Source organism: Mogibacterium sp. CM50, assembly GCF_000293155.1.
Classification (GTDB): domain Bacteria; phylum Bacillota; class Clostridia; order Peptostreptococcales; family Anaerovoracaceae; genus Mogibacterium; species Mogibacterium timidum.
On sequence record NZ_ALNL01000012.1, the window covers coordinates 1 to 115,343 of the forward strand.

Genomic DNA, 115,343 nt, shown 5'->3' on the forward strand with positions numbered 1-115,343 from the left:
CGATCCTCTTACGATCGGTGTGTCATCTCCGGGGAACTCATACTCGTCAAGAAGCTCTCTTACCTCCATCTCTACGAGATCCAGCAGCTCCTCGTCATCTACCATATCGCACTTGTTCAGGAATACGATGATGTATGGTACGCCTACCTGTCTCGACAGAAGGATGTGCTCTCTTGTCTGAGGCATCGGTCCATCTGTTGCCGCCACTACCAGGATAGCTCCGTCCATCTGTGCTGCTCCTGTGATCATGTTCTTAACGTAGTCGGCGTGTCCCGGGCAGTCTACGTGTGCGTAGTGTCTGTTTGGTGTCTCATACTCTACGTGTGCAGATGAAATCGTGATTCCTCTTGCCTTCTCCTCCGGCGCCTTATCGATCTGGTCGAATGCTACGTCTGCTCCGAGTCCATATCTTGCGTGAAGAGTCTTTGTGATTGCCGCTGTCAGAGTTGTCTTGCCGTGGTCAACGTGGCCGATTGTACCAATGTTGATATGCGGCTTGGTTCTCTCATACTTCTGCTTTGCCATGATAGCCTCCTTAGAATGTGTTTACTTTAAAAATTGTTGGAGCTGTTGAGCAGACTCGAACTGCCGAACCTCTTCCTTACCAAGGAAGTGCTCTACCACCTGAGCTACAACAGCACGTATACATGAATAGTACACGAAATAGCGCAGCCTGTCAATATTTCGAGACCTCTGTCACCTTTATCGTTCGAGTATCGTTTGAGGCTTATGTCGTCTTTATCGCTTTCATAAATCGCAGTGCTCCGAGCACTCGCGAAGAGTCGGAACGCACGCAAAATAAGGCACGGGGATTCAGCGGGATGGTCGTGCGATTTTTACAATAGAAAACTGCCACGATACGGTGGCAGTTTGAGCTTGTTTGAGCTTATAAGTAAGAACCGAAATAACTATTTCGCCGGTGTTGTGTATGGGTCAACCCCCTTGCAGATGCGGATTCTGTCAACTGCTGCAGCCTTGATCTCGCCGAAATTCTGTAGCTGCTCCTCGCCTCTGAGCACTCTGAGCGCACCTCCTGCAAGAGCTTCCATCTCGAACTCGCCCGGCATCATCTCAATCGGCGCAATCCAGCTTACCATCTCATCAATCCTGCCTGTGAGGAACTTGGAGTAAGCAACTCCGCCTGTGAGGATGATTCTATCAACCTTGCCGGATACCGGAGCTGCGAGCTTAGCTATATCCTTAGCTATGCCGTAAGCCATCCCTTCGTATACCGCCTTGGCATACTCGTTACCCGCGTCGATCATATTCTCGACCTCGATAGCATCTGTAGTACCGAGGTGTGCCTTGAGTCCGCCTGCGCCGTGGAACTTCTTCATTACAGTCTTGGCATCCTCATCTGTTGTAAAGCAGTAGTTAACAAGATCCTTGCAGCTAACTCCGCCGCCGCGCTCAGGCGAGAAGTTGCCCTCGTCGTCGTTAACGCAATCGATGTTAACACCGTTGTGGTACAGTCTAATTGAGCTTCCGCCACCCATGTGAGCGACAATGAATGTGCACTCGTCAAAAGGCTTTTTGAGCACCTCGTTAGCGCACTTGATAGCCATTGCTCTAGTGTTCAGAGTATGTCCAACCGTATATCTGGGAATCTCCGGAACGCCGGAAACTCTGGCGATTGGCTGCATCTCGTCTGTTCCGATTGCGTCGTAGATGCAAGCGGGGATTCCGAACTCCTGCTTGAGATTGAATGCGATCATGCTACCTAGCAGGGATGCGTGCTTAGCTGTGTCATCCGGTCTAGTCAGATAGTCGATCATCTCCTGATCGATACCGATAGCTCCGTGCGGGCACGCGATGATATTGCCGCCTCTTGAGCATACTGCAGTCAGCGTGTTAACCCCGATGCCGTTGTTCTCGAGAGTGTTTCTAACCTTCTCATTGCGAAAATCGAACTGATCGAGGATATCGTCAAATTGAGCCATCTCCTCCTGAGTGTGCCTGATTGTCTCTTTGAAAACTTCCTGCGTATCGTCATAGACGGCAATCTTGCTTGATGTCGACCCTAGATTAAGTACAAGAATTCTCTCTTTACTCATGTATCCATCTCCCTTTCAAAATCATAATAAATACATTACCTGATGTTACGTCATGTAGTATATCACATTCGCATACCTTAATGTCAGTAACGATTGCGCTATGCAATTGGTAAAGACTCATATATTATAGCAAGCTGCGTCTTATTTAGAGCAGCATATCACCAATCGGTCAGCCTGCTATGTTTCGCCGTCATACTACTCTGCTCTTCACATCAAGATTACCGATTTCAAGGTGGACGGATGTGATTATTTCTCGTCGCAGCACAGCTCTACTCTTCACATCTGAAATAAGAAACTGCCGACTCGAACATACCGAGCTCGAACTCGCCGGGTACGTTCTTGTACAGGCCCTTCCCTATTCTCTCGGAGTGTCCCATCTTGCCGAGAATCCTGCCATCCGGAGAAAGGATTCCTTCGATAGCCATGGTCGAACCGTTAGGATTGAACCGGATATCCATAGTTGGATTTCCTTCAAAATCCACGTACTGTGTCAGTATCTGCCCATTCTCGAGCATGGTGTCTATGTCGTTATCGTTAGCTATGAACCTGCCCTCCCCGTGTGAGATAGGAACAGTCAGAACCTGCCCGACGCTTGCCCTTCTGAGCCAAGGAGATTTGGTCGAGCACACCTTAGTTCTAACGAGCTTGGACTGGTGTCTGCCGATATTGTTGAATGTCAGCGTTGGACTGTCTGACTGCTGCACTCCGATCTCTCCATATGGGAGCAGCCCCAGCTTGATCAATGCCTGGAACCCGTTGCAGATGCCGGCAACTAGACCGTCTCTCTCGTCGAGAAGCTTCATCAGTTCCTCGGAAATCTCCTCGTTGCGAAGGAACGAAGTGATAAATTTGCCGGAGCCGTCCGGCTCATCTGCACCCGAGAATCCGCCCGGCAGGAATAGCACCTGTGACTCGGAGAGCGATTTCGCGAAGTCCTTAACCGACTTCTTGAGGTGCTCACTTGTGAGATTGTTTACTACAAAAGTCTCTGCTTCTCCGCCGGCCTTCTCGACTGCTCCGGCTGTATCATATTCGCAGTTGGTACCCGGGAATACAGGGATGAGGAATTTAGGCTTAGCAACAGCATTGCGTGGTGCCGCATCGCTTCTGGTCCTGTATATCATGTCCGGAATGCTGACCTTCGGTGTCTCGATGTTACAGCTGTATACAGGTTCAAGCTTGCCCTCGTACAGATCGCACAGCGAGACAAGCCTTACGCGCCCCTTCTTGCTGCCGATTGATTCGCGAGCAACAGTCTTACCCAGCAGCTTCATGTCAGCCGTAAGCTCGATGTTTTGACCTGTCTCGATAATGAAGCTGCCGTAAGCATAACCGAACATCTCTCGCATCGAGATGTCCGCGTCAAACTCAAAACCGATATTATTGCCCATAGCCATCTTGAATACTGCCTCTGCAGGCCCGCCAAATCCGGGCGTATAGCATGCCGCAACCAGTCCGTTGTCTACGAGCTTCCTGACCATATTGAAGTTTCTGATGAGCGACTCTGCAGTTGGCAGCCCGTCCTCACCAAGCTCCGGTCTCAGCCATACGACCTCATGTCCTCGCCTCTTGAACTCCGGAGACACCACCTTGTCCAGCTCATCTGTGGTCACGGCAAATGAAATCAGCGTTGGCGGCACGTGGATATCCTCGAAGGTTCCGCTCATGGAATCCTTGCCTCCGATAGCTCCGATGCCCAGCTCCATCTGAGCTCTAAACGCCCCCAGGACTGCGCCGAAAGCCTTGCCCCATGCTTTGTCATTGTCTCCGAGCTTCTCGAAGTATTCCTGCAAGCTGAGATAGATGTGATCATAGCTTGCACCCGTCGCAATCAGCTTGGCCACGCTTTCAACAATTGCCAAATATGCGCCGTGATAAGGGCTTTGCTCTAAGATGTATGGGTTAAAGCCGTATGCCATCATGGACACAGTGCTGCACTCACCCTCAAGCATCGGAATCTTGTGCACCATCGCCTGAATAGGGGTTCTCTGGTTGATCCCACCGAAAGGCATCAGGACTGTGTTGGCTCCGATTGTAGAGTCAAACCTCTCGGACAGGCCTCTTTTAGAGCACACATTGAGGTCGGAGACGAGATCCTTCATGCCCTTCTCAAAGTCCCTCGGAATCTCCTTATCGTATCTGCGAGCACCCTCGATAACAGCGTCAGCCTCCTTCTCGGCGCCGTTAGTATCGAGGAACTCACGAGAAATATTCACAAGCTGTTGGCCTCTGAACGACATCGTGAGGTATGCCTCCTCAGTCACCCTTGCAACCTCTGTCGCCTCGAGGTTCTCACTCTCTGCCAGCTGTTTGAACTTCTCAGCATCCTCAGCAGCAACGACTACAGCCATTCTCTCCTGCGACTCGCTGATAGCGAGCTCCGTGCCGTCCAGCCCATCGTACTTCTTAGGAATGTTGTCAAGATTTACATCCAGTCCGTCTGCCAATTCTCCGACAGCGACGGATACACCGCCTGCGCCGAAGTCATTGCAGCGCTTTACGAGGGTAGTCGCTTCCGGATTTCTGAACAGTCTCTGAATCTTTCGCTCCTCGGGAGCGTTGCCCTTCTGCACCTCGGCTCCGCACGTCTCCAGCGACTCCAAGCTGTGCGATTTGGACGAGCCGGTCGCTCCGCCGATTCCGTCTCTGCCGGTTCTGCCGCCTAGCAGAATAACCACATCGCCGGCAGCCGGTCTCTCGCGTCTGATGTTAGAAGCCGGAGCAGCGGCAACAACTGCACCTACCTCCATTCTTTTAGCCACATATCCCTCGTGGTACACTTCGTCCACGAGACCGGTCGTAAGTCCGATCTGGTTGCCGTATGAGCTATATCCGTTGGCAGCAGTAGTTGTAATCTTCTTTTGCGAGAGCTTGCCCTCTCTGGTCTCCGACACAGGGGTGAGCGGATTGCCTGAACCTGTCACGCGCATAGCAGCGTATACATAGCCTCTGCCCGAAAGCGGATCGCGGATAGCTCCGCCGATGCAGGTTGCGGCTCCTCCAAAAGGCTCGATCTCAGTCGGATGATTATGTGTCTCATTCTTGAACAGCAGCACCCAATCCTGATCCTCACCGTCAATATTCGCCTTAAAATCAACTGTGCATGCGTTAATCTCTTCCGACTCCACGACATCCACCAGCTTGCCGTTCTCCTTGAGTGCCTTGACCGCGATGGTTGCAACATTCATAAGGCTGATTGGCTTGTGCACGCCCAGCTGCTTGCGCAGCTCCTGATACTCACTGAAGGTCTTGTTGATAGTCTCATCCTTAAATACAACGCCTCTGATAGTCGTGTTGAAGGTCGTGTGACGGCAGTGGTCTGACCAATACGTATCTATAACCTTGATTTCTGCCACGCTTGGATCTCTGTCCAGTCCCTTGAAGTACTCGCGACACATCTTGAGGTCCTCGATATCCATAGCGAGCGAATTTGCCACTAGATATGTCTCGAGGTCTGCGTCTGTGAAATTGATGAAGTTCTTGACTGTAGCCACCGGCGCCGGATCCGGATATTTGGATCGGAGTGTTGCCGGCACGCCAAGCGCAGCCTCTCTCGACTCAACCGGGTTAATCAGATACTCCTTGATCTTCTCGAGCTCATCGTTAGACAGCTCGCCCTCGAGGATGTAGATGACAGCAGACTTTACAGTCGGTGTCTCGTCGGGTGCTATGAACTGCAAGCACTCCTCAGCTGAGCTTGCCCTCTGGTCGAACTGTCCGGGCAGATACTCAACTGCGATTACCTGCTGCTTACGGAAATCCATATCTGTACAGCTGGTGTCCGTAGGCGGCTCCGAGAAAATCGTCTCCCCAGCCTCGAGGAATGCTTCGTCTGATAGATCCTCGATCAGGTACCTGTTGATTACTCTAATGTCAGTCAGATTCACAATCTGCAGGCTCTCCTTAAACTCCTTGATGAGCTCCTTCGCCCTGTTCGCGAATTCCGGCTTCTTCTCTACGTATAAAGCTTTGACCATGCCATTACTCCTCGTATAATATGTTTTACCGACACATCTTCTTATGAAATGTGTCATACAATAACTTGTTCAACCTTGGATGTCCTGATGGTAAAATGTCTTTAGCGGGCATCTTACAAAAGGTATGTCTATTACTGTCTAACGATTGTCTGAAATATCTGAAATATACGATTGCTGCGCTGATTACCGCCACGCCGCGGGGACCGGGAACGCTCAGGCCACTGCGGGCGATGTGGCGATATGCAGTCTGCTGAATTTATGATTTCACTTAAGTGCCTCGAGAGCTTTGGTTCCGATATCCTTCCTGAAATACATGTTATCGAAGTGAACTTCCTCGAGCTTTGCATATGCCTTATCTATGGCCTCTCCCAGAGTTTCCGCAGTCTCGACCACACCGAGGACTCTGCCGCCGCTGGTCACCTGCTTGCCGTCTACGAGCTTACTGCCTGCGATGTAGATGTGCTCGCGCTCATCCGGAAGAGTGATTTCAAACCCTTTTTCATAAGCAACCGGATATCCGTCGGACGCTGCCACAACGCAGCAAGCTGCTTCATCTCTGAATGTGAAATCGACATCTGCGAGCGTTCCGTCTGTAGTCGCTCTCATTATCTCCAGCAGATCACCGTCCAACAGAGGCAGCACTACCTGAGTTTCCGGATCGCCGAATCTGCTGTTATACTCAATTACCTTAGGCCCATCCTCGGTAATCATCAGGCCGAAATACAGGCAGCCCTTGAACACTCTGCCTTCCTCAGCCATAGCTTTGATCGTAGGCAGGAATATCTTGGTCATACACTCCTCGGCAATCTCCGGTGTGTAATACGGATTAGGTGCTACAGTGCCCATTCCCCCGGTATTGAGCCCCTTGTCACCATCCTGTGCACGCTTGTGATCCATGGATGAAACCATCGGCCTTACTACCTTGCCGTCTGTGAACGATAGGACACTTACCTCAGGTCCATCCAGGAATTCCTCGATAACGACCGTGTCGCCGCTGGCACCGAATTTTTTATCTTCCATGATTGTGCGAAGTCCGACTCTAGCCTCATCACGAGTTTCGGCGATTATCACGCCCTTGCCGAGTGCCAGCCCATCCGCTTTGATAACAGTCGGGATCGGGCAAGTCTCAATGTATTTCAGAGCTGCATCCATATCGTCGAAAATCTCATACGATGCAGTCGGAATTCCATATTTCTTCATGAGCCGTTTGGAAAAAGCCTTGCTCCCCTCTATGATAGCCGCCGCCTTGTCAGGCCCAAAGCAAGGTATGCCCTTCTCATCGAGCATGTCAACCAGACCGAGCACCAGCGGATCGTCGGGAGCAACCACGACATAGTTGATTTTTTTCTCAACCGCAAAGTCAACAATAGCGTCAAGCTCCTTTGCTCCGATGGCTATACACTCCGCATCCTCCGCGATTCCGCCGTTACCCGGCAGCGCGTAGATATGCGATACCCCCTTGCTGTGCTTGAGAGCCTTGATAATAGCGTGCTCTCTGCCTCCTCCGCCAATTACTGCAATATCCATTATCCTCTCCTTGCAACTATCTCTGCCGCAACCTTCTCGACTGCCGCCGGCAGTAGCTTCCATTCAGCATCCTCCATGACCCTGCGCTGCAGAATTTCCGGAGTGTCGCCTTCTTGGACCTCAACCGCGCGCTGAGCGATTATCTTGCCGCCATCCGTAATCTCGTTTACAAAATGAACTGTCGCCCCGGTGACCTTTACGCCATAATCGAGTGCCGCTTCGTGCACGTGCAGCCCGTAAAATCCTTCTCCGCAGAACGAAGGGATGAGTGATGGATGCACATTGATGATTCTATCAGGGTATCTGCTGACAAAATCCTCGCTAAGTATACGCAGGAAGCCCGCGAGTACGATGATATCTATCTCGTTCTCTTCGAGCAGTGATATCAGCTTCTGTTCGAAATTGTCCTTCTCGATATATATATGCTTAATTCCTGCTCTCTCCGCCCTGGCCAGTCCGCCGGCGCTCCCGCACGACGACACTACCAGCGCGAGCTCAGCATGTGGCAGCTCGCCGGCCTGTGACCTGTCTATGATAGCCTGCAGGTTGGTGCCACCGCCCGATATTAGAACTGCAACTTTTGCGCACTTGCTCATTCTCTCGTCTCCGTCTGTGTAAATTGTTAAATCTAATATTTCTATCCAGGTATTTGCTAATATGCTTTTATGCGGTTAGAAGTCTTTACATCCCCTATATGGCCATATCGAGCGCATTAGCATTAAGCGTCGCTTAATCTTCGATTCCGTCGATGATCTCGCGCGATAACTCCGTCTACTTCGTTATCGGTGCCGGACTAACCTTCGATTCCGTCGATGATCACGCCTTCGTCGCCCTTAACAATCTCCCCGATGACATAAGCCTTATCTCCGGCACCACGTATGATCTCGAGAGCCCTCTCGCTGTCCTCGCGAGACACAACTACCGTCATGCCGATGCCCATGTTGTAGGTGTTGAACATGTCACGCTCCGGGATGCTGCCTGTCTCAGCCAGAACCTTGAAGATCTCCGGTGTCTCCAGCTTGCTCTTATCTATCCTGGCCGTCATTCCCTTCGGAAGCGCTCTGGGGATATTCTCGTAGAAGCCGCCGCCGGTGATGTGCATTACAGCATGCGGTACCATCTCCTTGAACAGCTCTGTCATAGACCTTACATAAATCCTGGTAGGCTCCAGCAGCGCTTCACCGAGAGATCTGCCGCCCAGATCACCCCTCTTCACGGAGAGATCGATGTTCTCGACGTCGAAAACCTTCCTGACGAGCGAATATCCATTTGAATGAATGCCCGACGATGCAATTCCGATGACAACATCGCCCTCACCCACCTTCTCGATGTCGATAACCTTACTTTTATCCACGATTCCTACTGCAAATCCGGCCAGGTCGTACTCATCCTCCGGATAGAAGCCCGGCATCTCCGCAGTCTCGCCGCCAATCAGACAACACTTTGATTGAACGCAGCCGTCCGCAACACCCTTAACTATGGATGCGATTTTCTCCGGCACGTTTTTGCCGCAAGCAATGTAGTCCAGGAAGAACAGCGGCTTTGCACCGACGCAGATGATGTCGTTGACACACATCGCCACGCAGTCGATACCTACAGTGTCATGCTTATCCTGCAGGAATGCAAGCTTGAGCTTGGTTCCCACTCCGTCAGTTCCGCTGACTAGAATAGGTTCGGACATGCCTGTCAGATCAGGCTGCAGCAACCCGCCAAATCCTCCAACCGGTGCTGTATTACCGAACTTCATGGTCTTGCCCACGTGCTCCTTCATCAGCTCAACAGCTCTATATCCGCTAGTGATATCTACTCCCGCTTCCTTGTAGCTCTCGCTCCGGCTCTTCATCTCAGTTCTCCTCTTTCTTCCTATCGCTTAGCTTAATCTCGAACTTAAACTTTCCTGTGACAGCTCTCCCTGCCGGGTACTCACCCCCAAAGCAAGCGCTGCAATACCCCTTGCCCGGCTCGCTGCCAATCATCTCGTGCAATCTGTCCATCTTGAGGAATCCAATCGAGTCGCATCCGATGAGCGTGCAAATCTCATTCTCGGTGTGATTAGCTGCTATGAGCTGTGACTTATCCGACACGTCGGTTCCGTAGTAGCATTCGTCAACAAACGGTGGAGCTGTAAGCATCAGATGAACCTCCTTGGCTCCTGCATTTCTGAGTTTCTCGACTATGTTTCTCGAAGTCGTACCTCTTACGATAGAATCGTCAATCATGACAACTCTCTTCCCCAGGACAGATTCCTCTATGACGTTAAGCTTGATATTTACAAGCTTCTCGCGCTGCGCCTGTCCAGGTGCAATAAACGTACGACCGATGTACTTGTTCTTGACAAAGCCCATGCCGTAAGGGATACCCGCCTGCTTCGAATATCCAACTGCGGCGTCGAGACCCGAATCAGGAACTCCTATCACAATGTCGGCCTCTACCGGGTAGTCGATTGCGAGCGCACGGCCGGCCTCAACTCTAGCGCGATGAACGCTGATCCCGTCAATCTTGGAGTCCGGTCTCGCGAAGTAGATGTACTCGAATATGCAGATTGACTTTGGCTTTTGGTTGCAGTGCTCCTTGATGCTGCGGATACCGTCATGATTAAAAATCACAATCTCCCCCGGCTCGATATCTCTTACGAACTTCGCTCCCACAGCATCCAGCGCACATGACTCTGAAGCGATTACATATCTGCCGTCCTCTGTCAGCCCATAGCAGAGAGGTCTGAAGCCTCTGTCGTCGCGAACTGCGATGAGCTTGTTGGGCGACATAACGCAAAGGGAATATGCTCCCTTAAGCTTATTCATAGCTGCATTAATCGCCTCCTCTACGCTGTTTGAACGCAGTCTCTCCTTGGTGATGAGATAAGCGATTACCTCCGTGTCGCTCGTGGTCTGAAAGATAGAGCCCTTGAGTTCCAGCTCCTGTCTCAGCTCTGCGGAATTTACTATGTTGCCGTTATGTGCGACGGCCATGCTTCCCTTGATGTGATTGACAACGATTGGCTGAGCATTTGCACGCTCATTCTTGCCTGTAGTTCCGTAGCGCACATGACCGATAGCCATGCCGCCCTGCCCGAGAGCCTCAAGCTCACGAGTGCTGAACACGTCATTGACTAAACCGAGATCCTTGTGGCTCGAAAACACACCATCATCATTGACCACTATTCCGCAGCTCTCCTGTCCGCGGTGCTGCAGTGAATATAGGCCGTAGTACACTGTCCTGCCTATCTCATATGCCTCCCTGGGAGAGAAAACACCTACAACTCCGCATTCTTCTCTTAACTCACTCATACTGTTCCTAACCTTAATATCCATCTGTACAGTATCTGCTGATTAGAATAACTACATACTTAATTGAACTTAGCGCTTACTGCTGCATCCTTCTCGATTACGTCATTGCGAGCCTTGTTTCTCTCTTCCCAAAGACTTGCCCTCAGTTTCTCATCTGAAACCGCCAGGATCTCGGCGGCAAAGATCGCCGCATTCCTGGCGCCGTCAATTGCAATCGACGCAACCGGTATTCCCGGCGGCATTTGAACCGTGGACAGGAGCGCATCCATGCCGTCCAGTGAGGATGCCTTGATCGGGATCCCCACTACCGGCAGAACTGTGTTCGCTGCGAGCACTCCACCGAGATGTGCCGCCTTACCTGCAGCCGAAATGATAACGCCAAAGCCATTTCTTTCTGCAGCCTTTGCAAATCCAATAGCTTCATCCGGTGTTCTATGTGCCGAGTACACGTGAACCTCAGTTGGAATCTCATATTTCTTCAGCTCTTCAATGCATTTTTCAACGATTGGCAGATCGCTGTCGCTACCCATTATTACTGCAACTTTCTTCATAATTATCTATCGGCCTCCGTCCTTAAACACTGTACAAATACACGCGCATCAACACGTAATTGTTGTCAAAAGCTTGTAATTTAAATTTATCATATGAGCTGCTATTGTCAACAAAAAGGGTTATCAAAACCCGTATTTTAATGCGGCATTTATATAAATTTGTGCGGATTTCGGAGATTTTTCCGAAGTATACTTTGACCTGATCTTATACGTGTTCGGTTTTTATGCACTTTTAAGTATTTCCATTATGATCAACTTTTCCCTCGTTTGTGTACATGCTACATACGTTTTTATATCGGCCCCACTTGGTGAGTATCTCGCCGCTCTGATGCAACTGTAATAGGCTGACTCAACAATCACTTGTTGTGTCAGCCTATTCATATCCGATATTTTTGCTGCGATATTGCAGCCGCCGCTATTACATCCTGCCATCGGTAAGCAAACGGCTATGAACAACGCGAAAATGCGTTCATCATGTAATACCTCTGTTATCACTGACCGACTCTGGGGACGAGCACTCTTGCCTTGAACAGATCCCCGTCAATTCCCAGTCTGATATCTCCATTCATCATATGCATGAGATCGCGTGCAATGGCGAGACCAAGCCCGCTGCCCTCAGTGTTTCGGGATTTATCTCCGCGCTTGAATCTCTCCATCAGTTCGTCCGGATCGATATCCAGCGCATCCTTTGATACATTGCTGATCTCCAGAGCCGCGAATTTGCCCATCTCGCGCACCTTGACATAAGCTCTGGTGCCGGGGAGGCTGTATTTGCTGACGTTTGTCAACAGGTTCTCGATTACGCGCCACAGCATCTTACCGTCGGCGTTGACAAATACGTGCTCCTGATTATTTTCAAAATGCACCTCGATATTGCTCGACACGAGCAGGTCGCTGAGCTCACCGATAGCCTGCTGTGCAACTCCGTTGAGATCGATTACTTCTATGTTGATAGGCATCGCTCCGCTGGAAGCCTTGGTGGCTTCAAAGAGGTCTCCGCTGAGTTTCTGCAGTCTCTTGGTCTTCTGTTCGATAATCTCAAGATATGACATAGCATCAGGGCTGTCGAGTCCCTGCAGCTTGAGCAGGTCGATGTAGGTCACCATAGAGGTGAGCGGAGTCTTGAGGTCATGCGACACGTTGGATATGAGTTCGTTGCGGAGACGCTGGCTGCGAAGCTCATTTTCAAGAGCGATTTCCTCGGCCTTAGCTATATCGTTGATGTCTCCGGCTAGCCTCTCAAACTCTCCCTTATGTCTGACCACCACCTTCTGATTGAAATCACCGTCCTTGATAGCGCGTATCCCGCTGCGCACCATGGCATAGTCATTGTAACACCTCGGAACATAGACTATAGCAATCAACAGAGCGATTATTGCCCACCAGTGCCATATGAGCGTAGGCAGAAGCAGCAATGCAAATCCCAGATAGAGCTTCTTGATGGTTACGTCCTTAGATATAATTGCGTTGTGAATTGAGATGAGAATCTTGCCAACAATTGAACGCTCGAATAAATCGTTGTTTTTAATATTCTTAACAAGCGACTGAAGCAGTATAATCGCGCAGAATATGAACAACGTCATGGCAGCTATGGTTGCAAAGCCCTCCACCCACTCGGGTTTGAACTCGTAGCCTCTGCCCATTACCTCAAAGGTCTTGTCTCTGAATTCCTGAGTTACTACTTGTCCTTTGGCGATAGTCTTAAGTATCCGCTCCAGTGTTGCACCCGAGGACAGATATCTGAAATACATGTTCTCCGCCATGATGATTCCGACACCTAGCGCAAATATCGCCAGCAGTCGAAGCTCGGGAAATACACGATCGAGGAGGTTAAGCTTGACCTTGCCCTTCTCAGTGTATTTGCCGGAAAAATACACCACAAATACGAGCCCCGCCAGTGCCAGCGCAACAAACACGAGCAGCAATATAAAATTCGTCGTGAGGATGCTGACTATCCTCTTCTTATCGACGAGTCCGTTGAAGTCGTCGCTCGTATATGCCTCATATACGAGGATTCGATTTGCAGCCATGATGAGCAGCACGGTGCTGACCGTAGCTAATACCACGGCAACTTTTGACTTAAGTCCGCGGAACTCATCCGTCACGACCTGTTGCTTCATTAGTTATCTCCTTCAAGCTTATATCCGGTACCCCAGACAACCTTGATGTATCTGGGATCCTTGGGATTGATTTCTATCTTCTCTCTTATATGCCTTATATGTACGGCCACAGTATTTTCCGGATTATACGCCGGTTCATCCCACACAGCTTCGTAAATTTGTCCCATCGAAAACACTCTGTTTGGATTTTCCGCAAAAAGCTTCAGTATTCCAAATTCTGTAGCTGTAAGCATAACATCTCTCCCGTCAACTGTTACCTTCTTGCTGTTGTCATCAATTACAAGTCCTCCCACTCTGTAAATACCCTCTTCTGAAGGTTCCGCAGCACTTCCGAACTGAGTGTATCTGCGGAGCTGTGACTTGACACGCGCGATGAGTTCCATGGGATTGAACGGCTTTGTCACATAATCATCTGCTCCGATATTCAGCCCGATAATCTTATCGTAGTCTTCAGACTTGGCAGACAGCATGATAATCGGAATATCCTTCTCATTTCTAATCATCTGTGTAGCCTGTATCCCGTCGAGCTTAGGCATCATCACATCCATGATGGCGAGCTTCACATCCTCACTGCGAACAATGCTAAGAGCCTCAAACCCGTCATATGCCTTGATTACCTCAAAGCCTTCATTATTCAAATATATCTCTATCGCTCTTGCAATCTCTTTATCGTCATCGCAAACCAGAATTTTCACTGCAACTCCTCCTTAATATAGTGTCCTTACGAATAGAAGTATATATCATTTAACAAAAGAAATTCGATGATATTTATTATAATTTCTTTAACGAGTAAATACTTTCTCCTTCATTTGATGTTCATATTACCGTAGACCATCACATATGAAAGAACTGTCATCATAAAAAACAAAAAGTTTTGCCAAAAAATCGAGTTTGATTATCATCTTAACGCTCCTTCATATCACCTTATGATTTTTTGGTGTTCACCTTTATCGTGATTTTTCTGCACGTCTTCCCGGCAGTGGGGAGAGAAACGAAGCGACGCTCAAAACGGGTAGGAAAGCGCTCGCCGCGGCGCCCATGATGAAACTCAATATTCCGAATAAAGCAACTTTTGCTTTTCTGCTATTCATGCTATACTGCCTATGAATTTTTTCTGAATTCCCGCACTTTATCTGACAGTTCCTGCAGCTCATTCTTGTCAAGCTCAGTCAGATGTTCCAGCTTGTCCAGAAATTCCGTTGCGGTTATTTTTTCCCTGCGGGTGATGACTTCCAAATAGTGGCTGACGATGACTCCGGAGAGAATGGCAATCCAAATGATTTCATACAAGGTCATGTAGACGGTCAGCAGCCTACTCAACGCGGTGCTTACCGTGATATCGCCAAAACCGATGGTCGTGCATGATACGAAGGTGTACCACATGGCCTGACCATATGTGCATATTCCCGGTTCGCGGATCATGATGATCAGCGAGACGATAAAAAAGCTGACGAAAAAGCCGAAGGTTATCTTCTCGGCACGACATCTTTTAACGATAGACCAGAATAGTCTGAATTTCTTCATTCTCTATCCTCCCTGAAATCAAAAATAATTTACTGCAATTATATCAGATTTTCGCGGAAGCGCTCTGCAATAATACTGCTGAAAAGAATGTAATCGGTGCTTTATACTAAGCTGTAGAACTCACTTCAGAAACTGTGAAGAATTAAAAACGGAAATGGAAAAATTTATTAAATACTGCAATGAGCATATGATAAAAGAAGGGTCGGAATGAATGAGTCCGCCCCGAGACAGACTCCATCTTCCGGCCGCATAAAAAACGAGACGACCGGCGTCGCCTCGTAAAAAAATTCCGGAATGGCAGGCTCTCATGCACCACCGCCATTTGCATACATATTGTCGCAGTATTCCGATTCTCCTGCGATTCTCCGCCTACTTGTAATCCTCGTTGTCGCTCTTCTTGCTGGCGATGTTGAGCCCAATCCACAGAGCAAGGGCAACTAAGGTGAATACAATAAGGGCGCGGAAGTTTGAATCATACTTGCCGCCTGCTGCCTCGAGCAGCTTGGCTGAAATTATCGGTCCGATAATAGCCGCCGGAATCAGCGAGAAGTTGGCAATACTGAAGTTAGTGGCAAAATACTTCGCTCCAAAGGCCTTATTGACGTACGCTGATGTGATCGTTGGAGTTCCTCCGTACGACAATCCTACGAAGATAAGTCCGATCACAACAAGGATGAGCGAGTGGCTCACTCCCCCTGCAATGAGCAAGGCACCTGCGATAATCATGAAGATGTTGTTTACAATAGATGAAGTCTTACGTCCAAACCTATCAAAGTTGTTGCCTGCAACAATTCTGCCTGCTCCGTTAAATAGCGAAACGATCATACCGAGAACTGCCGAACCGCCGTAAGCAACTGAGATATTCGCAGCACTGTTGATTACCATAAGGCCGGCCGAGTTGAGGGCGATAGCCCAGAGGAAAAAGATCCAAAATCTCGAAGTCTTCATCATTTCCGCCGAGGTATAGTGATGTGTGTTGTCATCAGCTGCGGCAGTCTTGCTCGCACCTGCTGTCGGTGCTTCCGGAGCCTTGATGATAATCGCAGCTACGAGCAGCACAACGAAGATTGCGATTGCGAGCAGCTTAAATGTAGAGAATATACCAATGCCGGCGATGAACTTGGTTACAACGCTTCCGAGAGCCAGCCCGCCCAGGCCGAAGCCCATAAGCATGATTCCTGAGGCGAGACCGACCTTATCCGGGAACCACTTGGTGATAGTAGTGATTACAGCATTATACCCTATACCTACGCCGCCTCCGCCAAATATACCGTAGAATATGTAGAGCTTCATAAGGCTGCCGGATGCATCTGCCGGGTTAAGAGTAGATACCATGAAGAAGCCTACAAGCAACAGCACTGCTGCGATGAGTATTCTCACCTTAACTCCAAACTTCTTGCCAAGCTGTCCGCCGATGAGTCCGCCCAAGCAAAACATAATCATCGAGATTGTGAAGGTCATAGACATCTGCGCAACTGTCCATGTCTTGAACACCTCGCTGAAAGGTGCTCTGAATAGCGACCATGCGTAAATCAGACCGAGGAATAGCGTCGAAATAGTAGCCACCCCGAGATACAACCATCTTTTGTTGTTCATTTCTTAAACCACCTGTCCTTACCTAGTAACGCCGTCATTCCACCGTCGCGACGCATAAAATCATGATAATACTCCAATTCGAGCACTAATGCACTAAATGATAACACTTTTTGAGTCTATTTTCTAGCAGCATTTCTCATATTCAGCATATAACTACAGCACTATATCTCCAGCGCTGCCCTGATATGCCTGTATGCGAAGTCCACTGTACTGCCGACTTCTTCGTAGGCAAACGCTTCAAGAGTGGTAATTGTGCACCCCTCATCAGCAAGCGTCTGCATAGCCGCCTCCATGGGCTCCTTCTGTTTAGACGCACAGCAATCCTTGATTACCTGTACATCGTACCCCTTGGCCATAAGACTCTTGGCAGTCTGCATTATGCTTATGTGCGCTTCCAGTCCGGCCAGCACAATCCTGTTGCCCTTGTGCGATTGAAGCAGAGCCTCCAGGTCAGGCGAAGTCGTGCAATCGAAGTCAACCTTATCTATCTTCTCATAGCTACGCAGCTCGTTTTTGAGTTCTCCTGCAACCGGCTCCGAATCGTATCCGTACTGCTCAGTTAACAGCGTTGGCAGTTCAAGTATATTCAAGCATCTTGCCAGCTTCAGCACATTGTTCATGAACCTCTCACTTTTCCTCATCTCCGGAATCATGTGTTTTTGCACATCCATGATTATACACAAGGTTCTGTCGGAGCTGAGTCCGCGGAGCTTGGCCAGCATACCGCTGTCTACGCGGTTCACTCTGTATGGCGTAACTGTTGCGTAGCCATCCGCAAGAGCGTAGAGATCTGTATAAGCAGGTGCAGCACTTCCGTCTGTGACGTCGGCCCTGTACCTATATTCACCGTTAATGTGCGAGGGATCTACTGCATTCGATGAAAGCTCAATGACACCTGCATTAGTCGCCGGAGAATTGCTGCCATTAGCTTCGTTCATGCCGTCCGTTTCATGAACGGCCTTCACAAAGGTGTTATCGAATCCGATTCCACCTGCCTCAGTGTACCTTGTCCCCTTAATCTGCCACTTGGGCAGGTCAGGCGAGTTCACGTTGAGGATTATTCCTTGAGGTAGCTGCTTGGCTACCTCAAGCAGCTCCGGCAGCATCTCGCAGATGTATTCAAAATGTGTCGCGCTGTGACTGGTCACCGATAGTGCAAGTGCTTTATATCCATTCAAAGCACCCTCGTTGGCAATTGCAAAGGTACCCGAATAATTGATATCTGTGCCTGCATTCCCACCGTGATTGATGCCGCCGATTACATAATCCGGCTCAATTCCTTCAGCTCTCAGCATATCTATACCGAATTTTGCACAGTCCGCAGGCGTACCTGTGAGAGCAATCGCCCTTTCAGCTCCCTCCAGCTCAATCTCGCGCGCAGTCACTAGACCGCTCAGAGTTATAGCCTGCCCGTGTCCACTGCACTGCGAAGCAGGCGCTACAACATACACCTCCGCCATGTGAGACAGAAAGCGTACCAGCGTACGAAGTCCAAACGATTCTATTCCGTCGTCGTTGCCAACTAATATTCTATTCATTGAGATACCTCATTCCCTTCTTTATATTTCCTACATACATCTTGATAAGCAGCCTCAGCAGCGGTTCCGAAACCCTATAGAAATAGAAATACAGAACCTGCTCCTCCTCCGTGCAGAGATCCGAAACGGGATTCATCATGAGTCCCACGTTTTTTGCCAGCTGACAGAGCTGCTCCGCCGGCACAGGAAGCATAATCCTAAGCATGACCGCCAGTCCCGACTTGGAATCTATGGCTTCAATCAAACCATCGCCATATTCCTTGAACATCTCCATCGTGGTATGGAGCTTCTCGGCGTTACGCTTCCTGCATTTCTTGATGTGCCTGTGATAGTACCCATCCTCCATGTAGAGAGCAAGGCAGATCTGCTCCGCCTTGGAACATGTCTGTGCGTAACGACTCTTGATTCTGTTAAACACCTCCACAAGCTCATGCGGCAGCACCATATAGCTAATCTTGATTGATGCAAAAAGCGTTGATGAGAAGGAGCCGAGGTACACGACTCTTCCCGACCTGTCGAGGCCCTGCAAAGCCGGAATAGGCTTACCGAAATATCTGAGCTCGCTGTCGTAGTCATCCTCCAATATATAGCTGTCGTTGTCCTCCGCCCATTTTATCAGCTCATATCTCCTGCCTATCGGCATTACTGCACCTGACGGGAACTGATTTGAAGGATTGACGTACACGAGACTTCTCATATTGACGGGCAAACGCTCAATCGTGATGCCGTTCTCACGAACGGGAATATTGGAAAGGCTTACCCCTTCATCCTTAAATATCTCGCGAACCGGTCCATATCCCGGAAATTCCATCGCTGCGTTGCTGATGCCGAGATCTCTCAGTATTCGAATGAGATGCGTGGCAAGCTGCTGCGAGCCGGCGCCTATCACTACCTGCTCCGGCGAGCATTTTACACCGCGGCCTGCGTAAAGGTATTTGGCAATCTCATAGCGGAGAGCCGCTTCTCCCTGTACGTCCGCTTCAGTCTGCAGCGCATACGCATACTCGTTAAACACCTTGCTCATGCACTTCTTCCACTTGGAGAACTCAAAGCTCTCCTCATCATATATGAGCGATCTCTCCTTGGCAGTCTTGCTGCTCTCCGGCGGCAGCAGTTCATCCAACGTGAGCTCATCCCCGGCCTCGCCGGCGCCTACGGCACCCGAAATGTCGTCGCTCACATAGTAGCCTGACTTGGGGCGACTCTCAATGTAGCCCTCGACCAACAGCTGGTTATATGCGGTCTCAACCGTTGTCACGCTGATATCGTTGGCCTTTGCAAGACCGCGTAGCGAGGGCAGCTTCATGCCGGCCTCAAACTCCCCGGAAAGAATTCTCGCCTTAATCTGATCAAAAATCTGTATATATAGATTTTGGCTATTATTATCTTCAAAATCGAAAATAATGCTTCTCATCGTGCAATTTCCCCTATCTGTATTCTAAAAATTTACAGTAATTGTACATTTTCATGGCTGCAATATATTGCTATTATAATACTCGCCAGTTTGCTACACAATGATTAAATTTAAATCACATCGGATTATGGAGGCAGAAATGATAGACAGCAAAACGGAATCCGGCAGGGTTAACAAGCTTGATAGATCCAGCAAGACCATGCTTTTAGTCACTACAGCGATGATGACAGCAATGGTCATGATTGCTACCACTTTTTTTAAACTTCCCAACGCCATGGGTTACATCCACCTAGGTGACGGGTTCGTGTTACTTTCAGCCATCGTGCTGCCCAGAAAGTGCGCCTGCTTCGCCGGAGGTGTTGGCGCAGCGCTTGCTGACATTTATGGCGGGTACGCTGTCTGGGCCCCTTGGACGCTTGTCATCAAGGCTATAATGGTTATAATCGTACAGATCGCATTTGGATATGCGATGAATAAGATGCTGCAAGGCAGGCGCTTAGCCGGAATTGCAGGGTTGCCGCTTGTCGAGCTCTTCGCCTACGCGATTTCAGTCGTTTGGACCGTTACCGGCTACTATATAGCGCAAGGCGTAATTTACGGTAACTGGGTAGCTCCAATTGCCGACATGCCGGGCAATGTTCTACAAGCGGTGGTCGGAGCAGTCATAGCAATTGCCGTATCAACCGCGCTAAGCCGGACATCCTGGGGCAAGCATTTTTTCTACAGGCGATCTATGCAGTAGGTGCAAGCTCCAAGCTATTAATACAAGCTCGGGATTATTGATGCAGACTCAAAATTATTAACATTAACGCAAAATGAGATTGTTGACGCAGGATCGCAGCTAAAAAAATCGATTGGCGACATATGCAGAATGCGTATTTCGGCATCATACAGTTCTCTGTATTTTCAGATCCTGTGTCTATATGCCCGTGCCTGCTCTACGCTTACACTAAGCTATAGGTTGCAAATATCAGATAAATAGCCTGCGTCAGATTGCACACATCAGAAAATATAAGGAAGATTTCAATGGACTACAAGAGAATACTTTCAATTCAGGATATATCGTGCGTCGGACAGTGCTCGCTCACTGTAGCGCTGCCGATCCTGTCGGCCTGCGGTCATGAGACCGCAATCCTGCCGGCAGCCGTGCTATCCAATCACACCGGAGGATTCAAAGGGTTCACGTGCCACGACCTTACGAGCGACATTCCGGGAATTCTCGAACAGTGGGAGATCGAAGGGATTGCATTTGACGGAGCCTACACGGGATATCTGGGCAGCAGCGAGCAGATTGCCTATGTAAAGGATATATTTGACAGGCTCGTATCACCGGACGGATTGCGCGTTGTCGATCCGGCTATGGCCGACTCAGGGACTCTGTATCCCGCCTTCGACATGGACTTTGTAGAAGTCATGAAGTCTCTCGTCGCAGCAGCTGATATTGCGCTGCCTAATATAACGGAAGCTTCGTTGCTCACCGGCATCGAATACAGAGAACATTACGACAGGTCTTATGCAAATGCGCTTATCGACGGCATCCACGCGCTCGGCACAGGGACGGTAATCATGACAGGTGTCAGCTACGATGACACAACTACCGGCATCCTAGTCTCCGACGAAAAAGGATGTCAATATATAATGCATGAAAAGCTGCCGGTTTCTTGCCACGGCACCGGCGATGTGTTCGCATCCGCTTTTGTAGGCGCATATCTGGCGGGAAAGGGCAAGTCCGAGGCCGCAAAAATCGCCGGAGAATACGTACTCAGCTGCATCAGGAACACAATTGATGACCAGGAACACTGGTACGGTGTCAAGTTCGAGCCAATGCTCGGCGAACTCATTACGGCTATCCGCAGATAGATATATATGATAATATGACAGAGACAACAACTATGAAGGAGTCTCTAAATGAACGACAAGATAGCGGGTAAGTTCCGCGGCACCGGAATCAAGGCCGGACTTATGTACGGTATGGCCGAGTTCTACGGCGGAGGCGCTTTTGTTATTATCAACACCTTTTTTCTGGTGTTCCTGACAAAAGCTCTGGGAATCCCGGCTGCACTGGCCGGCGCTATTCCGATGGTCGGCAAGGTATGGGATGCAGTTACCGACCCGGTGATGGGCAACATTACAGACCGGACGGTGTCGCGTTTCGGGGCAAAGCGCCTCTATGTATTGGTAGGCGGTGTCGTTTCGGCTATTTCGTTTGTGATGCTGTGGACAACCATCCCTTCCGGGAACACAACCATGCTGTTCATCTATTACATAGTGATGTACTGCTTGTTTTCCACAGGCTTCACGATTATCATGGTACCTTACAACGGGTTGCTGCCTGATATGATCGACAGCTATACTGTCCGAGCAAAATTCTCCAGCATAAGGATGATCTGGTCGACAATCGGCGCTATCGCTGCCGGCATGATTCCAACTCTGCTTATCAAGGACACACTGAATACCGGCATGTACCTCAAGGTCGCTATCCTGTTTGGATTTATGTTCGGATTTTCGGCGATTGTGACATTTGCGGGCACGTGGGAAAAGCTCAAGAATCCGGTTCGCACAAGGCTTGCGGATAGCTTCTCCGAGGCTGCTTCGGTCTTCAAGAGCCGCTCATTTAGAATATTTATCGGAATATACCTGTCGGGACAGTGTGCGATGGACTTCGTGTCCGGTATGGCTATTTATTATGTGGATGAAGTGCTCAACGGCTATGGCAGCGGATATCTGATCATGCTCATGGGCGTGCTGATGGTATCACAGCTGCTCGGAATGTTAGTGTTCACGCCTATAATGACCAGGACATCCAAGCGCACCACCATCCTAATCGGTGCACCCATCAGAATTGTTTCAACACTGGGATTACTCGCCTTCTCTTACGAGGGCGCGCCTATCATCCCTATTCTGGCGCTCGCCGCAGGCATCGGTATTGGCAACGCGGCAACGCTCACGAGCATCTTCGCTATCCTCGCTGATATGGCGGATGTCGATGAGCTCATCACCTCGGCCAGCCGCCCGGGCATAGTGTCAGGCATGGCGACATTCGCAAGGAAGATTTCCGCAGGACTTTCGGTCTGGATTATCGGTATACTGCTGTCTCTGGTCGGTTATGACGCTAAGCTCGCGCAGAGCGGCATCAGACAGGCACTATTCACGCAGCGGGGAATTGCGATGATTTTCATAATTATTCCGGTCGTACTCGTAGCATTTCTGCTACTATTTGGTTACATCTTCCCTATCACAAACAAAGAATTCACTGTAGTCAAGCAGGACATCGCCAGAAGGCGCGGTGAGGATGACAGCGTGGCAACAGATGAGGAGAAGCGCATACTCGAGAGGGCTACGGGCTTTGCATACGAGGATTTGTGGAAGAAATCCAACGAACACAGGATTCATAATCATAAATAAACGCGTTTAAGAGAGCGCAAATTCAAGGCAGCTTGAATTTGTGCCTTTGCTGTATATGTTGTGTAATATATCACATGGAGGATATCATGAATAAATTAGCTGAAGCATTAAATATCTCGGACAAAACACGTCCGCAGGTATGGGCCCACCGCGGCGCAAGCGGTTACTGCCCCGAGAACACGCTGCCTGCATTCCTGAAGGCGCACGAGCTCGGTGCTGACGGCATAGAGCTTGATGTGCAGATGAGCAGCGACGGCGAGCTCGTAGTCTGCCATGATGAAAAGGTGGATAGGACATCGAGCGGCAGCGGCTGGATCAAGGACATGACGCTTGCAGAGCTCAGGTCTCTGGATTTCTCCGGCGGCCGTGCGGAATTCGCCGGAGTCACTATTCCTACTATGCGTGAAGTATTTGAACTGATTGCCACTACCGATATGATTATCAATGTTGAGCTCAAGACAGGCATCATTTTCTACCCGGACATGGCTGAAAAGCTGTTGCAGCTCGCCGCGGAATGTGGTTGTGAAGACCGGGTTCTGTACTCTTCGTTCAACCATTATACAATCACTCACATGCGCGAGCTGAATCCGGATGCCAAGCTCGGTTTCCTGTATGCGGACGGCACGATAGGCATGCCCGACTATGCTGTGAGATATGGAGTGCAAGCATTACATCCTGCACTCTACAACATTCAGTTTCCCGGCTTCATAGAGGAGTGCAAGCGCAAGGGTCTTGCGGTCAACGTCTGGACCGTTAATGAGGAGGAACACATGAAGCTGGCCGTTAGCGCCGGCGTCGACGCTATAATAACCAATTATCCGGATAAGGCACTGGCAGTAATTGAGAAGCAATATGAGCATTAAAAAGAAAAATAAAGATATGCATAATTCCCCACTCATACTGAAGCCGGACTCAATGAAGCAATTTGATTTCCCTCCCGGAGTCAGGATGCTGGGCGAAGACGACTATGCGGATCACATGGCAGGTGCCAACAAGGAGTGGCGTGACAAATACGTACAATCGGGAGATTTTGCTGCTGCAGACGGATTGAAGCTCCGGTATTATCACGCAGTTCGGCCATCAGGGGAGCACCCGAAGGGATGTGTCGTAATTCTGCATGGCTACTGCGGATTCTGGGGCAAATTCCACGAGATGTCGGAATACTATTGGCAGGGCGGATACGAGGTATTCTTCCTCGAGCAGCGAGGGCATGGATATTCCGGAAGAGAGATTGATGTGGTGGACATGGTTCATGTACGCGATTTTGCCGACTATGTCAGCGACCTGCTTATATTCATGGATGAGATAGTTAACCCTGTCACAGCTGATCTGAAGCACATTATGTACGCTCATTCTATGGGCGGAGCTGTCGGCGCGCTCTTTCTGGAGCAGCATCCGGGATATTTTGATGCAGCTGTGCTCAGCACCCCGATGTTTGCAATTGACACAGGCACTACACCCAAGCTGCTGCTCTATCTGCTGAGAGCCAAGAGCAGGCTGCTTCACCAAGTCGAAGAGCCATTCCCCGGCGGCAAGCCCTGGACCGGCAGGAACGTATTCAATACAAGCAGCACCATGTCGCAAGCCCGCTACCTCTACATATTCAATCAGCGATTGGCGGACACCCACTATCAGACGAATCGTCTTTCGAACGGATGGGGTGCTGCGAGCCTCCGAGCTATGTCACAGCTGCATAGGCAGGCGAGCAATATCAACATACCAATCCTGATGTTCAATGCCGGCAATGACTCATTACTATCACCTGCGGGCCATTACAGCTTTGCGAAGAAGGTCTCACACATTGAGTTCTATATCTACGAGGATTCGAAGCACGAGATATTTAATGCTGCCGACAATATCAGGTGTGACTACTATTCCAGAATATTCAAATTTATTGATGATAATGGGAAAGTGCACACTGAAGGCTGCTCAAATCAGTAATTTTAATTCCCGAGGGATATCGACAGAGTCCGTAGAAATCCAGCTATTCCGATTTTTCATTTATGGCGACATATCGTCTAATCTATACGACCACAAAATAGCCGCAAAAACACCGATCGCAATAAAAGCTCTGCCTGCAGTCTATTTTGCTGCATTAACTGCACCTGCCTTAAGTTTAATAATTTTAATTCGCCACGTCCGAAAGTAAATTCCGGACACACATTAATGTTAGCACAGATTAACTTGAGGATATATCGATTCAATATTTTTATTCCAAACAGCATCGTGTTTCCTTGACCTCAAGCTCACGCAACTCCTTGAAATTTTGGGCCAGCATAAATATTACAATTATCGAAAGAAACACATCTATTGCAAGAGAACCTACATAGATTGACTGTATACCGAAAATCCTCGGCAGTATAATCATAAGGGGAATATATAAAAACAACTGCCGGCCGAGTCCTATAAGCGTTGCCGGCTTTCCTTTTTTGATGGAAGGCCAAAATGTCATAGCTGTCATCGTAACTGAAAGCAGAGGTGCTATGGTCATAAATACTCTGAAGCAGAATATATATTCTGCACCGAAACTTACCTGCGGCAACATGCTTCCCAGTACAAGCGAAGGGCTTATCATTGACAGAATCCAGAACGGCAGCATAACAATCAGCGCCACAAAAGAGAATATTTTAAATGAGCTTATACTTCTTTCATATTGTTTAGCTCCGTAATTAATTCCGGCTACAGGCTGTAAAGCTCTCATAAGTCCGTAAATAGGTGTGAGTGAAAAGTTGAATATCCTGAATACCGCTCCATAAAAAGTTATGTCCAGTTCGGTTCCGAAGGCTTTCAATGCCCTGAGAATTATTATGCCCTGTATGATCCCCATCACACTCATTATTAATGACGGCATACCCAAAGAAATGATTTCTTTTATCACATCCCTATCCGTATTTATCGTAAATACATTGGCATTGAAGCTTACCTTTCCGCTTTTGCAATATATTACGAACAGCAGAGCATAGACAAACATACCTATGTTGGTTCCCCACGCCGCTCCTGCAACCCCCAGCTTAAGAATAGCCATAAGTACGTAGTTTGAGATAATATTGACTATAAGACCTATACCCATCATAATTGCCGCGGTCTTCATCTTGCCTTCGGCTCTTACTATCATATTGTAGGCAAGCCCTATAATCCAGAATACACTACCTATCAGGGTTACTCTATAGTAACTTACCGCATAAGATAAAACCTCCCCCTCTGCTCCAAGTGCCCGAAGCATGGGATTCATGAATATAAAACCGAACAGTATCATGACAACTGTCGCCACAATAGAAATTAAATTGGCATTTCCAAGAAGCTTGCCCTGCATCTCCTTGTCATCGTTCCCCAATAAAATACTCAGATATGAGCCTGCGCCCACCCCCACCAACGAGCCCAATCCAAGACTCAACTGGGTAAGCGGATACACTATGGACAAACCTGCAAATGCTGTCTCATTCACCAGTCTGCCTACAAATATCCCGTCAAAAATTACATTTAAGCCGTATAAAATCATCGCAATAATAGCCGGCAGAGAAAGCCTGCAACAAACTTTCCACAAATTATCGTTCAATATCAATTCTTTTTCTTTGTTCATGGTTTTAAGCCTCAATATACTTTCTTAATTTATTTTGCACCAAAAACTTATATTTCAGTCTGTTGTGCAATAATTAAATCCTTCTAACATTTTAAATATGCTTTGAACATAATCGTAAGCATCTCTCTAAGCTTTTCCTTATCTATATCAAACAGATACATTCCCACATAAAGAGAATTCATCAAAAAAACAAATTCCCGATTATTTATCGTAATATATTCGTCCAAGCCCTCCGCCTTGCAGAATTCAAGAAAATCTTCAATTCCCTTATCGTATAGCTTTGCAAATAATTTTTTAAAATTCTCGTTGTTCTGCATTTCTATAAGAAATACGGTATACAGTTTCTTGTACGGATTGACATCGAGAATTTTATCCAGCAAACTGTCAATAAGCTTTTCGCTGCGGTTTTTTCGACTTTCCCTCATATATTTCACTACAATATTTTTTCTGTATTCATTTCCGTCATCTAAAAGCTCCAAGAAGATCTCTTCTTTGCCTGAAAAATGATGATACATCCCTCCCTTAGATATTCCGACAGCCTGTATGATTTCATCCATTGTAGTATTTGCATAACCGTTTGTTATAAAAAGCTCCAATGCTATGTCTTTAATCTGCCTCCTCCTTTGTTCTCTGCTTAACCTTTTATTTCCCATCAGCTCCTCCTTGCTTACCGACGACATCGTCGGTAAGCAAATAATACCACCCGTTGCTTTTTCTGTCAAGCATTTGCAGTATTAGCGATAAAAGAATTTAAAAAATCAAACCGCCTGGAAAGTTTGCGGTATTAACGATAAAAGAAAAACAGCAAACCTTATTGATCTGCCGTTTCGTATTTCTAAAAGATTTTGTTTACTGACGGTATTTTTAAGCTTAGCATCCGCTTGCGGAAGTCGGGACGTGGACAAATAGGCATAAAATTAATACTGCACATTAAAGAAAGATCATAAGAGAATCCTGATAGCACATAGCGTACTGTGTCTCAGTGCGGGGGCTTTAAAAATTGCCCTTCCTTTATGTCTCAAAACATGTTAATATACTGACATAATGTATAAATAATAATACAAATCTATATTCATCTAATTAAGTAGCTTAAAAAACAATCTTAGAGAAAGGACATTTCACATGAAGAATCTGACAAGATACGTGTTAAGTATCACATTGAGTGCAATTCTGGTCTTATCTGCAATACCGTCGGCAGCAGTAGTACATGCTGATGATAATCAGGCATTACCCGGAGCCGGAAAACACGCTGTGAGCAAAACACCTGAAGGATGGTACGACTTAAGAGAAGTACTTGCAGTGCTTTTAAGCGGTTCCTTCGATAGTGAAGAGAAAGCTAAGGAGGAGTATGAGAAACTCACCAGACTGGATGGGGATATTCTGCTCGGCACAGATACGCAGCATAAAGAAATCAAGGCTGTAAACATCAATGATACTATGAATTTCACAGGAACCCTAAGGGTCGATGTCATTAAAAAGGCGGTAGGGATGATAACTCCGGGCGTTGGTGCCTTTGCAAAACTCGATGGAGTGAGCAGTCAGTTCGTGGCAGAATTTGTTATTCCGGATGGAATGATTTATAGCAAAAAACTTACCAAGGCTAATGTGAAATTAAAAAATGCAAAAGACATATTTGAAGTAACAGATGTAAAGGTGGATGGTCAGAAGGTTACAGTAACTATGGACTTTGTTGATCCGGCACTTAAAAAAGCGCATAAAGAAAATAAGCCGTATATTGCCAGGGATCTAAACAATGCGCTAAACAAGGTTGGAAGCCATCTGGAGGTTACCATTCCGGGGGTTAAGTTTGACAAAACAAAGGTGAAGGCCGGAGATGTTCTGACTGTTAAAGGAGCACTGTCCGGGAATTATAAGATGGGAAAACTTGTTACTGCTCATTATGACCCTAGAATGAAAACATTACGAGATGAATATTTAAAGACTCCGTCAAAGGTCGAGAAGTTTAAAAACATTATGCCTGCTGAATACCAAGATTACCAAACTCAAGTAACAAAACTTGGTCAAGCCGTAGAAGATATTCAAAAACTTGCAGATGAAGTAAAGGCATTAAGGGATGAATTTAATAAGTTTGTTGCTGATAACAAAGCGGTAATTGACCGATACCTCAATAACGATCCTTATGATAAAACTCTCTACGAAAATTATTCTGACGACAAGAATTTTGAATTTCCTACAGGTGAACCCTTTAAGATGATGACAGAGAGGCTCTATAATAGGACTTATCAGCATGACGGGCATTCTGACATAGATTACGGCAACAAAGCAGCAAACAGACCTGCAAAGGCGTATTCTCTGTATGGTGAGATTAATTTATTAAGAAATAATATCGCTAAAGTTCCAAAATTATATAATCATTGGAGCAGAAATATAAGCGATGAACAAAAGGCTAAAGATAAACCCGTAATAGACAAACTCGAAGAGATGTTAGAGAAATCATCTACATTCGGAGACAATGAAAAGGGAAGATTACATGAACTTGCATCGCGAGAATTCGAAGCACGCGACGCTATAGTCGATATGTACATTGACAGTTTTGCATTGCAAGAGCTTCTGACAAATCCTCAATATGGCGGGATAAGATATGATAATGTCGGTGCTTCAGAATATTCTAAAATGTTTATAGGCTGGGATGCTGTTCAATCGGAAGCCGGAAGAGATTCCGTTCTTGAAAATGATGCGAATGCAGATAAAAGAGCTATACAGCTTACAGTAAAGGTAACCGAGGATAAAACAAAAGCTCCGGGCAAAGTTACAAAAAAGAAATCTCCGGTAACAGGCGATGGAACAAATATAACCCTATACACATTAGGTATATTGATTGCATTAGGAAGCATAGTCGTTTTAACGGTCATCAGGAAAAGAAAAGTAAGATAGAAATAATGATAGAGCTGTGCGTTAGACTCACACAATCTCGTTGAGTCCGACGCGCAGCTCGTTTTTTCGGTCCGCGTGTGAATCTTTTTCTGTAAATTATCCTTCTGCGGTAGATAGTGAATGCATCCCTCCATTTGTAAGGAATACGCCTTTAGGACAATATAGGTAAATTTGCTTAGACATATCAAGAGAAGCCGGCTCACATGGCTTCTCTTGCTGCTTAATAAGTTAAATTGCTTCAGTCACTCTCCGGTATGGTCTTAAACCCTATTCTACGGATTGGAGTTGCTGCTCAATGGCCGGATCTCGCTACTGTTCGATCTTCCATTTCTTGGCCAGCTTGTCATAAGTACCGTTCTCCTTGACGTGCTTGAGCCCGGTGTTAATCTTCTTGAGAAGCTCCTTGTTGCCCTTCTTGACTGCAATGCCGTTATCTGTGATGCTGTCCGGCTTGATGTCTCCAACCATCTTGAACTTGTCACCCTGACTTGCAGAGATATCCACTGCTACCGGCTTATCTACCAATACTGCGTCTACATCGCCGTTCTCGAGCTGCTGCAGAGCTGTTGTGTTCTGGTTGAGGACGGATACGCTTGACACCTTGCCCTCGTCCTTGAGCTTGTTAGCGATGTCCGCCTGCAGAGTACCTGTTTGAGCTGCAACCTTGAGGCCGCTGCCACTAGTAAAGCTGTCCCAACCGGTAATCTTGGTGCTATTCTTCTTGACTAGCAGCACGACTCCTGTCTTGTAATAGGAATCGGAAAAGTCTACCTGTTTGGCACGCTCCGGTGTGATGTTCATACCGGCGATTACGATGTCAGCGCTATCTGACTTGAGCGCCGGGATGAGCGCGTCAAAATCAAATGAAGCGAACTCAACCTCGAAGCCCTGATCCTTGGCAATAGCCTTCATCAGATCCATATCAAAGCCTATGATATCGCCATCCTCGTTTGTTGTATCAAAAGGCGGATAAGTAGGCTCTGTCCCGACCTTGTATGTCTTACCCTTGCTGCCTGAGCAAGCTGCAAGTGCGCCTGCCATGATAAGGCACATCATAAGTGCCATGATTTTCCCAATTGTCTTTTTCATTTCTGTGTCCTTTCCCTAAAATAATGTTAATCATGATTTGACTGTTTGATTGACTATGTGGTTACACACCGTTATGCCGTTTGCATAATTTATAGTTGATATGTATAAATATACTCGTACAGGTTCAAGCTGTCAAGAGGTATTTGAATTTTATTTCATTATCTTGAAATTTTATGCAGAAGAAGGCGTGCAATATACGGTCTCTGGTATTTATCTGCTGTCTGTTTTTATCCGCTTGTTGTTATAAAGCAGACATGTCTTGGCCAGAAATTTCCCGAAGGGCATAGATTAGCTTATTCTCTTCAATGCAAAGAAGAGCCTGTCAATAAAAGAAAGGCTTGTCCTGTTTACGGTCAAGGCTTATACGTTTTGCCTTAACTAGAAAATCCCCATATTCTTGAACAGAAACAGCCACCCGAATATCGTCAGTATTGAAAACCCGGTTGTAAATATAACCGCATTGCCTGCCAGATCTCCGTCGCTGCCCATGGACTTTGCCATCGTAAACGAAGACACTGCGCATGGTGCAGACATCATGACGATCAGCGATACGAATTCCACGCCGCGGAAACCGAACAGCACAGCCAACGAGAGGCCTATCGCGGGCTGTATAAGCAGCTTTGTAATTGTTACAATGCTGAGATTACGCCTGTCGGTATTGATACTCTTGATGTTGAAGGACGCACCGAGCATAATCATAGCCATCGGAGTGGTGCATTCGGACATGGTATAGATTACGTTATCTACGGATTTTGGAACCCTGATGTCAAGTACAATTGCGACAGCTGCCGCCAGAGCACCGAGGATAATCGGGTTCATGATAATCTTGCTGAACATTTTGGAGATGTCGGCATGCCCGCCGCGATAGTACTCAAGGATGATAACCGCTATTATATTGTAAATAGGTACAATGACAGCCACGAGGACGGCTGTCGTCGAGACGTTGCCTCGACCGCAAATATTCAAAGCAATCGGCAGTCCCATCAGCACAAAGTTGCTGCGGTACATTGCCTGAATCATGGCGCCGCGGGTCTCCGGACGTTTCTCTATCCTGTGCACGATCGGTACGCTCGCTGCGATGAAGGCAAACAGGAATACTATGGCAAATATTGTGAGTCCGGGATTGAAAGCCGTGCTCGGCTTTGCCCCATAAAGGTTCTCGAACATCATCGGCGGAAATAGCACAATAAAGACGAGGTGATTGAATCTGCTCACCTCGTCGTCATTTATCAGTCCTGCTCGCTTGACGAGCATCCCGATCAGTAGATAAATCATCAGCGGAATAACCGCATTTATACAAATCCAGAAATTCTGTACCATTATAACCTCGACATGACTTCATTTGCGTACTCGCGGCAAGTTGCGCCGCCTGCCAGTCCGGTCATGCGTGCGCCGAGCTTCTCATCGGCTGCTGCCAGCGCTGTCTCAAGCTTGCCTGACTCCGCTGCGTATCCGACGTGGGACAGCATCATAGACGCGGCCTTGAGCAGACTCGCCGGATTGGCGTACTCGCCCAGCCCTTCTTCAATCATGCGCGGTGCACTGCCATGAATAGCTTCAAATATAGCGTAGTTCCTGCCGATATTTGCGCTGCCTGCCGTGCCGACACCGCCTTGGATCTGAGCTGCTTCGTCAGTTATTATATCACCATACAGGTTAGGAAGCACGAAAACCTCAAAATCGCTTCTGATGTCCTCGTTGACCAGGTTGGCAGCCATAATGTCGATGAACCATGAGTCTGTCTCGATTTCCGGATAATCCTCGGCAACTTCGCGGCAGATGTTGAGGAAGTTGCCGTCAGTCTTTTTCATGATATTGGCTTTGGTAATAATCGATACACGCTTCTTACCGTTAGCTCTAGCATACTCGTAGGCCGCACGAGCTATTCGCCTCGTCCCTTCGTCCGTCGTAACCTTGAAATCCACCGCGAACTCGCCTCTGATATACGCACCTCTGCTGCCGAGGGCATACTCACCCTCGGTATTCTCGCGGAAGAAGGTCCAATCTATACCCTCTTCAGGAATCACCACCGGTCTGACGTTGGCGAACAGATCGAAGGCCTTGCGCAGATAGACGTTGGCGCTTTCGATATTTGCTGCATTCATGGCTGCGTTAGGTGTCGTCGTCGGCCCTTTGAGGAGGACGTCGCACTCCTGCATCGCTGCCATGATGTTGTCCGGGACTGTCTTGCCTGCGGCCAGTCTGTTCTCCAGAGTGAATCCGCCGATCGGACGCAGCGCGACTTCGCCGCCGGCAAGTCTGTCCCGGAGCAATGTGTTAAGCACTGCTTCGACTTCTCGCATGATGATCGGTCCGATTCCGTCACCACCTGCGGTGCCGATTATTATCTGCTTTGCCTTATAATTACCGGAGAATTCCGTGCTCATCGGCTCCGCAGCTCTCTCGCTTCTCATGCGCTCATTTCTGGCAACCTGCTCGCGCAGCATCGACTCGAAATTCTGAACTGCCGCTGCGATGTCGTGCTCAATTTCAGTGCTGTATGTGCTCTTACTCATTTCAATCTCCAATCCTAGTTACCGAGTGCTGTGTAATCCAGCAATCCGCCGGCCAGCAGAACAGCCTTCTGCCTCTCAGCTAAATCCATGCGCAGCGGAATCTCCTTGTCTCCGGCATGCAACACGATTCTATCATCTGCAAGAGCAGCTCTGACATTATCCAGTCTGAGTTCATCGCCCTGCTCTATCCTGTCATAATCCTCGGGCTTCTCAAATATCAGCGGCAAGATGCCTGCGTTTACCAGATTTGCCGCGTGGATTCTGGCAAAGCTCTTGGCTATTACTGCCTTTATTCCGAGATACAGCGGCGCTAGCGCTGCGTGCTCCCTTGACGAGCCCTGACCGTAATTGGATCCTCCTACAATGAAGCCCTTGCCGGCTGCCTTTGCTCTGGATGCGAAGGTCTCATCCACTACGTTGAAGCAGAACTCCGAGATCTTAGGCACGTTGGATCTGTATGGCAGCACCTTGGCTCCTGCCGGCATGATGTGATCTGTGGTGATGTTATCACCTACCTTGAGGATGACCGCGGCCTCGATCCGGTCATCCAGCGGGCCGGTCTCCGGGAACGGCTTGATGTTAGGGCCGCGGAGCACCTCTGCCGTCTCGGCCTCACAGGTCGGCAGCGGTGCGATGATTCCGTCATCGTTGATGCGGAATCTGTCCGGCTGCTGCGGCCGCTCGATCGGCGGCATGGTTGTCGGATCGGTGATGGTACCTGTAAGCGCAGACGCTGCAGCTGTCTCAGGACTCACCAGGTATACCTGACCGTCCTTAGTTCCTGAACGTCCGAGGAAATTGCGGTTGAATGTACGAAGACTTACTCCCCCGGAATTTGGAGCAAACCCCATACCGATACAAGGTCCGCAAGCGCACTCTAGGATTCTGGCGCCGGCATCTATCATGGCGGTGAGAGCTCCACTCTCTGCCATCATCGAGAACACCTGCCTCGACCCCGGGGAGATGCCCAGGCTGACTCCGTCTGCAATCTTGTGACCTTTCAGCACAGATGCCGCCTTAGTCATGTCGGCAAACGAGGAGTTGGTGCAGGAGCCGATTGCAACCTGATCAACCTTGATACCGGTCAGCTCGCGAACCGGCTTGACGTTGTCAGGGCTGTGAGGACATGCTGCCATAGGCTCCAGCTCGCTGAGATTGATAGTATAGCGTTCGGCATATTCAGCGTCTGAATCGCCGGTCAGAGGAGACCAGTCAGCCTCCCTGCCCTGAGCCGCCATGAACTGCCTGGTCACCTCATCCGACGGAAAAATCGAGGTAGTAGCGCCCAGCTCAGCGCCCATATTGGTGATAGTAGCCCTCTCAGGTACGCTGAGCGTCGCTACACCCTCGCCGCCGTATTCTACAATCGCACCGACTCCGCCTTTGACAGATAGCATCCGCAGAACCTCCAAAATAATATCCTTGGCGCTGACATTAGGGCGGAGCTGTCCGATTAGCTCCACAAAGGTCATCCTTGGCATAGGTATATGGTAAGCTCCGCCCGCCATGGCAACGGCCACATCCATACCGCCGGCGCCCATCGCCAGCATGCCGAGTCCGCCGCCGGTCGGCGTATGCGAGTCCGAACCAATCAGAGTCTTGCCCGGAATTCCAAATCTCTCATAATGAACCTGGTGGCAGATGCCGTTGCCGGGCCTGGAAAAATAGATACCGTGCTTGGCAGCAACACTCTGAATATATCTGTGGTCATCTGCATTCTCAAACCCGGACTGCAGAGTGTTGTGATCGATGTACGCGACGGAACGCTCAGTCTTGACCTGTGGAATCCCCATCGCCTCAAACTCCAGATACGCCATAGTTCCCGTCGCATCCTGAGTCAGAGTCTGGTCTATCCTGAGCCCAATCTCCTCTCCCGTCTTCATCTCGCCGCTCACCAGATGAGCCCTAATGATTTTCTCTGCTATTGTATAACCCATTTTAACGTTACTCCCCTTCAGTCCTCTATATATTCTATGCTTGATATTCAACGTACCCTTGTGCATCTCATTGCCGGACACAAGCTGTCATACGCTCGCCATCACCAGTTCTTGCCGTCAGTCTCGCCGCTTACGTATTCATTAACCAGGTGGTCGATCTCATCAGCTCCGATTACCGATACTCTGCCATTGTTGTACTGGTCATCAATCCATCTCTTGATGTAGCTTACAACCTCGCTATGCTTATCAACCCTGCGATCACCCTCGAGGTGATACTTCTCATTCAGCCATACCGCAACGCCTGCAGCGCCGCTGTTCTGGTTAATCGAAACCAGCGGCGGTCTGTTGAGGAACTTCTTGGTATCAAATATATTGTATATCTCTTCATTCTTGAGCAAACCGTCTGCGTGAATTCCCGCCTTGGTGACATTGAAATTCTTGCCGACGAACGGAGTTTGCTCAGGAATCTTATATCCGATTATATTCTCGTAGTATTCCGCCAGCTCGGTGATTACCGTCGTATCCATGCCGTCAAGCGTGCCGCGCAGCTGCGCGTATTCGAAGACCATCGCCTCCAGCGGAACATTCCCGGTTCTTTCCCCTATGCCAAAAAGCGTAGTATTTACCGCAGATGCCCCGTACAGCCACGCGGTAGCGGCATTTGTAACCGCTTTGTAGAAATCATTGTGACCGTGCCACTCTATCATCTCACTGGGAACACCGGCATAGTGCTGCAACCCGTAAATGATGCCCGGAACCGAGCGAGGCATAGCGACGCCGCCGTAAGGAATCCCATAACCGAGGGTGTCGCATGCGCGAATCCTAACCGACATGTTTGCCTGCTCCGCGAGCTCCTGTATAGCCTTGACAAATGGAACTACAAATCCGTAGAAATCTGCCCTCGTTATATCCTCGAGATGACAGCGCGGCATAACACCTGCCTCAAACGCATCCGAAATCACCGACAGATAGTGCTCCATCGCCTGTCTCCTGTTCATGCCCAGCTTGGTGAAGATGTGGTAGTCCGAGCAGCTGACCAAAATGCCGGTCTCCTTGACACCGATATCGTGAACCAGCTTGAAGTCCTCCTTCTTGGCCCTTATCCACGTTGTTATCTCCGGAAAATCCAGACCCAGCTCTCTGCACTTCTCGATTGCCCGTCTATCCCTCTCGCTATAGACGAAGAACTCCGTCTGACGAATCTTGCCGTTTGGTCCGGACAGCCTTGACAGCATCCTGTAGATGTCCACTATCTGATCTACTGTGTATGGTTCGCGCGACTGCTGACCATCGCGAAATGTCGTGTCTGTAATCCATATCTCCTTAGGCATGCCCAATGGATTTCTTCTAAAGTTGAAGGATACCTTTGGAATCTCCGTATACTCGAAGAATTCACGCATCAAGTTAGGCTCTTCAACATCCTGCAGCCGGTAGTTATATGGATCCTGTTCCAGCAGATTTGATTGCTTGTTGATCTTGATGTCATTCATTTATTTCACGCATAATCCGATTATCATAGATGATATTGGATGTTTCCTCTCTCCCGGTATTGCCGGGGTAATTAAAATCTAATATACAATTTGTTTATGCACTGTAGACTTGTTTCTACGTAAAATCGGAGTCTCTTGATCTTATCTCTTTATCTCCGGTCAAACTATCCGTCATATATAGCCCTGCGTTAATCTGCGTTAAATTGTATACATGTATATTAATATGCAATATTTATTATGTCAAGTGACCGTCGTCACCACGGCCAAACCAGCTCATAAAAAATCCCCTCGCCGACAGCCCGGCGAGGGGTTCGCATATTACCTATCCAGTATCTCTCTGAGCCGCTTCACCTTATCTCTGCTGATTGGCAGAATGGTTTCGGGATAGCCCTCCATCTTGAGACAGTAATTATTCTTACCCCACGGAAACACTTCGCTGACCTTGACCGGATTAACCATATAACTCTTGTGTATTCGAAACAGGTCCGGCAGCCTGCGCTCCATAATTCCAATTGAATCCGGATCAAAGTATTTATTTCCGGTCATATACACGTTGCAGCCTCGTTCGTAGGTTTCAATATACACAATTTTATCCATGTCCACATATATTGTCCTGTCCCTGCCGTGGATCGGCAGCCTGCGTATCGACTGCTCTTCTTCAGCCCCTGCCTTCGCAAGCCCTTCTGCTATCTGCGCGGGCTCGCCCTCATTGCGCTGAGCTGATTGCTCTCGCACCTTAGCCACAATTCGTTCGATGCGTTCCGGCTCAAATGGCTTCATTATGTAGTCGTCAACCTCCAGCTGAAAGGCCTCCACCGCATAATCGGAATACGCCGTGACGAAACATATCATCATATCAGGCTGCAGCCTTTGAAAGGTCGGCACAAGCGCTGTGCTCTTCACATCTCCGAGGTTAATATCCAAAAACAGCAGGTCTATGTCGGTATCAGTCAGCAGCCGAACCGCCGCAACTCCCGAATCAGCATATACAATATGCGCCTCAGGCAGGATATTCTCAAGCTCATAGCGGAGGCCTTCTCTAGCCGGGCGTTCGTCATCTACAATCGCAATGCTAATCACACTATCTGTCTCCCTGTTCATCTTGTCGCTCCCCATAGAAATCAATCTCAATCACCGTACCGTCGCCATCACTCGTAATCTGCAGGCCACCCTCATTGCCATAGATGGCTTTGAGCCTGCGATTTACGTTAGTAAGCCCGATATGATCGTCTATATCGTTATCGGCTGCGATATCCGCCAGTACCGCCTCGGGAATTCCCGGCCCCCTATCGCGAATCCTGACGCTTACACCGCCTTCAAGACGGCTGACCCTCACTGTTACATGCCTATACCCGTCTGCTGATATTCCGTACCTGACAGCATTCTCGATTATTGGCTGCAGTATCAATATCGGCACCGGTATATCAGATTCTGTATCCTCGTAAAATCTGATATCCAGCTTCTCCTCAAAACGCGCTTCCTCAATCCTGAGATAGTCCTTCACATGCTGAATTTCATCAGCCAACGGCGTCATGAAATTGCGCTGCTTCAGGCTATACCTGAAATACGAAGCCAGTACGCGCAGCAGCTTGACCGCTCGCTCGGAATCCTCGCGACATACGAAGGAAATGGTATTTAGCGCATTGAACAGAAAATGCGGATTGACTTGAAACTGCAGCGCCTTGAGCTCTGCCTGCGACGTCAGCTCCAGCTGCTTGCTCAGCTCACGCTTGGATAGCTGAAACAGTATCAGATTGTGAACTATCCGGATGAATTCCAGCTCAATGGTCTTTTGGAACCACGTGCGCTTCACCCACACGACGAGACTGCCTCGTACCTGTCCGTTTACCGCGAACGGCACTGCTGCCGAATAGTTGTCGTTGAGAGCAGCTTCCCAAACGCTCCCTTCAGGTGGAGTTTCCATCGTCTCAAGCTGACCCGAATTCATAGCATGCACGGCTATCAGCGGCAGCTCCGTCATCTCGTCCACGGTCAAGCGTATGTCAGGATGGCGCCAGTGCAGGATCTTACTCCTGTCGGTAATCATCACCCCGCTGTAATCGAAGTTATCCATCAGTATGTCTATAAATGTCGACAGGTTATCCGCATAACTCCTGTCGTTTTCAAATAAATCCATCAGCTCACCTGTCACTGTCCCGATGCGCTGCAGCTGACGCGTAGTCTCGGCATCCTGCTGTATGAACACATAGTTGAAGTTCGCGATGAATACCATAAGACCGACTACGTTTATTAACATCATCGGAATGCTCATCTCTATGATGGCCTCTATGGCTACCTTCATGGATACGGTAAGTCTGAGTAGCGAGAATATCTCAAACAGCTCGGCAAAGACAGCCAGCAGTATGAGATCGCGATATTTCCACTTACCACGCTGAAAGTATGGATAGAAGCCTGCTCCGAGCAAACCGAAGCAGACTGTTGAGAACGCCTCGGAATGGGCAAGCACAGCCGGTGATGCCGTCAGCAGCACGTAGAGGCCGCCGAGCATAGAGGCAAAAAAGCCGACAAGCGGACCTCCCAACAGACCTGCCGACATCGCGCCTATCATCCTGGTGTTAAATCCGTAGAGCCCCATATTCACCTCAAGCGATGTCGAGCCGACGATGAGCGCTACGAATACCAGAGACAACACAAAATCCTGCTTCACGCTTCTGTGTTCCTGCAGTATGGTCTTCCGGAACACGTGAATATGCGAAAGCAGGTTAGCAATTATTATTAATGCGGCAAGGTTGATGATCAGATGATCGGCAAGTTCCCCAGTCAGCATTTCAGCCCCCTTTTTGGGCGTATGAAACCTTTTCTGTAAATTAGTCTTCTGTGGCGGATTAGTAGGCGTATCCCCCTATTTGTAAGGGATACGCTTTTAAGTTAATATAGTAAATTTACTTGAGCATGTCAAGATACACTAATCCGGAGACCGTTTCAAGGTTATTCATAAAACTGAAACGCCCTAACAAGCTGATACAAGGAAGGTCAGAATATTTATGCTCAAACCGACAGCCCGTAAAGATAGAAAGATAGATTGAACCCCAAAAGACCCACCGGCAAATGCCGGCGGGTCTTTTGAGTATGTATGATATTCTGAATCAGAGTATCTCTTAGTATGTTACGACCTTCTTGTCGTCGAATACGTCGTGGTCCAGCTCACCAAGCTTGCTTGCAACGAGCATTCCAACCATTACGTCTACGTCTACGTTCATCAATGTACGGAACATTCCGGCGAACCAGTCGATCCCGATGAGAATAGCGATGCTCTCGAGCGGAAGTCCCAGCGAGCTTGCAAGGAATGTGTATACGATTACCGAACCCCCGGGTACGGAAATTGTTCCGAGGCACATCAGACAAGACAGGAGAATAGCCATTCCCATCTGGTATGCACTCAGGTTGATGTGCAACGACTGTGCCATAAAGAAGATAGCAGCCACGTAACACTGAGCTGCTCCGCAGCTGTTCATCGCCATCGTTATAGGCCCGGTAAAATCAGCAACCTTACGGCTAACGCCGAACTTCGTAACCTCGTCCTCGATCTTAGTCGGCAGGCAGATAGCACCGGAAGTCGTCGTAACAGCCATGATGGACATCTTGGCAAACTTCTTAGGCATCCTGCTCAACCTGGTCTTGGTAAGGAAGCCGGTAAGCGGTGTATACAGCAAGAACTGAATAACATCTCCGATAAGCAGCAGCAGCAAGAACTTGAGCATCGGAATGATCACCTTGAAGCCTGTAGAGCCTGCAACATTTGCAAGCAGGCAGAAAATACCGATTGGAGCGACCTTCATTACGATCTTGATGATTGCGGTGATCGTTCCGTTTATTCCGTTAATCCAATCAACTACGGTTCTGTTACCGCTCTGTCTGGCGTAAGATCCCATCGCTACACCAAAGAACAGCGCAAATACTATACACGGAACCATCGCTCCCTCAGCCATCGACTGCACCACATTGGTAGGTACGAAGTTGAGGATAGTATCCTGCAGCGAAGCTGACTTCACCGACTGTTTTGCAACTCCCGCAGCCTGCGAGATGTCTATTCCGACACCCGGTTTCATGACCATCGAGAGTATAACTCCGAGTCCTGCAGATATAATCGTGAAGATAATAATCCATTTGAAGGTGTGGAATCCCATCTTGCCGACATCCTGACCGTCTCCGCTTCCTACTGCGCCGGCAACCGCTGTCATTACAAGCAATACAACAGACATCTGGATCAATCTCAGGAAGATGTTTCCGATGAATGCCAGATTTGCCGCCCAAGGTCCTACGAGAGATCCGAATACAATACCTGCAACGGTCGCAATCAGGATCTGGGTAGTAAGTGAAATCTTGAATCTCTTCTTAGTCTCCATTTTGAATACCCCGTATAACATATAAATTTTGAATATCCCAATACTTTATTTAAGCCTTATTTTACCTGTGACGTTCATCTAATCAACATATTTTGCTTAAACAGTGGATTTGCCCGTTTGAACAGTACTCGATGTGAATTCTCAGCAAAATAAAATCGGGAGAGCTCGTACTCTCCCGGCATTTCCCCATGTTATCTGCGTAGCTGCCGCGATGTGCGTTCTCCGTGCCCATCGCGTCGAACCACTCCCGATATTCTCCCATGTTATCTGCATATCTATCCAAACTGCACAGCTGTTATGTATCAGCTATGTCGGATATGTCGGCTCGCGTTCACGTTTGTGTTTCCTTTGCTGCATACGCTATCTGCTGCGTGTGCTCTAATATTCCTAAATAAACCACTCCGGATCCTTACGCTTAAAGTGCAGCTTCTCCCTGGCGATACGTGTCGCCTTGGCAAGAGATCCGTAGAAGCCTCTCGCATCCTGAGGACAAGCCTTGATGCATGCCGTGCACGAAATGCATTTCTTAGGATCCGACTTTCTGAGATTCTTGGAATCTATGGCGCCGACCGGACACACCTCTGCGCAGGTACCGCAATCTATGCACATCGAGTTCGCAGTCGGATGGATGGGCAGGCTAACAGGCTTGCGCTTAGGCATAGAGCCCGAGATTGCCAGCGGTGCCAGTCTCCCTCGCATCGAATCTATATCAGTACATACGAAGCGCTTGAGCTTCTTGGCGCTAATCCTGCTGAATTCAAGCATCTTCTTGATGTCATTCTCATCCGGCCTGTGCTCCGCAATCTTGGGGAACATCGAGTGCTGAGCGATAAACGCAGCCGCACTTATCACGTTGAAGCCCTGCTCGCCCGCATAGGTATACAGTTCGTATAGCGCGTCACCATAGCTGTTGTTGCCATATGCCACCAGCGCAATCATGTACGCTCCATTGCCGTTGACCTTGGCAAGCATCTCCTTGCAAATCTCCGGGATTCTGCCCGACATGACCGGCATTCCCATGATAACTATGGTCTCCTCGCTGCAGTCTATCGAAGGGCTGATGCCGGGATGCTTGGTCAGCTCCAGCATATCGTAGAACGAATAGCCCAGATCATCCAGACAGCTGTCCCGCATATTGTCAGTTATTTCTATTGTAATCTTCTTGGTGATCTTAGCCGTCTCGCCGGATGGACTAAAATACATGCCTACAACGTTTTTAATCATGTTTGAATCTCACACAGCTGTATCTAATTCCGCTCATAATTCGTATATGAATGCAGTCTATGAGATATCCTTCCTCAAATATAAATGAATTTTACCACGAGGAATAAAATAGAATGTTTAATTAGTGTGCATTTTTGTGAAGATAAAATGAAAAGCACAGGTCACACCAACCTGTGCCGATTAATACAGCATCTTGCTTTTAAACGCCCCATTTTAGGAAATGACTCAGATATTCTTTAAACCCATCAAGATTCAGCAACCAACATATCGTTATGATTACTGCCATTATAAAGAAGGCACAATTGATGCGTTTGATATGCTGTTTTTCAGTCTTTATTTCTTTATCATTTAAACGGTAAATAAAATACATTAATAAGAATATTGTGTTAATAAGCACCACTCCGATTGCATCTATTGTTATGAGCAACCTAAATATACTCATCTTATTTATGTTATTCAATACAGATGTTGTAAACGTTATCCCGCCAACAAACGCTAGAACGATTGCTGCAAATATTCCTAAGATCGTTACATATTCCCTTTCAATACCTTTGGTTTCGGCATGTAATTTTTCTTTTGCATCATCAATGCTATCTTCAAATATATTATTGACATTTTCTATTTGATGTGACGCTAGTTGTGTATGATCGTACATTTTCACGATAATTTTCATTGTGTCATCGTTAACCACGTTGTTTGCCTCAAGAACATACATGAGCGCATCTTCAATGTTGGTCAAAAATCGTCCACGCATCTTTGATTCTAAGCCAAAAAAGTGACTGCTAATCTCTGAATAAAGTATTCTATCCAATTTATCACTAGATTTAATATATTCATCTATTATGTCAACCAAATCTTTAGGTTGAAAACTAACAGAATCTGCGCTTAATAACTTACACAGTGAACGCAACATTTTTTTCGTATTTTTATATTGCGATGGATTTTGTCCTTCGTGACTGAATGTATCATCATCGGTTTTTAATAAATCAACCTCTAAACTATCATTCCTCATTGAAATATGACCTCATTGCCTCAATTGTAATATCATTATTTTTATATGGAACATAGGCATTCTTCCAAGGTGCCTGTAGATGTGTAATTTTGACCAAATCCGTAGCCGAATACCCTGAAAGTTTATCTACGACTAACTTAATCAATTTTTTGTCGTCGTCGTCAATATGATTATCATCATACTCGTGTACAATACTATCCCAAGTAGCTTCCTCATCAACATAACGAAATTTGTTTACAGGTGGTATATCTGTGCTTCCATATTGTTTAAATTCATGATATGCCACAGGTACAACAGGGCCAAAATCCCAAGCTTCTATTTTTTCTATGAAACAAGGTTTCTTCCCTTTTACCAAAAAATACACTTGAATAAAATAAAGCAATTTCTGAAGTTTTAAATTAGAAACCCCATAGTCTTTTTCATTACTGTAATTTATTACAAATCTGCATACATCAAGAACTCGATACATACCCTCTCCTCCTTAAGTACAAATATTATAGCACGCTATAATATTTCAAACATGCAAAATCTCAATCATTTAAGTCCTTATTATTACAAATTACGTCGCTTTTTACTTTTATATGCTCTTTGCCATATTTAGCATTACAACATAAGAAGAGGTATTTTGCAGTGCCCAACAATGACAAAGACATTCACATATCCACTTTGTCTAAATTATAATCCTCTGCCCACTGATTAAAGTAGTCGATCTGCATAGCCTTCTTCATCTTGTCCAATGTCTGTTCTGCCTCTGCATTGGCCTTCTCTGTACCCTTGCGTAATACGTCTACAACAACCTCTGGATGCTCCTCGTAGTATGCGCGCCTCTCGCGGATCGGCACGAGGAATTCATTAAGCACCTTGAGCAGGAACTTCTTGACCTTTACATCACCGAGTCCGCCGCGCCTGTAGTGTGACTTGAGCTCATCGAGATTCTTGTACTCAGGCAGGTATTTCTCGAAAGAATCGGGTTGCACTAACGCATCCAGATATGTGAATACAGTGTTGCCCTCGACCTGGCCGGGATCCTCGATCCTGATGTGGTTAGGATCCGTGTACATGCTCATAACCTTGGTCCTGAGCTCCTCCTCGCTGTCGGAGAGGTAGATAGTGTTGCCGAGCGACTTGCTCATCTTGGCTTGTCCATCCGTTCCCGGCAGTCTCAGACAAGCCTTGTTGTACGGCAGATATATCTCCGGCTCGACAAGCACTTCGCCGTACGTAGCGTTGAACTTGCGGACAATCTCGCGGCACTGCTCGATCATCGGTTCCTGATCCTCGCCAACCGGAACGATAGTACCCATAAACGCCGTGATATCCGAAGCCTGACTGATAGGATATGTAAAGAATCCGACCGGCAGATTGGCCTCAAATCCGCGCATCTTGATCTCGTTCTTGACAGTTGGATTACGCTGAACTCTGGCGACTGTGACAAGGTTCATGTAGTACATCGTCATCTCGTGCAGCGCCGGGATCTTAGACTGGATAAATATAGTTGTGCGGTCCGGATCGATTCCGATTGACAGATAATCCATCGTAACCTGCAGTACGCTCTCGCGCACCTTCTCAGGATTATCCGCATTGTCAGTCAGCGCCTGCGCATCTGCAATCATGATGAACATCTTGTCGATGCTCGGGTCTTCCTGCAGGATGAGTCTCTGTCTGAGAGAACCCACGTAATGTCCGATATGAAGCCTGCCGGTGGGTCTGTCACCGGTCAATACGATTTTATCTTTAGCCATGTTATTACCTCTTATTTTCTAAATGCTTATATTGGATCCCGGATCTTGCGCCTGACATATCTAATATATAAAGTGTAGCGGTCAGCACCACAACATTCGGCTTAGAACTGCTTTCTGCTGTTTGTGCGCTGCGATTAACACACTGCGGTATCAGTTAGCCGCGCCATCGCGTCCCATAGATAGCATCTTCGGTGGCAACTCCGTCCATGTATATGTCCGTATCCTCAAGCGGTATGTCGTCTGCAAGCAGCTTCTCAAAACAGATGGCCAGCTTGATGAAGCCTGCCGCTCTGAGGAATCTATCATAGTATCCTGCCCCGTGTCCGATTCTCCTCCCGTCCTCGGCACATGCCACACATGGAACAATAGCGAGATCGAACTCGTCTGAGGTTATCTCCTTAGCCTCCGGCAACGGTTCTCTGATGCCAAATGCTCCTCTTGTGAGCTCATCCCCCAGCTTGTATTCCTTGACAACCATCTCATGAGGACCGATGCAGAGTGGGATACCGACACGCTTTCCTTCAGCAAGTGCTTTATCTATAATAGCATCCGTAATCGGTTCGCCGGCCATGGACATGTAGCAAAATATAGTCCCTGCCGTCTTGTAAGCCGGAGATGCCGTCACCCGCTCGGCGATGCGCCTGCTCGCTTCTTCTATATATTCAGAAGACAGCCCTTTGACAATCTCCCTGCACCTCGCCCTGAGAGCCCTTTTATTCTGTTGTATCTCCGCGCTCGTCGGGTTTCTATCTGTGTCCACTGCAGCTCCTTTTCTCCTATTACAGTTTGCTGATAATATCCTTCTTGATCATTTTGGTATATATAATCGACATCGCAAGTCCGACGAACTCGGCGATAACAAACGACCACCATACGATGTCGATGTTGCCTAACCTGGACAGCAGATATGCAGCCGGAAGCAGCACGACTAGCTGTCTCACAATTGAAATATTCATACTGTATACACTCTTGCCGAGAGCCTGGAATACGCCTCCTCGCATAATCGAATATCCCGCCAGCGGGAATGCCAGCGACAGCACTCTCAGCTCGACAGTTCCGATCTTGAGCAGCTCAGGAGAAGCTGCGAAGAAACCCAGCAGCACGTTCGGAATTACCCAGAATATTATCAGCCCGATTGACATTATGACTACTCCATATATGGCAGCCAGCTTCATAGCCTGCTCCATCCGCTTTCGGTTGCGCGCACCGTAGTTGTAAGCGATGATAGGCACTATACCGTTGTTCATGCCGAAGACAGGCATGAAGATGAAGCTCTGCAGCTTGAAGTAAGCTCCAAAGGCCGCAACCGCTGTGGTTGTAAACGCTACCAGTATCTGATTGAGACCGAATACCATGACCGAACCGACTGATTGCATGATAATCGACGGAATTCCAATTGCGTATATCTCCTTGATAGTTTTCCATCCCGGTCTGAAACGCTTGAAGCTGATGCGCACCTCACGGTTCTTGGTAAGATTGAAGTATACCCCCAACAAAGCACCGACCGTCTGTCCAAACACTGTCGCAACAGCTGCTCCGGCGATACCCATCTTAGGGGCCCCGAGCAGCCCGAATATCAGAATCGGATCCATGATGATGTTGATAACTGCACCTGTGCTCTGAGTGATAAAGATGTAGATGGTCTTGCCTGTGCTCTGCAGGAGTCTCTCGATAGTAATCTGCAGGAATACCATGATAGACAGCCAGCAAACGATACTCAGGTATGTCTCCCCGTAGTCAATAATCTTCTGGTTGCCGGTCTGCATCGCCATAAACGGTTTAGCAAAAAATCCCACGATTATGAACAGCACATACGTCACAAAGCAAAGGAAGATACCGTTTTCGGCTGTCGCATTTACCTTACCGAAGCTCTTGGCTCCGAGGTAACGCGACATGAGAGCACTCATACCAACCGCTGTGCCTATACCAAACGCAATCATCATCGACTGGATAGGAAAGCATAGCGAAACAGCAGTCAACGCATCCTCGTCAATCTGCGCCACAAATATGCTGTCGACGATATTGTACAGTGACTGCACGAACATCGACACCATCAGCGGCACCGATAGCTTGATGATCAGCGGCGGTATGGCTGCGGTCCCCAGTATGTTTTCCTTTGTATCTATTGTATCTGTCTCTTTACCCATCATTCCCCCTGTGTAAAGCTTTTATATAAACAAAAATGACTGAATGACAGCCTCCCCCAAGCACCATTCAATCTTCTTAGTCATTATACCATCTTGTGCTTTGATTTTTCCAGTGTCAACTGCACGAAAGCGATCGGCTTTTGCACTATTTACGTATATTTCATGTATGTTTTCTCACCTTTTACGCACCATGCACGACAAACTGCAGACAGTACGCAAGCATTGTACTCGCAATTATGCTCTATATGGAATGGAGCTGTCGAAACAGTGTTATCGAACGGCATCTATCATTCAGCGCACATCCAACACCCATGGATACCCATACACTGAGTCTCGCCGGAATACTCGCACAGAAAAAACGCGGCACAAGCCACGCTTTTTCCATTGCAGTATATTTATTATTAAGGATGTCACAGCCCGAAGGCTTGGAACAACAAATTTACATGAGAGAAGCTACGCACTTCTCCACTTCCTCCATCTTGGCAGTCGGTTCGAACCTGGCAACGACGTTGCCGTTTCTATCAACCACAAACTTGGTGAAATTCCACTTGATATCGGGATTATTCTTGTAATCCTTGTCCATTTTCTTAACGACTAGTGAAAGTCCGGTTGCTTTGAGCCCTTTACCGAGCCCCTGAAAGCCTTGCTCCTGCTTGAGGAATCTATACAGCTCCAGCTGATTCTCGCCATTAACATCCGACTTCTTCATCTGAGGGAACTTCGTGTTGTAGTGAAGCGTGCAGAACTCGTGAATCTCATCGTCGGAACCCGGCGCCTGTCCTGCGAACTGGTTGCAAGGAATATCGAGCACCTCCAATCCCCGATCATGGTATTTTTCATACATATCTTCGATTGGCTCATACTGTGGCGTAAATCCACATCCTGTCGCTGTGTTGACAACCAGCACTACCTTACCCTCGTAAGCCTTCATCGAGATTTCGCTGCCATCAGCTGCCGGAACCGTGTAATCGTAAAAACTCATATCCCTTTCCTCCTCGGTTATGCTGCAAGGTGCCCGGCATATCCGCAGCATACGCTGCACTCCAACCCCTTAGCTCCGTTCTCTGCAGCTCTTGCATATACAATTATATTGCATCAAATTGTTTTGTCAACGATTTAAATTGCACTTATATAAATACTTGTCGAATGCGGTCACTTCCCCGAGATTCGTGCAGTAAAATCATCCCTTACCAGGTGACTCGCCCATCACCCTTGATGTCTATCTTGTCTCCGAGGAATGTCGGCTTAGTCTTGAGCAGACACTGCACAAAAGCCTTCTCTCTGGACAGAAATTCTCTGACAGCTCTACGCTCATCCCCGGGATAATCCTTCTCAACTGCGCTGACTCCAACCGCTTCTATACCAAGTCTTCTGGCCGTGTATAATGAACGCCCCTCGTGGTAGTGTTGGGTGACGATTACGGCCGAATTCACACCAAATACAGCACGCGCACGATACATCGATTCGTAGGTCGAAAAGCCTGCATGGTCGAGAAAAATGTCCTCAGCCGAGACCCCGTGTTCTAAGCAGTAATTACGCATAACCTTGACCTCATCGTAATTTGCCTTGCCATTGTCGCCGGAGAGCAGCAGCTTGGGCGCGGCTCCGGCCTTATACAGTTCAATACCTCGATCCAGACGATCCTGCAGAATCTTGGTTGGCTTGCCGTTTCCGTACACGCCGGCTCCCAGCACAATGATACAGTCACGAGGTTCGCTTGACACCTGATCCGGTGTCCGGAGGTATCTCTCGCCGCCAAATTTTACGAAAAGATTTATCCCGACTATCACCAGGACGAGCAACAATATTAACTTAATTATGAATTTAAAAATCTTAAGCATAGTTAATATGATATTCCTCGTTCGTGTCGTACGCAAGGAATTAATGTAAAAAAAGCAAAACCGAGCTCCATAGCGAGCCGCAAATATCACGGTGGCGCAACTCTGATGGAGCCCGGTTATTCATTTATCGCACTGCTCACGGCGTGCGACATCATCAAATTAGTCGAGGAATTTTACAGCTGTGCCGTAAGCCATAACCTCTGCAGCGTTCTGCATTACCGATGCAGACGAGTAACGAATCGCCACGATAGCGTCCGCACCTACAGACTCGGCCTCTTCAACCATTCTCTTGGTTGCCAGCGCTCTGGCGTTGTTCATCATCTCGTTATACTTAACGAGCTCACCGCCGACAAGAGTCTTAAACCCCGCCCCGATGTCTCTGATAGCATTAACAGTCTGAATTGTGCTACCTTTAACCAAGCCGACAGTCTCAAGCTTTCTGCCTGCAATTTCATTAGTAGTTACTAAGATCATCGTCTTCTCCCTTCTGAATCTCGCGGATTCTCTCAATCAAGATGTGCAGCACCCCATATACAAACCCGGCACAGATAAGCGCCGCAATTATTCTCGCTCCCAATGGTAACCCCGGAATGAAGGTAAATCCTACAAAATATGCCAGAATTGTTCCAATCACAATTCCAATGATTACAACTGCTACCAATATACTGCCGATCTTATTCTTCATCTAAATAATCTCTTCTCTTAAATACCCGCGAATACCCGAGCCGCCAATATTGACCGCCCCGCATTTCATATTAATTATACGTGAGACATCCGGTTCAGGCAATTCCGCGCGACAAAATTTAAGGAAGGCTTAAGATAATGCTTATGGAGATTCTCATTTGCGACTATATATTACAAATCCCATAGATAAAAGCAAGTATCTCAAAGAACTTGGATAAAGAAGATCCGGGCGAGGCGAAAGATGATCTTTTTCACTTGATCCTCATCCTGCATGTTGGAATCCTGTAGTGGATTTAACGACTGCATTTAAATGATACTATTCCAATACTACTCCAATACTCCTGCTCGCCACCAAATTCACACCTGTGCCAAGGAAGTTTTCTGATATCACGTCGTTTATCTTAACCGGTGCCGAGACTCTTATTCCTTGAATCTCATTCATAGCATCTTGCCACATATCCAGCGGAATCTCACCATCAGTTATCACGGGGAGCACTCTGTCAATTGCCCCATCGATTTTTACAGTTGAAGTCAGGGTTCTCATTGGCCTTGTCACTTCCTGCCTGGCATAGTTCAGACCTTCCTCGCAGCTGTATCCCCGCACATCTTTAACCTTATCTCCATCAAGAAGTACGGTAATTTTGCAGCCTTTTGGGCAGTTGACGCACACTAGCTCAGATTCTCTCATGCGAATCCTCCTTTATACGAATCTCCAGGTTCCCACAAGCTTGCTCAAGCTGCTTACCCGCTAAGACTATCTGCTCCATCTCAGACGGAATAACGGCATCTTTATTGATCGTTCTCAGAACAGTATCACCTTTAGCAATCTCTATTGTAATATTCTTCATCGGTTTGCGAACTCGGAAATAGAAGGTTACTGTCTTGGGTAAATTCATCCTATGAATCCTCGCCGGAACCACGTACCCCACCAGATTACCGGCCTTTATATCGTCGTAATCAGATTGCAGTTTCCCCATGTCAGAGATTCGCAATCCGCTCGTAATATCATTCTTTACATCATCGTAGCCGGATTGCAGATCCGCCTGAGGCTGAGCCTCAGCCTCATCCCCCGGAGCAGAAGCAACTTCAGTCCGGCTGTCTGAAGTTGCTTTGTCTGACATCGCTGTATTAATATAACGGATATAACGTATTGCACCAAGCGCCGCTTCTCCCGCCTGCTTGGTGACAAAATCTGCAAGATCATGAACATGGAGTCCATTTCCACAGGCAAATACGCCCGGCACAGAAGTCATATAATTCTCATCGACCACAGGGCCTCGAATGCTCGGATCCATAACGATTCCGGCTTCCTCCGCGAGAGTATTTTCAGGAATTAACCCCACGCTAAGGAGCAATGTATCCACGTCAAAATACATCTCTGTACCTGTAATAGGCCTCTTGTCCGCATCGACCTCGGATACCTCTATTCTCTCAAGTCTGTCGTGCCCATAGATGTTTGTAACGGTGTGTGACAGGTACAGCGGTATCCCAAAATCATCGAGACACTGCTTCATATTTCGCGGGAGCCCGTTGCTGTATGGCATCAGCTCAGCTACACCCAGAACCTCCGCGCCTTCGAGGGTCATCCTCCTAGCCATAATCAGACCGATATCTCCGGAGCCGAGGATAAACACCCTCTTGCCCACGAGATATCCGTCTATATTGAGGTATCTCTGTGCCTGTCCTGCGGTGTAGACGCCGGTAGGACGTTCTCCGGGTATTCCAAGAGCCCCACGGCTTCTCTCATAACATCCGACAGCCAAAATTATGATATCTGCACGAATTTGCTGATATCCTTCCTCCGTATTTACATATTGTATGACACGGTCACCGCTCATGTGCGTAACCATAGTGCCCAACTTGACTTCAACCTCCGCGTCAAACACCTGCTGCTCATAACGCTCCGCAAAAGCCGGTCCGCTGAGCTGCTCCTTAAAGGTCGTCAGCCCAAAGCCGTTATGTATGCACTGGTTCAGCACACCACCGAGCTCTCTATCCCTTTCGATTAGAACAACATCATTCACACCTTCTTGTTTAAGCTTTGCAGCCGCAGCAAGTCCGCCACAGCCTCCGCCAATTACCACTGCCTGACAATGTCTCATGTTAGCGATTCTCCTTTTTCAAGATTTGTGAATTCCGGCCATCCAGTACAATCTCAAGAGGAGACCTGTTAAGCTCTCTAGCCAATATCTCAACGACCTTCGGCTCACAAAAGCCGCCCTGACACTTGCCCATTCCCGGCCGTACTCGCTTCTTGACGCCCTTGACGCTCCTCGCTCCGCATACGTCATGTATTGCCGCAACTATCTCGCCCTCGGATATTGTCTCACATCGGCAAACGATGTTCCCATACTGTGGCTTTGCACGAACCAGCTCGTCTCGCTCTTCATCGCTTAACTCAGACACGACAACCGGACGCTTCCTCGTCATAACTGCGTCAGCGTTAGGCAGCGGGTTAAATCTATCAATTACGAAATTATCTATAACATACTCTGCAATTCCCGGAGCACTGGCAAGCCCCGGAGATTCAATCGATGCAACATTTATAAAATCCGGATTGTCGACATCCAACGGCCCGATTATAAAATCCTTTGACGTCGAACTCGGTCTCAAGCCGGCAAAGGTTCGTATCGATTTGTGGAGCGGTACATCATTTATAATCTTGGAAATGTTCTCACGTATGTATGCCGCTCCCCCGACACTTGTTGCCGTAGTGGCCGGTTCGTCCAGCTGTTCGCTGTTAGGACCGATGAGAGTATTGCCATATACAGTCGGAATGGCCAGCACGCCCTTGCCCTTTGCCGTCGGAACCGGAAAGATAACACGGTCTACCACTTGCTCATCATTGCTTATGACGTAATATTCACCGCGTCTTGGCAGCATTTCGAAATCCACTGTATCTGAAACCATCCGGCAAATTGAAGCCGCACCTAACCCTGCAGCATTAATTACCATCTTGGCATGAAAAGCCTCTCCACCGGAGGTAATTAAATATCCATCTTCCGTCTTCTCTATATCGTCCACCTTGTGATTAAGATATAATTCAGTGCCATTGCTCACAGCAACCTGCATACAGGCAATTGCAACCTCCCACGGATATATGACAGACATTGCCGGGAATGACAAAACCTTTGTAACATTCTCACTGAGCTTCGCCTCGACAGCTCTTGCTTCATCACCGGACAGGAGCTCATGCGGAATATCCCTGCGTGCAGCCCTATCTGCCAGCACATCAAGCCTGGCTTCTTCCTCTGCACCACATGCAACGACATACGCACCGGTATTCTTGATATGGCAATTCAATTCCTCACATAGCTGCGGGTACTTGCGCGCACCTATAACATTGAGCTCCGCCTTCAGTGTACCGTCCTCAGGATCATATCCGGCATGTACAATTGCCGAATTAGCCATTGTCGCTCCGTTTGCTATATCATTTTCCTTATCAAGCACTGCTACTTTTAACTCGTACCGGGAAAGCTCTCTGGCAAGCATCGTGCCACAGATTCCCGCACCAATGATCACTATGTCGTAAAGCATTTGTCCTCCGGTTGCTGCGGTTAGTATTTCATTTCATTTATTATTTGTAAAATTCTATAAATTGTTCTTTATCCACCGGCATTTCGAATACAGATTCTATCGTTCCGGTACCTAAGTACCATTTCCATACCTTATTCATTTCCGGAGTTTCGACATCAAACAATTTCGCAATATCTATCAAAATCTTAAGTCCAAACGGGAAATCCGCAGTGAAATACCTTGAATTCCAGTCTACTTTCCACCCATTTCCCGATTTACACATAGGTGATCCAAGTCCTTTAAGCTCCTCCATATTACGAATCTTAGCTGTCATTGACTCTATGCTGTCACTCTCGTAGTATATACGCAAAGAGATTACACCCGACACATCTAACGGAAGCTTATCGCATATCTGCATCAATTCATCATTGAAATTGAGTAAAACCTCTGAACTTTCATCATCCCATTCCTCATAAAATAACGGGTTATCTGCATATTCGTAATCTCTAGGTTGTGCATGAAACAAAGCATACAGTCTTGCTGTATGTAATATCGGATTAGATGGAGTAAGCGTTACATTCAAATAATTCGGTAAAGTATCCGTCTTAATCGAGAATAAATTTTCTACTATTTCTTTATATCGATCCACTGCATACGCAGGAATTGTGCCGATATGCAGTTCTTCCTTTCTTCCCAGCATGTAAACGGATTGCCCGTACGATTTTAACCTCGAAATGCTGTGTACCCTTTGCATTCCCAGCAGTATCATACCCTTTTGAATGAGATTGTAGAATGCAAATTCAGCACCCCCACTTCCGGGCACTACAAACAAGGTCTGTCCTTCGTTTACAAGTGGCTCCAGCCTCTTTGCAAACTCATCGAAAGTTGATGCAGGTGTCGTAATACAGATCATGTCTACGCCCCGGACGGCTTTGTCAAGCTCTGAACAAATCATTATATTACTGCTATAGAACAACAACTTATCATCTCTATCATAAACTTCGATAGTATCACTCCAGTCGTTTGGACGCCTGCTATATATTTTGATATTATGACCTTGATGTGCAAACTCTGCAGCCATCAAGGTTCCCATATTTCCGCCTCCGACAATTGCTATATTCATATTCCCTCTAAATCCTTATTATAAACAAAAATGCCAACTTCAGTAATTCCAAGTGTTTAAATCGCTATTAAAGCGCATAAACTTCTTAGTCAGTGAGTGCTTACGCACTCACTGACTAAGAAGCATTTTACGGTTTACGGCGTATCTTACCGTTAAACCCAGAAAAAGGAAGGTGAGCTAATCACCCTCCCATATAATTTGTGTATCGTCAGCTACCTGTTATACCAGTAGTTCATGTCCACTCTGCCGTTAATTCCCGGAACAGAACCAGAGCTTGTATATTGCCAGCACTGAAATTCTCCACCATAAGTTACGTGGCTGTAGTACTGCGCAACCCAGACTTTATATATACTCAATTTGCTCATATCTAGCTGATTATTCAGCCAGCTTGTGCTTGCATATATCAATGCAGTATATCTACGTTCATAAACTCTAGCACAAAAAGCTTTTACTGCCTCAGTTCTAATCTCCTTAGATATAGAATTTGCTCTTGCATTTGGTGCAGAAACATATTCCGTATCTATTGCAATAGGAAGTGAAATTTTATACTTTTTCACCTGATTAATAATATAATCTGCCTCTTCTCTTCCTTCCTCCGCATTAATAGCCTGAGAGAAGAAGTAAACACCCACTTTTATACCTGCTGCAATTGCCCCTTTGATGTTTCTTTCAAACCATTCATCAGGAACTATGCGTCCTGTTCCATAACCTCTATACGAAGCCCTTATATAAGCAAATTTAATTCCTGCTCTTGCAACTTTTTCCCAGTCAATAAACCCCTGTGCATATGAAACATCTATTCCTAGCGATCTGCTGCCAACAGGGCCCATTAACTCTTTTACAGCTCCATCTTGTTCAGTTGAATAGGCTTCGCCATTATAATAAAACGAACCAACAATAACTGCACCTTTAGAGTCCATGTAGTAGTATATATTCCCAAAGCTGATGAAACGACTTCTATATAATTCTCCCTCAGAGTTGGAAAAGTACCTTTTGCCGTTCTTTTCTATCCACTGTGCTTTCTGGATGATCTCTCCTGTGTGTTCATCTGCATTATAAAGGCGTCCATCACTTGTTGCGAATATCCCAGTCTTTACAGAACCATCTGCTCCCATATAGAACTTAGGCTTCCCAAATGTTATAAACTGATTCTTATACAACTCTCCTGCAGAATTTGAGAAGTATCTCTTACCGTCCTTCTCTATCCACTGCGCTTTCTGGACGATCTCTCCTGTGCGTTCATCTGCATTATAAAGGCGTCCATCACTTGTTGCGAATATTCCAGTCTTTACAGAACCGTCTGCTCCCATATAGAACTTAGGTATTCCAAATGTTATAAACTGATTCTTATACAACTCTCCTGCAGAATTTGAGAAGTATCTCTTACCGTTCTTCTCTATCCACTGCGCTTTCTGGATGATCTCTCCTGTGTGCTCATCTGCATTATAAAGGCGTCCATCATGCATAGTGAACATCCCCGTCTTCACTGCACCGTCTGCTCCCATATAGAACTTAGGTATTCCAAATGTTATAAACTGATTCTTATAGAGTTCACCTTCGGAATTTGAGAAATATTTCTTTCCGTTCTTCTCTATCCACTGTGCTATCTGAATCACTTCCCCAGTGTAATCATCTGCATTATACAGATGTCCATCAGGCGTCGAAAAGATGCCCGTCTTCACTGCACCGTCTGCTCCCATATAGAACTTAGGTACTCCAAATGTTATGAATCTACTTCTATATGCAACTCCTTCACCATTTGTGAAGTATCTTCCATTTCCCCAAGTTCTCCAGCCAGCTTCTCTCTTTAGCGCTCCAGTGTTTGGGTCGAAGAAATATATAACATTATTAATTTCATAAATTCCCTTTACATAATTTCCATTGCTATCTACATAGTAACGATTCCCATTTTCATCAACCCATGAGTTGTATCTAGGTTCTCTTCGGGCACTAAGCGGGGGTGCTTGAACATCGGTATTGTTATTTGCCTTAGCTTCCATTTTGGGATTGGAAGTTTGAATCCCATTACCGTGATTGTCCTGTTCAACCTGAGCTTCAATGTTCTGCTCTGTTGTAATATCATTTACAGCATCTTGCTCATTAGAGTCGACTTCGTCGGCATTAACAAAAGCAACGCTGAATATAAAGATTACACCTAAGAGCAATGAGATTCTAAATCTTCTTTTCATATCCCTTCTCCTATCAGCTTCTAAACTACTTTAGTTATATAGTATTGAACGATAATATTCAATCCATATTTTAATTAAGACTATACTCTTGAAACGCTTCATACGCCCTACTACCCCTTACTCTGGCAGGTACTATAATCTTTCATTGAATTCCTCTAATATCCAACGTTTTAGAATATGAGTATTCTCGTAGAATATCTTCGCTTCCATCCTCATTTATAACAGAGCTTTTATATTCTGGAGTTATATCTGAGTTTTGAAGGCTACTCATAGAAATGCAGCCCTGGCTACAGTACGAAGTTGGAAATATGTTAAGCTACTGTCTTCACATACAAAGACAGTAGAAGACAGTATTATCGCCAATATAATCAGCCTGATGCTCTAATAACTCTAGAATATTTTTAATCATAATGTTACTTTCGCAAAAATCGAGGCCCCATCGCCGAATAGTATGTTGCCCCGATTTAGCCTTAAAGGCTTTTGCAAGAGTCTTGCATCTCCAAATTATGATTCATTATATTCAGTTTCTTCCTCGCTGCCATCTATCGTCTTTTTACTCTTTTTCGACTTCTTCGGCGGATTAATGAAGTTCTTTATCAAGTCATGAGCTTTTTTAATACTCTCTTTATCTGGTGTCATGACATAGACTGGTGTAGATCCGCTTGAGTAAACCCGTCTCGTTGAATCACCCGCCCCTTCAACTGCGTTGTTTTCTATCTTCCATTCTTTATGATTCTTTAGTTCAAGCTTTACAAGTGCTCTAATCTCAGCAGGAGACATATCTGTTTCCATATATGGTGCAATTCTGTCTAGAATCTTCGTATACTTTGCGATTATCTCAGGTGATTGTGTGAACCTGTGGAAAATGCCCTTGAGTACAATCTGTTGATTCTTAACTCGTTGATTATCTCCATCTTTAAACGCTTGTCTCTCTCTGGCAAATGCTAGTGCTTGTTCTCCTTTAAGGAAGTTGGTACCCTTATTAATGCGATAGTGATCTATATATGTAGTGAATGCATGATCTGAATTAATATAAATTCCACCAATAGCATTGATAAACTGCACAACGGTATTGTAGTTTACCTTAACGTAATAATCGATTTTTACATCAAGAAGCTTTTCTATAGCACCTCTCGTCTCGTCAATTCCATATAGTCCGCTATGAGTTAATTTATCTTCAGCATTGTCTTTCGAAGGTAATTTAACCAGGTAATCTCTAGGGATAGATGTTAGAAGGATCTTGTGCTTTTGGGGATCTACTGTAACAAGCATATTGACATCACTTCGAGCTTCTTCATCAATCTTTCCTGTAGTATCCATGCCACTTATAAGCACTGTAAAAGGCTTTTCAGCAATTTTTGTATTACCAACACTTTTTGCCTTTGAAATCTTGTTCAAAAAGCTAGCTGTTTTAGCTGCATATACTGATGTTACCACAAATACAATGGAAAGCATTATGCTAATTACTACCGCCACTATTCTAGATTTTCTTTTTATATTTCTAAAAAATAGCTGAATAAATAAAACCGCGCTTGCGATAAAAACACCTATAAGTAATGTTAGAAGCCATTTTTTTGGTAAAAAATCCGTTACTAGCAATGTAGCTTCAAATACCAATGCAGCAACCAAGTAAACGAGTCCCAATAGCCTTGAAGCGGCTAATAGCACATTATTTCTTTTTTTTGATTTTACAACCATAACTTATTCGCTCCCTATTTCAGAAATAATTGTTGTAATTACGCTAACAGCTTTTTATAAAAGTCTACAAGCTTTTTCCCTTCAACTCTCCAATTATACTTCCCTGTTGCTACTCTGTAGCCTCTTTCCCCAGTTTCCTGCGCTTCCACTGGATGATCGATGTAATACTTAATTGCATCTCTAATAGCAACTATATCCTCAGGATTAACCAATACTCCCGAATTGGCTTCGGTAATTATTTCTCTCCATATTGGAAAATCAGATGCAATAATTGGCAACCCCGCTGCCATATACTCAAAGATTTTGATAGGCAATGAATTTATGTAATTCGCTGTAGGTAACAACACGCAAATTCCCACTCTACTTGAGGCATATAGATCATTTACACCTTCCCTGCTTAACACGCCAAGATATTCTACATTTTTAGGCTTAGAATTTTTAAGTGTTTCATCATCACAGTTTCCTGCAAGCTTCAGAGAATAACCTTCCATCTCCTCCATCGCTGAAACCATTATCTTCTCTCCACGTATGTGGGAAATGCCCCCTGCATAACAAACTGCTTTATCCCTTTCAGCAAATGCTGTTTCATCTTTTATTATTTCATCTAGCTTAGGGTAGTTCTTAATGGTTTCTGTTCTTTTTGCCCTGTCTTTAAATTTGTTTTCTATATATTCAGTTGCAGTAATTACTCCTGACAGCTCTTTTACGTACTTTGTCTCTAAACGCTTGTACACTTTCGAAACAAATTGTCTTGAGCGTTTAGGAATCCACGGTTTATCTAATATTTGTGCCGGCACATCTTCGTGGCTGTCAAATATAACAACCTTATGCATTTTAGCTAATTTAGCAGCATATTTTAGCATTTCCGGATCATGAAAATGATAAACATCTGCATCAATATTGAGCGCCTTTTGAAACACCTTCTTGCAAAACTTTGAAAACCTTTCAACGCGGCTTCTCGGTTGTTCACCACAGCCAATAATTTGTATTCCGTCTTTTGTAAAGGTTTCGCCTGGGGCAACCAGAAAGACTTGATATCCTTCTTCTGTTAAAGACAGACATTCTTTGTAATATATTCTGTCATCAAGCGCATCATGAACACTCGTAACATGGCACACCTTTTGCATTGTTCTCTCCTAATTTTTATATCTCAGCAACTTCTTTATTCTCGGTTTAAGGATGCTCATCATCTCACCGATTAACCCCTTTTTCTCCACCTGATAATACAGAACTCTATCTGCTCCGAATCTTCTAAAGAAATTCTCTATACCCTCTATCATTGAACCTTCAAAATCAAAAGCTCTTGAATGTTTAGATGCAAACTCTATTCCCGCATCCAACACTAATGTCTGAGCTCCACTTGATCTAAATTTAGGGTCTGCTCCAGCAATCAAATAGTAGCAAGTATTTTCATCGTATATAAATAAGGAAGAAGCATGCACATTGTTATTATTATCGACTGCTGTAATAATTTTCGCCGCATCATGTTCATTACAAGTATCGAAAATTTTCTTTATAAATTCTTTTTTATGAGGGCAACTTCTTCCCTGGTTCTCAAATGTTTTTTTTAACATATCATACAGATTGTCAATACTGCTATCTTCAATTATCTCAACTTTATTGCTTGCGCTCTTGATGTTCTTACGAACAGTCTTATCATATTTAGCTCTGACTGCTTCTATATCTGTAACATCTGTGAATCGATAAGTTATCCTTGGACTAATTTTAAATCCAAGCCACTTAAACGGAAGGAAGTAGTCGTTGATAGGATCTAGCATAAGATCAATTCCAGATTTTTTTGGAAGTGAGCGAACGAGTTCCTCTATATACTTCTGCTGCTTACTAAGTTTAGTGTTAGGTGCAAACCATATTCCTAAAGTCTGGGTTTCACCTGGCATTTTTATCTTGTTGCCATCGTATGGGACTGCCCACCTAGCTACAACGGCATCTTTTTCTTCAACTTTTACTTCTGTCCAATTGCCATTAGTAACTGCATCAATATACCACGGCTGCTCAAAAATCGAATTAGCATATTCTGTTGTAACATCACTATTCGTAGTCGTCATTAGAGTCAATGCCCTCCAACTCTTGTACTGCATCAAGGTATGAAATGAAAGTATATCCACGTTTCTTTAAATACTCAACAAGCCACATATACCAATCTCGTTCATATGCATACCCATCGCAAAATTGATAATCATGAAACAATATCGAAAAATATGGCAACCCCTTTTCTTCAGCCTCTTGCAGCAACCTTAGTGATGCTTCCTTCTTGCCTTCCGGTCTTTTCGGGAGGTATCCGTCCATTAGGTTAAGTGGAAACTCCCACATGCGACCAACCTTATAAGGCTCTTTTAGGCAGGTGCCTTCGCTTTTCACAAATTCAGTTGCATCATAGAGATATCCACATCGACTCAGCTTTTCAAAAGTTTCGTCATCATAACGCACGTAATGCATGCGGATTCCCAATGGACTTACTCCGGAAATCTCTTTGAATCGATTAAATTCTATGAGCATACTTTCTTCATCATCGAAAGACGCTCCGTGTACACCAACATCAAAACCATGACTTTGAAGTTTTTTAATATATGGAATTGCCTTAATATATTTATAAGACATCCCTAGTATGTTATCCATTCCAAAATAGAATGACGAAGGTATACCATTACCTTCATCATACTTCATCAGTTGCTCAATATAATTTCTCTCTTTTGAAAAAACACCAAGCAGGCGTCTCCACCATTGAGAAAATGTTATATTACGCTTCAAAAGCGATAAAGTCTCTCTTAGCCACAGTTTCGGGTAGATTAAGTCTTTGTAATGGTCGCTCCCATATAAATGATCTACATCGTGTGAAACGATTATTTTCATTATTCTTACTTCCCTAAAAACTCCTTAATCACCGATACAACCTCATCCACATCCTCATCTGAAATGTATGGATGGATCGGTAGGGACAGAACCGTATCGCAAAGCTTATTCGTCACCGAGTAGTCTATCTCGTAATTTTTCTCGCCGTCAAATGCCTCCTGCTTGTGCATCTGCTTTGGATAGTAAATCATCGAAGGAATTGATCTCTCCCTGAGGAATCCCTGAAGCGCATCTCTCTGTTCTCTGCTATCAAGCTTTATTGTATACTGCGCCCAGCTGCTCAGGAATCCTTCAGGAATTACCGGTGTAGTTACAATGCCCTTCAGAAGCTCTGTGTACTTCGCAGCTGCTGCGTTAACATCTTTTATTTCATACTCTGCAAATGCTGCCAGCTTAGGAAGAAGGATTCCCGCCTGAATAGCATCGAGTCTGGAATTCATTCCGATGCGCACATTATCGTACTTCATCTTACCCTTGCCGTGCACACAGTATGACCTGATGAGCTCTGCTGCTTCATCATCGTCTGTAAAGATTGCACCCCCGTCTCCGTAGCAACCGAGTGGCTTTGCCGGGAAGAACGAAGTCGTTGAGATATCTCCAAAGCTGCACGCTCTCTTACCGTCGATCTCGCCTCCGAAGCCTTGCGCTCCATCCTCGAGGATCTTGAGACCGTACTTGTCGGCAATCTTTCTTAGCTTAACGAAGTTAGCCGGTAGTCCAAAGAGATCAACAGGAATAACTACCCTCGGCTTGAGTTCGCCGTCCGCTATAACTTCATTTATCGCTTTCTCCAGCGAAACAGAGTTCATGTTGAAAGTATCTTCATCTACGTCGACAAAAACAGGTGTAGCTCCTAGAATTGCCACAATCTCGCCGGATGAGAAGAATGTGAAGTCAGGAACGAATACAGCATCTCCTTTTCCTATTCCCCAAGCCATAAGTGCGAGTTCAAGTGCATCTGTTCCGTTTGCACATGTAACGCAATGCTTTGTACCAACGTATGCCGCCAGCTTTTCCTCAAGCTCTGAAACCTTGCTGCCTCCGATAAATCTGCTGCTGGCAATGACTTCATCAATATGGCGATCTATATCATTTTTGAGCACAGCATACTGTTTCTTTAAATCTCTAAATTCCATTATCTTCCTCCGCTTCTACTTGAATTCGCCTCGCATATCAGTGCTTGCAAAATCTGTCAATGGAAGCTTAACCGGAACGCCTTCCTTCTGGCTCTTGTAAATAGCGAGAACCATCTCCAGCGCATTTCTCCCGGCAACTCCGTCTACGTAAGGAGCTCTGTCATCATTGATTGCTTCGATTACGTCTGCGAACAGGCTTGTGTGCCCATTGCCATATACATTGCTTGTCTCTTCCTCGAGACCCTTGTTCTTCTCGTCTTCAGCGGTCTCGTCTTTGAAATCCCACACGTCAATGGTGTTGGTGGACTTTCCACCAACCTTTACTGTTCCGTTTTCTCCAAATATATACAGTGTCTCTTCGAGATTCTGAGGATATACGTTAGTCGTTCCCTCAATTGTTCCGATAGCACCGTTCTTGAACTTAACCACAGCTACTCCGACATCCTCAGCTTCTAAATAATCATGGAACTGCTGTCTGGTTGCTCCATAAACTTCCACTACCTCGTCCCCCATCATCCATCTGAGAAGATCAATTCCGTGGATGCACTGATTCATTAGGCAGCCACCATCTTCCTCCCAAGTTCCTCTCCATGGAGCCTGGTCGTAATATCCCTTATTCCTGTTCCAGCGGACATTGATGGATGCGTGTGATAACTTGCCGAAACGCTCTCCTTCGATAGCCTTTCTTACTTCCTGAATAGCTACGTTGAATCTGTTCTGATGACAAGCCGAGACCTTTACGTTCTTCTCCGCGGCTCTCTTTATAATCTCTTCAGCATCAGCAATATTCATAGCCATCGGCTTCTCGATAATCACGTTAATACCTGAATCGATTACATCTAGCGCAATTGATGCATGTTTTCCGCTTTCAGTCGCGATACTGACAAGCTCAAGCTCATTCTCTTCAATCATCTTTTTGTAGTCAGTATATCTCTTGATTGATTTGTCATCAACCAAGCCGTGCTTTTTGAGAATCGCTTCCATCTTCTCTGGCACGATATCGCATACCGCAACTATCTCCATATTATTATTTACTGCAGCAGTCACGTGATTTGTTGCGATTCTACCACATCCAATCAATGCATATTTCATTTACATATCCTCCGGAAATCTCATTACTTTGTTAATTGTATTTTGCCGGGCTTATAGGAGAGAAATATTGTCTCTTTCCTTCACGTCCTTGAATGCATTGCGAGTATCGAATATTGCTACTGCATTCTTTCTAATCATCTCATAGTCAAATGCATCGTGTGCAGTCGCAACGAGTATGAGGTCATATCCCTTGATTATATCTGCGTTTATCCCGCTGATACCATTGTACCATTTACCATGTCTCTTATATTTTGAAATCCATGGATCATAGAAATCTGTCTCCGCGCCTCTGTCCTTAAGGATATCGATTACGTTAAGCGCAGGGCTCTCTCTATAGTCATCGATATTGTTCTTGTAAGCAACCCCGAGCACTAGGACTCTGGCACCGTTGAGAGCCTTCTTGTGGTTGTTAAGAACCGATGCCGCTCTATCTACTGTGTACTCCGGCATCCTGTCGTTAATAATCATTGAGCTCTCAATCATAGATGTGTGGAACCCGAATTCTCTTGCCTTCCATGTCAGATAATACGGATCTAGCGGGATGCAGTGTCCGCCGAGACCGGGACCCGGATAGAATGCCTGGAAGCCGTATGGCTTAGTCTTCGCTGCCTCGATTACCTCCCACAGTGAAATTCCCATCTTGTCGCAGAGCATTGCGAGCTCGTTCACAAGACCAATGTTGATATTTCTATAAGTGTTCTCCAGTATTTTCTCCATTTCTGCGATAGCAGGTGAGGAAACCTCGTATATTTCCCCCTCGAGAACCTCTCTATACATCGCGGAAATTACTTCTGTCGCCTCCTTACCAACTGCACCAACTACCTTTGGAGTGTTCTTTGTCTTGTAAATCAGGTTCCCCGGGTCAACGCGCTCCGGCGAAAACCCGAGATAGAAGTCTTCTCCGCACTTTAGTCCGGAGCCCTCTTCCAGTATTGGAAGCAAAAGCTCCTCTGTAGTTCCCGGATAAGTTGTGGACTCAAGCACAACCATCGTGTCACGAGACAGGTGCCTGGAAATAGCCTCTGCCGATGACTTTACATAGCTGATGTCAGGTTCCTGATGCTTGTCAAGAGGAGTTGGCACGCATATTGCGATGAAATCGACATCCTTTACGAATGAAAAGTCTGATGTAGCCTTCATCTTGCCGCTCTCCACCAGCTCCTTGAGATCTTCGTTTACTACATCCCCAATGTAGTTGTGTCCCTCATTAACCATCTTAACTTTTTCTTCCTGCACATCGAAGCCGATGGTCTTGAAACCCGCCTTGGCCTTTTCGACAGCAAGCGGAAGCCCTACGTATCCCAGGCCTACAACTCCCACAGTAATGTCGCGCTTTGCGATTTTCTCGAGTAACCTTTCCTTCATGCCCATTAATGATACCTTTATACCTTTCTTGTATGTGTTTGCTACATCAACGATTAGCTCTTAAGTTAATCGATACTATACAAAGTAATAGCTAAACTAACTCGAATAATTATATATAACAATAACTTAAGATGTCAATATTTCCAATGCGTGCAAGCTTTTTAAAGTTACTGTGAAATTTTGTTGAAAGCCTTAGCTAACACCACTTTCTCGTTTTCCCAACACAGTTGTTTTTTTGCTAATTCGACATTAGATTTAACGCTGTCATACGCTTCTTGGTCGCAAATTAAACCTTTTACTGCTTCTGCAATGCTCGCTGCATTGTCTGGAATCGCTAACGCCCCTACATTGTATCCAACAACAACTTTCTTTATTTCTGGAAGATCTGATCCAATGACAGGCACGCCAGATTGTATGCATTCAAATAATTTATTAGGGAGTGCATAATAATAACTCTTGGAAACGGGTGATATCATGACAATTCCCAGATCTGCCGCCCCAACAAACTTCCAAAGAACCTCGTGTGGCACCGCGTCATGAAAATCTACCCTTTTTTCAACGTTAAACTGCCTCGTCATTTGTCTTAGCTTTTCTAAATACTCTGGTGAATCCGGGTTCCCAACAACAACCAACCCCACACTTTCAAGCATGGATAAGGCTTCTATAGTTGATTCTATCCCTCTGCCGCTGCATACCAGCCCATGATATATTAGCAGTTTTTCAACACCAAGCTTTTCTAAATATTGCTTTTTAACTTTCTTACACTCTGCTTCATCTACTTCAAAGCTAATCGGTATGTTTCTCACGACAGTAGGTTTTTCATCTAATTCATAAAGCTTTGCTACTTCATCTGCAATGCTTTCGTTCACAACTATCGTCAGAGTACTTCTCTTAATCATAAATTGCTCCCAGTGCAAAACTAACCACTTTGAGAACCCTGATCGATCCGCATTTCGCCCAATCTCAAATTCATGTGAATCATAAATTAGTTTAGGTTTATTTATTGTGAAAAAGGTTGATAGCCAACCAATAGTTAAAGCAAGAAGGTCATGTCCAGATATAATATCTGGTTGCTGCTTTCTTGCAAAACTAGCCCATTGAAACAAGCTTATGAGCTTGTTAAAAGCACTCGGAGCCTTTTCACCAAAAGGTTTTGTCGTATATCTTAACACTTCAAACCCTTCAACTATGTCTTTTTTAGGTTTATCCCCAATATCGCCTTTAACAAGTACCGATATCTCAGCCCCCTCTTCACTGTATACCCCTAGCTCCCTGTAGTCTCTGCTCTCATTAACCCATTTGCTACAGCAAATCTTTAGTAATTTCATCAGATCCCTCTAATCCATGTCTATATGCTATCTTAATAGTTTGCGAATAAATGGTGCAAATTTTTCTGTTCTATATTCTGTGTGTTGATGAGTTGGGCTACTCATAATTTCATCAAACTCTTCATCATCTATACCCAAATTTTTCTTAATTATACTGATGTATTCATCCATCAATTCCTTATCATAAGCTGGTTTCTGCATCTCAGCCATAGCCTCTTCTCTGGTCATCTGACCAGACACAATCATGCTAGACAGGTGTGATGACCTCTTGTCTACACCAAACTTTTTAGGAAGCCAGTATAACTGAATAAATGCAGTAAGAACATTTTCAAGATGCTTGCTTCCGTAATACTTGAAGTCGCAAAATTCCGCCAACTCCTTAAAAGCTCTTTCTCTGTTGTAATCAACTAAGTCAAGTGGTCTAAGTGTAATTACGCTTCCCCTTTTTATCCTCATATATTTCTTGTAGGATGTTATGAATTTCAGTCTATTTATGCTCTTTGTGCCAAACCGCTTGTGAATATCTTTAATATTTGTAACATCCATTGCACTATATCCATTTCCTTTCTGAAGCACACATTCAAGTGCGAAGTTTCCTCCAGAAAGGAAGTACTTTATTCCTTCATGTTCTACAGTGTCGTATAGAAATGCAAACAATATATTGTCTTGCGGAACTGCAACATCAGGAACCCCTGCCTTCATATATGCCAAGGTCAATGCATTAAACTGCTCAGCGTCAGGTGTAATCGTTCGCATTTCAATGTTGGCAGCATCGCAAAGTTTCTTAATATTTTCTTTTGAGATTTCTGTATCGTAACCGTCATCAATATGTACAGCTAAAATCCTAAGTCCCCATTTGTATCCAAGATATGCAAGGTATGCTGAATCGAGTCCGCCTGATATTCCCATTATGCAATCGTATTTTTTATCTGCATTTTCAGATTTAATTTTCTCAATCATTCTGTTCAGACGTATACCACCCTCTTCGTTAGGGAAATATACATCTGTATTAATGTGTGTTAGAGCCTCTGTGCAGTAATTACATATACCACTTTCGTCAAAAGTGATATATGGATCTGCTTTATCGTTCATTATACATCTTCTGCAATACCTTATCTCTTTCATCTTTGTCTCCTTTATGTACTAATAAAATAATTTGTTCATCAATGCATATATTAGGTACATTGCCGAAATTGAGCCTAACATTTCTACAAATAGAAATCTTATTAATTTTTTATAATCTGCATTTATAACTTTCATACAAAGAAAAATGTTAATCAAATTAATCAAACCATCGGATATGGCATAGAATATAATGGTTTTCATTATACCGAAACCAAGCTGCCCTACAATTACAAAGCACATCACGTTTATTGCAAGTGTTAATATTGATAACAAAAGTGACACTCTCGGTCTATCGACGATAACAAACGTTCCACTTATGCAACTTGTACAATACTTTAGCAAATAGTCGGCACCAAGTATTGTCATGTAGATAGACGCCACTTTCCATTTACTCCCTAAGGCTAATCCAACAACGGGTTCCCCAAAAACAACCAGTACAAAAATTGGTGCAAAAGCCAGAAAATAATTTTTCCTTAACAAGTCTAGTGCAAAATCACCTACTCGCTCCCCTTTACCGTTTCTGATTGCCAATTCTCGCTGATATACCTTGCTTATCTGTGTTGAAATCAAGGCAATTGGAATGCTAAGAATTCTGTTCGCCATTGTAAAACCACCTAGGGCAGCCTTACTAAAAACATTACCAAGATACTGAATAGGAATTTGCTGCGAGGCAACAGACACTACATTAGCCGGCATTTGAACTAGCGGGAATTCTTTATATATGCCAAGCGTTCCCTTTAGTTCTCTAATCGAAAATCTCTCATCATATGGATTTGCATTTTTCATCATCAACAAAATACTTAATAGGAGTGAGCAAATAGTACCTATCAGATATCCTGGTGAACTCCATCCCATTAATCCTAAAATCAGAGATATTCCAGAATTAGACGCCGCCATTATTATCGGATTCCAAAAAAGAACACGGTATAACCCTTTTCTATTTACAAATGCATAAAAAAGTTGCTGCTGAATAAAGAAATATGAGTATATCGCTAGCAATATACATGCCCAACTGTAGTTAAAATTCAGTGAAAATAATCGGTATTTCCCTGATATAGCAATCAGTACGATGGTACCTAATATCATGCAAATTATGCTGAAAATACTAACTATTTGGCATAGCATCTTGGCTGTTCTGTCATCCTTTGGGATAAGTATAGCCATCACAAGTCCAAGTCCCACCACGGTGGTGATGATTGCTCCATCTGATACGATTAAGTCATAAGTTCCAATCTCTGCAGGAGAATAAACCCTGATTATAAACAGCAAGAAAAACGTGTTTATACCATAACCAATTATATTTCCTGAAACCAGAGTAACTATATTCTTTGCTATTACCGATTTCTTTATTTGTAAAATATATTTCTTCATATTTGTATTTCGCATGTACTTTCCACAAAATCACTTACTGCCCAAGTGTCTTAAGATCACTGTTTACGGCATTTTTATTTTTGTAAAACAGTGATATAGCAATTAATATCATCATTGGGCCAAGTACTATTGAGTTAAGTAGAAAGGCATCACTTAATCCCAAGAATACGCACAGAGACGCCCCCGTCATTAATGCGAATCCATTGTTTTTCTGTGCAGAATCTAACAGCTTTAAAACTCCTGCCAGTAACACCCCTCCAAGAATATAGCCAATATATCCGAACCTCGCGTGACATTCTGCAAAATATCCAGTATTAGATACTGCTTCTGGCGTACCATAGTATATCCCCGAAATTGCGCGGGTATAATCTAGGTCAACATATCTCGTATTAAAATGAAGGAACCATGTTGGAAATAATCCTCCGAGTCCCATCTTTGGACTTTTGCTGAAGTAATCAAAGTATGCAAATTTATTTTGAGCAGATAATAACATCACTCTTCTCCCAAATAGGGAGAAGATCTCCAGAAAAATATTACTTCCTGGTATATTAACCGATGATAGTACCGCTAACGCCGATACCCCTAGACAAAGGCATGAAATTATTTCAGTGTACGCATCGTCACGTTTCAGCCAGAACGCCACAATCACTACAACAATCGAAATGAACAAATTCGTCTTATGTCCATCATAAAGGTATATAATAAAAATCATCGCAACAAATATTGCTGCTCTTGCATACTTCCTCTCTAGTATGTTTTTTGTTGCAAAAAATGGAATGATCACATTAGTTACCCAAGCCAATACATATCCTGGGTATGTCCCGATACTAAATGAGCCGGCCTCTCTGAGATCATATACTTTATATATATTAAGTGCCGTGAGAGTAGGAAGTCCATTACCTTTCACTATGTATGCAAATATCAAGAAACATGTTATAAGCATAGCAATCTCAATAGCTTTAGAATACTGTGTACTAGGCGTAAGCAGCTTATTTTCTGCCGAAAAGTCTATCTTGTTCACTACAAATATTGTCAGGTAAAAAGAAAAGCATATCCCGTTATAACACAGTGCCTCTTTATTTCCTAAAGCATAAATCGTGGTTATTGGGATAATTTGCATAACATAAACTATGGTTATCAAAAATGTTGATACACTTCTTCGTGTATGGTTGATTGCATTGAAAAGAATTACCAACCAAAGGATTCCATTGATGTATTTAATCAGATTAAAATCCCTTGTATAAACATTTGTCTCCAAGATCGATAGCCAGGAATAATATTTATAATCTAATGAAATCTTTAGAAGAATAATTGAGGCTATTAAAAGCCTCATCTTATTCCTATTCAAAGTTTCCATCGTACTATTTTTGCTCAACATTAACACTTCCTAGAATTCGCTTATCCAATCGATTAAGTTTATTTATTGTGGTTTTTGCATTCATATCTTCGTATTTATCGGATAAAACGAGGATAAACTTCCTAAATTCGTTTATTCTATTTATTGCACTTACATCTCCAACAATGCAGCCTATGTAGTCCGTATTCTGCCCTAGCTTTTCTATTACCTCCTTGAGAGCTGCGGAGTAATCAATATTAGAATCAAGCGTTACAAAGGCAACTCCTTCATTATCAATATCAAGTTGCTTAATATCGGCAACTAGAATATCAACTTCAGCATCATTCCCAATACATCCAAGAACCGGAATCCCGTGCTCCGATTCAATTGTAGCACCAATGTCACATTTCTGCTTTCTCAAATATCTGTAAACCGCAAAAATAATTGCAACGAGTGCACCAAATATGCCACCAACAACTCCCGATTTTATGCTTCGTTTAACATAATTTGTACTTGAAGACGTGTTCTGTGACGGTATTTGTAACGATCTCATAGTCTCGTTCACCTTGTCGCTTTCAAGTTTCAAATTCTCTAGATTAGTACGATACATTTTCTGCTTATTGTACAGAGACTGCTTTGCTGCTTCTCCTGATTTTACAACTGTTATGGAGAAGTCAACGCCTTGCAATCTACCATTCCTCTCAGTTTCAAGAAATCTAACAATGTTGTTTGCTACATCTTTAGCTTTATATCCTTTTACAGTATATACATAGACATTTCCTATAAATGTACCCTCTGATGCAACTTCATTATTCCCGCTCTCATTTGTGGAACCCGTATTAGGAATCTGCACAATATCCCATTTATATCTTTCAAGGGCACTTGTTGATTTCCCAAATAGATTATCGCTGTTAGCAGATAAAAGGACATTCTCCACAGTGTTATAGCGAGCCTTGTCGGTAGCCACAATCTTGATCCTGACACTTTCAGAAGAGAATGCATCTATTTTCATAATAGGATTCTCTCCAATCATGGCAATTAAGGACTTTTTTTCAGCATTAATTATGTTTAAGGTGTCTGTGAGGAGTTTGCTGTCCTTATTATATTCTTTCAGTTCTTTTTCGTAACTCCCTGAATTTGTTGTAGTAGTGGCAGTAGTTGCTTTATGTTGCTCTCGGTAATCTGAATATACTCTAAACCCACCTACAAAAATAGCGGATGCAATTACGATCACTCCGATCATTTTTTTATTCTCTTTAATGATCAATAATAACTCTTTCAACGATATCTTATTATCCATTAAATACCCCGAACACATCTTTCTTCTTCTACAAAATTCTCTCTTAAAACACTAGAATTTTTCTACAATATTGCCGTATTCATCTAATCTGCCAATAGTCCTGGCAGGAACTCCAGCAACTAACGTGTAATCCGGCACATCTTTTGTCACTACAGCACCGGCTGCTACCATAGCACATTTACCTACAGTATGACCGCACACGATTGTGGCATTTGCGCCGATGGATGCTCCTTCTTTGACAAGCGTTTTGCCGTAGTTCTCGGATCCCTTTGGGTAACGCGCTCTTGGAGTTAAGTCGTTTGTAAATACGCACGAAGGGCCACAGAAGACACCATCTTCAAGAGTAACACCCTCATATACAGATACATTGTTCTGAATCTTGACGCGATCACCAATATGTACATTATTTGCAACATTTACATTCTGTCCCAAAGAACAATTCTCTCCGATTTTTGCACCGCTCTGAACATGGCAAAAGTGCCATATTTTAGTGCCTTTGCCTATCTCGACATTATCATCAACATAGCTGCTTTCGTGTACAAAATATTCGCTCATTTTAAGCCTCCTCCATGATTACTTTTACAAGTTTTTCTGCGGCATCTCCCGCGCCATAGTAATTTGCTTTTTCCTTAGAAATAACGGTATTATTAACTTTATCAAGTATATCCGCTTCATCGATATGTGCTAGCGCATTGTGATTACCGTTAAGAGTTTCCACCCACTCGGTCTGTTCACGCAATGTTACGCACGGCGTGTTAAGAATGTACGCCTCTTTCTGAAGGCCGCCGGAATCAGTTACTACCTTAACTGAATTCTTTGTAAAATACAACATCTCAAGATATCCTATTGGTTCTACGCAAATTGTATTTTGCAAATGCTGCTCCTCGTTAATCTGCTCAATCATCTTACACGTCCTGGGATGAGCTGGAAGAATAACAGGAGCATCAAAACTCTCGAAGGCCTTGAGAACCGTCCTAACCTTTTCAACAGAGTCTGTGTTCTCAGCTCTATGAACAGTTGAAAGATACCAACGGTCTACTTTCTCTCTCTTACCAAATATATAATGGAGCTCTTCAAAGTACTGCTCTCTAGCCTTCTTGTCTATTTCTCGTGAGTAATACAGAACCGCATCACACATAACGTCACCGATTCTGTATATACCTTTTGTGATTCCCTCATTGGACAAATTCTCAATAGATGCATCTGTAGAACAAAACAGTAAATTTGAGATGTGGTCAGTCAATATCCTGTTTTGTTCCTCCGGCATAGCCATATTGAAGGATCTAAGGCCGGCCTCTACATGGATTACGGGTATATGTATCTTGGATGCTGCAAGCGCTCCCGCAAGTGTGGAATTCGTATCCCCATATACCATAAGGTAATCCGGGGCTTCCTTAATCAGGATGTCTTCTATTCCAACCAGCATCTCTGCCGTTTGCCTCGCATGCGATCCCGAGCCCACCCCTAAATTGTATTTAGGCTTTGGGATATGCAGTTCTTCAAAGAATAGTTCCGACATATTAGCATCATAATGCTGACCAGTATGAACAATCACTTCGTCGCAGTGTTGTTCCAGCTTGCGCGAAACAGCTGCTGCTTTAATAAATTGTGGTCTTGCTCCAATTACGGTCACTATCTTCATCACATGCACCTCTTTTGCTCAAATGCCTTTTCAAATTCACTTGCAATATTTTCATATGTATACTTACTTAGTACTGCTTCACGTCCGAGCATTCCCATCTTGTTCCGCTCATCTTCACTCATTGCCTGAATCTTTCTGATTGCAGCTTTTATCGCATCATTATCGCACGATTTTGTTATGATCCCGCATCCTGACTCACTCACTGGCGTTGATGGAGTTGTTATCGCCATTACGATTGGCTTTGCAGCCATCATGGAATCGAACATCTTGTTCATACAGATTCCGAATCTGTATAGCGGGGACTCAATTGTGCCTATGAATATCGCATCAAACTTGTCAATTATCGCCGGGATTATTCTCTTTTCTACAGGCGGCAAAAATGCTACGTTGTCTATCGCATTTTTCTTCGCATAACTTATTAGCTCATCCTTAAGCTTGCCCTTACCAACCATTACTAGATGAATATTTTCATCGTTTAGTTGTTTTGTCACATCTAGCAAATTGTGGAGCCCGTATGAAAGCTCGTGGCTTCCAAAATATCCGATAATGAATTTTCCTTCTGCCTTTAGCTTATCAAAAGCTTCTCGGTGCTCGCTCGGAACCTCTCTCGTAGTGTCCCACTCATTTATTACAACACCATTGGGTATATACCTGAAGTGATCAGGCTTCATCCCGTGTTCGGTCATATAATCCTTTGCATGAGGGAGAAGTGATACCACAACGTCTGATTTCTTGTATGCGTGATCCTCTGCAAACTGCATAGCGATTACAAATGGATTCTTTCTGCTCATTCCGCCCGCTTCGTAAAGTGTCAGCGGCCACATATCGTGAACCTCGTGTATGTACTTCGCACCGGCCAGCTTTGCAATTCGGTATGCCGGATACGAATCAAGCGGATAGGTAGATGATGAAATGACTACGTCCGGCTTGTAACGCTCAACTATTTTCTTCTTGTTCGCAGTAAGCGCCCTGCAGAAGTGATACATGCTTAAAGCTCTGGCTATACCGTTGCTATCATACTCGTCAGTCTTAATCCATACATACTTTACACCATCGATTTCTTGCTCTGTAAAGTTCTCACTTATAGCCGGGTTTGTCTTTCTAAGATGAGAAAAACTGCCTGCGATGATAGTCACATTATGTCCTTTTTTTGCCAGTTCTCTGGATATGTAATACGGCCTGAATTCCATTCCCATTTCAGGAGACCCTGCATAGTGATTAATCAGCAGAATGTTCAAGTTATCCTCCAATGTGCTCACGAGCATATGTGAACAAAAGTTTTAATTTTCGATTTTATCTCTACTCACTACTTCAGAACCGCCCCAATCGTTCTGAACATGGTTTTGAGTTCACCCCAAAAGCTGAAGTTTCGGAGAGCGTCAAGATTATACCTCATCTTATCCGGCAAAACCTTCTCTACATATACCTTGTCAGGCTCTTCGGCATTACCGATAAGCTCATTCTCGTCCTTGTACATTATGCTTGCTTCAGAAGTCACGCCAGCAGGCAATAGGAGCGTTGCGAGCATCTCTTCTGAATAACAATTAACATACCTTGGCACTTCTGGTCTTGTTCCTACAAAAGACATATCTCCAGTTATTATATTCAACAGTTGAGGCAGCTCATCTAAACGATACTTTCTAAGCTTATTGCCTATTCTCGTTACTCGGGGATCATTCTCCTTTGTAACCTGAGTTCCCAATTCCTCGGCATTTACTACCATTGTTCTGAATTTGAATATCCTGAACGCACGTCCATACGTTGTAATTCTCACCTGTCTAAAAAAAGCTGGCCCCGGATCATCAAGCTTGATAATGATTATTAAAACCAGAAGTATTGGTGATAAGATAATAGTCATTAGCAGTGAAATGGCAAAATCAAATATTCTTTTCGCTATCAACGAACCCTTCCTGGAATTGAGAATGTCGTAATAAACCTTTACTTCATCACTTTTCATATGTTCTGGCATATCACTCCACTTGCACAAAACCATTTACTTAATAAGTCCTCTCTTCTTAAGGATATCTGCAAAATTTTCAATAACATACGCATTCTGTTCGTCAGTCATTGTCGAGAACACTGGCAATGAAATCAGATTCTCATACTGATGATATGCATTTGGGTAATCCTTAATATCAAAACCTAAATTCTTGTAAGCCGTCATCATGGGTAGCGGTTTATAGTGCACGTTACATGCAATCCCACGCTCGGCCATATCCTGGATAACCGCATTTCTATCTTCTACCGAAGCGCCCGGAATTCTGACAAGATACAGGTGTCCCGTTGACGTCATCTCATCCGTATAATGATGCATAACCTTGAGTCCAAGCTTTTCAAGAGCATTTCTGTAGTTCTCGTTGAGTTCCCTACGCCTCTTGAGCAAGCCATCATATCTGTCTAGCTGGGCAATTCCAATAGCCGCATTGATATTTGTCATATTGCACTTGTATGCAGGATACATTACATCGTACTCCCATGCACCGGCTCTATTCTTAGATAGAGCATCCTTGGATTGTCCATGAAGCGAATACAACTGCAGCTCGTGGTACAGCTCTTCGTTGTTGATGCCCTCTATGCTTCTCCATGTTAGAGCTCCTCCTTCTGCAGTTGTCAGGTTCTTAACTGCATGGAACGAAAACGAGGTAAAATCGGCAATTGCACCAGCCTTAACTCCCTTTTTTACAGAACCGAAAGCATGTGCCCCATCGGAAACTACAGCTACTCTGCCGAGCGCGGCCTGTAGTTTATTAGTAGGCTTAAATAGACTCTTCTTAGACTCTACTATATCAAATAGGCTTTCATAGTCACATACAATTCCGCCTAGGTCGACAGGGATGATAGCCTTTGTATTTTCATTTATCGCCTCGGCAACCTTGTCATAGTCCATCTCGAACTGCTCCGGCGCTGAATCGACAATTACAAGCTCCGCACCCTTGTGTACAACCGGGCTCGCCGAAGCTGTGTATGTATAGGCCGGAACTATAACCTCATCACCCTCTCCTATTCCGAGCAGGTGAAGCGCTGCTTCTAGTGATGCTGTAGCCGATGAAAATGCAACGGCCTTGTCAACTCCGATAAACTCCGCTATTCTGCGCTCAAATTCTTTAACCTCAGGACCAGTTGTAATCCACCCTGACCTGAGTACGTCAACAACCCTGTTTATTTCTAACTCTGAAATATCTGGTGGTGAAAATGGTACCTTCATTTATTCCTCCTACCCACTCTAAGCAACCTCAATATTATACACTCTACTTTTTCGGTGTGTATGTTGGGACTATGTTTTTGATATATCTCTTGATATCATCTGGCTCATTTTCTACGTAATCTTTGAGCTCTTCAAGTCGCTCAATGAAATGCTCCTCATCAATAGCGATTGGGTGACCGATATGAATCATCTTGTTAGCGGTATCCTGCAGTCCCTCTTCATCCATTAGAAGTTCTTCAAATAATTTCTCTCCTGGTCTAAGTCCAACATATTTGATTTCGATATCAATCCCCGGTTTGAGACCGGACAATAGGATTAGGTTCCTTGCCAAATCATCGATTTTAACAGGCTTGCCCATATCTAGTACGAAAATCTCTCCACCATTTGCAAATGCACCTGCCTGCAACACGAGCGAAACAGCTTCAGGAATTGTCATAAAATATCTGATGATATCAGGGTGGGTGACTGTAACGGGCCCTCCCTCTGATATCTGCTGCTTGAACAGCGGTATAACACTTCCATGGCTTCCAAGCACGTTACCAAATCTAACTGCAACAAAATCAGTATCCGACATCTTGTTATAAGTCTGAACTATCATTTCGCACAGGCGTTTGGAAGCTCCCATAATATTTGTAGGATTCACGGCCTTATCTGTAGAAATAAGCACAAACTTATTAACCTTCCATTTATCACTTGCAAGCACCATCTTCCATGTTCCTAGAACATTGTTCTTAATTGCTTCATTTGGACTATCTTCCATAAGTGGAACGTGTTTATGTGCCGCTGCATGATAGACAATATCCGGTCGATACATCGCAAAAATATTATCAATTCGCTTTGTATTTCTCACAGACGCAATAAGCACAACAAGGTTGAGCTCAGGGAAATCCCTCTTAAGCTCGTTTTGCACTCCATATGTCGTGTTCTCATAAATATCAACCATGATCAATTGCTTTGGGTTATGGCTGGCTATTTGTCTACAAAGTTCACTACCAATGGAACCTCCAGCGCCAGTGACCATTATAACTTTATCGGACACGTATTCCATAATTCCATCGATATCTACTTCAATTGGATCTCTACCCAACAAATCATTAACATCTACATGCTTAAGCTGTGATACGCTAACATCGCCACGAATAATCTGATAAATTCCTGGAACTATCATCATCTCGCAACCGGTCTGCTTACAAATGTCCAGTATTCTTTTCTTTTCTTCACCTGAAACCGAAGGCATAGCAATCAAAATCTGATTGATTGAATATCTCTCTGCTAATGCCTCAATATCATTTGTAGTACCAGCTATGCGAACACCGTACATTCTCTTTCCAGTCTTTGATTCGTCGTCATCTACAAGACAAATTATCTTCTTCTTGAGACTTGGATTTGCTTTGATTTCCTTAATTAGCCCAGCACCTGCAGCCCCTGCACCAACAATCATAGCCCGCTTGGCCTGCCCAGAACTGTTCCCTATACCTTTAAGCTCTCTGGCAGCCCTCGCAACAAACCTTATAAAAAAAGTTGTTGCAAATAAAAATCCACCGGAAAGCAAATAGAAGCTTCTCGGCATACCGTAGTTGTCGTGTTCAAGAAAAGCGAATATAAAGGTGACCATAAGAGTGTAAAGTATAGTCGCTACAAGTACATTTAGCATGTCCCTGATACCCACATAAGACCATAGACTGGAATACATATGACACCCTGCAAATATAACAATTGCCAAAGCCATTACTACGAGCTGATGTCCCTTGAACATCTGCCAATAGGTCCCCATCGGTTCACTTGTAGAAAAATCAAATCTTATAAACAGTGCTAGAAAAGACGAGGTCTCGATTGCCGCTAAGTCGCACACAATAAGTAAACATGTCTTTATAAGGGATGCTTTATCAAAATTTAATTTGCTTCTATTAATCATATTCATGCCTGCTTTCTTGAAAGTCATCATGCATATATTCTTCGTAGAGCGCATACCACGCTGAATTATCATATAATTATACTCGTAAAATCCACGATAGTCAAAGAAACGGCATGATACAATCTATAAGCACTAGCTAAAACAGCATCTTCTCTAAACTAGAAAAGGTGCTGTTTTATATGACTGTATATCGCAAATCTCATCTAAAATACAGTCGTGCGGTATTAACACTGCACAGGATGTGGTTAACCGCTCAATATGTACTATGTAGAAATATTTACTTGAGGAAAATCATCAATACAATCTGTACGACAATTAAAACAAGCGCAATTGGAATTTGCTGCTTTATTACGCCCCACTTATCTTTCATCTCAAGCATAGCAACCGGTACGATATTGAAGTTTGCCGCCATTGGAGTGCATAGTGTTCCGCAATATCCGCAGGTCAGCCCCAGCATGCCTATAACTACCGGATTTGCTCCATACTGCAACACGAAAGGGGCTCCAATTCCCACTGTTATAACCGTGATTGCTGCAAATCCATTTCCCATAATCATAGTAAAAATCATCATTGCAAGAGCATACACTATAATTCCAACTGTCATATTTCCGGCAGGAATTACATTTCCGACAAGCTTCGCAATAACCTGCCCTACTCCGGCGGCTGTAAATATTGCCCCCAAGCTTGCAAGAAGCATAGGTAGCATACTCAACGGTCCTACCATTGATAGCATCCTGGCGCTATCATCGAGGAACACTTTTGGAGTATTAGACTTTGAATTAAATGCTATCAATAAGATAACTGCTACAAATACGCCTACGCCACATCCAACTAGAGCGCCCAACTTTGTAAACACTGCGAATACAAGTGCGAAGAAGCCAATTGAAAACGCCGGAACAAAAACTTTCATTCCTATTGCGGCAAAATTCTGCCTTGTCTCCTCTTCTGACGGTCCCTTATCCGAGCCCGGTTTTACACGCTTTACAATTGCAGGTATAGCCATCGCAATTATAAGTGCTCCGGTGAATTTAGGCGGAATCCACCTGCCAAGAGCCAGAACAACACCCAAAATCCCCCAGAATACTGCTGTTCCAATAGGTGCTGCATTGTTTTTGTCTTTAAAGTTTTTAACGGAAGTATAAAGGCACAAAAGACCAATTATTATGTAAATAACTTCTAGAATCTTTTCTGCAGGTGTCACTGTCTGTGATGTGAAGAACGACATACTTACACCTCCTTATCATTTCCATAATATTTTTTATATAGCTTCTTCTCGTGATATATGTAATATATCGCTCCAACAACAACTGCAATTATGCCGACTGGAATTTCTACAATCGCTAGGTCGAGTAGTTCAACCTTATATCCGAGTTGCTTTAACGTAGATTGAACAAGTAAGCCTCCAGCGCCGCCTACAAAGAGCACCTGACAGAAGAACCAAGAGATGTTTTCCATACCTGAAGCCATACCCTTAACCTTGTCCATATACTCTTCGTTTGGTTCCTTACCTTTTGCTTCAATAGCTCCGTAGCACATTGGCATGATAATAGGTCTCACAAACCCGGCAACTCCACCGAGACTTACATTAAATACTGCTAGTATTCCTCTTAACACTCCATATACGGCAATAACCTTTCCCGATGTACTGTTCCGCGTTTTCTGAATCAGTTTTGTCGCAGCCTCCTTTAAACCACTTCTTTCCAGCGTACCAACAGCTAGATAAATCAAAATAAAGATTGCCATAGCTCGATTAGACACAAAGGATGTTCCTAGGGTTTCTAGAAGCCCTCCTATACCCAATCCTCCAATCAGGGCGGTTACTACAGAAGCGAGGACTACAATTAATATGGAGTCCAGCTTCATAGCAAATCCTACGATTACAATGAGTACGCCGATTAATACTAAATAGTTCATAAACCCCTCCATTTCTGATTGTTCTCTAAAATATCAATCTTTTTTTACACTTCCTGCATTATAAATAACAGGTCTCAGCCGTTTCATCGATAAGACAACTTGTCCGTTTTGCACCTCCAATCTTTTATCAAAAATTGCCTTACTCTTATTTAGAAGATCTATGATACCCAAATCCTGCAATAAATGAGTGCTTGCGCAGAACTCAAGCATATCACCATGAACCGTCTCATCCGTTACCTCGGAAACATAGGCAGCAGCAGTAATCCACGGAACTTTAATTGATAAATAGTTTGAAGTCCCATTTAACGATGTCGGATTCCAGGCATTAATCATGTTACCTTCCAACTTTGTCTGGAACATTTTAGGCATCCATGCTGCTGCATATTTTTGGAATCTATCAATTCGTTCAATGTTTCCTTCCCTTATACGAGGTTCCTTCCCCACCCATTCGGACACAGCATCCGCAATATGATGATTCAATTCAATATTCCATTCAAACCTTGAATCATCCGGGATTACAAAATAGCTGTATAGCAGTGCCCTGGGCAACCAAAATCCTTTAAAGCTTGGTGAAGCATATCCCGAATATTGTTGATCCCATTCATGTGTAGGAACTCCATGGTTATCAACTACAACATCCGGCAATGATTTCCACCAGGCATTGGTGAAAGCATTCGCTTCAGTATGTATGGTCTCATAATTGAAGTATTCGTAATAGAACTCCTTGCCGATTGAACTAAATCTTGCCGTATGGAGCTTCCAGAGAGGATTAACCTTCTGCAGCTCATAGTGTATCTGAGCTCCATCAACATTTTCTAGAGGAATAAATATCAGATTTAAATTCTTCCTATATTCCTCATACTCAGGATTGCTTAATAACTCCTTAATAAGCATTAAAGTGCTATTTGTACTCGACACTTCATTGGCATGATGCCTAGCATTTATCATTTCAGAAGGTTGCTTGGATATCAGCTTAACCCTTGATATATATCCATCACGCTGTGGGGTAATCTGTATACCATAAATCCTTCTTCCTTGATAACTCCTTGACAGGGGGATAACTTTCAGCCCGCGAACACGCTTTAGCGATTGTATTATTTCTTCGAACATTGCCGGGCTTATAACCTCATCAACATGGAGATTTACATCGCAAATTGATATGTCCTTTGTTTTCTGAACCCTGTTACCAACGTCCGCCGTCGCAATTAGCTGATTTTCGCAGTAAAAATCTATACTCGCGTCATCCTCAAAGATCTCACTTGTCTCAAGTACACCCGCTGATAGCAGCTCTGCATATGAGTTGATAAATTTATCAACCATATCAAACGACACATAACCGGATTTTCGTATTACTTCCACTGCAACATTAAACCTACCCGCATCTGAATATGATAACGATTTGATAAATATTTCAATATCTCCATTTTTAAACTGCGGTATTATGTTCAAATCCTCACCCATGATTGATGGTAAATCAGACACTTGATCGTATAATGCGTATGAAAATTCCGGCTTTCCCTCTTTTTTCTCGATCTCCGGCAATATGAGCCCAGGTGCATCCAGTGGCTTCACACCGACCGAAATGCCCAACATCTTGAAATAATCAGCTCCAACAAAATAAATATCTTCATGCATTGCATCTATAGATGTAATCATGTCATCTCTATATGGAAGCTCGTAATCAGGCTCACTTACTTTTATTTTTAGATTCAAACATCCAAAATAAGGTTGCTGTTCCGGATTCGGATGCCCGCCGCTTCTCTCCATGACAACTCTACCTACCTCCGGTAGTATGTCACGCTGATATATGTTCCAAATCTTGGTCAGATCCGTTTCAAAAGTTTCGTTCAAAACGGCCTTGTCATTGACCGTAGCATATACATAGGCCGATGCCGGATGCACCTTTCCCATGTCAGGAAACTCTTCAATATATGGCCGCTCATAATATCTGGCCAGGTAAGAATTCTGATATATTTCCTCTCCATTTTCATTCAGCGCAGTTACCTCATATGTTATATTCTCATCACCCTTATAGATTTCAAATTTAACGCACTCTCTATGAATATTAAGCGCATCAGATATTACATCATCAATTGGATACAGTTCCTGCAAATTTCTAATCGGAATATCCCGCCACTTTTCCGGATCGTTGTCATATATGTTCCCATAGTTAGGAGCAATTCCCGATTCATCATTCCATTCGTCAGAGTCGCTTGCAAGCATCGGTTTGAAATATATCGTTATCTCTTGCAGCTTCTTTAATTTTCTCAAGTCGGGAATAACGAAATCATTAATCCAACTGAAGCCTTGCTTATACGAGCATATAATTTGGCATTTGTCTACGCTGACTCCGTGATTTTTAAGCTCTGCGCATATTTTATCGTTGAGCTTATCTCGTGCTTTCTTATCCTCACTAACTGCACATTGTAAACTTACGGAATCCCCTAAATGAACAATTGGCAAGAGTTTTTCTCTGATAATAGCTTTTAAATCTTCAACCTCCCATGTGATGTCGTACGTTTTCTCTCTTTTGATTGTTCTTCTCTTATAGTTATCAAACTTCGCATTCGGGAAAATCTTTTCAATAAGGTCCCTTTTCTCTTCATATTCCGGTGAAAAAACGCATGTTACATTATCATTCTTTGCAAAAGCATTTAAATACGCAAGTTGTCCATCTACATCATTCATTGTGAACGAGTTAATTATGCGTAAAATAAAGCTCTGCCAATCCGCTCCTTCCCCCAGATTTGGATATTTATTGCAAAGCCTTGAGATTCTATCGACCAGCAAATTCCCGTCTCCACAGATTTCTAAGATATTGCTTGCAGATTGAAATTCGCAATTGTTTTTCCTTTTGAGATAGACTCCAAATCCAGCCCCTGTGACAAACCTGATTAACGTATATTCTCGATGGGTGTCATCATCTGGGCAGGTTGTGAACGGCAGCACGGCTTGTGTCATTTCCATCCCGAATCTATACGCAAGGTTAATAGCAGCCTCGAGCATTTTACTTGTCATTGAAGCATTAATCAAAATCTTGGCAGTAATCGAGTCAGGCAATAAATCATTATCCATATCATTAAGAAATAACCCTGCATCGAAAAGTGCTTCAAGCCCTTGCACTTGTCTAAAGTCTCTATCCTTCCACTCCTTTGCGTATTGGCTTGCAGATTCATATCCTCGAGGAGTAACAACCTCTCTTTCTGTAATTTCCGTCTCAGCCTGAAATATTTCAGCAACCTCTTTTAGAGTATCATTGTATTTATCGGGTTCAGGAACTGCAACTTCAATAATTGAACCATGGACAGCAACCTCTTGGCCTATATTTTTGACAATCTTTATGGTATTTTTGCCGCTATTTACAGTTGTGACAGGGAAGGTACTTGAAATTGTATAAAATCCCAAAATAAATCCAATATCAACTAAAATCCTTTGCTCAATTACGGTTAAATCCGAATTCACATAAATCTTATAATTATCCAGCTCCATCAAATTCACCTTCTTTGTATGCCTACATGGATTCAACTGTCGTTTTTATTGCCACTTTGAGGACATCAGCAATGTCCTGAACTTTCATATACGGTATTTGCTTTTTAGTTACAGCCTGTTCAGCCGCATAAGGTACGTGAATAAATCCGGCTTTTATCTTTAAGCCCTTTGTTGCTACGTAATGCAACACGTTGTACATTACGGAGTTGCATACGTATGTTCCCGCTGTATAAGACATCTCACATGGTATAGATAGGGCATTCGTTTCTTTTACGATTTCGACAACCGGAAGTGTTGCAAAGTACGCATCAGGGCCGTCATCCTTAACCTTTACATCATGTGGTGAATACTCTGCATTGTCCGGAACCCTTGCATCTTCACAGTTTATTGCTACCTTTTCCACAGTAACACATGACCTTCCTCCGGCTTGCCCGACATTAATCACAACATCAGGACTGAAGTTATCTATTGCGCGGCAAACCATATCTCTGCTGCGAACAAACTCAGTTGGAATTTCAAGTTTTACAATCTCGGCACCGCTTATTTCATCCGGTAGCATTTTTACAGCCTCATATGCAGGATTAACACTTTCTCCACCGAATGGATCAAACCCGGTAATTAAAACTTTCATTTCTACCTCCCATTGCAAAAGTAAATCTAATGATAGCTTCTAATATAGTGGAAATTCCGGTAATGTGATTTCTCCCCTTTTCATTACCAATCGATTGTCAAAATATATATCCGGTTTCCATGAGACAAGGTCAAAGTGCCCACTTGCCCTTTGCTTGCCTCCAAGAGCTATATTCCTTCCAAGGCCAATATGAAAAGTCCCATATGTAGATTCATCTTCTATGTAACATCTACCACTACATTTAGAAAATGTATTCAGTCCTATGCCAAGTTCTCCAGCTACATAGATACGCGGCTCCTCATAGCCTCGCATGTACTTAGCAAGTTTGACTCCGGTTGAGGTATTCTCAATTGAGACAACCCTTCCTCTTGAAAAAGTCACTTTTGTCGGTACTTCTGCTCTACCGATATACCCAAGAGATCCATCAACTATCATTATCCCTTCAGTCTTGTTTTCTATGACAGGTATGTATACCTCTATGCTAGCTGATGAAAAGCCTCTCCCATCTCTAACATCACCATTGAAAAACCCTGGGCTTCTTCCGGACATATCAAATCTAAGATCTGTGCCTGCAGCTGTTGTTACATTCACTAATGACGAATGCTTGATGTAATCCATAATCACACTTGCCATTAGCCTGCTTTTGTTCGTATCCATTTGTAGAAAATCATACGTGAGCATTGATTTTCCATCATTTGTTGAAAGCGGAAGCGACAGAAATCGCTTTTTGCACTTCATTGCTCTTTGTGCCGCGCGAGTAGTTACAAGAGAATAATCAGTTGCAGCTATAATCGCAGTGTAATTATCAAAAATCTGTTCATTCTTATCGAATAAAATACCTACATGCATATCCTCAACATCAACCGAAAGCATATCTACACTTGGGCATAAAAGCGAGCATTGTTCACGAATCACTTCTGCATCATCCTTGTGCTTCCTACCCGTTATAATAACCACTCGATCATCATTCTGAATTTTCATCCATTCTTGTGCGATTATTCTTGCACCTTCATGCGTGCTTTGCATCTTCTCACCTCAATATGCACTTACTAAAGCATTGATATTTAAACGCTTTCCGTTACAGAATATGAGTATGTTCCGTACTTTGGTCTGTTTTCAAAATTCTACAACGCGTCACCCTGCTTTGTCAATTATGCTAACAACTATTAAATTTATTTATATGTCTTAACAATGCATTTGTTAGAGTATAGAATAATGTTTGGACGAATTTACGCTAGCTGAATGTGTGCAAGAGGAGAGGATTTATTATGCCTAAAAAAAGCAACAAGACAAAGGAACGTATAATACATTCATCTTGGGAATTGTTCCAAAAGTATGGATATGATAATACAACTTTAAACGATATACTTGAGGCCTCTAAAACATCACGAGGCGGATTTTACCATCACTTTAAAGGAAAAGAAGATTTGCTGTTCTCTTTGGCGTATTACTTTGACAATGATTATTCAGATTGGCTTGAAAAAATCGACCCCGGGATGAACAGTGTTGATAAACTATGCGAATTTGACATTTTTGTCTATAAAAATCTCGAAGAATCAAAATTCCGACCATTCCTTCAGCAACTATATGGTTACGAGGTAATGACAGACGGCACAAGATATATATTAGCTGAAAATCGTCCCTATTTTCAGCTAATACTTTCGTTAATAAAAGAAGGTAGAAAGCGCGGGCAAATTATCGAAAAATCATCCGCATTATCTCTCGCTCGTCGTTTTGCGGCAATTCAGAGAGGGATGACTTATAACTGGTTGCTGGAAGATTGTAGATATTCGCTCACAGACGAAGCACACGGAATATCAACGATTTATCTCGATTCATTGAGAAAATAATGTTATCCTGGCTCCTGTTTCCGAATCACTCACACTGCCGTCTCTTGCCTTCTTCATCAAAATTCAGCTTCAGTGCATGCTCTGTTATAAACGTCGACAACACCATCACTGCTATCTGTGCACCAACCATGATGACACACGTCGTTGCGACATTATCATCGCTGTAGCCGCGTACGCAGAAACAGACTGCCAAAGTCAATGCTAAAAGCCCACAGCCAAGCTTGGCCCACAGTCTTACGGTATACTCCTGTGCGAACATTCACGTATCCATATTCTTCATTGATCGCTTGGTTCTGTAACCGTAAGCGACATTAATATTCTTGGCCGGGAACTTCCATACCAGCAATCCTGATAAAGCCATCAGCACCGGCACAACTAGAGCTCCAGCTATAGCAGTTATCTGTAATATCATAGTTCATGTCTCCAACCCCAAATACCTAAACACCTGTGCATTGAGTATTCCCGTTCGTTGTTTAGTGTACACACAACAATCTGTTGTTAGGTTGTTAGAAAGTTAGATCTAAACTGAGTCTAACGTATGTACCTTGAAACATTGATAGCAAAACTCGCACAAAGGAAAGTCCGGTGAGGCGATCCACATTCATAGCGATAATAGACAGTATGGCGCCAATGATGAGTGTGCCAGAATTACGCTCTGATGAATTCTCTTCAGTATCTCCCTCTGAAGATGATCCATTTGGATCATTGTCATCATCCGTAATATTGTACTCAAGGATCATGTCATTGATGACTCCGGTTTAATCAGGTTCACGGTTTTGAGCCGTTTTTACAACATTTCCTTGCACCTGCATTATACTACAGATGAGCAAACTGCAGTACTTTCAATGAGCTAAGCTGCATTTAACAATGCTTCGGCATGCGTGAACACTCACTATTTAACAGTTTCTTAATCACTATAATTCCTCTCTACAATATTAATATTTTGTTACAACTATTTTTCATTACCTACAAACTCAAAGTACCCATCCTTCCAACAAACATAATTATTGTACGATTTACTACCATAATATTTAACGCCTTCAACCCCAACTACCTGGCAACAATCAGAAACGAAGCATGGAATTAAATACTCTCTTGGCATTTTATCGGTAATTGAATCAATTGGATACCTTAAATACTTTAAAAAATGCTTCCTTTCCTCATCGTATTGATAGATCCAGTATAACAATAGGGTTAACCGGCTTAATTTTAATTGTTTGAATTTCCTGTTCATTTTTAAGATGTTTTCTTACTTCTTCAATAGCTCCATGCTGTGTATTTGCAAAATAATAATGGGATCTTCCAGGATGATTGTACCTTCCAGGTCCAGTTACACCTACCGGAGCCTTTAACATCTGAGCACTGACATATGGAGCCACGCCGCTATATCGGGCTCTTGAATGGTAATAAAAATCTTCATCAAACCCAATTTTATTGGGCGATGATGAAGATTTACATATATTTCTTATCACTTCCATTATTTTTTTGCCAGCAGAATGAGTACTCCCCAGAGTAGGAGTTCTAAATAAATGATCCATAAAATCCATTAATTCTATTTCTTCTACAAATTCATCCTCCTCATTTCCATTATATTCAGCATTCTCATTTGATATTTTTTTCATGCTATCAAAGGTCTCCGTTTAGGATTATTTAATCTCACATTCTTTCAATATTTTATCTACAATTTCCCAAACTGAAAGCGACGGATTTTCCTTATAGAAACTGTACTCTTTATACTGCTGAAGCCTATATCCGCTTTTTTCATTTCTCTTCATAATGGCTTCAGCCCTTTTCACCGCAGAAATCACATCCTCAATGGTAAGTTTTTTCAGGATTCTCTTAAAGTCATTCTCTCGCTTATATTCCTGTAAATCTTCAAACTTCTCATCATAGGCTTTGTTTAACTCTGGAAGATACTGCTTGCGATGAGTTTTAGCTCCGTTACAATCCGTTTTATGCAAAATTATCCATAACTCAAAAGTAAAATTACTATAGCCCAACTTGTACTTAATATCTTTGCCAAGCTGCTCTGCATCGCTCATACGATCTAAAGTTTCTTGAAATTGCTTTACATGAACATCATCCTCACTCTCTCTGTCAAAGACATGGGTTATCTCTGTCGATTCTAAAAGAGTCATACCTTTTACCCGTGTAAGAGGATTTTTTTGGATTTTAGAGTCAAGTTTTACATTGTATTTTGACTCCGTAATAGAATTTATCGTCTTCTGTAGCCAATCCAAATACCACTTTTCAGTTTCACCTTCTACCGAAAAATAATATTTTTTCGTCTCTTTTCTCATCATTACACCCCTTTTCTATCCTTCAAAAGGCTCTCAAAAATCGGTGTAAAATCAATATCCTTGATTGCACCATAACGATCTACAAAGTAGTTTTTCATATAATCTTCGTTTTTACGCACACCACTTTTCCCTGATGTTCCAAAGTCAGATAGAGAGTAGTGTATACTACAGTGAGTATCATCATCTCTTTCAACAAACTTTATTTCATCACGCCTAAACAGATTTGCATTCAGAAAAATAGGATTGTGTGTGTTGAACACCAATTGTGCATGTTTTTTATTTATCTCATCATTATGAAAAATATTTATTATGTTCATCAGTGCCATTGGATGTATAGAAGCATCAAACTCGTCCACCATCAATGTTCCACCGTTTAGCAATGCATTTACAACAAGAGGAAACATATTAACAAAGCGAATTGTTCCGTAAGATTCAAATAACTCTGCCGGTATTGCTGTATTCTTTTCTGTTGTTTCAAATATAGAAGCAAGCCTTGCTTTTTCACTTTCATCATCTATCACATATCCAAGTGCATTAGAATTGATACCAAATAGCTCTGCAGCTTCATTTATAGTTTTCTCTATATACACTGATTTCTTTTTAGGATCAGCAAACTTACGAATAAGTTGCATGGAATCAGCACGATAAATCACCATGAATTTATTATTTAGCCAATCCGATACGATATTTGCAATTTTTGAGCTAAACATATTTCTAAAGCCATTCATCAAGAACAGCTCTTCATTATTTAGATTATTTTTTGCGATTGCAATAACGCCTTCTGCATATTCTTCAAATTCATTTACAAGATAATCTCCAATTAAATCAAGTGAGCAAATTTCCAGTTCTTCTTCTCTGTTAAACAAAAGTTTCTCGTTGATTTTCAATGATTCTTTTACAACTTTTCTGTTATATTCCAACTCTAAAAATTTTCCAATGTCCATGGAAAAAGCATACTCAACAAGCATATCTTGTTCTATAAACTTTATTGAAAAAGACACAGGTTCAGGCTCTATACATGTATTATTCGGAATTAACTCAAGTGCAACAGATGCTGCATTGGGAGAATCTTTTTCATCATTACGAATATTGCCTCTGAGCACGATGTTTTTAAAGGCATCCATCGCACCAATAATATTAGTTTTCCCGGATGCATTTGCTCCATAGATAATTGCCGAACTTAATCCCTTGTATGTTCGATTACCTATTTTTTCATGTAAGATACTATAATCAAGTCCTTTTTGTTTAGGTGCCGGTATCATTGAGAATATTAATTCATCCTTAAAAGATTTATAATTAGTTGCTTTAAATTCTAACAGCATATCCTTTCCTCCATTCTGCAAGATTTATGCAAAATCTTATTTATAGTGTACCCATGTTTTAAAAAATAATCAATATGTTATTTTGTTTTGCATAATATTTGCAAAATCATTGTTACACATTCTTCCATAGTTTTGATATTTTAGTGATTTGCGATTATATTTGCAACCAACCTTCTACTCAACATTTAACACGAAGCTCATAAATTGCGTTTTACCATTTGCACAGAACAATGCTTTTCCCAATCGTTTTGTGCATTTTTCAATATAGATAATGTTTTATAAGGGTTAGTCACTCAATCAAAGCATGAATTTTTTCTACTTTTCTCGACCGAATAATTGTATCTTGCAGCATTTATTAGGTCGAAGGCTCTTTCGATCGTGTGATCGAAAGCTTGAGGAAGCATGTATCACAATATTTGTAGATCAATTGATACGCAGATGTTTTGAGCTTTCCGTTAGCACCAGACTAATCGATTTTCTTCAAAAGATACTCATAGCCATCTCTGTGGACATCAATATTATCTCGTTCCGCAAAAAGCCGCACACGAGCATTCCTATCTGTTATTTACGAACTCCCCTGCCTGATAGCTTACCAAGATCTGCAATTACCACGCTTAATCAGTTTAAATATTCTAAATATAACGGATAACCCCCGCATCTACCTGTACTTCTTACCCTCCTCAGTCAGTACATATCTCCTGGCTCTGCCCGATCCTTCCGGCTCCAAATATCCGCCACCCACGATCCTCGCGAGCAGCTTGCCAGACTGTGAAGGTGTCAGCTTGCACAACTCCGCCACGTCCTTGCGCGCAATTCCTCCAAATGCCCTCGCATACTGAAGTATCAGCTGCATGCTACGGGTATAATTCTTGCCCCGTGCCTTTGCCGGCCTGAGCCCATCTATCTCGAAGCTGCTGAGCCACGGCTTCTCCTCGTAGCGAATGACGATCTTGCCCGTCTTTACCGCACCACGCTTCGGATAGTATACGTTTCCAAGCACGCTTCGATCCACTTTGTATCCTCGACTGAGGTAATATTCAGCATCTCTGTCCTTGTCAGTAAAACCTACTGACATCTCCAACTTGGGAGGCGCACATCAGCTTGTAAATCTTATTACATCGATGACAATGTCCGAGAAACCCCTGTTCTCTATATATTCGATGGCGTTGTCGTTGAGTTCTATCATCTTGTCCTCTCTATAAAAATTCTTCCTTTTCAGAATGATCAAGCTGTGGTCTGCTGTCCTCTTACGTTATGTAACCTTTTGACTGGTCTATGCATTATATCCGGCTGCCTCACGGATTGCTTGAGACCAGCTTCGCTTGGATTGGATTGATTGGATTGGAGAAAGCTCCTGCACCTGCATTATACCGTAAAGGAGTCTCCGCTTCAGCGTCTTTCTATCAGCTGCACAACCGTGAAGCCTTATCCGAAGAAACGCTTGATCTCGATTTCGGCGTTCTCGACAGAATCGGAACCGTGAATCAGGTTCTCTCTTGTGCTGTGAGCGTAGTCGCCGCGGATTGTACCGGCAGCAGCTTCTTCAAACTTAGTAGCTCCCATGATGATTCGCATGCCCTGTACAGCATTCTCTCCCTCAACGATCATACCGAGAACCGGGCCCGATGTCATGAACTCTACAATCTCCGGGAAGAAAGGCTTGTCAGCCATATGTGAATAGTGTTCCTTGAGGATAGCTTCGTCGAGGTTCATCATCTTGGCATCTACAATCTTGTAGCCCTTTCTCTCGATTCTGGAGATAACCTCTCCCATGAGGCCTCTCTTCACGCAGTCCGGCTTGAGCATAACATATGTCTTTTCAATACCCATTTCTAATCTCCTCCTCATATAATCAAGTGTCAATTGTTGAAAATTCAGGTTTGTAAGTCTGCCTATCGCCTAAATATAATATATAAAGTGTAGTGGTCAGCACCAGTACTGATTGTGCAAAATTCTTATTTTGTTTGATGAAACAAAAAGGGCAGATTCTCAACGAGCAATGTACTGATTGTACAAAAATCTTATTTTATTATTTCAATGTACTTTTGACGGGGAGCAGTTCACGACATTAGGTTCGAAACTGCTTCTCTCATTGCTAAAGCTTTTGTAATTCAATACTTACCTATAACTTATACCATATTTCTTAAAGACTTTGTACTTTTTGATATATACGATACACGGTCACTCTAACAAATCATAACAGAATCGTCATAATCGAATGGTACTATAATGGTGCAAAAGAAATTAGTGCATAAAACATTTTCTTTTGATTGTTCTTTCTTAATTAAATAATTTCGTAGTAGAAGTGAACCGCTGTCGCCAAGCAGCGGTTCACTTTCGTTTTTGACATTTGTCCTATGACCCTATGGCTCAGATTGGACTATCAACAGGTTTGTCCTATGACGACCGTGCGCCGTGAAATATGGCGCAGCGGCGCAATTGACGACCAACACGTTTGTCCTCCTATAGCCCGTTATATCGGTATTGATGCCGATGCAACAGCTCTCTTTGTCCTATAACCCTCTTTCTCTTTAATCGTATCTGTCGATGCTGTCGCCGCTTTATCGCTTCTTATACCGGTATTGCCTCTACCCTACCTAACGAACACCATTATTCGTAACCCTAAATAGGATGGGGTAGCGAAAGCACTGAAGGAACTCCCTACCGGTCAATATTATTCGTAACAAGATCCGGAAATGATAATAGCAATACCCGGCAAAGAAAAACCTATCTACCGTCCGCCATTATTCGTAACCCCGCCGGCTATTGACAGCCATGTTCAAACAATGTAAAGTTCAGTTGGTTACACAAGGAGGCCTGACATGAACGATAACAACACCAGCATTTCCGGCTACATACTGAGCCCTCATTTCCTGCGTAGTGCTCTGACGGTTGTCATCGGCAACCTGATCTACGCCATCGGAGTCGCGCTCTTCATCCTTCCGTCCGGCCTGATCACCGGCGGAACGACGGGTATTGCGATTATAACGAACCATAATTTTGGCATATCCATCTCCATCTTTGTGGCAATTTTCAATGCCGTGATGTTCGTAGCGGGATTTGCACTGCTCGGCAAAGAGTTCGCGCTCACCACGCTCATCAGCACCTTTGCTTACCCGGCGTTGCTCGGCTTCCTGCAGAAGCTCATCGGCCCCTTCAAGCTCACCGACGACTTGTTCCTGTCGGCATTGTTCGGAGGCCTGTGCATCGGATTGTCGCTGGCTATGATTATCAGAATCGGCGCCAGCACGGGTGGTATGGATATCCCGCCGCTCGTATTAAATAAATATTTCAGAGTGCCGGTTTCCGTCAGCCTGTACGTGTTCGACTTCATCATACTTATAGGACAGATGATGTTCTCACCTACACGCACCAGTCTGTACGGAATCGTGCTCGTGCTCGTCTACACGATAACTCTTGATAGGCTGCTGGCGATAGGAGCTTCCAAAACCAAGCTCGAAATCGTCACCAAATCATCAGAGGAGATCAAGAAAGCCATACTGCAGGATATCGACCGCAGTGTCACCCTGCTGCATGGACAGACCGGTTATCTCGGCAGAGAGACAGATATAGTGCTGACTATCATATCTTCGAGGGAGCTGTACAAGGTTGAAAGGCTCGTGCATAAGCTTGACCCCGATGCTTTTATAATACTTAGCAAGGTTGGAAGCGTAAGCGGCAGAGGTTTCAGCAGAGAGAAGCGGTATATTGACAAAAAATAACGAAAACAGCCAAGGCTCACACTTCGGCTGTTTTACGTATTACATACAATATCCTTATTTACCTTTTACTGCCGACGAAAGAAGTGCCAACAGCGGAAGGCTTATTTAGACGCCTTAATCTCTCCGCTCTTGAAGATCAGTCTGCTCTCACCTGACATGCTGCTGTCCTTACCGCCGACAAACACCTCATGCTTGGAAGCTTCGACTGTTGCTTCCAGTCTGCCTGCAATCTTGTTAAGCTCCGCCTTCTTGAGCGTTCCGATGAATTTCCGTATGCCCTGTTGGTTGAATTTTGTCATACCGGCTGCTAACTGAGTAGCTCCGGCGTCCAGCTTGTTGGAGCCCTGATCCATCTGTGCGATTCCGTTGTTGAGCTGATCCAGACCTGACAGAAGCTTGCTGCTGCCTGCTGCCGCCGCATCTACACCGGCAGTGTACTGCTTAACACCGGCGATGAACATCTCCAGCGAATCCAACTGCTCCTTGAGTGCCTTGAGCTTGGCCGGTGCATCCTTGCCAACTGCTATTGCAGACAGCTTCTTGACATTGTCGCTTGCTCCCTGACCTGCAATCTGGTATTCCTTGGCTGCAGTAAGCAGATTAGTTGCATTAGCCTGCTGAGCCTGCAGTGTAGCCATGTTGGTGCTGCCACCGGTGAGTCCCATCTCGACGGCAGTAAGCATTACAGCCTGCTGTCCATCAGGATTTCCCAGCTGGGCGTCTGTATATCCGGCTGCCTTGAGAGCTGTAATTGCCGCGCTCCTATAATGGTTGATATATTCGGCTGCTGTCTTAGCCTGTTCTGCTGTTGCTGCCGCCTGCCGGATGTACTGTGTGATTTCTGCCTGAGTTGCCTCCGACTTGCCGTCTGCCATCATCTTATTGTAGGCAAGTGACAGGATGTTGTTCTGTGTTGCTGCATCAGATACTCCGGCAGAAGCCAGCGCACCTCTCAGCGTGTTCTCTGCTTTAGCCAGCGCTCCGTCTGAGATCCCTGCAATTACCTGCGCATATGTAGATGGCGAGAGCACTATAGTGTTATCACCCAGCTGATCCTGTATCTCTGTAGTGGCTGTTGCAAATATCTGTGTTTCAACCTGCTTAGCTCCGCTTCTGAGCGACTCGCTGTTAGCCGTGAGCTGCTGCAATCCGTTGTTGAGTGCCCTTGCTCCACTCAGAGCTTCGTCGCTGCCGGCCTTGAGTCTAGTTGTTCCGCTTGCCAGCTCATCTGCACCGGCCTTGAGCTCATTGCTGCCCTGCTCCAGTTTGTTGGCAGCATCCCCCATCTGTGTGAGAGCACTCTGAACCTTGGCCGCCTTGCCCTTTATACCGCTGAGGTTCCCGCCGAGATCGCCGGCGATTCCTGACATCGCAATCGTATAAGTGCCGTCAAGCTCGAACTTATCAGCATGAGCATTTACAACTACGCTATTTGGAATATCGAACTGCGAACGGTTGATACCGAGATTCTCGTTCATCCCCGGGAAGGCAACTCCCATTACCACAGTCTTGTTGCCGTCATCTATAGCCTTTCCGTTGGAAACGCTTACGTCGCTGAACTTTTCATTGTTCAGCACTAATCCGCTGGCTACGGTGTATGGATGCTTAATCAGATGTCCCTTTACATACTCCGACTGATTGACCGTGTAGTCAAATCTGATAGTTATATTCCCTGACTTTCCGGCAATCTTCTTGGCAGACATCTTTTCGCCGTTGAGGAAATACGTAATCTTGACATTCACCGGGAGTCCTGCGGTCGGCGTTCCCTTGTATTTGATAGGCTTGCCTTCTGCATCCCAGGAAACGTTGTTGCCGTTCTGCGTAAATTTCTCGTGGCCTGAGGTGTTCTCTATATCCTTGAGAGTCGAGTAGTCATTCAGCCTGTCAACCTTGCCATCATTTGTAAGCTGCTCAGTTACCACCGTTTCCTTGACATTGCCTTCTGCATCCATGGATGTGTATGTAGTCTCGACCTTATCCTTCTTGGACGCAGTACCTGCACGCGTCAGGCTTGGATACGATGACTCTACAGCCTGTTCCGTCTTGGTCTCTCCGATTAGATCTGCACCCTTGCTTTTGTTAGCTGCGTTTGCACTTAGCGGCGTCACAACGTACATGACTCCGACTGTCAGGCAGAGAGCCAGAGCTGAGGCCCTTCTCTTTATTTTCTTGCTGTTACCTAATCTATTCATTTCTATGCCTCCTAGATTGTATTGCTCTCGACATTAGTATTGCTCTTATGCTCATATATATCTCTGAGTCCGCCGGTTGTGCGGCATACCAGGCTGTCAAATGCCATCAGGAACGACGGCAGCACCAGTATTACGGTCAACATACTGATGATTGCACCCCTAGCCATCATCGTGCACAGAGTACTGATGATTCCGATATTGGAATAAATAGACACACCTATCGTCGCTGTAAAGAATCCAAGCGCACTGACTATAATCGACGGAATCGACGCTGCAGCCGCGGTGCTTACCGCATCCCTCTTGCCCAAGCCGGCAAGCCTTTCGGACTTGTAACGCGTCGACATCAATATCGCATAGTCAACTGTCGAGCCCAGCTGGATTGTGCTGATGCAGACCGGAACGATGAACGGCAGCTCAAGTCCTGTAAATCCGGAAATTCCCATGTTGACGTATATCGCAAACTCGATTGCCGCTACGAGTATGAACGGTAAAGATATCGATTTCAGCACCGCCAGAATAATCAGGAATACCAGCCCGATCGAAATCCAGTTTACGACCTTGAAGTCCTTATCCGTCAATCTAATCAAGTCCTTGGTTGCCGGAGCTTCTCCGATTACCGTGGAAGATTTGTCATACTTGTGAGCTATGGTCTTGACCGTATCTATCTGCTTGTTGCACTCCGTTGTAGATACCTTGTACTTGGAGTTTACAACTATCATCTGATGCTTCTTGGACATCAGACCGTTCCTTAGCTCGTCCGGCAGCATGTTCTTAGGAATCGATGTCCCCATCACTGAATCCAGTCCGAGCACACTCTGTACGCCGTCGACCTTCTTGATCTTGTCACTCATCTCCCTACCATCAAGAGCGGATAACTTGGCATCAGCGATTATTATATATGAGGTATTTATTCCAAAATCCTCACTTAACTTGTTGTTGGCTGTCAGAAACTGCGTCTTCTCGGCAGGCAGCTCGTTCTGGCCGCTTGAGAGCATCTTGGTGAAGTCGTATACGACATTTTGATGATTATATCCATAGATCGCCGGGATAATCAGTATGCAAAATATCGCTATATATATCCCGTACCTGCTCGTCAATCCGTGTGCGAACTTAGTCATGTCCGGAATTAGCGATTTGTGTCTTGTCCTCTTCAGAGTCTTGTTAAATCTGAGGAGCAGCACCGGCAGCACTGTCACGCTGGAGATTACTCCAAATACGACGCCCTTGGCCATTACTATTCCGAGATCCTTGCCCATCGTGTAAGTCATGAAGCACAGTGCGAGGAATCCGGCGATTGTTGTAGCCGAGCTCCCTGTTACGGATACGAGGGTCGCATCAATTGCCTCGCCCATAGCCTCGTGGTTGTCAAGTCCCGAGTCGAGCTTCTCCATGTAGCTGTGCCACAGGAATATTGAGTAGTCCATCGTGACCCCCAGCTGCAGGACAGCTGCGATAGCCTTGGTGATGTATGAGATCTCTCCGAGGAATATGTTGGTTCCCATATTGTAGAGAATCGCCATCCCTATGCTGATCATAAATATGACCGGTGCAGCGTATGAGTCCAGCAGAAGCATCATAGCGAGCAGCGACAGAATGACTGCAACTGCGACGTACTTAACCTCCTCGCCCTCACACAGTGTCTTGAGATCCTGTACGAGAGCCGACAACCCGGATACATAAGTGTCCTTGCTGCTGACCTTGCGCATTTCCTCAACTGCGGTGAGAGTCTTGTCATCAGATGTCGAGTTCTTGAAGAATACGACCATCAGACTCGCATCTTTATTTGAAAGATTCCTGGATACCTGATCCGGCAGCATCGACTTGGGAATGCTTGGATCCAACACATCCTCCAGGTTGAGCACCTGATCGACCCCGTCAATCCTGCTGTAGTCGGCCTTGAGCTTGGTGACATCGTCACTCTTCATGTGCTCGAGCACTACTATTGAGAATCCGCCCTTGCCGAATTCGTTCATCAATACGTTCTGCCCCTTCATCGTGTCCATCGTAGACGGAAGATAGGTGAGCATATCGTAGTTAATTCTCGTCGTCTTGTAACCGATAAATGATGGTATCAGTAGCAGCAGAGCTGCAATCAGAATGATGCGTCTGTGCTTAACGACTTTAGCTCCTAGTTTCATCGGTCTTTCCTCCTTGCTCCTTGAAACGATGATAGTATAGCGCACTACTGACCAATAGTCAATTATTATTTTTTTTAAATTCTTTTACCCGCTTAAGCTTTTATAAATCGTTGATTTTCTACCGCTCTCTATATACTTTTTACCGCTTTCTATAACTGCATATCATATTGACCCTAAGTCACAGTTGGGTATATCATTGATCTGGCGGATGCCGCATGGTATATGTAAATGATTATCTTCAACACAAGGAGAGTCACAAATGGGCAAGATATTATTAAAAAAAAAAAAAAAGCGCACCGACATCCTTAACTCGGCGTACGAGCTGTTTACGACAGTTGGATTTGCAAGAACGACGATTCTCAATATCGCCCTCAAAGCCGGAGTTGGTAAAGGTACGTTCTATCTATATTTTGATAGCAAGGAAGATGTCAGGGACACGCTCATAGCCCGGAAATCCTCAGAGCTGCTGCTCGACGCAGTTGCTTCGCTGGAGGATTACACGTCTAAGAGCAGCCTCGGACTCAGTCTGGCCGACAAGGTCATCTACGCAACCGATTACCTGATCACCAAGCTCTCGAAGGATATTGCACTGCTGCAGTTTATTTCCAAGCATTTGAGCTGGGGACTGCTGACCGGTTCGACTATGGTCAAGCATGACGAGGACGAAGTCGTAGACTTCAAATCCTTCTTCATGGACATCATCGATAGAGAGCAGCTTCCTATCGAGAACCCCGAGCTTCTGATATTCACTGTAGTCGAGCTCATCAATTCGACATGTCACAACGTCATCCTGATGGGTGAACCGGTGACATATAGCGACTACAAACCCTATCTGTTTAGGACAATCAGGCTGATAGTAGACGATGCGATAGAGGGAAAAACAAGAAAATATTATAAAAGATAAAGGCGGAACTGATTCGGTTACGCCGGGAAAATAGCAAAAAACACGAAAAGGACGCTTGCGCATCCCTTTCGTGTAGTGTGTGTGTATTCAATAAAAGAAGGAAAGTTTGTATTAGAATAACAAACCTCATTGAACAATTAGGATTATAGCAGGAGTTTCACGGATTTGTGTGAAGAATATGTGAAAAGTTAACTATAATTCAAGATGTTTTGCCACGCTTTTGGGGCAGCCCGTTTTTCAACTCTGCATATATGTATTATGTATCAGCAGCTGCAAGCTACAGCCGCTCTCTGTTGAGGGGCTGTCCTCTGCTAATTGCCGGCATCTAATATCTGTCCCGCCAGTTCTGCTGCCGCTCCTGCCAGCTCCCCGGCTTCTGCCCCCCAGCTTGCTGCCAGTTCACGGTCAGCGATATACGGGATGTTGGCTGCCACGTTGTAGCTTGCGGCCTGCACTCCGGCATTGAGATTCAGGGCTGCCACATACAGATCGCTGACCAAATTCGCATTTGATTTGCCAATCATATCGGCTGCAAGCCTGAGCGCGCAGACGCCCGCTCTCATGAGCTTGAGCGGGGCGTCGGCTGCGCCGACGGAGGCGATGGCAATCGCCTCCCTGCGCGCCGCCTTCTCCGAATCGGTCTGCTTAGCCCTGCTGTAAGCCTTCGATACCTGCTCGAAGGCTTCCTTATCCTCGTCGACACCCTTCATTAATTGCTCAAGATATGTCCTTGCCTCATCTCTAGCCCCGATATTCAGCTCCTCGTATTCTGCATATTTCTTCTTACCAATTGTGAGGTTCGCCACCATCACAATCAGGGCCGCCCCCTGAGCCGCCGTCAGAGCAGCTACAGCCCCGCCGCCCGGAGCCGGCGCTTCGGAGCTAAGCACCTCTATATATTCGCTAATTTCGGTATTTACAAGCTTCTCTGCCATTATCTCCTCCATATTCATTATCATAGTCTAAATGTTATCAGCATTAAATACATACACATTATAATGTTTCAAACTCGGTTTCGCATCTCCCGCTGTCATTCCCATATGTAAAAAGCTCTCCGCATAGCGAAGAGCCATATAACCGTATAAAAATATTATTCGATTTCAGAATCGAAAGGCATTAGAGCTACTACACGAGCTCTCTTGATAGCAGATGTAACTGCCCTCTGGTGCATTGCGCATGTACCGGTTACTCTTCTGGGAAGAATCTTACCTCTCTCTGTAGTGTACTTCTTAAGAGTCTCCACATCCTTGTAATCGATTTTCTTATCCTTATCCGCGCAGAACTGGCATACCTTTCTTCTTCTCATGCCGCCGCGCCTCTTGCTGTTCTCCATTCGACTTGTACTCCTTTCTCAAGATGTTTAGAACGGGATGTCCTCTTCAGTTGCCTCAAATGAATCAGGCATCGAAGGCTCCATTGGTGAGCTGAAGCTATCATTGTGACTGCTTGGCTCACTCTCAGCTCTGCGACTGTATCCGGAATTATTGCCGCCACCGCTGTTACCACCGCCGAGGAACTCGACGTTGTTAGCGATTACGTCTGTCGTGTATACAGTCTGTCCTTCTCTGTTCTTGTAGCTTCCCGTCTGAATTCTACCGTTGACTGCGACCTGACGACCCTTGCTAAGATATCTGTCACAGTTCTCAGCCTGCTTGCCGAAAACAGTGATTCTGATGAAATCAGCCTGTCTCTCACGTCCCTGCGAACCCGGTCTGTCAACTGCAATGCTGAAATGCGTAACAGCTGTCTGGTTGTTAGGTGTGTAAGTCAGCTCCGGATCTCTGGTCAATCTTCCGATCAATATAACGCTGTTCATAGCTTACCTCCTGACTTATTTCTCGTCTTGGCAAACAATGATATGTCTCATAACATTGTCGGAAATTCTGAGTCTTCTGTCGAGTTCCTTAGGCAGCTCTGTGCCGGACTTGAAAGGAAGAACTACGTAGAATCCCTCTTTCTTCTTCTCAATCTGATAAGCAAGCTTTCTGTTGCCCCATACATCAGCTTCGCCAGTCTCACCATCTTCGTTGATGATGCTCTTAACGGTCTCGATCATGGAGTTCTTAGCCTCCTCATCCAGAGTTGGGTCAAGAATGAACATTACTTCATAATCTCTCATGTTTTCACCTCCTATGGCCTACGGCACCTTGCGGTGCAGGATATGGCTTGCGAATTCAAGCCATGCTGCTCTATTATACTTATTTTTCGCCAAAATTCAAGTGCTGCGCACCATTTGACTGTCCCTCCGGTAAAGCAAAACTCGTCACACCGCACTGCTCCGACCTCAGAACACAATATATAGTACCTGCTATTCGACCGTGTCGCAAGCATATACTTAACTAGCAGCCTGCCACTTAACCTCATATATGTGCCCCTTAATAACCTTACCGTAAGCATATACTTAACTCGCAGCTAGCGACCTACGGCTGCCAATCTGCCTATCTGGGTTGCGATATAGCCCGCACTGTAGCCGTTATCAATGTTTACGACTGCGATTCCGTTAGCACACGAGTTGATCATCGTGATAAGTGCGGATAACCCATGAAAATTTGCCCCATAGCCTACAGATGTAGGCACTGCTATTACAGGGTTCCTGACAAGACCGCCCAGCACTGTCGGCAGGGCGCCTTCCATGCCTGCGACGGCGATTACCGCGTCTGCAGTGCGGATTTCCTCCACCTTGGACAGCAGCCTATGAATTCCGCTTACCCCGATATCGTAAAACCTCAGTACATCAGCACCAAAGTATTCTGCAGTCTGAGCGGCCTCCTCAGCGACTGCGATATCGGCAGTGCCTGCGCTGCAGACAGCAACGATACCTCCGGTGCCGGTTCTCTTGTAGCCGCCGGCAGGCTCCACCTTGAGAATCCGCGAGACAGGATCATACGTCGCCTCCGGAATAGACTCCATAATCAGCGCCGCCTGCTCCGGATTCGCCCGAGTACCGAGGGCACAGCCGTCGTTAGCGACCATTCTCCGGTAAATCGACACCAGGTAATCATCTGCCTTACCGGCGCAGAAGATTACCTCCGGAAAGCCGGATCGCTTCTCACGCTGAGTATCCAGCTTGGCAAAGCCCATCTCATCGTAATCATTGTGTTTAATCAGCTTTTCGGCTTCAGATAAGTCCAGTTCGCCGGCCTTATAGCTGTCTAGTATTTCTGTGATATTCATCTCGTTTACCTGTTTTCTATAATAAATATTTGCTTGAAGTCAATCAGCAGAGAGCTTTAAGCTGCTCCCTACCGGACAGATTCATTTGCTCCCCGGATGACTGATTTACTTCAATACCTCATTCATGCTGCCTACCCTGTAGCCAAGCATATCCATCGTAACATATACAAATCCGATGCCTTTGAACTTGGCGGAAATCTCTGAGCCGAGAGACAGCAGTCTCTCCAACTCTGCCGGTGCGACCTCTATACGCGCGAGATTGTCGCCGTGCATGCGGACGCGCACCTGTATGAATCCATATCTGTCCAGAACGCGCTCCGCCTGCTCCACCATAGCCAGTTTCTCGCGCGTAATTGTCTCGCCGTATGCAAATCTCGAGGCGAGACAAGCGGCGGACGGCTTATTCCATGTAGGGAGGCCGTGCGCCTGCGAGAGGTCGCGGATCTCCTGCTTAGTGAGTCCGGTCTCCATGAGCGGGCTCTTGACATCCAGCTCTCGGAGAGCTCTGAGCCCGGGCCGATAATCTCCCTTGTCATCTGCATTTGAACCATCTGCAACGTAGGCTATGCCCAGCTCCCCGGCCTTAGCCTTGAGCTGCGTAAAAATCCCCGTCTTGCAGATGTAGCAGCGATCTGCCGGATTCTCTCTGAAGCCCTCAAGCTCGAGCTCATTGGTCTTCACAACAATCTGGCGGATTCCCCGCCCTCTGCAGAATTCTACAGCTTCATCGGTATCCTTCCTTGGGAACGATCCGGACTGCGCTGTAATTGCAATCATCCTGTCACCCAACACATCGTGCGCCACCTTGGCCAGATATGTCGAATCGACACCGCCGGAGAAGGCAACTGCAAGGCTGCCAAGGCCTGCGATGTATCTCTTCAGATTATTTTCCTTCCTGATCTCTATTTCCGTAAGTCCCATTTCCTCTACTCTCTTTCTCCGGCCTTCTCAAGATTTTCAATATCTTAAACGGCCTCCATATCTATAATCCTGTCGCATACATGCTCCACCATAGGGATATCATGCGAGATCAGTATCATTGTCAACCGTCTCTCATCGTGAAGCTCCCTCAACAGATGAACTATCTCCGCCTGCGTCGGTACATCCAGCGACGACAGCGGTTCATCCGCAATTATGAACTCCGGACCTGTGATCAAAGCTCTTGCAATGGCTGCCCTCTGGCGCTGTCCACCCGATACATCGTATGGATGCCTCTTCATGAGCCCGATATCCAGATGCACCTGAGTCATCACCTCCGAGACTCTCTCAAGTCTTTCCGCCCTGTTCCCAATACGGGCAATTACCAGCGGTTCAGAGATGATCTGCTCGAGGGTCATGCGCGGATTAAACGCCGATGCAGAGTCCTGAAATATCATCTGAGCATTTATCGAATCCCTTCTGTCTGTGCCGTCGCTTCCAAATCCCACCTCGCCACCTGTCGGTCTCACGAGTCCCATAATTATCCTCGCAAGAGTGGATTTACCGCAGCCCGACTTGCCGACAAGCCCGAGTATCTCCCCTCTCATTACTTCCATAGAGAACCTGTCCAGCACCTTCCTGACTCCGTGGGTTCCGGTCTTGTACGTCATATCGACGTCCCTTACCTGCACGATTGTATCTGCCTGCTCCGCTTGCTCCCTCCTGCTACCACTGTCCTCGCTATATTCGTGATAGTAACTGTCCTTCTTCCCATACGCTTCTGCGAATTGACTGGCGGTTTGCGCTCGATGTCCGTGATAGTGGCTGTCCTTATTGCCGTACCTCGAATAGCGTACTAGAGCCTGCGTATATTCCTGCTGCGGATTCTCAAATATCTGTTCCGTGTCTCCCGACTCGATGACCTTGCCGTCCTTCATTACGAAGATCCGCGAAGCAAGTCCGCGTGCAAGTCCCAAGTCGTGAGTAACAAACAGTATACCTTTGCCTCTATCTGCGGCAATCCTCTTAAGCAGTGAGATTATCTGGCTCTGCGTATCAGGATCCAGCGCAGTTGTCGGTTCGTCTGCAATTATCAGTTGAGGATCGCAGGCCAAAGCTACTGCAATTGCTACCCTCTGGCGCTGTCCCCCTGACAGTTGGTGCGGATAGCAATTGAGATACGCTTCTGCATCGTCCATATCCATATCGCGGAGCATCTCCGCTGCCCGCCGTTCATAAGCAGCTATATCTTTATCTCTGCGGATACCGGAGAGCTTGATTCCGTCGTGTATCTGCATAGGAGCGATAATTTGCTCGCCTATGGTTCTGACAGGGTCGAGCGAATTTAGCGGGTCCTGGAATACCATCGAAGCCAGTTCTCCCCTCACGTGCTCGAGCTCCCGCTCCGACATCTCCAGCACATTGTGTCCGCACAGCTCGATGCGGCCGGACAGGTAACGCGCATTGTGCGCATGCAGCATGAGAATCGAGAAGCAGAGCGCAGTCTTGCCGGAGCCCGACTCGCCGACAATAGCCACAATCTCACCGGAGTTGACCGCCAGAGAGACGTCCTGCACAGCGTGAACAGCTCCATGCTCCCCGTCGAAGCACATTTTGAACTCCTCAATATTAAGCAGCTTTCTGTTACTTCTATTTCCTGTCATCTGCCGCTATTTCTCCAATTTCCAATCTGCGACGTTCCGGAAGATGCCGACGCCGTGGTGTCCGAGCATTGTCTCCCTGGTGATTCCGCTGATATTTTTCTTCACTGCGTAATCCGCATCGATGTATGCGATGAACGAGTATGGCATCTTCTGCGTCATATGTGTGAGGAACTGAGAGTAATACTTCTGTCTCTCGGCATCGCTGGTCGTAGCTCTTGCACTCGCCAGGTCTTTATCAACTGCAGGGTTTGCGTATCCTGTATAGTTGTCGCCCGCCTCTGAGGTGAAGATCTTGTAGGTGTGATCGTCTGCGTCAAACGGGCTTCCCCATCCGATGATACAAGCGTCCTGACCCTTCCAATCCAGTTCCTTCTTGGATTCTGCTGTAGCGTCTACGCCACGTGCCTTGAGCTGCTCTGCACAAAGCTTCGCCATATCCACGCGTACCTTGTCGTCAGCCATTGCGTTGATGGTGAATTTCAGCTTAGTGCCGTTCTTCTCGTAAATTCCATCCTTGTTCTTGGACCAGCCTGCCTGCTGCAGGAGCTGCTCCATCTTGTCCGGATTATACTCAAACTTCTCAATAGCGGAATTGTTAAACCTATTCTTCTGAATTGGAGAATAGGCCGGTTGACCCTCTCCGAGAAGTGCACTCTTGATGATTGCATCTCTGTCGATTCCATAGCTGAGAATATTCGCAAGCTCCGGATGAGCCTTGAACAGCTTGCTGCCTGAGAAGTTGTATGCGATTGCACGGTAATCCGCTGTATTCATACGATAGATATTGAAATCCTTGCTGTCCTTTGCCAGAGCCTTAGCCTGCTTAGGTGCAATCTGTGCCATATCGAGATCACCGGATTTGAGCTGCAGCAGTCTGGCATCGCTGTCCTCAACAATCTTGAATACAATCTTCTTGATGTGCGGCTTTCCTGCATAGTAGCCGTCGAACTTCTCGAGAGTTATGCTCTGCCCCTCATCCCACTTGGTCAGCTTGTAAGGCCCCGCTCCAACCGGCTTACGGTTGAACTTGTCCGTTGTGAGCTCCTTGCCCTTGAGCAGGTGCTTAGGCAGAATTCCGATAGTCATGTAGTCTGCAAACGCTACGTTTTCCTTGCCCAACTGAATCCTGACAGTCCTCTTGTCCGGACACTCGATCTTGGTTATATCCTGATAGTTTGAAACGATTTCCGAATTGTTCTTTTTATCCAAAATTGCCTCTAGCGTGAACTTGACATCTGCCGAGGTAAGCGGCTTACCGTCGTGGAACTTTAGCCCGTCCCTAAGATGGAATGTCCAGGTGTGTGATGGTGCATCGTATTCCCACTTCTCTGCGAGCGCAGGAGCCAGCTTGTTATCCTTATCGTGCGTCGTAAGTCCTGCGAATATAAGTGAATTGATCTCGCCGTGCTCATACAGAGCCGGGTTGATAGCCGTGTAGTTCCGGCTACCGTATACCAGGGTGTTTTCGTCCTTCTCCGCCTTGGAGCCACAAGCCGAAAGCGAGAATGTCATGATAATCGCAGCAGCTATCACTGCCGCCTTTCTTAAATAATTTCTCATAAGTATAGTGCCTTTCTAATAAGTCCGAATGTGTCTGTTAATAAATATAAATATCGTCGTTCGCATATCGTGTATGCTACGCATGCAGCTTGCTATATGTGTTGCATGCGCTCAAAGCCGAGACAAAGGGCTACGCGTCGCGTTGCGAATGCAGCTTGCTATATGCGTTGCTGTCTATTGTATTCTGTCGTACCTCGATCATACGACTATAGCTCTATATATTGCTATACCTCGAGAAAGATGCGAAGAAGAAAACAGCCTGTTTTCAAAAGCCATATCTCTATATATTGCTATATATTGCTATGCCTCGAGGTGTTACGCTCCCGTACATACTCCCCTATCTCGGTTATCGAGACTAGAACGCTGATGAGCACGCAGCCCGGGATGATAATCATCCACCACTGGTCAGACAGAAGCGCATCCTGAGAAAGCGACATCAGACTGCCCCAAGAAACTTCGGATATAGGCAATCCGAGCCCCATGAAGCTGAGCGTCGATTCGGCGATTATCGCTGACCCTATGTTGCTGACCGCCATAAACATTATGGACGAGAAGTAGTTGGGAAACAGATGCCTTCTCAGCACATACCAGAATCCGCCGCCGTACAGCTCTGCCGCCAACACAAACTCGCTCTTCCTGAGTCTCCTGACTTCGCTCCTGATAACCTTGGACATCTGCATCCAGCTTGTGATACCGATTATCAACGCGAGCGAACTGTAGGTCGCCCTGCCCCAGACAGCCTGAAGCACGATAATCAACAAGATATTCGGAATACTCATACACAGGTCTGTCGCCTTCATCATCAGATTGTCGATGTGCCTGTTGGACATGCCGCCGAGGGTTCCGTAAACCGAAGCTATGAATGTCGAGAGCATAGCGCTCAGTGTGCCTATTATCAGGCTCGCTCTGCCACCATACAGGATGAGGCTCAGCAGGTCTCGTCCCATGTTATCCGTACCAAATATATGTCTCATCGACGGCGCTTGCCCGATTACATCTGAATTCATGTAGTTCGGGGCGTATGGAGCAATTACATTTGCGAGCAGGCTGAGAATAACAGACGCCATAAGTATTGCGATAGCCGCCTTCGGCTTTTTTCTACTATTCATAGGAGCCCTCCTCATGGCACATCCTCGGATCGAGCCTCTCTCCGACAATCTGCGCCACATAATTACACACTACCACAACAGCACCTGTTAACAGCGTCGTTGCCATCAGCATGTTGTAATCCTTATACAGAGCACTCTCGAAGCTCAGCTTGCCTATTCCCGGATATCCGAAGACCATCTCGACAACATATGTTCCGCCAAGGAGATGCGGAACTGCGATAGCCATGATGGTTACCATCGGCGGCATAATATTCTTCATGCAGTACTTCCTGATAATCCCGGTGCGCGGCATTCCCTCCGCCTTGAGCAGCAGCACATAGTCCTTGCGCATTTCCTCAAGCAGCAGATTACGCACCATGTACGAGTAGTACCACAGATGCCCTATAACTATTACAAATACCGGCAACACGAGATGCCGGAGTCTGTCTAAAAGGTCTCCCTCTGAATTGTACGAGTAAGCCCCTCCGGTCGGCAGTATGTGTAGATAGACTGCAAATACCAGTATGCATATCAGCGACAAAAAGAACACAGGGATGTTTCCCGATACTACGCCCGCCCTACAAATAAATCTGTCGAGCCTTGTGCCTTCCCGCTCCGCCGAAGCTCTTCCGAGCCTGAATGCAAACACGAATGTCAGCACGTAGGCTATTACTCCGAATAATGCAGTGTTGCCCAGCACTCCCCCGATCACCTCCGCAACCGGTCTCTTATACTTGTACGACAGTCCCAGCTTGCCCTGAACCAGGTCGCCCAGCCACTTTCCATACTGGACCGGCAGCGGCTTGTCTAAACCGAGGCTCTCGCGAGCAGCCGTCTTCTCGGCGACACTCATCCTGTCCACGCCATCTCCGTACCAGGCGCGGAGCGGATCCCCCGGACATAGACGCGACAGGACGAACACTATGATTGAGAGCAGCAGCAATATGAGCAGCATCTCGGCAAATCTGCCCAATACATATTTAATTGTGCGTCCTCTCTCTTTTTCCATAAATTCTGCGTTCACTCCTCCGGATTCGCTTACAAAAAGACCGGTATAGTCGCTTCTGCAACTACTCCGGCCTTCGTGGCATGGCTAAATGTTATTGCTTTATTCAGTTGTTGCCTCTGCTGTACATCCTGACTATTCTGTCAACTGCATCCTCAATGCACTCTTTGACCGGCAACTCCTTTGTACCTGCAATCATAACATTGCAATACGCCGTAGGAACCAGCACCTTGGGTGCCTCGCTTGTTCCGACACTTTCCGCTATAGTCGGGGTGATCTCGCCTAACATCGCATTTGCTACCAGAATACCGATTGGTCCGGTGATAATCTGTGCTCTTGCTGCGCAAAATCCTATAGCGTTCTCTCCTGTTGCCGCTCTCTTGGCTCCGGCCTTCACCATGGCATTCGTCGCCATACTGTTGGTTCCGGCTGCTACTATCTCCGCTTCCGGAAGCCTCTCCGTCAGCTTGGTCACAAGCTGGCGACCTATACCGCCTCCTTGCGCATCAATTACTAATATGTCCATTCCGTTCGCCTTTCATAGCCGATTGTACACTTCCTGTGCACTGTATGTTGAATATTATAGCAGATATTTGATGCGCAGTTGTCGCAGTAATTAAGTTTACCAAGTATTTTTGCAGGTTGCTGAATGTTTGGAATTATCTTCTTCGGTTATCTTGTTCTTATCTTGCTATAATTGCAATCTGATCGGTGTGCCGAATTATTATCCTTATTACCGCTGTGTGACAGCTTTTCACCGCAACTTACGGCAAGCTCACGGAATGTCGGCACACCTGCAATTATTTAAATGTGTTAAGTGTGCTAAATTATTTGTAACATTTGGCGTTCCCTGCGCATCGGGACTGCTCGGGACACCTCAGCTGCTCTTAGTATTCCAGCCCCAGGCCATCAGCGATATTGCAGATGAAGTCCTGAGCGTTTGTGATGATTCCCTTTGAAGAGAGGGAGCCTCTGTCAGCCAGCTTGTTAACTACGAACTCGGAAGCGTCGCATACGTAGAAGTATGTTTGACGAACTGTTCCGTCCTCAAGCACCCTGAAGCTCGGTGTCATGTTTCCGACAGCGATCGAATGAAGCATTGTAGCCATCGTGATTACTGTGGTAGCCTTGCTTACGTGAGCTCTCATGGCGTCCTGCGCATCGTAGCAGTCTCCGTGAACCTCCGGAAGAGGACCGTCGTCACGAATTGAGCCGCCGAGCACGATTGGCACATCATTCTTGATAGCCGCTGTCATGACACCGTTGTCAAGGTTCTCCTGCTCCACAAAGGCCTTCATTGAGCCGGCCGCTCTTACTCTGTTGATGAGGTCGAGGTGGTTGTAGTGACCGTTGTGCACGTTCTCCTGAGTATAGATATTCTGACCGAGAGCTGTATTCATGTATGCACCCTCAAGATCGTGGGATGCCAGAGCGTTTCCGGCCAGTACTGCGTGAGCATATCCGTTAGAGATAAGCGCTGAAAGAGCCTTTCTAGCCTTGATATCGAATGAGAAAGCAGGTCCCATAACCCATACGATTCTGCCGTTATCCTTCTCGTGCTTAAGCAGCTCAACGATTTCATCGAAGTCCTTGGAGAATGCTGTCTCTCTGGAACGGCCGGTACGGAAAGCGAATGTATCTGCAGCTGCACCGGTATTCTCGTTGAAACCGTCTGCGTGCATGTAGATTCCCTCTTCACAGCACTCTGTACGTCCGCAGACTACGAGCTCGCCCTTCTTTACTCTTCTAGCTTCGAGCGCGAGAACCTTATCACCGTCAAATACAGGAACTGTGTCCATTCTGCTCTCTTCACACATGAGCCACTTACCGTCTATCTTGAAGTATTCCGGGAAGATGCTGAGTGCGTGGAAGTCAAATGGAACTACTCCATCAACCGGTGCCGGCTCCAGTCTGCAATCCGGCGAGTCAACAAACTTCTGCTCTGTGAAATCCGGATGTGTGTATTTTCTTAGTTCGAATGCCATAATATATCCTCCTTGTATATCTGATTTTGATTATAACGTCTAATTTCTGTAAGTACAGTTTATGAATTTTATGATGCCAGTTTCTCCCGAGCTTCTCTTTCTCTGTCCTTCCTGCTCTTGAGGAAGCTAGGCTGCAGCTCTGCGATCAGGATAGCTGCGAACATCAGTACAAATCCGATAGCCTTGTTCACTGTCATCTGCTCGTTGAAGAACACCATTCCGAAGATGATTCCGAAGATGTTCTCGAAGCTTAGGATGATAGATACGCTTGTAGGCGACTCTGTCTTCTGGGAGATGGTCTGGAACAGGAAGCACAATCCGGAGCAAACAATACCGAGATATAGAACTCCAAATACAACCTCTCCGTTGATCTGTACGTTGCCCGCCGTCTCCTGAGTGAGCGTAAATGCCCATGCCAGGATCGCCGACACTATGAACTGCAGCATAGTGATGATTCCGGGATCCTTATCCTTACCCCACTTGGCGATTGCGATAATCTGAGCTGCCCAGAATAGCGAGCTGAGAATCGAGATGCTGTCTCCAAAGCTGATGCTGAAGGTACCCGCAACTGATACAAAGATGATACCGATTGCGCACATTGTAGCTGCTACGATGTGATACAGCTTAGGTCTCTCTCTGAGAACCAGCCATCCTATAAACGGTACGAATACGCAGTATGCGGATGAGAGGAAGTGGCTCTTTCCGGGCATCTCCAGCATAACTCCTATGGTCTGCGTAAAGTATGCACCGAACAGGCAAACGCCGATAAATAGTCCTGCCTTGATGTAGTCCTTATCTATCAGCTTGAGCTGCTTGCGGTAGATTATAGCTAGGATGATACTCGCAATCGTGAAACGAAGCGCGAGCAGCATGCCCGGCGGGATAAAGTCTGTGGAGCCCTTGATGACTACCATTGAGCTTCCCCATGCAACCGCGATGAATAGTAGTAAAAGTTTACCTTTAACGCTACCTGACTTCTGCATAAGACAACTCCTTTCTTGTCTTTAATAAATTTAGAAATAATTTCGTTATTATCTTGTCAGGGCGCACTCAAAAAAACTCACAGAACCTCATAAACATTCTGTGAGAAAATAATATTATTTGGAATTTAAAGGAGGTACACTCAATCCGGGCATTCATAAGGCCTACATATAGGGGATGCGCTATCTCGGACCGGCATATGTCGATATCTCTACTCTTCAATAAAATCCCTGTAGACCATAATTCCGTCCATGAACTTGGCGATGCTGACTCTGCCTCCTGCCGGAGCGCGCCCCTCCTGATAGTTCACTTCCATCTTGATAGACAGGTGGTCAAACACATACTTGGCATAGATCTGAGAATCATCCTCTACCATCTCTATCTTGGCAGCTGCCACATTGGCCAGAGCCTTCTTGAGTGCTCTGCGGACACGCTGTTCGACGTTCTTGTCACTATCTCCCTCAACATCTGCTACATCGCTGAGTATCCTCTTAGAGTAGCCGGCATTGCACTTATCCATGCGCTCGTATATCTTGCGGATATCATATGTGCCTTTTTCGCCGAGAATTCCAAACGAGCTGAACATCATATCCAGCCAATTCTGCTTTTTGTCCGGCTGATGATCACGCCTCGATGGACGGTGCGTATCGGTGTCTCCCACCTCCATGAATGCGCTTTGGATGTTATCTACGACCTTTTTGAGCTTGATGCGCTCGATTATATTCTTGGCTACTCGTTCTATCTCGAGTACATTGACCGGCTTACTGACAAAAAACTCGACCCCCGCATCGTACGCCTTGTTGACCAGCGACTTATCGGACAGTTTGGAGATCATGATAAATGCAGCTTCCGGGTAAAACCTCCTGACCTCATTTATGAACGTTATCCCATCCATCTCCTTCATCATGAAGTCGACCATAATTATCTCCGGACGCTCCTCACGAATGTCCGCGATTGCACATTCAACATCTGTGTTGTAGCCCGCAACCGTACCGATTTCTCTGTCGCTGATTATATGCTTAAGGGTTTTTACTACCGCTATATCGTCGTCTAGGATGTAAAAATCCATCTTGTCTCCTCCTCGAATTTACTCGGCGGAATCTCGATTACAAACCTCGTGCCACCGTCTTTTCTATTCTTAACTCTTATCCTGCCGCCAAAATCATTTTCTACATAGTCGCGAACCAAGGACAGCCCCAGGCCACGCTGTACGAAGCCCGTATCCATATTCATCTTGGTTGAATACCCCGGCAGGAATATTGTCTCCATATCCGCTTCATCGATCCCTGGACCGTTATCCTCCACCTCTATGCGATGGCACGGTCCAATACTGCTGTATCTACACCACGCAACCATTACGCGAATCTTCCCATCCGAACCCTCGAACGCCTCCAGCGCGTTAACCGTGAGGTTTCGCAGGATTGAAATAGTCTTATAGCTCTCGCTGACCTTGTAATCCATGCGCTGATCTATCTCAAATTCCACGTCCATGTGCTTGGCCGCCGCAGTCTTCAGGATGTTACTCTTCATGAATTTCAGAATTTCCGACATCAGTAGGTCCGGTTCGCCGTGAGCATTTCTGTTGAGATTATCCAGAGTATCCAGAATTTCCTGATAGCAGCCCTTGATCTCATGAGTGCCACGGGCAATTTCAAGCGCCCTCTTCGTAAACTCCTCCGGCATGTCCGCGTCCTTCATATCTGTGTGCAGCGCATACGCTTCCTTGAGCACCCGTTCTACATCCTCCTTGTTGTTGAGGATGAAGCGCATCTCGTCCGCTATTGTAACGCTCTGATTGACCATGAACTGAATCTTTCGGTTATGTGCTCTCTCTGTCTGCACATGCATATAATATTCCATAGTGACAATAATAAAAAGCGAGATCCCCGTTCTTGCCAGCGCAATAACAAGCAAAGTGTTGAACATGTACATGGTAACAAAGTTATCCGCCCTTATTATGGACATGAAGTAAACTTCAATTATGTTGCCGAGAAAATCTGCAAGAAAAACGGATATGCAGAAATTCAGCAGCGGTATTCGCCTGCCCATGTATGCCTTGACACACAGAGATATGATGATTCCGTATATTATGAAAAAGATTGCGTCCGGAAAGCAATTAACAGCATTTTCCACCATACTGACACCTGCCTTCATAGATGTGATAAATCTAAAGGTAGGAGAGAAGACTGCAGAGATTAACGCAATCTGCATCGCTGTGTATTTGTCTAAAAAGCAGAAAATGAACACGTCAAGAACAATGACATCAATCGCAAACACGAAGCCCGGTGCTACGTGAGGCGCATCGATATTAATCTGCGCAGCCACTGATATTATCAGTGCAATCATCAACACATTCTTGATTCTGTCCAAATAGCTGTTCATATACTCTCCCTATAGCTCATGCGTTTACATATGAAAGTATATTATACGGATTACTAATGTATCAACAGAAAAAATAAATCCCGTACAAGATCCATACAGCACAAAGAACGTTACAGACCCTTTTTGACAAATTGCCATATAATTTCATTAATCTCTTCAGACAATAAAAAACATGCTCGCCAACTCACATGTTTAGCAGCAAGCATGTAGTTATTTAACTAAAAGGTAACCGTTCTATATTTATTTTAACTATTTTAACGTTAAAATTCTATCCGTTCAGCGGTATCTCCCATTGAGATATACAGTCCGCGACTCATGTCAATTTAATCCTCTAATAGCCAATCCACTATATATATAATCTCTATACCATTGATATTATCAACACCTTCATACCTCCCTATTATAACGAACTTCTTGAAATTGTCCTTGATCATCAGCAGATTATCCGTTTCATGTGAGTTTGCCGGCAGTTGATATGTAACCTGATAATATTCAATACTTTGATTTTTTCTTGCCATAAAATCAATTTCCTTATCATCAAGCCTTACAACATCTATCGTATATCCTCGTCTTGCAAGTTCTAAAAATACAATATTCTCAAGTCTGTTCCCGTTATTCCCTTCCTTATAACTGACTGCCTGATTTCTAAGTCCACTATCGACGATAAAATATATAGTCCATATACTGTTTCAACAGTACAGATTTCCTCGATCTTCTAACTCCTGTAATCACCTTGATGAAATCTGTATCTTTAAATGCAATCAGTTTATCAAGGTACATTTTTCTTATATACATTTTACTTCCTCTTATATTGGATTTTCATTTCATATTTTACCATGACCGTCTCATTATTGGAAGTCAACTTCCAATAATGAGACGGTCATTTTAAATAAACCCCATACAACACAAATACACCCCAATCCCCACCGTCGGGAATCGGAGTGTATTATGTTTGATATTATTTGCGAATCAGTCGGCTGCTCATTTTGAGCCGACCCATATTCGCATTGAACTTGCTCTTGTTCGAATTAGCTAGTGCGAACCCGCTACAAATTAAGCTCTCTTTCTTCTGTATGCAGCAATTCCTGCCAGTGTTGATCCTGACAGAAGAAGCACAAGCGCATCTGCAAACGAATTCGAGCTGTCGCCGGTCTTGACCGCCTTGTTATGTGAAGTACCGCCCTTATTAACGCCATTAACTCCGTTCTGAGCAGTTCCTGCCTTTACTACCGTGAAATTGGTAGCTGCAGACTCGCCGCCGCGGAAGTTAACTTTGATAGAATGTCTGCCTGCGCCAAGCGTTCTAAGGAAGTTCTCCTTGAGCGTGATCTCAAGGCTTCCCGGCTTTGTGGTGTAGTTTGCCTTGCCAACAGGCTTACCATCTACCTCGATGCCGAGGAATCTGTCAAAGACCTTGTCCCCTGCAGCATTCTTGTCGACATCAGGATTTTCAACCTTGAACTTCAAATCTCCGGACTTCCACACCGCATCCTTGCCGTCCGTAAATTTATAGCCTGCAACCGGTTGTGGTGCTTCTGCATTCCATTTTGCATATACTGTGGTATTTGTCATAACTCCCTTAGTGAAGTCGAACTCAGCTTTGTAGCCCTTATCAGTATACCATCCTGCAAATACATATCCCTTTTTAGTAGGATCTGCCGGTTTGCTAGCCTTATCACCATACTTTACATTCTGGTTTGCAACAGCGCTTCCGCCATCTGTATCAAACGACACGTTGTATGTATTTGCAATCCACGAGGCAGTCAGTGTTAGATTGCCTTTTACCGGAGCATCGAAGTTGTATGCAACAGCTCCATTCATCCACTTATCGAACTTATGTCCGGCCTTAGTAGGAACTGCCGGTATAACTGCCTTTTCTCCATCCTTCACTGTTTGGCTTGCGACCGCACTTCCGCCGTTGCTGTCGAATGCAACGGTATACATGGTTGGCTCTACAGGTTTCTTAGTCCACTTTGCATATACAGTAGTATTTGCGGTTATCGGATTGTCAAAGTTGAACGATACAGTGCATGCACTATCCGCATACCATCCTGCGAATATATATCCATTCTTAGTCGGATCTGCCGGTTTGCTGGCCTTATCACCCTGCTTTACAATTTGATTAGCAACTGCACTTCCGTCATTGCTGTTAAATGTAACTGTGTATTCTGCCGGTGTTGGGGTGGTACCACTCTTAGCCTTGATAGTTACGTAATCACTTCCGCCTGTCTCCGGGGTTAGCGGTATAGCCCAGCCACGATTTATACGTACAGCCCACTTCTGATCCTTACCGGTAGTATTCTCCGGAATATTGCTTACGGTTATCTTCGCATGCTCATCATCAATGACCTTAATGTCAAATTTAAGCTGTCCGTTAATTGAACCTATAAATTG

At 45.2% G+C, this 115,343-nt stretch carries 98 protein-coding genes and 1 tRNA gene (1 of these 99 running past the window's edge); 9 read left to right on the forward strand and 90 right to left on the reverse strand.

Going from position 1 to position 115,343, the window contains the following annotated elements:
* The 15 genes from HMPREF1152_RS01285 to pdxR all read right to left on the reverse strand — a co-directional run.
* The coding region (locus tag HMPREF1152_RS01285; RefSeq protein WP_009643380.1) for a GTP-binding protein at positions 1-525 on the reverse strand (525 nt) is incomplete at its 3' end.
* Positions 526-562: 37 nt separating this feature from the next.
* Positions 563-639, reverse strand: a tRNA-Thr gene (locus HMPREF1152_RS01290).
* Between the two features lie 269 nt (positions 640-908).
* On the reverse strand, positions 909-2,054 hold the full coding sequence (gene buk / locus HMPREF1152_RS01295) for a butyrate kinase (protein WP_009643366.1): 1,146 nt from the start codon (positions 2,052-2,054) through the stop codon (positions 909-911).
* A gap of 269 nt (positions 2,055-2,323) precedes the next feature.
* On the reverse strand, positions 2,324-6,031 hold the full coding sequence (locus HMPREF1152_RS01300) for a phosphoribosylformylglycinamidine synthase (RefSeq protein WP_009643364.1): 3,708 nt from the start codon (positions 6,029-6,031) through the stop codon (positions 2,324-2,326).
* Between the two features lie 264 nt (positions 6,032-6,295).
* Positions 6,296-7,621, reverse strand: a complete 1,326-nt coding sequence (purD, locus tag HMPREF1152_RS01305; protein ID WP_330368066.1) for a phosphoribosylamine--glycine ligase — start codon at positions 7,619-7,621, stop codon at positions 6,296-6,298.
* A complete protein-coding gene (purN, locus tag HMPREF1152_RS01310) occupies positions 7,558-8,154 on the reverse strand; it encodes a phosphoribosylglycinamide formyltransferase (RefSeq protein ID WP_009643509.1) in 597 nt (198 codons plus the stop codon). The genes purD and purN overlap by 64 nt, the downstream gene beginning before the upstream one ends.
* A 197-nt stretch (positions 8,155-8,351) precedes the next feature.
* Positions 8,352-9,401, reverse strand: coding sequence for a phosphoribosylformylglycinamidine cyclo-ligase (purM, locus tag HMPREF1152_RS01315; protein ID WP_009643396.1), 1,050 nt, complete (start codon positions 9,399-9,401; stop codon positions 8,352-8,354).
* Between the two features lies 1 nt (position 9,402).
* A complete protein-coding gene (gene purF / locus HMPREF1152_RS01320) occupies positions 9,403-10,869 on the reverse strand; it encodes an amidophosphoribosyltransferase (RefSeq protein WP_009643518.1) in 1,467 nt (488 codons plus the stop codon).
* A gap of 35 nt (positions 10,870-10,904) precedes the next feature.
* Positions 10,905-11,396, reverse strand: coding sequence for a 5-(carboxyamino)imidazole ribonucleotide mutase (gene purE, locus HMPREF1152_RS01325; protein WP_009643355.1), 492 nt, complete (start codon positions 11,394-11,396; stop codon positions 10,905-10,907).
* A 491-nt stretch (positions 11,397-11,887) separates the two neighbouring features.
* Entirely contained in the window at positions 11,888-13,516 is a 1,629-nt protein-coding gene (locus tag HMPREF1152_RS01330) for a sensor histidine kinase (RefSeq protein WP_009643365.1), read from the reverse strand.
* Positions 13,516-14,211 (reverse strand): response regulator transcription factor, encoded by a 696-nt coding sequence (locus HMPREF1152_RS01335; RefSeq protein WP_009643471.1) that lies wholly within the window; start codon positions 14,209-14,211, stop codon positions 13,516-13,518. The genes HMPREF1152_RS01330 and HMPREF1152_RS01335 overlap by 1 nt, the downstream gene beginning before the upstream one ends.
* Positions 14,212-14,617: 406 nt before the next feature.
* Positions 14,618-15,040 (reverse strand): potassium channel family protein, encoded by a 423-nt coding sequence (locus HMPREF1152_RS01340; RefSeq protein ID WP_009643383.1) that lies wholly within the window; start codon positions 15,038-15,040, stop codon positions 14,618-14,620.
* A gap of 369 nt (positions 15,041-15,409) precedes the next feature.
* The gene (locus HMPREF1152_RS01345; RefSeq protein WP_009643343.1) at positions 15,410-16,636 is read right to left on the reverse strand and encodes an MFS transporter; all 1,227 of its coding nucleotides are present in this window, start codon (positions 16,634-16,636) and stop codon (positions 15,410-15,412) included.
* A 161-nt stretch (positions 16,637-16,797) separates the two neighbouring features.
* Entirely contained in the window at positions 16,798-18,174 is a 1,377-nt protein-coding gene (surE, locus tag HMPREF1152_RS08850) for a 5'/3'-nucleotidase SurE (protein ID WP_009643463.1), read from the reverse strand.
* Positions 18,167-19,588 (reverse strand): MocR-like pyridoxine biosynthesis transcription factor PdxR, encoded by a 1,422-nt coding sequence (gene pdxR / locus HMPREF1152_RS01355; RefSeq protein ID WP_009643349.1) that lies wholly within the window; start codon positions 19,586-19,588, stop codon positions 18,167-18,169. The genes surE and pdxR overlap by 8 nt, the downstream gene beginning before the upstream one ends.
* Positions 19,589-19,727: 139 nt before the next feature.
* Between pdxR and HMPREF1152_RS01360 the strand changes: the two genes are divergently transcribed.
* The 5 genes from HMPREF1152_RS01360 to HMPREF1152_RS01380 all read left to right on the forward strand — a co-directional run bounded on the left by HMPREF1152_RS01360 (position 19,728) and on the right by HMPREF1152_RS01380 (position 24,934).
* Positions 19,728-20,330 (forward strand): ECF transporter S component, encoded by a 603-nt coding sequence (locus tag HMPREF1152_RS01360; RefSeq protein WP_009643506.1) that lies wholly within the window; start codon positions 19,728-19,730, stop codon positions 20,328-20,330.
* Between the two features lie 284 nt (positions 20,331-20,614).
* Positions 20,615-21,448, forward strand: a complete 834-nt coding sequence (locus tag HMPREF1152_RS01365; protein ID WP_009643389.1) for a pyridoxamine kinase — start codon at positions 20,615-20,617, stop codon at positions 21,446-21,448.
* 48 nt (positions 21,449-21,496) lie between these two features.
* Entirely contained in the window at positions 21,497-22,993 is a 1,497-nt protein-coding gene (locus HMPREF1152_RS01370) for an MFS transporter (protein WP_009643384.1), read from the forward strand.
* An 86-nt stretch (positions 22,994-23,079) separates the two neighbouring features.
* Positions 23,080-23,856, forward strand: a complete 777-nt coding sequence (locus HMPREF1152_RS01375; RefSeq protein ID WP_009643494.1) for a glycerophosphodiester phosphodiesterase — start codon at positions 23,080-23,082, stop codon at positions 23,854-23,856.
* A 52-nt stretch (positions 23,857-23,908) separates the two neighbouring features.
* Positions 23,909-24,934: an alpha/beta fold hydrolase gene (locus tag HMPREF1152_RS01380; RefSeq protein ID WP_156791939.1), complete on the forward strand. Its 1,026-nt coding sequence runs from the start codon at positions 23,909-23,911 to the stop codon at positions 24,932-24,934.
* Between the two features lie 268 nt (positions 24,935-25,202).
* Here the strand turns inward: HMPREF1152_RS01380 and HMPREF1152_RS01385 are convergent, their stop codons facing one another.
* Together HMPREF1152_RS01385 and HMPREF1152_RS01390 are read right to left on the reverse strand one after the other, a co-directional pair.
* Positions 25,203-26,573 carry an MATE family efflux transporter gene (locus HMPREF1152_RS01385; RefSeq protein ID WP_009643416.1) on the reverse strand — a complete coding sequence of 457 codons (1,371 nt, stop codon included), beginning with the start codon at positions 26,571-26,573 and terminating at the stop codon, positions 25,203-25,205.
* Between the two features lie 83 nt (positions 26,574-26,656).
* On the reverse strand, positions 26,657-27,226 hold the full coding sequence (locus HMPREF1152_RS01390; RefSeq protein WP_009643512.1) for a TetR/AcrR family transcriptional regulator: 570 nt from the start codon (positions 27,224-27,226) through the stop codon (positions 26,657-26,659).
* 469 nt (positions 27,227-27,695) lie between these two features.
* Between HMPREF1152_RS01390 and HMPREF1152_RS01395 the strand changes: the two genes are divergently transcribed.
* Positions 27,696-29,468: a hypothetical protein gene (locus HMPREF1152_RS01395; protein ID WP_009643410.1), complete on the forward strand. Its 1,773-nt coding sequence runs from the start codon at positions 27,696-27,698 to the stop codon at positions 29,466-29,468.
* 309 nt (positions 29,469-29,777) lie between these two features.
* Here the strand turns inward: HMPREF1152_RS01395 and HMPREF1152_RS01400 are convergent, their stop codons facing one another.
* The 46 genes from HMPREF1152_RS01400 to HMPREF1152_RS01625 all read right to left on the reverse strand — a co-directional run bounded on the left by HMPREF1152_RS01400 (position 29,778) and on the right by HMPREF1152_RS01625 (position 84,744).
* Positions 29,778-30,557, reverse strand: a complete 780-nt coding sequence (locus tag HMPREF1152_RS01400) for a basic amino acid ABC transporter substrate-binding protein (protein WP_009643475.1) — start codon at positions 30,555-30,557, stop codon at positions 29,778-29,780.
* A gap of 378 nt (positions 30,558-30,935) precedes the next feature.
* Positions 30,936-31,877, reverse strand: coding sequence for an AEC family transporter (locus HMPREF1152_RS01405; RefSeq protein WP_009643493.1), 942 nt, complete (start codon positions 31,875-31,877; stop codon positions 30,936-30,938).
* Positions 31,877-33,073, reverse strand: a complete 1,197-nt coding sequence (locus HMPREF1152_RS01410; protein ID WP_009643440.1) for an isocitrate/isopropylmalate family dehydrogenase — start codon at positions 33,071-33,073, stop codon at positions 31,877-31,879. Before HMPREF1152_RS01410 ends, HMPREF1152_RS01405 begins: the two co-directional genes overlap by 1 nt.
* Before the next feature lie 14 nt (positions 33,074-33,087).
* Positions 33,088-35,010 carry an aconitate hydratase gene (locus HMPREF1152_RS01415; RefSeq protein WP_009643336.1) on the reverse strand — a complete coding sequence of 641 codons (1,923 nt, stop codon included), beginning with the start codon at positions 35,008-35,010 and terminating at the stop codon, positions 33,088-33,090.
* A 101-nt stretch (positions 35,011-35,111) separates the two neighbouring features.
* Positions 35,112-36,500, reverse strand: a complete 1,389-nt coding sequence (locus tag HMPREF1152_RS01420; protein WP_009643362.1) for a hypothetical protein — start codon at positions 36,498-36,500, stop codon at positions 35,112-35,114.
* Between the two features lie 318 nt (positions 36,501-36,818).
* On the reverse strand, positions 36,819-37,601 hold the full coding sequence (locus HMPREF1152_RS01425) for a LytR/AlgR family response regulator transcription factor (protein WP_050992590.1): 783 nt from the start codon (positions 37,599-37,601) through the stop codon (positions 36,819-36,821).
* Positions 37,582-39,288 carry a histidine kinase gene (locus HMPREF1152_RS01430; RefSeq protein ID WP_009643448.1) on the reverse strand — a complete coding sequence of 569 codons (1,707 nt, stop codon included), beginning with the start codon at positions 39,286-39,288 and terminating at the stop codon, positions 37,582-37,584. The genes HMPREF1152_RS01425 and HMPREF1152_RS01430 overlap by 20 nt, the downstream gene beginning before the upstream one ends.
* Before the next feature lie 331 nt (positions 39,289-39,619).
* Entirely contained in the window at positions 39,620-40,867 is a 1,248-nt protein-coding gene (locus HMPREF1152_RS01435; RefSeq protein ID WP_009643427.1) for a dicarboxylate/amino acid:cation symporter, read from the reverse strand.
* Between the two features lie 387 nt (positions 40,868-41,254).
* Positions 41,255-42,091: a 4Fe-4S binding protein gene (locus tag HMPREF1152_RS01440; protein WP_009643359.1), complete on the reverse strand. Its 837-nt coding sequence runs from the start codon at positions 42,089-42,091 to the stop codon at positions 41,255-41,257.
* A 199-nt stretch (positions 42,092-42,290) separates the two neighbouring features.
* Positions 42,291-43,103: a hypothetical protein gene (locus tag HMPREF1152_RS01445; RefSeq protein ID WP_009643456.1), complete on the reverse strand. Its 813-nt coding sequence runs from the start codon at positions 43,101-43,103 to the stop codon at positions 42,291-42,293.
* Complete coding sequence (locus HMPREF1152_RS01450; protein WP_009643345.1) at positions 43,093-43,572, reverse strand: Panacea domain-containing protein; 480 nt, start codon at positions 43,570-43,572, stop codon at positions 43,093-43,095. The genes HMPREF1152_RS01445 and HMPREF1152_RS01450 overlap by 11 nt, the downstream gene beginning before the upstream one ends.
* 184 nt (positions 43,573-43,756) lie before the next feature.
* Entirely contained in the window at positions 43,757-44,845 is a 1,089-nt protein-coding gene (trpS, locus tag HMPREF1152_RS01455) for a tryptophan--tRNA ligase (RefSeq protein WP_009643434.1), read from the reverse strand.
* A gap of 154 nt (positions 44,846-44,999) precedes the next feature.
* Complete coding sequence (locus HMPREF1152_RS01460) at positions 45,000-45,605, reverse strand: 5-formyltetrahydrofolate cyclo-ligase (protein ID WP_009643358.1); 606 nt, start codon at positions 45,603-45,605, stop codon at positions 45,000-45,002.
* 19 nt (positions 45,606-45,624) lie between these two features.
* Entirely contained in the window at positions 45,625-46,992 is a 1,368-nt protein-coding gene (locus HMPREF1152_RS01465) for an MATE family efflux transporter (RefSeq protein ID WP_009643454.1), read from the reverse strand.
* Between the two features lie 439 nt (positions 46,993-47,431).
* Positions 47,432-47,974, reverse strand: a complete 543-nt coding sequence (locus tag HMPREF1152_RS01470; RefSeq protein ID WP_009643370.1) for a glutathione peroxidase — start codon at positions 47,972-47,974, stop codon at positions 47,432-47,434.
* A gap of 205 nt (positions 47,975-48,179) precedes the next feature.
* A complete protein-coding gene (locus tag HMPREF1152_RS01475; protein ID WP_009643516.1) occupies positions 48,180-48,833 on the reverse strand; it encodes a SanA/YdcF family protein in 654 nt (217 codons plus the stop codon).
* A 159-nt stretch (positions 48,834-48,992) separates the two neighbouring features.
* Entirely contained in the window at positions 48,993-49,307 is a 315-nt protein-coding gene (locus HMPREF1152_RS01480) for a heavy metal-binding domain-containing protein (RefSeq protein WP_009643424.1), read from the reverse strand.
* Positions 49,288-49,518: a hypothetical protein gene (locus HMPREF1152_RS01485; protein ID WP_009643492.1), complete on the reverse strand. Its 231-nt coding sequence runs from the start codon at positions 49,516-49,518 to the stop codon at positions 49,288-49,290. Before HMPREF1152_RS01485 ends, HMPREF1152_RS01480 begins: the two co-directional genes overlap by 20 nt.
* Before the next feature lie 315 nt (positions 49,519-49,833).
* Complete coding sequence (locus tag HMPREF1152_RS01490) at positions 49,834-50,205, reverse strand: DUF1667 domain-containing protein (RefSeq protein WP_009643374.1); 372 nt, start codon at positions 50,203-50,205, stop codon at positions 49,834-49,836.
* Positions 50,192-51,619, reverse strand: coding sequence for an NAD(P)/FAD-dependent oxidoreductase (locus HMPREF1152_RS01495; RefSeq protein WP_009643442.1), 1,428 nt, complete (start codon positions 51,617-51,619; stop codon positions 50,192-50,194). Before HMPREF1152_RS01495 ends, HMPREF1152_RS01490 begins: the two co-directional genes overlap by 14 nt.
* A 1-nt stretch (position 51,620) precedes the next feature.
* Complete coding sequence (locus tag HMPREF1152_RS01500) at positions 51,621-53,054, reverse strand: NAD(P)/FAD-dependent oxidoreductase (RefSeq protein WP_009643357.1); 1,434 nt, start codon at positions 53,052-53,054, stop codon at positions 51,621-51,623.
* Between the two features lie 40 nt (positions 53,055-53,094).
* The gene (locus HMPREF1152_RS08855) at positions 53,095-54,156 is read right to left on the reverse strand and encodes an NAD/NADP-dependent octopine/nopaline dehydrogenase family protein (RefSeq protein WP_009643479.1); all 1,062 of its coding nucleotides are present in this window, start codon (positions 54,154-54,156) and stop codon (positions 53,095-53,097) included.
* Positions 54,157-54,368: 212 nt separating this feature from the next.
* Positions 54,369-56,345: a GH25 family lysozyme gene (locus tag HMPREF1152_RS08860; RefSeq protein WP_009643395.1), complete on the reverse strand. Its 1,977-nt coding sequence runs from the start codon at positions 56,343-56,345 to the stop codon at positions 54,369-54,371.
* 504 nt (positions 56,346-56,849) lie between these two features.
* Positions 56,850-58,043 carry an LCP family protein gene (locus HMPREF1152_RS08865; RefSeq protein WP_009643499.1) on the reverse strand — a complete coding sequence of 398 codons (1,194 nt, stop codon included), beginning with the start codon at positions 58,041-58,043 and terminating at the stop codon, positions 56,850-56,852.
* A 38-nt stretch (positions 58,044-58,081) separates the two neighbouring features.
* Positions 58,082-59,170 (reverse strand): glycosyltransferase family 4 protein, encoded by a 1,089-nt coding sequence (locus tag HMPREF1152_RS01520; RefSeq protein WP_009643400.1) that lies wholly within the window; start codon positions 59,168-59,170, stop codon positions 58,082-58,084.
* A 9-nt stretch (positions 59,171-59,179) separates the two neighbouring features.
* Entirely contained in the window at positions 59,180-60,109 is a 930-nt protein-coding gene (locus HMPREF1152_RS01525) for a GNAT family N-acetyltransferase (protein ID WP_009643483.1), read from the reverse strand.
* A complete protein-coding gene (locus HMPREF1152_RS01530) occupies positions 60,093-60,914 on the reverse strand; it encodes a hypothetical protein (RefSeq protein ID WP_009643382.1) in 822 nt (273 codons plus the stop codon). Before HMPREF1152_RS01530 ends, HMPREF1152_RS01525 begins: the two co-directional genes overlap by 17 nt.
* Before the next feature lie 5 nt (positions 60,915-60,919).
* The gene (locus HMPREF1152_RS01535) at positions 60,920-62,050 is read right to left on the reverse strand and encodes a DegT/DnrJ/EryC1/StrS family aminotransferase (protein WP_009643478.1); all 1,131 of its coding nucleotides are present in this window, start codon (positions 62,048-62,050) and stop codon (positions 60,920-60,922) included.
* A 15-nt stretch (positions 62,051-62,065) separates the two neighbouring features.
* Positions 62,066-63,142, reverse strand: a complete 1,077-nt coding sequence (locus tag HMPREF1152_RS01540) for a Gfo/Idh/MocA family protein (RefSeq protein WP_009643367.1) — start codon at positions 63,140-63,142, stop codon at positions 62,066-62,068.
* 51 nt (positions 63,143-63,193) lie between these two features.
* Positions 63,194-64,507, reverse strand: a complete 1,314-nt coding sequence (locus tag HMPREF1152_RS01545) for a nucleotide sugar dehydrogenase (protein ID WP_039883342.1) — start codon at positions 64,505-64,507, stop codon at positions 63,194-63,196.
* Positions 64,508-64,674: 167 nt separating this feature from the next.
* Positions 64,675-65,835 (reverse strand): glycosyltransferase, encoded by a 1,161-nt coding sequence (locus HMPREF1152_RS01550; protein WP_009643341.1) that lies wholly within the window; start codon positions 65,833-65,835, stop codon positions 64,675-64,677.
* Between the two features lie 27 nt (positions 65,836-65,862).
* Positions 65,863-66,960 carry an N-acetyl sugar amidotransferase gene (locus HMPREF1152_RS01555; RefSeq protein ID WP_009643414.1) on the reverse strand — a complete coding sequence of 366 codons (1,098 nt, stop codon included), beginning with the start codon at positions 66,958-66,960 and terminating at the stop codon, positions 65,863-65,865.
* A gap of 18 nt (positions 66,961-66,978) precedes the next feature.
* Positions 66,979-68,331, reverse strand: coding sequence for an oligosaccharide flippase family protein (locus HMPREF1152_RS01560; RefSeq protein WP_198004064.1), 1,353 nt, complete (start codon positions 68,329-68,331; stop codon positions 66,979-66,981).
* Positions 68,332-68,365: 34 nt separating this feature from the next.
* Entirely contained in the window at positions 68,366-69,664 is a 1,299-nt protein-coding gene (locus tag HMPREF1152_RS01565) for a hypothetical protein (protein ID WP_207634897.1), read from the reverse strand.
* A gap of 28 nt (positions 69,665-69,692) precedes the next feature.
* Positions 69,693-70,967, reverse strand: a complete 1,275-nt coding sequence (locus tag HMPREF1152_RS01570) for a hypothetical protein (protein ID WP_156791932.1) — start codon at positions 70,965-70,967, stop codon at positions 69,693-69,695.
* A gap of 51 nt (positions 70,968-71,018) precedes the next feature.
* Positions 71,019-71,522: an acyltransferase gene (locus tag HMPREF1152_RS01575; RefSeq protein ID WP_009643462.1), complete on the reverse strand. Its 504-nt coding sequence runs from the start codon at positions 71,520-71,522 to the stop codon at positions 71,019-71,021.
* Position 71,523: 1 nt separating this feature from the next.
* Positions 71,524-72,609 (reverse strand): non-hydrolyzing UDP-N-acetylglucosamine 2-epimerase, encoded by a 1,086-nt coding sequence (gene wecB / locus HMPREF1152_RS01580; protein WP_009643472.1) that lies wholly within the window; start codon positions 72,607-72,609, stop codon positions 71,524-71,526.
* Complete coding sequence (locus HMPREF1152_RS01585; RefSeq protein WP_009643415.1) at positions 72,609-73,847, reverse strand: glycosyltransferase family 4 protein; 1,239 nt, start codon at positions 73,845-73,847, stop codon at positions 72,609-72,611. The genes wecB and HMPREF1152_RS01585 overlap by 1 nt, the downstream gene beginning before the upstream one ends.
* A 68-nt stretch (positions 73,848-73,915) precedes the next feature.
* Positions 73,916-74,578: a sugar transferase gene (locus HMPREF1152_RS01590; protein WP_009643436.1), complete on the reverse strand. Its 663-nt coding sequence runs from the start codon at positions 74,576-74,578 to the stop codon at positions 73,916-73,918.
* 24 nt (positions 74,579-74,602) lie between these two features.
* The gene (locus tag HMPREF1152_RS01595; RefSeq protein ID WP_009643412.1) at positions 74,603-75,814 is read right to left on the reverse strand and encodes a DegT/DnrJ/EryC1/StrS family aminotransferase; all 1,212 of its coding nucleotides are present in this window, start codon (positions 75,812-75,814) and stop codon (positions 74,603-74,605) included.
* A gap of 43 nt (positions 75,815-75,857) precedes the next feature.
* Positions 75,858-77,729, reverse strand: a complete 1,872-nt coding sequence (locus HMPREF1152_RS01600) for a polysaccharide biosynthesis protein (RefSeq protein WP_050992602.1) — start codon at positions 77,727-77,729, stop codon at positions 75,858-75,860.
* Between the two features lie 277 nt (positions 77,730-78,006).
* On the reverse strand, positions 78,007-78,954 hold the full coding sequence (locus HMPREF1152_RS01605) for a DUF979 domain-containing protein (RefSeq protein ID WP_009643455.1): 948 nt from the start codon (positions 78,952-78,954) through the stop codon (positions 78,007-78,009).
* Positions 78,955-78,956: 2 nt separating this feature from the next.
* Entirely contained in the window at positions 78,957-79,643 is a 687-nt protein-coding gene (locus tag HMPREF1152_RS01610; RefSeq protein ID WP_009643360.1) for a 5-oxoproline transporter, DUF969 family subunit, read from the reverse strand.
* A gap of 33 nt (positions 79,644-79,676) precedes the next feature.
* Positions 79,677-83,132, reverse strand: coding sequence for a M14 family metallopeptidase (locus HMPREF1152_RS01615; RefSeq protein WP_009643342.1), 3,456 nt, complete (start codon positions 83,130-83,132; stop codon positions 79,677-79,679).
* A gap of 22 nt (positions 83,133-83,154) precedes the next feature.
* A complete protein-coding gene (pcp, locus tag HMPREF1152_RS01620) occupies positions 83,155-83,763 on the reverse strand; it encodes a pyroglutamyl-peptidase I (protein WP_009643437.1) in 609 nt (202 codons plus the stop codon).
* 39 nt (positions 83,764-83,802) lie between these two features.
* Positions 83,803-84,744 carry a peptidase gene (locus tag HMPREF1152_RS01625; protein ID WP_242822260.1) on the reverse strand — a complete coding sequence of 314 codons (942 nt, stop codon included), beginning with the start codon at positions 84,742-84,744 and terminating at the stop codon, positions 83,803-83,805.
* Positions 84,745-85,031: 287 nt separating this feature from the next.
* Between HMPREF1152_RS01625 and HMPREF1152_RS01630 the strand changes: the two genes are divergently transcribed.
* Complete coding sequence (locus HMPREF1152_RS01630; protein WP_009643452.1) at positions 85,032-85,613, forward strand: TetR/AcrR family transcriptional regulator; 582 nt, start codon at positions 85,032-85,034, stop codon at positions 85,611-85,613.
* A gap of 25 nt (positions 85,614-85,638) precedes the next feature.
* Here HMPREF1152_RS01630 and HMPREF1152_RS08870 read toward each other — a convergent pair whose 3' ends face one another.
* From HMPREF1152_RS08870 to ndk, 7 genes are all read right to left on the reverse strand, one after another.
* A complete protein-coding gene (locus HMPREF1152_RS08870) occupies positions 85,639-85,872 on the reverse strand; it encodes a hypothetical protein (protein WP_009643467.1) in 234 nt (77 codons plus the stop codon).
* The gene (locus HMPREF1152_RS09500; RefSeq protein ID WP_009643361.1) at positions 85,873-86,025 is read right to left on the reverse strand and encodes a hypothetical protein; all 153 of its coding nucleotides are present in this window, start codon (positions 86,023-86,025) and stop codon (positions 85,873-85,875) included.
* 748 nt (positions 86,026-86,773) lie between these two features.
* The gene (locus HMPREF1152_RS01645) at positions 86,774-87,235 is read right to left on the reverse strand and encodes an RES domain-containing protein (RefSeq protein WP_009643350.1); all 462 of its coding nucleotides are present in this window, start codon (positions 87,233-87,235) and stop codon (positions 86,774-86,776) included.
* A gap of 24 nt (positions 87,236-87,259) precedes the next feature.
* Positions 87,260-87,913, reverse strand: a complete 654-nt coding sequence (locus tag HMPREF1152_RS01650; protein ID WP_009643387.1) for an RloB family protein — start codon at positions 87,911-87,913, stop codon at positions 87,260-87,262.
* 2 nt (positions 87,914-87,915) lie between these two features.
* Positions 87,916-89,235: an AAA family ATPase gene (locus HMPREF1152_RS01655; protein ID WP_009643375.1), complete on the reverse strand. Its 1,320-nt coding sequence runs from the start codon at positions 89,233-89,235 to the stop codon at positions 87,916-87,918.
* A 658-nt stretch (positions 89,236-89,893) separates the two neighbouring features.
* Positions 89,894-90,310 carry a hypothetical protein gene (locus HMPREF1152_RS09680; RefSeq protein WP_050992592.1) on the reverse strand — a complete coding sequence of 139 codons (417 nt, stop codon included), beginning with the start codon at positions 90,308-90,310 and terminating at the stop codon, positions 89,894-89,896.
* Positions 90,311-90,660: 350 nt separating this feature from the next.
* Entirely contained in the window at positions 90,661-91,065 is a 405-nt protein-coding gene (gene ndk / locus HMPREF1152_RS01665; protein ID WP_009643419.1) for a nucleoside-diphosphate kinase, read from the reverse strand.
* 992 nt (positions 91,066-92,057) lie between these two features.
* Between ndk and HMPREF1152_RS01670 the strand changes: the two genes are divergently transcribed.
* A complete protein-coding gene (locus HMPREF1152_RS01670; protein ID WP_009643517.1) occupies positions 92,058-92,957 on the forward strand; it encodes a YitT family protein in 900 nt (299 codons plus the stop codon).
* A gap of 101 nt (positions 92,958-93,058) precedes the next feature.
* On the opposite strand, the gene HMPREF1152_RS01675 is transcribed toward HMPREF1152_RS01670, so the two are convergent.
* Both HMPREF1152_RS01675 and HMPREF1152_RS01680 read right to left on the reverse strand, forming a co-directional pair.
* Positions 93,059-95,149, reverse strand: coding sequence for a hypothetical protein (locus HMPREF1152_RS01675; RefSeq protein ID WP_009643484.1), 2,091 nt, complete (start codon positions 95,147-95,149; stop codon positions 93,059-93,061).
* Between the two features lie 11 nt (positions 95,150-95,160).
* Complete coding sequence (locus HMPREF1152_RS01680) at positions 95,161-97,287, reverse strand: efflux RND transporter permease subunit (protein ID WP_009643369.1); 2,127 nt, start codon at positions 97,285-97,287, stop codon at positions 95,161-95,163.
* Positions 97,288-97,546: 259 nt separating this feature from the next.
* On the opposite strand from HMPREF1152_RS01680, the gene HMPREF1152_RS01685 reads away from it, so the two are divergent.
* Positions 97,547-98,191 carry a TetR/AcrR family transcriptional regulator gene (locus HMPREF1152_RS01685; protein WP_009643420.1) on the forward strand — a complete coding sequence of 215 codons (645 nt, stop codon included), beginning with the start codon at positions 97,547-97,549 and terminating at the stop codon, positions 98,189-98,191.
* A gap of 311 nt (positions 98,192-98,502) precedes the next feature.
* On the opposite strand, the gene HMPREF1152_RS01690 is transcribed toward HMPREF1152_RS01685, so the two are convergent.
* From HMPREF1152_RS01690 to HMPREF1152_RS01770, 18 genes are all read right to left on the reverse strand, one after another.
* The gene (locus HMPREF1152_RS01690; protein WP_050992594.1) at positions 98,503-99,126 is read right to left on the reverse strand and encodes a cyclodeaminase/cyclohydrolase family protein; all 624 of its coding nucleotides are present in this window, start codon (positions 99,124-99,126) and stop codon (positions 98,503-98,505) included.
* 155 nt (positions 99,127-99,281) lie between these two features.
* Positions 99,282-99,524 (reverse strand): 30S ribosomal protein S18, encoded by a 243-nt coding sequence (gene rpsR, locus HMPREF1152_RS01695; protein WP_009643353.1) that lies wholly within the window; start codon positions 99,522-99,524, stop codon positions 99,282-99,284.
* 27 nt (positions 99,525-99,551) lie between these two features.
* Positions 99,552-100,007 (reverse strand): single-stranded DNA-binding protein, encoded by a 456-nt coding sequence (locus HMPREF1152_RS01700; RefSeq protein WP_009643457.1) that lies wholly within the window; start codon positions 100,005-100,007, stop codon positions 99,552-99,554.
* 15 nt (positions 100,008-100,022) lie between these two features.
* On the reverse strand, positions 100,023-100,310 hold the full coding sequence (gene rpsF, locus HMPREF1152_RS01705; RefSeq protein WP_009643377.1) for a 30S ribosomal protein S6: 288 nt from the start codon (positions 100,308-100,310) through the stop codon (positions 100,023-100,025).
* 293 nt (positions 100,311-100,603) lie between these two features.
* A complete protein-coding gene (larB, locus tag HMPREF1152_RS01710) occupies positions 100,604-101,365 on the reverse strand; it encodes a nickel pincer cofactor biosynthesis protein LarB (protein ID WP_009643470.1) in 762 nt (253 codons plus the stop codon).
* A 105-nt stretch (positions 101,366-101,470) separates the two neighbouring features.
* Positions 101,471-102,286, reverse strand: a complete 816-nt coding sequence (larE, locus tag HMPREF1152_RS01715; RefSeq protein WP_009643388.1) for an ATP-dependent sacrificial sulfur transferase LarE — start codon at positions 102,284-102,286, stop codon at positions 101,471-101,473.
* 44 nt (positions 102,287-102,330) lie between these two features.
* Positions 102,331-103,947: an ATP-binding cassette domain-containing protein gene (locus tag HMPREF1152_RS01720; RefSeq protein WP_009643392.1), complete on the reverse strand. Its 1,617-nt coding sequence runs from the start codon at positions 103,945-103,947 to the stop codon at positions 102,331-102,333.
* 6 nt (positions 103,948-103,953) lie between these two features.
* Positions 103,954-105,507 carry an ABC transporter substrate-binding protein gene (locus tag HMPREF1152_RS01725; RefSeq protein WP_009643468.1) on the reverse strand — a complete coding sequence of 518 codons (1,554 nt, stop codon included), beginning with the start codon at positions 105,505-105,507 and terminating at the stop codon, positions 103,954-103,956.
* Between the two features lie 290 nt (positions 105,508-105,797).
* Positions 105,798-106,616, reverse strand: a complete 819-nt coding sequence (locus HMPREF1152_RS01730) for an ABC transporter permease (protein ID WP_009643398.1) — start codon at positions 106,614-106,616, stop codon at positions 105,798-105,800.
* Complete coding sequence (locus HMPREF1152_RS01735) at positions 106,609-107,604, reverse strand: ABC transporter permease (protein WP_009643490.1); 996 nt, start codon at positions 107,602-107,604, stop codon at positions 106,609-106,611. Before HMPREF1152_RS01735 ends, HMPREF1152_RS01730 begins: the two co-directional genes overlap by 8 nt.
* 103 nt (positions 107,605-107,707) lie before the next feature.
* Positions 107,708-108,127, reverse strand: coding sequence for a DUF3842 family protein (locus HMPREF1152_RS01740; RefSeq protein ID WP_009643485.1), 420 nt, complete (start codon positions 108,125-108,127; stop codon positions 107,708-107,710).
* Between the two features lie 361 nt (positions 108,128-108,488).
* A complete protein-coding gene (locus tag HMPREF1152_RS01745) occupies positions 108,489-109,586 on the reverse strand; it encodes an ornithine cyclodeaminase family domain (protein WP_009643402.1) in 1,098 nt (365 codons plus the stop codon).
* A 68-nt stretch (positions 109,587-109,654) separates the two neighbouring features.
* Complete coding sequence (locus tag HMPREF1152_RS01750; RefSeq protein WP_009643498.1) at positions 109,655-110,569, reverse strand: DMT family transporter; 915 nt, start codon at positions 110,567-110,569, stop codon at positions 109,655-109,657.
* Between the two features lie 209 nt (positions 110,570-110,778).
* The gene (locus HMPREF1152_RS01755; protein ID WP_009643347.1) at positions 110,779-111,636 is read right to left on the reverse strand and encodes a response regulator; all 858 of its coding nucleotides are present in this window, start codon (positions 111,634-111,636) and stop codon (positions 110,779-110,781) included.
* On the reverse strand, positions 111,618-112,949 hold the full coding sequence (locus HMPREF1152_RS01760; protein WP_009643453.1) for a sensor histidine kinase: 1,332 nt from the start codon (positions 112,947-112,949) through the stop codon (positions 111,618-111,620). Before HMPREF1152_RS01760 ends, HMPREF1152_RS01755 begins: the two co-directional genes overlap by 19 nt.
* Before the next feature lie 323 nt (positions 112,950-113,272).
* On the reverse strand, positions 113,273-113,467 hold the full coding sequence (locus HMPREF1152_RS08880) for a hypothetical protein (protein ID WP_009643432.1): 195 nt from the start codon (positions 113,465-113,467) through the stop codon (positions 113,273-113,275).
* A 136-nt stretch (positions 113,468-113,603) separates the two neighbouring features.
* The gene (locus HMPREF1152_RS08885) at positions 113,604-113,744 is read right to left on the reverse strand and encodes a hypothetical protein (protein WP_009643348.1); all 141 of its coding nucleotides are present in this window, start codon (positions 113,742-113,744) and stop codon (positions 113,604-113,606) included.
* Between the two features lie 258 nt (positions 113,745-114,002).
* Positions 114,003-115,343, reverse strand: the 3' portion of a protein-coding gene (locus HMPREF1152_RS01770; protein ID WP_009643352.1) for an InlB B-repeat-containing protein. The gene runs 1,668 nt beyond the window's last position; 1,341 of the gene's 3,009 nt are visible here — the last part of the coding sequence; its start codon lies off the right edge, out of view — the gene reads right to left on this strand; its stop codon occupies positions 114,003-114,005.

Excerpts from the sequence above, each read along its gene's own strand:
- buk (WP_009643366.1), bottom strand. The coding sequence starts at position 2,054 with ATGAGTAAAGAGAGAATTCTTGTACTTAATCTAGGGTCGACATCAAGC.
- HMPREF1152_RS01300 (WP_009643364.1), bottom strand. The coding sequence starts at position 6,031 with ATGGTCAAAGCTTTATACGTAGAGAAGAAGCCGGAATTCGCGAACAGG.
- purD (WP_330368066.1), bottom strand. The coding sequence starts at position 7,621 with ATGGAAGCTACTGCCGGCGGCAGTCGAGAAGGTTGCGGCAGAGATAGT.
- purN (WP_009643509.1), bottom strand. The coding sequence starts at position 8,154 with ATGAGCAAGTGCGCAAAAGTTGCAGTTCTAATATCGGGCGGTGGCACC.
- purM (WP_009643396.1), bottom strand. The coding sequence starts at position 9,401 with ATGAAGAGCCGGAGCGAGAGCTACAAGGAAGCGGGAGTAGATATCACT.
- purF (WP_009643518.1), bottom strand. The coding sequence starts at position 10,869 with ATGGATATTAAGGTTAGGAACAGTATGAGTGAGTTAAGAGAAGAATGC.
- purE (WP_009643355.1), bottom strand. The coding sequence starts at position 11,396 with ATGAAGAAAGTTGCAGTAATAATGGGTAGCGACAGCGATCTGCCAATC.
- HMPREF1152_RS01330 (WP_009643365.1), bottom strand. The coding sequence starts at position 13,516 with ATGAAGCAACAGGTCGTGACGGATGAGTTCCGCGGACTTAAGTCAAAA.
- HMPREF1152_RS01340 (WP_009643383.1), bottom strand. The coding sequence starts at position 15,040 with ATGAAGAAATTCAGACTATTCTGGTCTATCGTTAAAAGATGTCGTGCC.
- HMPREF1152_RS01345 (WP_009643343.1), bottom strand. The coding sequence starts at position 16,636 with ATGAACAACAAAAGATGGTTGTATCTCGGGGTGGCTACTATTTCGACG.
- surE (WP_009643463.1), bottom strand. The coding sequence starts at position 18,174 with ATGAATAGAATATTAGTTGGCAACGACGACGGAATAGAATCGTTTGGA.
- pdxR (WP_009643349.1), bottom strand. The coding sequence starts at position 19,588 with ATGAGAAGCATTATTTTCGATTTTGAAGATAATAATAGCCAAAATCTA.
- HMPREF1152_RS01360 (WP_009643506.1), top strand. The coding sequence starts at position 19,728 with ATGATAGACAGCAAAACGGAATCCGGCAGGGTTAACAAGCTTGATAGA.
- HMPREF1152_RS01365 (WP_009643389.1), top strand. The coding sequence starts at position 20,615 with ATGGACTACAAGAGAATACTTTCAATTCAGGATATATCGTGCGTCGGA.
- HMPREF1152_RS01370 (WP_009643384.1), top strand. The coding sequence starts at position 21,497 with ATGAACGACAAGATAGCGGGTAAGTTCCGCGGCACCGGAATCAAGGCC.
- HMPREF1152_RS01375 (WP_009643494.1), top strand. The coding sequence starts at position 23,080 with ATGAATAAATTAGCTGAAGCATTAAATATCTCGGACAAAACACGTCCG.
- HMPREF1152_RS01380 (WP_156791939.1), top strand. The coding sequence starts at position 23,909 with ATGAAGCAATTTGATTTCCCTCCCGGAGTCAGGATGCTGGGCGAAGAC.
- HMPREF1152_RS01385 (WP_009643416.1), bottom strand. The coding sequence starts at position 26,573 with ATGAACAAAGAAAAAGAATTGATATTGAACGATAATTTGTGGAAAGTT.
- HMPREF1152_RS01390 (WP_009643512.1), bottom strand. The coding sequence starts at position 27,226 with ATGGGAAATAAAAGGTTAAGCAGAGAACAAAGGAGGAGGCAGATTAAA.
- HMPREF1152_RS01395 (WP_009643410.1), top strand. The coding sequence starts at position 27,696 with ATGAAGAATCTGACAAGATACGTGTTAAGTATCACATTGAGTGCAATT.
- HMPREF1152_RS01400 (WP_009643475.1), bottom strand. The coding sequence starts at position 30,557 with ATGAAAAAGACAATTGGGAAAATCATGGCACTTATGATGTGCCTTATC.
- HMPREF1152_RS01405 (WP_009643493.1), bottom strand. The coding sequence starts at position 31,877 with ATGGTACAGAATTTCTGGATTTGTATAAATGCGGTTATTCCGCTGATG.
- HMPREF1152_RS01410 (WP_009643440.1), bottom strand. The coding sequence starts at position 33,073 with ATGAGTAAGAGCACATACAGCACTGAAATTGAGCACGACATCGCAGCG.
- HMPREF1152_RS01415 (WP_009643336.1), bottom strand. The coding sequence starts at position 35,010 with ATGGGTTATACAATAGCAGAGAAAATCATTAGGGCTCATCTGGTGAGC.
- HMPREF1152_RS01420 (WP_009643362.1), bottom strand. The coding sequence starts at position 36,500 with ATGAATGACATCAAGATCAACAAGCAATCAAATCTGCTGGAACAGGAT.
- HMPREF1152_RS01425 (WP_050992590.1), bottom strand. The coding sequence starts at position 37,601 with ATGAACAGGGAGACAGATAGTGTGATTAGCATTGCGATTGTAGATGAC.
- HMPREF1152_RS01430 (WP_009643448.1), bottom strand. The coding sequence starts at position 39,288 with ATGCTGACTGGGGAACTTGCCGATCATCTGATCATCAACCTTGCCGCA.
- HMPREF1152_RS01435 (WP_009643427.1), bottom strand. The coding sequence starts at position 40,867 with ATGGAGACTAAGAAGAGATTCAAGATTTCACTTACTACCCAGATCCTG.
- HMPREF1152_RS01440 (WP_009643359.1), bottom strand. The coding sequence starts at position 42,091 with ATGATTAAAAACGTTGTAGGCATGTATTTTAGTCCATCCGGCGAGACG.
- HMPREF1152_RS01445 (WP_009643456.1), bottom strand. The coding sequence starts at position 43,103 with ATGAGGAATGATAGTTTAGAGGTTGATTTATTAAAAACCGATGATGAT.
- HMPREF1152_RS01450 (WP_009643345.1), bottom strand. The coding sequence starts at position 43,572 with ATGTATCGAGTTCTTGATGTATGCAGATTTGTAATAAATTACAGTAAT.
- trpS (WP_009643434.1), bottom strand. The coding sequence starts at position 44,845 with ATGGCTAAAGATAAAATCGTATTGACCGGTGACAGACCCACCGGCAGG.
- HMPREF1152_RS01465 (WP_009643454.1), bottom strand. The coding sequence starts at position 46,992 with ATGGGTAAAGAGACAGATACAATAGATACAAAGGAAAACATACTGGGG.
- HMPREF1152_RS01470 (WP_009643370.1), bottom strand. The coding sequence starts at position 47,974 with ATGAGTTTTTACGATTACACGGTTCCGGCAGCTGATGGCAGCGAAATC.
- HMPREF1152_RS01475 (WP_009643516.1), bottom strand. The coding sequence starts at position 48,833 with ATGCTTAAGATTTTTAAATTCATAATTAAGTTAATATTGTTGCTCGTC.
- HMPREF1152_RS01480 (WP_009643424.1), bottom strand. The coding sequence starts at position 49,307 with ATGATCTTAGTAACTACTAATGAAATTGCAGGCAGAAAGCTTGAGACT.
- HMPREF1152_RS01485 (WP_009643492.1), bottom strand. The coding sequence starts at position 49,518 with ATGAAGAATAAGATCGGCAGTATATTGGTAGCAGTTGTAATCATTGGA.
- HMPREF1152_RS01490 (WP_009643374.1), bottom strand. The coding sequence starts at position 50,205 with ATGAGAGAATCTGAGCTAGTGTGCGTCAACTGCCCAAAAGGCTGCAAA.
- HMPREF1152_RS01495 (WP_009643442.1), bottom strand. The coding sequence starts at position 51,619 with ATGAGACATTGTCAGGCAGTGGTAATTGGCGGAGGCTGTGGCGGACTT.
- HMPREF1152_RS01500 (WP_009643357.1), bottom strand. The coding sequence starts at position 53,054 with ATGCTTTACGACATAGTGATCATTGGTGCGGGAATCTGTGGCACGATG.
- HMPREF1152_RS08855 (WP_009643479.1), bottom strand. The coding sequence starts at position 54,156 with ATGAATATAGCAATTGTCGGAGGCGGAAATATGGGAACCTTGATGGCT.
- HMPREF1152_RS08860 (WP_009643395.1), bottom strand. The coding sequence starts at position 56,345 with ATGAAAAGAAGATTTAGAATCTCATTGCTCTTAGGTGTAATCTTTATA.
- HMPREF1152_RS08865 (WP_009643499.1), bottom strand. The coding sequence starts at position 58,043 with ATGGTTGTAAAATCAAAAAAAAGAAATAATGTGCTATTAGCCGCTTCA.
- HMPREF1152_RS01520 (WP_009643400.1), bottom strand. The coding sequence starts at position 59,170 with ATGCAAAAGGTGTGCCATGTTACGAGTGTTCATGATGCGCTTGATGAC.
- HMPREF1152_RS01525 (WP_009643483.1), bottom strand. The coding sequence starts at position 60,109 with ATGACGACTACGAATAGTGATGTTACAACAGAATATGCTAATTCGATT.
- HMPREF1152_RS01530 (WP_009643382.1), bottom strand. The coding sequence starts at position 60,914 with ATGAAAATAATCGTTTCACACGATGTAGATCATTTATATGGGAGCGAC.
- HMPREF1152_RS01535 (WP_009643478.1), bottom strand. The coding sequence starts at position 62,050 with ATGGAATTTAGAGATTTAAAGAAACAGTATGCTGTGCTCAAAAATGAT.
- HMPREF1152_RS01540 (WP_009643367.1), bottom strand. The coding sequence starts at position 63,142 with ATGAAATATGCATTGATTGGATGTGGTAGAATCGCAACAAATCACGTG.
- HMPREF1152_RS01545 (WP_039883342.1), bottom strand. The coding sequence starts at position 64,507 with ATGAAGGAAAGGTTACTCGAGAAAATCGCAAAGCGCGACATTACTGTG.
- HMPREF1152_RS01550 (WP_009643341.1), bottom strand. The coding sequence starts at position 65,835 with ATGAAATTACTAAAGATTTGCTGTAGCAAATGGGTTAATGAGAGCAGA.
- HMPREF1152_RS01555 (WP_009643414.1), bottom strand. The coding sequence starts at position 66,960 with ATGAAAGAGATAAGGTATTGCAGAAGATGTATAATGAACGATAAAGCA.
- HMPREF1152_RS01560 (WP_198004064.1), bottom strand. The coding sequence starts at position 68,331 with ATGAAGAAATATATTTTACAAATAAAGAAATCGGTAATAGCAAAGAAT.
- HMPREF1152_RS01565 (WP_207634897.1), bottom strand. The coding sequence starts at position 69,664 with ATGAGGCTTTTAATAGCCTCAATTATTCTTCTAAAGATTTCATTAGAT.
- HMPREF1152_RS01570 (WP_156791932.1), bottom strand. The coding sequence starts at position 70,967 with ATGGATAATAAGATATCGTTGAAAGAGTTATTATTGATCATTAAAGAG.
- HMPREF1152_RS01575 (WP_009643462.1), bottom strand. The coding sequence starts at position 71,522 with ATGAGCGAATATTTTGTACACGAAAGCAGCTATGTTGATGATAATGTC.
- wecB (WP_009643472.1), bottom strand. The coding sequence starts at position 72,609 with ATGAAGATAGTGACCGTAATTGGAGCAAGACCACAATTTATTAAAGCA.
- HMPREF1152_RS01590 (WP_009643436.1), bottom strand. The coding sequence starts at position 74,578 with ATGCCAGAACATATGAAAAGTGATGAAGTAAAGGTTTATTACGACATT.
- HMPREF1152_RS01595 (WP_009643412.1), bottom strand. The coding sequence starts at position 75,814 with ATGAAGGTACCATTTTCACCACCAGATATTTCAGAGTTAGAAATAAAC.
- HMPREF1152_RS01600 (WP_050992602.1), bottom strand. The coding sequence starts at position 77,729 with ATGATTAATAGAAGCAAATTAAATTTTGATAAAGCATCCCTTATAAAG.
- HMPREF1152_RS01605 (WP_009643455.1), bottom strand. The coding sequence starts at position 78,954 with ATGTCGTTCTTCACATCACAGACAGTGACACCTGCAGAAAAGATTCTA.
- HMPREF1152_RS01610 (WP_009643360.1), bottom strand. The coding sequence starts at position 79,643 with ATGAACTATTTAGTATTAATCGGCGTACTCATTGTAATCGTAGGATTT.
- HMPREF1152_RS01615 (WP_009643342.1), bottom strand. The coding sequence starts at position 83,132 with ATGGAGCTGGATAATTATAAGATTTATGTGAATTCGGATTTAACCGTA.
- pcp (WP_009643437.1), bottom strand. The coding sequence starts at position 83,763 with ATGAAAGTTTTAATTACCGGGTTTGATCCATTCGGTGGAGAAAGTGTT.
- HMPREF1152_RS01625 (WP_242822260.1), bottom strand. The coding sequence starts at position 84,744 with ATGAAAATTCAGAATGATGATCGAGTGGTTATTATAACGGGTAGGAAG.
- HMPREF1152_RS01630 (WP_009643452.1), top strand. The coding sequence starts at position 85,032 with ATGCCTAAAAAAAGCAACAAGACAAAGGAACGTATAATACATTCATCT.
- HMPREF1152_RS08870 (WP_009643467.1), bottom strand. The coding sequence starts at position 85,872 with ATGTTCGCACAGGAGTATACCGTAAGACTGTGGGCCAAGCTTGGCTGT.
- HMPREF1152_RS09500 (WP_009643361.1), bottom strand. The coding sequence starts at position 86,025 with ATGATATTACAGATAACTGCTATAGCTGGAGCTCTAGTTGTGCCGGTG.
- HMPREF1152_RS01645 (WP_009643350.1), bottom strand. The coding sequence starts at position 87,235 with ATGAAAAAAATATCAAATGAGAATGCTGAATATAATGGAAATGAGGAG.
- HMPREF1152_RS01650 (WP_009643387.1), bottom strand. The coding sequence starts at position 87,913 with ATGAGAAAAGAGACGAAAAAATATTATTTTTCGGTAGAAGGTGAAACT.
- HMPREF1152_RS01655 (WP_009643375.1), bottom strand. The coding sequence starts at position 89,235 with ATGCTGTTAGAATTTAAAGCAACTAATTATAAATCTTTTAAGGATGAA.
- HMPREF1152_RS09680 (WP_050992592.1), bottom strand. The coding sequence starts at position 90,310 with ATGTCAGTAGGTTTTACTGACAAGGACAGAGATGCTGAATATTACCTC.
- ndk (WP_009643419.1), bottom strand. The coding sequence starts at position 91,065 with ATGGGTATTGAAAAGACATATGTTATGCTCAAGCCGGACTGCGTGAAG.
- HMPREF1152_RS01670 (WP_009643517.1), top strand. The coding sequence starts at position 92,058 with ATGAACGATAACAACACCAGCATTTCCGGCTACATACTGAGCCCTCAT.
- HMPREF1152_RS01675 (WP_009643484.1), bottom strand. The coding sequence starts at position 95,149 with ATGAATAGATTAGGTAACAGCAAGAAAATAAAGAGAAGGGCCTCAGCT.
- HMPREF1152_RS01680 (WP_009643369.1), bottom strand. The coding sequence starts at position 97,287 with ATGAAACTAGGAGCTAAAGTCGTTAAGCACAGACGCATCATTCTGATT.
- HMPREF1152_RS01685 (WP_009643420.1), top strand. The coding sequence starts at position 97,547 with ATGGGCAAGATATTATTAAAAAAAAAAAAAAAGCGCACCGACATCCTT.
- HMPREF1152_RS01690 (WP_050992594.1), bottom strand. The coding sequence starts at position 99,126 with ATGGCAGAGAAGCTTGTAAATACCGAAATTAGCGAATATATAGAGGTG.
- rpsR (WP_009643353.1), bottom strand. The coding sequence starts at position 99,524 with ATGGAGAACAGCAAGAGGCGCGGCGGCATGAGAAGAAGAAAGGTATGC.
- HMPREF1152_RS01700 (WP_009643457.1), bottom strand. The coding sequence starts at position 100,007 with ATGAACAGCGTTATATTGATCGGAAGATTGACCAGAGATCCGGAGCTG.
- rpsF (WP_009643377.1), bottom strand. The coding sequence starts at position 100,310 with ATGAGAGATTATGAAGTAATGTTCATTCTTGACCCAACTCTGGATGAG.
- larB (WP_009643470.1), bottom strand. The coding sequence starts at position 101,365 with ATGAATATCACAGAAATACTAGACAGCTATAAGGCCGGCGAACTGGAC.
- larE (WP_009643388.1), bottom strand. The coding sequence starts at position 102,286 with ATGGGACTTACGGAAATAGAGATCAGGAAGGAAAATAATCTGAAGAGA.
- HMPREF1152_RS01720 (WP_009643392.1), bottom strand. The coding sequence starts at position 103,947 with ATGACAGGAAATAGAAGTAACAGAAAGCTGCTTAATATTGAGGAGTTC.
- HMPREF1152_RS01725 (WP_009643468.1), bottom strand. The coding sequence starts at position 105,507 with ATGAGAAATTATTTAAGAAAGGCGGCAGTGATAGCTGCTGCGATTATC.
- HMPREF1152_RS01730 (WP_009643398.1), bottom strand. The coding sequence starts at position 106,616 with ATGAATAGTAGAAAAAAGCCGAAGGCGGCTATCGCAATACTTATGGCG.
- HMPREF1152_RS01735 (WP_009643490.1), bottom strand. The coding sequence starts at position 107,604 with ATGGAAAAAGAGAGAGGACGCACAATTAAATATGTATTGGGCAGATTT.
- HMPREF1152_RS01740 (WP_009643485.1), bottom strand. The coding sequence starts at position 108,127 with ATGGACATATTAGTAATTGATGCGCAAGGAGGCGGTATAGGTCGCCAG.
- HMPREF1152_RS01745 (WP_009643402.1), bottom strand. The coding sequence starts at position 109,586 with ATGGCATTCGAACTAAGAAAATACACACATCCGGATTTCACAGAGCAG.
- HMPREF1152_RS01750 (WP_009643498.1), bottom strand. The coding sequence starts at position 110,569 with ATGCAGAAGTCAGGTAGCGTTAAAGGTAAACTTTTACTACTATTCATC.
- HMPREF1152_RS01755 (WP_009643347.1), bottom strand. The coding sequence starts at position 111,636 with ATGGATTTTTACATCCTAGACGACGATATAGCGGTAGTAAAAACCCTT.
- HMPREF1152_RS01760 (WP_009643453.1), bottom strand. The coding sequence starts at position 112,949 with ATGAACAGCTATTTGGACAGAATCAAGAATGTGTTGATGATTGCACTG.
- HMPREF1152_RS08880 (WP_009643432.1), bottom strand. The coding sequence starts at position 113,467 with ATGGCAAGAAAAAATCAAAGTATTGAATATTATCAGGTTACATATCAA.
- HMPREF1152_RS08885 (WP_009643348.1), bottom strand. The coding sequence starts at position 113,744 with ATGTATATAAGAAAAATGTACCTTGATAAACTGATTGCATTTAAAGAT.